General features: G+C 68.6%; 97 protein-coding genes and 1 pseudogene (1 of these 98 cut by a window edge). 56 read left to right on the top strand and 42 right to left on the bottom strand.

Annotated elements, in window-relative coordinates; translation table 11 throughout:
• From BST28_RS01445 to BST28_RS25005, 5 genes and pseudogenes are all read right to left on the bottom strand, one after another.
• A pseudogene (locus BST28_RS01445) lies at positions 1 to 93 on the bottom strand (WXG100 family type VII secretion target); the annotation flags it as partial.
• Between the two features lie 62 nt (positions 94 to 155).
• Positions 156 to 455, bottom strand: coding sequence for a PE family protein (locus tag BST28_RS01440; RefSeq protein ID WP_019739127.1), 300 nt, complete (start codon positions 453 to 455; stop codon positions 156 to 158).
• 155 nt (positions 456 to 610) lie between these two features.
• Positions 611 to 1,957: a PPE family protein gene (locus tag BST28_RS01435; RefSeq protein ID WP_083079582.1), complete on the bottom strand. Its 1,347-nt coding sequence runs from the start codon at positions 1,955 to 1,957 to the stop codon at positions 611 to 613.
• Between the two features lie 5 nt (positions 1,958 to 1,962).
• Positions 1,963 to 3,372 carry a PPE family protein gene (locus tag BST28_RS01430; RefSeq protein WP_065288512.1) on the bottom strand — a complete coding sequence of 470 codons (1,410 nt, stop codon included), beginning with the start codon at positions 3,370 to 3,372 and terminating at the stop codon, positions 1,963 to 1,965.
• Entirely contained in the window at positions 3,369 to 4,769 is a 1,401-nt protein-coding gene (locus tag BST28_RS25005) for a PPE family protein, SVP subgroup (RefSeq protein ID WP_083079539.1), read from the bottom strand. Before BST28_RS25005 ends, BST28_RS01430 begins: the two co-directional genes overlap by 4 nt.
• 180 nt (positions 4,770 to 4,949) lie before the next feature.
• On the opposite strand from BST28_RS25005, the gene BST28_RS01420 reads away from it, so the two are divergent.
• Positions 4,950 to 6,710, top strand: coding sequence for a sigma-54-dependent Fis family transcriptional regulator (locus BST28_RS01420; RefSeq protein WP_065288510.1), 1,761 nt, complete (start codon positions 4,950 to 4,952; stop codon positions 6,708 to 6,710).
• 170 nt (positions 6,711 to 6,880) lie between these two features.
• Positions 6,881 to 7,906, top strand: coding sequence for an NAD(P)-dependent alcohol dehydrogenase (locus tag BST28_RS01415; protein ID WP_029248756.1), 1,026 nt, complete (start codon positions 6,881 to 6,883; stop codon positions 7,904 to 7,906).
• Positions 7,907 to 8,024: 118 nt separating this feature from the next.
• On the opposite strand, the gene BST28_RS01410 is transcribed toward BST28_RS01415, so the two are convergent.
• From BST28_RS01410 to BST28_RS01385, 6 genes are all read right to left on the bottom strand, one after another.
• Positions 8,025 to 8,561, bottom strand: coding sequence for an iron-sulfur cluster assembly protein (locus BST28_RS01410; RefSeq protein WP_065288509.1), 537 nt, complete (start codon positions 8,559 to 8,561; stop codon positions 8,025 to 8,027).
• Positions 8,562 to 9,026: 465 nt separating this feature from the next.
• Positions 9,027 to 10,715 carry a chaperonin GroEL gene (groL, locus tag BST28_RS01405; RefSeq protein WP_019734965.1) on the bottom strand — a complete coding sequence of 563 codons (1,689 nt, stop codon included), beginning with the start codon at positions 10,713 to 10,715 and terminating at the stop codon, positions 9,027 to 9,029.
• 101 nt (positions 10,716 to 10,816) lie between these two features.
• On the bottom strand, positions 10,817 to 11,215 hold the full coding sequence (mimD, locus tag BST28_RS01400) for a propane 2-monooxygenase effector subunit MimD (protein ID WP_019734964.1): 399 nt from the start codon (positions 11,213 to 11,215) through the stop codon (positions 10,817 to 10,819).
• A 52-nt stretch (positions 11,216 to 11,267) separates the two neighbouring features.
• Positions 11,268 to 12,437 (bottom strand): ferritin family protein, encoded by a 1,170-nt coding sequence (locus BST28_RS01395; protein ID WP_065288508.1) that lies wholly within the window; start codon positions 12,435 to 12,437, stop codon positions 11,268 to 11,270.
• Positions 12,438 to 12,462: 25 nt separating this feature from the next.
• Positions 12,463 to 13,518 (bottom strand): NADH:ubiquinone reductase (Na(+)-transporting) subunit F, encoded by a 1,056-nt coding sequence (locus BST28_RS01390; RefSeq protein WP_065288507.1) that lies wholly within the window; start codon positions 13,516 to 13,518, stop codon positions 12,463 to 12,465.
• Positions 13,519 to 13,606: 88 nt separating this feature from the next.
• On the bottom strand, positions 13,607 to 15,280 hold the full coding sequence (locus BST28_RS01385; RefSeq protein ID WP_109510928.1) for a ferritin family protein: 1,674 nt from the start codon (positions 15,278 to 15,280) through the stop codon (positions 13,607 to 13,609).
• A 265-nt stretch (positions 15,281 to 15,545) separates the two neighbouring features.
• Between BST28_RS01385 and BST28_RS01380 the strand changes: the two genes are divergently transcribed.
• Complete coding sequence (locus BST28_RS01380; RefSeq protein WP_083079537.1) at positions 15,546 to 15,803, top strand: hypothetical protein; 258 nt, start codon at positions 15,546 to 15,548, stop codon at positions 15,801 to 15,803.
• Positions 15,804 to 15,810: 7 nt separating this feature from the next.
• Here BST28_RS01380 and BST28_RS01375 read toward each other — a convergent pair whose 3' ends face one another.
• The 6 genes from BST28_RS01375 to BST28_RS01350 all read right to left on the bottom strand — a co-directional run bounded on the left by BST28_RS01375 (position 15,811) and on the right by BST28_RS01350 (position 21,903).
• Positions 15,811 to 18,153 carry a thiamine pyrophosphate-binding protein gene (locus BST28_RS01375; RefSeq protein WP_065288505.1) on the bottom strand — a complete coding sequence of 781 codons (2,343 nt, stop codon included), beginning with the start codon at positions 18,151 to 18,153 and terminating at the stop codon, positions 15,811 to 15,813.
• A 31-nt stretch (positions 18,154 to 18,184) separates the two neighbouring features.
• Positions 18,185 to 18,475: a hypothetical protein gene (locus BST28_RS01370; RefSeq protein ID WP_131813836.1), complete on the bottom strand. Its 291-nt coding sequence runs from the start codon at positions 18,473 to 18,475 to the stop codon at positions 18,185 to 18,187.
• Positions 18,476 to 18,594: 119 nt separating this feature from the next.
• Positions 18,595 to 20,193, bottom strand: coding sequence for a GMC family oxidoreductase (locus BST28_RS01365; RefSeq protein WP_065288503.1), 1,599 nt, complete (start codon positions 20,191 to 20,193; stop codon positions 18,595 to 18,597).
• A gap of 47 nt (positions 20,194 to 20,240) precedes the next feature.
• Positions 20,241 to 20,705, bottom strand: coding sequence for a gluconate 2-dehydrogenase subunit 3 family protein (locus tag BST28_RS01360; RefSeq protein ID WP_065288502.1), 465 nt, complete (start codon positions 20,703 to 20,705; stop codon positions 20,241 to 20,243).
• Positions 20,706 to 20,735: 30 nt separating this feature from the next.
• Positions 20,736 to 21,272 (bottom strand): YbhB/YbcL family Raf kinase inhibitor-like protein, encoded by a 537-nt coding sequence (locus tag BST28_RS01355; RefSeq protein WP_019736237.1) that lies wholly within the window; start codon positions 21,270 to 21,272, stop codon positions 20,736 to 20,738.
• Positions 21,273 to 21,627: 355 nt separating this feature from the next.
• Complete coding sequence (locus BST28_RS01350; protein ID WP_065288501.1) at positions 21,628 to 21,903, bottom strand: hypothetical protein; 276 nt, start codon at positions 21,901 to 21,903, stop codon at positions 21,628 to 21,630.
• 132 nt (positions 21,904 to 22,035) lie between these two features.
• Between BST28_RS01350 and BST28_RS01345 the strand changes: the two genes are divergently transcribed.
• The 9 genes from BST28_RS01345 to BST28_RS01305 all read left to right on the top strand — a co-directional run bounded on the left by BST28_RS01345 (position 22,036) and on the right by BST28_RS01305 (position 33,486).
• Positions 22,036 to 24,765 (top strand): aminotransferase class I/II-fold pyridoxal phosphate-dependent enzyme, encoded by a 2,730-nt coding sequence (locus BST28_RS01345; protein ID WP_083079536.1) that lies wholly within the window; start codon positions 22,036 to 22,038, stop codon positions 24,763 to 24,765.
• A gap of 300 nt (positions 24,766 to 25,065) precedes the next feature.
• Positions 25,066 to 25,806: a GntR family transcriptional regulator gene (locus BST28_RS01340; RefSeq protein ID WP_065288500.1), complete on the top strand. Its 741-nt coding sequence runs from the start codon at positions 25,066 to 25,068 to the stop codon at positions 25,804 to 25,806.
• The gene (locus tag BST28_RS01335; RefSeq protein ID WP_019736241.1) at positions 25,803 to 26,030 is read left to right on the top strand and encodes a 4Fe-4S dicluster domain-containing protein; all 228 of its coding nucleotides are present in this window, start codon (positions 25,803 to 25,805) and stop codon (positions 26,028 to 26,030) included. Before BST28_RS01340 ends, BST28_RS01335 begins: the two co-directional genes overlap by 4 nt.
• Positions 26,031 to 26,054: 24 nt before the next feature.
• Positions 26,055 to 27,407: an ABC transporter substrate-binding protein gene (locus BST28_RS01330; RefSeq protein WP_065288499.1), complete on the top strand. Its 1,353-nt coding sequence runs from the start codon at positions 26,055 to 26,057 to the stop codon at positions 27,405 to 27,407.
• Positions 27,404 to 28,252: an ABC transporter permease gene (locus BST28_RS01325; protein WP_065288498.1), complete on the top strand. Its 849-nt coding sequence runs from the start codon at positions 27,404 to 27,406 to the stop codon at positions 28,250 to 28,252. Before BST28_RS01330 ends, BST28_RS01325 begins: the two co-directional genes overlap by 4 nt.
• Positions 28,249 to 28,980, top strand: coding sequence for an ABC transporter ATP-binding protein (locus BST28_RS01320; protein ID WP_065288497.1), 732 nt, complete (start codon positions 28,249 to 28,251; stop codon positions 28,978 to 28,980). The genes BST28_RS01325 and BST28_RS01320 overlap by 4 nt, the downstream gene beginning before the upstream one ends.
• On the top strand, positions 28,977 to 31,679 hold the full coding sequence (locus BST28_RS01315; RefSeq protein ID WP_065288496.1) for a fumarate reductase/succinate dehydrogenase flavoprotein subunit: 2,703 nt from the start codon (positions 28,977 to 28,979) through the stop codon (positions 31,677 to 31,679). Before BST28_RS01320 ends, BST28_RS01315 begins: the two co-directional genes overlap by 4 nt.
• 61 nt (positions 31,680 to 31,740) lie before the next feature.
• Entirely contained in the window at positions 31,741 to 32,301 is a 561-nt protein-coding gene (locus tag BST28_RS01310; protein ID WP_065288495.1) for a TetR/AcrR family transcriptional regulator, read from the top strand.
• Between the two features lie 27 nt (positions 32,302 to 32,328).
• Positions 32,329 to 33,486, top strand: coding sequence for an acyl-CoA dehydrogenase family protein (locus BST28_RS01305; RefSeq protein WP_065288494.1), 1,158 nt, complete (start codon positions 32,329 to 32,331; stop codon positions 33,484 to 33,486).
• A 22-nt stretch (positions 33,487 to 33,508) separates the two neighbouring features.
• Here BST28_RS01305 and BST28_RS01300 read toward each other — a convergent pair whose 3' ends face one another.
• Positions 33,509 to 34,711, bottom strand: coding sequence for a serine hydrolase domain-containing protein (locus tag BST28_RS01300; protein WP_065288493.1), 1,203 nt, complete (start codon positions 34,709 to 34,711; stop codon positions 33,509 to 33,511).
• Positions 34,712 to 34,923: 212 nt separating this feature from the next.
• Here BST28_RS01300 and pyrR point away from each other — a divergent pair, with 212 nt between their 5' ends.
• The 7 genes from pyrR to pyrF all read left to right on the top strand — a co-directional run bounded on the left by pyrR (position 34,924) and on the right by pyrF (position 43,697).
• Complete coding sequence (pyrR, locus tag BST28_RS01295) at positions 34,924 to 35,496, top strand: bifunctional pyr operon transcriptional regulator/uracil phosphoribosyltransferase PyrR (protein ID WP_065288492.1); 573 nt, start codon at positions 34,924 to 34,926, stop codon at positions 35,494 to 35,496.
• The gene (locus tag BST28_RS01290; protein ID WP_065288491.1) at positions 35,493 to 36,452 is read left to right on the top strand and encodes an aspartate carbamoyltransferase catalytic subunit; all 960 of its coding nucleotides are present in this window, start codon (positions 35,493 to 35,495) and stop codon (positions 36,450 to 36,452) included. Before pyrR ends, BST28_RS01290 begins: the two co-directional genes overlap by 4 nt.
• Positions 36,449 to 37,738 carry a dihydroorotase gene (locus BST28_RS01285; RefSeq protein ID WP_065288490.1) on the top strand — a complete coding sequence of 430 codons (1,290 nt, stop codon included), beginning with the start codon at positions 36,449 to 36,451 and terminating at the stop codon, positions 37,736 to 37,738. Before BST28_RS01290 ends, BST28_RS01285 begins: the two co-directional genes overlap by 4 nt.
• Positions 37,735 to 38,304, top strand: a complete 570-nt coding sequence (locus BST28_RS01280) for a PH-like domain-containing protein (protein WP_019735165.1) — start codon at positions 37,735 to 37,737, stop codon at positions 38,302 to 38,304. Before BST28_RS01285 ends, BST28_RS01280 begins: the two co-directional genes overlap by 4 nt.
• Entirely contained in the window at positions 38,301 to 39,428 is a 1,128-nt protein-coding gene (gene carA / locus BST28_RS01275; RefSeq protein WP_019735164.1) for a glutamine-hydrolyzing carbamoyl-phosphate synthase small subunit, read from the top strand. The genes BST28_RS01280 and carA overlap by 4 nt, the downstream gene beginning before the upstream one ends.
• A gap of 109 nt (positions 39,429 to 39,537) precedes the next feature.
• Complete coding sequence (gene carB, locus BST28_RS01270) at positions 39,538 to 42,879, top strand: carbamoyl-phosphate synthase large subunit (protein ID WP_019735163.1); 3,342 nt, start codon at positions 39,538 to 39,540, stop codon at positions 42,877 to 42,879.
• Entirely contained in the window at positions 42,879 to 43,697 is an 819-nt protein-coding gene (pyrF, locus tag BST28_RS01265) for an orotidine-5'-phosphate decarboxylase (RefSeq protein ID WP_065288489.1), read from the top strand. Before carB ends, pyrF begins: the two co-directional genes overlap by 1 nt.
• A gap of 63 nt (positions 43,698 to 43,760) precedes the next feature.
• On the opposite strand, the gene BST28_RS01260 is transcribed toward pyrF, so the two are convergent.
• Positions 43,761 to 43,997 carry a hypothetical protein gene (locus BST28_RS01260; RefSeq protein WP_019735161.1) on the bottom strand — a complete coding sequence of 79 codons (237 nt, stop codon included), beginning with the start codon at positions 43,995 to 43,997 and terminating at the stop codon, positions 43,761 to 43,763.
• A gap of 688 nt (positions 43,998 to 44,685) precedes the next feature.
• Between BST28_RS01260 and mihF the strand changes: the two genes are divergently transcribed.
• From mihF to metK, 7 genes are all read left to right on the top strand, one after another.
• Entirely contained in the window at positions 44,686 to 45,003 is a 318-nt protein-coding gene (gene mihF / locus BST28_RS01255) for an integration host factor, actinobacterial type (protein ID WP_003932123.1), read from the top strand.
• Between the two features lie 52 nt (positions 45,004 to 45,055).
• Entirely contained in the window at positions 45,056 to 45,640 is a 585-nt protein-coding gene (gmk, locus tag BST28_RS01250) for a guanylate kinase (RefSeq protein ID WP_211662801.1), read from the top strand.
• A 37-nt stretch (positions 45,641 to 45,677) separates the two neighbouring features.
• Positions 45,678 to 46,007, top strand: coding sequence for a DNA-directed RNA polymerase subunit omega (gene rpoZ / locus BST28_RS01245; RefSeq protein WP_019735159.1), 330 nt, complete (start codon positions 45,678 to 45,680; stop codon positions 46,005 to 46,007).
• 30 nt (positions 46,008 to 46,037) lie between these two features.
• The gene (coaBC, locus tag BST28_RS01240) at positions 46,038 to 47,285 is read left to right on the top strand and encodes a bifunctional phosphopantothenoylcysteine decarboxylase/phosphopantothenate--cysteine ligase CoaBC (protein ID WP_065288488.1); all 1,248 of its coding nucleotides are present in this window, start codon (positions 46,038 to 46,040) and stop codon (positions 47,283 to 47,285) included.
• 75 nt (positions 47,286 to 47,360) lie between these two features.
• On the top strand, positions 47,361 to 48,719 hold the full coding sequence (gene hpnE, locus BST28_RS01235; RefSeq protein ID WP_109510927.1) for a hydroxysqualene dehydroxylase HpnE: 1,359 nt from the start codon (positions 47,361 to 47,363) through the stop codon (positions 48,717 to 48,719).
• A 29-nt stretch (positions 48,720 to 48,748) separates the two neighbouring features.
• Positions 48,749 to 49,333: a TetR/AcrR family transcriptional regulator gene (locus tag BST28_RS01230; protein WP_019737682.1), complete on the top strand. Its 585-nt coding sequence runs from the start codon at positions 48,749 to 48,751 to the stop codon at positions 49,331 to 49,333.
• Positions 49,334 to 49,534: 201 nt separating this feature from the next.
• The gene (metK, locus tag BST28_RS01225) at positions 49,535 to 50,746 is read left to right on the top strand and encodes a methionine adenosyltransferase (RefSeq protein ID WP_065288486.1); all 1,212 of its coding nucleotides are present in this window, start codon (positions 49,535 to 49,537) and stop codon (positions 50,744 to 50,746) included.
• Positions 50,747 to 50,828: 82 nt separating this feature from the next.
• Here the strand turns inward: metK and BST28_RS01220 are convergent, their stop codons facing one another.
• Both BST28_RS01220 and BST28_RS01215 read right to left on the bottom strand, forming a co-directional pair.
• Complete coding sequence (locus BST28_RS01220; protein ID WP_083079534.1) at positions 50,829 to 52,370, bottom strand: flavin-containing monooxygenase; 1,542 nt, start codon at positions 52,368 to 52,370, stop codon at positions 50,829 to 50,831.
• Between the two features lie 169 nt (positions 52,371 to 52,539).
• A complete protein-coding gene (locus BST28_RS01215) occupies positions 52,540 to 53,490 on the bottom strand; it encodes an alpha/beta hydrolase (RefSeq protein ID WP_083079532.1) in 951 nt (316 codons plus the stop codon).
• On the opposite strand from BST28_RS01215, the gene BST28_RS01210 reads away from it, so the two are divergent.
• Positions 53,489 to 54,211: a lysoplasmalogenase gene (locus BST28_RS01210; RefSeq protein ID WP_065288483.1), complete on the top strand. Its 723-nt coding sequence runs from the start codon at positions 53,489 to 53,491 to the stop codon at positions 54,209 to 54,211. The genes BST28_RS01215 and BST28_RS01210 overlap by 2 nt on opposite strands.
• A 13-nt stretch (positions 54,212 to 54,224) precedes the next feature.
• Here the strand turns inward: BST28_RS01210 and BST28_RS01205 are convergent, their stop codons facing one another.
• Positions 54,225 to 55,640 (bottom strand): DUF4226 domain-containing protein, encoded by a 1,416-nt coding sequence (locus tag BST28_RS01205; RefSeq protein ID WP_083079530.1) that lies wholly within the window; start codon positions 55,638 to 55,640, stop codon positions 54,225 to 54,227.
• Positions 55,641 to 55,807: 167 nt separating this feature from the next.
• Between BST28_RS01205 and BST28_RS01200 the strand changes: the two genes are divergently transcribed.
• Entirely contained in the window at positions 55,808 to 57,751 is a 1,944-nt protein-coding gene (locus tag BST28_RS01200) for a primosomal protein N' (protein ID WP_083079579.1), read from the top strand.
• A gap of 15 nt (positions 57,752 to 57,766) precedes the next feature.
• Here BST28_RS01200 and BST28_RS01195 read toward each other — a convergent pair whose 3' ends face one another.
• Positions 57,767 to 58,609, bottom strand: a complete 843-nt coding sequence (locus BST28_RS01195; RefSeq protein ID WP_234808154.1) for a universal stress protein — start codon at positions 58,607 to 58,609, stop codon at positions 57,767 to 57,769.
• A gap of 10 nt (positions 58,610 to 58,619) precedes the next feature.
• Positions 58,620 to 59,603: an Acg family FMN-binding oxidoreductase gene (locus BST28_RS01190; RefSeq protein ID WP_065288481.1), complete on the bottom strand. Its 984-nt coding sequence runs from the start codon at positions 59,601 to 59,603 to the stop codon at positions 58,620 to 58,622.
• Positions 59,604 to 59,845: 242 nt separating this feature from the next.
• On the opposite strand from BST28_RS01190, the gene BST28_RS01185 reads away from it, so the two are divergent.
• From BST28_RS01185 to ribD, 5 genes are all read left to right on the top strand, one after another.
• A complete protein-coding gene (locus BST28_RS01185) occupies positions 59,846 to 60,736 on the top strand; it encodes a universal stress protein (RefSeq protein WP_019738286.1) in 891 nt (296 codons plus the stop codon).
• A 68-nt stretch (positions 60,737 to 60,804) separates the two neighbouring features.
• Positions 60,805 to 61,737, top strand: coding sequence for a methionyl-tRNA formyltransferase (gene fmt / locus BST28_RS01180; RefSeq protein WP_083079575.1), 933 nt, complete (start codon positions 60,805 to 60,807; stop codon positions 61,735 to 61,737).
• Positions 61,734 to 63,161 (top strand): RsmB/NOP family class I SAM-dependent RNA methyltransferase, encoded by a 1,428-nt coding sequence (locus BST28_RS01175; protein ID WP_083079577.1) that lies wholly within the window; start codon positions 61,734 to 61,736, stop codon positions 63,159 to 63,161. The genes fmt and BST28_RS01175 overlap by 4 nt, the downstream gene beginning before the upstream one ends.
• Positions 63,162 to 63,165: 4 nt before the next feature.
• Positions 63,166 to 63,843 carry a ribulose-phosphate 3-epimerase gene (gene rpe, locus BST28_RS01170; protein ID WP_019738289.1) on the top strand — a complete coding sequence of 226 codons (678 nt, stop codon included), beginning with the start codon at positions 63,166 to 63,168 and terminating at the stop codon, positions 63,841 to 63,843.
• Between the two features lie 314 nt (positions 63,844 to 64,157).
• Complete coding sequence (gene ribD, locus BST28_RS01165) at positions 64,158 to 65,189, top strand: bifunctional diaminohydroxyphosphoribosylaminopyrimidine deaminase/5-amino-6-(5-phosphoribosylamino)uracil reductase RibD (RefSeq protein WP_083079524.1); 1,032 nt, start codon at positions 64,158 to 64,160, stop codon at positions 65,187 to 65,189.
• A gap of 45 nt (positions 65,190 to 65,234) precedes the next feature.
• Here the strand turns inward: ribD and BST28_RS01160 are convergent, their stop codons facing one another.
• From BST28_RS01160 to BST28_RS01150, 3 genes are read right to left on the bottom strand one after another with little or no spacing between them, the layout of a single operon-like run.
• A complete protein-coding gene (locus BST28_RS01160) occupies positions 65,235 to 66,788 on the bottom strand; it encodes an MFS transporter (RefSeq protein WP_065288480.1) in 1,554 nt (517 codons plus the stop codon).
• Positions 66,788 to 67,486, bottom strand: a complete 699-nt coding sequence (locus tag BST28_RS01155; protein ID WP_029249529.1) for an LppX_LprAFG lipoprotein — start codon at positions 67,484 to 67,486, stop codon at positions 66,788 to 66,790. Before BST28_RS01155 ends, BST28_RS01160 begins: the two co-directional genes overlap by 1 nt.
• Positions 67,487 to 67,523: 37 nt before the next feature.
• Positions 67,524 to 68,753: an acetyl-CoA acetyltransferase gene (locus tag BST28_RS01150; protein WP_083079521.1), complete on the bottom strand. Its 1,230-nt coding sequence runs from the start codon at positions 68,751 to 68,753 to the stop codon at positions 67,524 to 67,526.
• A gap of 136 nt (positions 68,754 to 68,889) precedes the next feature.
• Between BST28_RS01150 and BST28_RS01145 the strand changes: the two genes are divergently transcribed.
• The 16 genes from BST28_RS01145 (at position 68,890) to secG (ending at position 86,295) form a co-directional block, all read left to right on the top strand.
• Complete coding sequence (locus tag BST28_RS01145; RefSeq protein ID WP_083079519.1) at positions 68,890 to 70,380, top strand: carotenoid oxygenase family protein; 1,491 nt, start codon at positions 68,890 to 68,892, stop codon at positions 70,378 to 70,380.
• Positions 70,377 to 71,390 carry a winged helix-turn-helix transcriptional regulator gene (locus tag BST28_RS01140; RefSeq protein WP_083079517.1) on the top strand — a complete coding sequence of 338 codons (1,014 nt, stop codon included), beginning with the start codon at positions 70,377 to 70,379 and terminating at the stop codon, positions 71,388 to 71,390. The genes BST28_RS01145 and BST28_RS01140 overlap by 4 nt, the downstream gene beginning before the upstream one ends.
• A 100-nt stretch (positions 71,391 to 71,490) precedes the next feature.
• Positions 71,491 to 72,099: a riboflavin synthase gene (locus tag BST28_RS01135; RefSeq protein WP_065288476.1), complete on the top strand. Its 609-nt coding sequence runs from the start codon at positions 71,491 to 71,493 to the stop codon at positions 72,097 to 72,099.
• 95 nt (positions 72,100 to 72,194) lie between these two features.
• Entirely contained in the window at positions 72,195 to 73,472 is a 1,278-nt protein-coding gene (locus BST28_RS01130; RefSeq protein WP_065288475.1) for a bifunctional 3,4-dihydroxy-2-butanone-4-phosphate synthase/GTP cyclohydrolase II, read from the top strand.
• A 73-nt stretch (positions 73,473 to 73,545) separates the two neighbouring features.
• Positions 73,546 to 74,001 carry a 6,7-dimethyl-8-ribityllumazine synthase gene (gene ribH / locus BST28_RS01125; protein ID WP_043336893.1) on the top strand — a complete coding sequence of 152 codons (456 nt, stop codon included), beginning with the start codon at positions 73,546 to 73,548 and terminating at the stop codon, positions 73,999 to 74,001.
• Positions 73,998 to 74,477, top strand: a complete 480-nt coding sequence (locus BST28_RS01120; protein WP_205634612.1) for a PH domain-containing protein — start codon at positions 73,998 to 74,000, stop codon at positions 74,475 to 74,477. Before ribH ends, BST28_RS01120 begins: the two co-directional genes overlap by 4 nt.
• A gap of 112 nt (positions 74,478 to 74,589) precedes the next feature.
• A complete protein-coding gene (uvrC, locus tag BST28_RS01115) occupies positions 74,590 to 76,548 on the top strand; it encodes an excinuclease ABC subunit UvrC (protein WP_083079515.1) in 1,959 nt (652 codons plus the stop codon).
• Positions 76,545 to 77,480, top strand: coding sequence for an RNase adapter RapZ (gene rapZ, locus BST28_RS01110; RefSeq protein WP_083079513.1), 936 nt, complete (start codon positions 76,545 to 76,547; stop codon positions 77,478 to 77,480). The genes uvrC and rapZ overlap by 4 nt, the downstream gene beginning before the upstream one ends.
• A 115-nt stretch (positions 77,481 to 77,595) precedes the next feature.
• Positions 77,596 to 78,675: a gluconeogenesis factor YvcK family protein gene (locus BST28_RS01105; RefSeq protein WP_019737478.1), complete on the top strand. Its 1,080-nt coding sequence runs from the start codon at positions 77,596 to 77,598 to the stop codon at positions 78,673 to 78,675.
• On the top strand, positions 78,666 to 79,649 hold the full coding sequence (whiA, locus tag BST28_RS01100) for a DNA-binding protein WhiA (protein ID WP_526022677.1): 984 nt from the start codon (positions 78,666 to 78,668) through the stop codon (positions 79,647 to 79,649). Before BST28_RS01105 ends, whiA begins: the two co-directional genes overlap by 10 nt.
• A 96-nt stretch (positions 79,650 to 79,745) precedes the next feature.
• Complete coding sequence (locus BST28_RS01095) at positions 79,746 to 81,215, top strand: HNH endonuclease signature motif containing protein (protein WP_083079511.1); 1,470 nt, start codon at positions 79,746 to 79,748, stop codon at positions 81,213 to 81,215.
• Positions 81,149 to 82,885 carry a DUF3556 domain-containing protein gene (locus BST28_RS01090; protein WP_083079509.1) on the top strand — a complete coding sequence of 579 codons (1,737 nt, stop codon included), beginning with the start codon at positions 81,149 to 81,151 and terminating at the stop codon, positions 82,883 to 82,885. Before BST28_RS01095 ends, BST28_RS01090 begins: the two co-directional genes overlap by 67 nt.
• Before the next feature lie 98 nt (positions 82,886 to 82,983).
• Entirely contained in the window at positions 82,984 to 84,006 is a 1,023-nt protein-coding gene (gene gap, locus BST28_RS01085; protein ID WP_019737627.1) for a type I glyceraldehyde-3-phosphate dehydrogenase, read from the top strand.
• A 5-nt stretch (positions 84,007 to 84,011) separates the two neighbouring features.
• A complete protein-coding gene (locus BST28_RS01080; RefSeq protein ID WP_019737628.1) occupies positions 84,012 to 85,250 on the top strand; it encodes a phosphoglycerate kinase in 1,239 nt (412 codons plus the stop codon).
• Positions 85,247 to 86,032 carry a triose-phosphate isomerase gene (gene tpiA / locus BST28_RS01075; protein WP_019737629.1) on the top strand — a complete coding sequence of 262 codons (786 nt, stop codon included), beginning with the start codon at positions 85,247 to 85,249 and terminating at the stop codon, positions 86,030 to 86,032. The genes BST28_RS01080 and tpiA overlap by 4 nt, the downstream gene beginning before the upstream one ends.
• Before the next feature lie 29 nt (positions 86,033 to 86,061).
• On the top strand, positions 86,062 to 86,295 hold the full coding sequence (gene secG / locus BST28_RS01070) for a preprotein translocase subunit SecG (protein ID WP_013829205.1): 234 nt from the start codon (positions 86,062 to 86,064) through the stop codon (positions 86,293 to 86,295).
• A 21-nt stretch (positions 86,296 to 86,316) separates the two neighbouring features.
• Here secG and BST28_RS01065 read toward each other — a convergent pair whose 3' ends face one another.
• From BST28_RS01065 to BST28_RS01055, 3 genes are all read right to left on the bottom strand, one after another.
• Positions 86,317 to 87,219 carry a universal stress protein gene (locus tag BST28_RS01065; RefSeq protein ID WP_065288803.1) on the bottom strand — a complete coding sequence of 301 codons (903 nt, stop codon included), beginning with the start codon at positions 87,217 to 87,219 and terminating at the stop codon, positions 86,317 to 86,319.
• 24 nt (positions 87,220 to 87,243) lie between these two features.
• Positions 87,244 to 87,675 (bottom strand): Hsp20/alpha crystallin family protein, encoded by a 432-nt coding sequence (locus tag BST28_RS01060; RefSeq protein WP_083079506.1) that lies wholly within the window; start codon positions 87,673 to 87,675, stop codon positions 87,244 to 87,246.
• A 116-nt stretch (positions 87,676 to 87,791) separates the two neighbouring features.
• Entirely contained in the window at positions 87,792 to 89,894 is a 2,103-nt protein-coding gene (locus tag BST28_RS01055) for an adenosylcobalamin-dependent ribonucleoside-diphosphate reductase (protein ID WP_083079504.1), read from the bottom strand.
• 141 nt (positions 89,895 to 90,035) lie between these two features.
• Here BST28_RS01055 and BST28_RS01050 point away from each other — a divergent pair, with 141 nt between their 5' ends.
• Together BST28_RS01050 and BST28_RS01045 are read left to right on the top strand one after the other, a co-directional pair.
• Positions 90,036 to 92,078, top strand: a complete 2,043-nt coding sequence (locus tag BST28_RS01050; RefSeq protein WP_109560605.1) for an erythromycin esterase family protein — start codon at positions 90,036 to 90,038, stop codon at positions 92,076 to 92,078.
• An 87-nt stretch (positions 92,079 to 92,165) separates the two neighbouring features.
• Complete coding sequence (locus tag BST28_RS01045) at positions 92,166 to 93,632, top strand: bifunctional aminoglycoside phosphotransferase/ATP-binding protein (RefSeq protein WP_019739177.1); 1,467 nt, start codon at positions 92,166 to 92,168, stop codon at positions 93,630 to 93,632.
• A gap of 100 nt (positions 93,633 to 93,732) precedes the next feature.
• Here BST28_RS01045 and BST28_RS01040 read toward each other — a convergent pair whose 3' ends face one another.
• The 6 genes from BST28_RS01040 to tkt are packed head-to-tail and all read right to left on the bottom strand — an operon-like array spanning position 93,733 to position 100,682.
• Positions 93,733 to 94,131, bottom strand: a complete 399-nt coding sequence (locus BST28_RS01040; protein WP_019739176.1) for a hypothetical protein — start codon at positions 94,129 to 94,131, stop codon at positions 93,733 to 93,735.
• A gap of 37 nt (positions 94,132 to 94,168) precedes the next feature.
• A complete protein-coding gene (gene pgl / locus BST28_RS01035) occupies positions 94,169 to 94,909 on the bottom strand; it encodes a 6-phosphogluconolactonase (protein WP_019739175.1) in 741 nt (246 codons plus the stop codon).
• Positions 94,906 to 95,817 carry a glucose-6-phosphate dehydrogenase assembly protein OpcA gene (gene opcA, locus BST28_RS01030; RefSeq protein ID WP_065288806.1) on the bottom strand — a complete coding sequence of 304 codons (912 nt, stop codon included), beginning with the start codon at positions 95,815 to 95,817 and terminating at the stop codon, positions 94,906 to 94,908. Before opcA ends, pgl begins: the two co-directional genes overlap by 4 nt.
• 55 nt (positions 95,818 to 95,872) lie before the next feature.
• Positions 95,873 to 97,429: a glucose-6-phosphate dehydrogenase gene (gene zwf, locus BST28_RS01025; RefSeq protein ID WP_065288807.1), complete on the bottom strand. Its 1,557-nt coding sequence runs from the start codon at positions 97,427 to 97,429 to the stop codon at positions 95,873 to 95,875.
• A gap of 4 nt (positions 97,430 to 97,433) precedes the next feature.
• Entirely contained in the window at positions 97,434 to 98,546 is a 1,113-nt protein-coding gene (tal, locus tag BST28_RS01020) for a transaldolase (RefSeq protein ID WP_019737979.1), read from the bottom strand.
• A gap of 39 nt (positions 98,547 to 98,585) precedes the next feature.
• Positions 98,586 to 100,682, bottom strand: a complete 2,097-nt coding sequence (gene tkt, locus BST28_RS01015; protein WP_019737980.1) for a transketolase — start codon at positions 100,680 to 100,682, stop codon at positions 98,586 to 98,588.
• Between the two features lie 259 nt (positions 100,683 to 100,941).
• Here tkt and BST28_RS01010 point away from each other — a divergent pair, with 259 nt between their 5' ends.
• On the top strand, positions 100,942 to 101,865 hold the full coding sequence (locus BST28_RS01010) for a heme o synthase (RefSeq protein WP_029249376.1): 924 nt from the start codon (positions 100,942 to 100,944) through the stop codon (positions 101,863 to 101,865).
• A 7-nt stretch (positions 101,866 to 101,872) separates the two neighbouring features.
• Here the strand turns inward: BST28_RS01010 and BST28_RS01005 are convergent, their stop codons facing one another.
• Complete coding sequence (locus BST28_RS01005; RefSeq protein WP_083079502.1) at positions 101,873 to 102,361, bottom strand: NUDIX hydrolase; 489 nt, start codon at positions 102,359 to 102,361, stop codon at positions 101,873 to 101,875.
• A gap of 174 nt (positions 102,362 to 102,535) precedes the next feature.
• On the opposite strand from BST28_RS01005, the gene BST28_RS01000 reads away from it, so the two are divergent.
• Positions 102,536 to 104,083, top strand: a complete 1,548-nt coding sequence (locus tag BST28_RS01000) for a PPE family protein (protein WP_065288831.1) — start codon at positions 102,536 to 102,538, stop codon at positions 104,081 to 104,083.
• Between the two features lie 63 nt (positions 104,084 to 104,146).
• The gene (locus BST28_RS00995) at positions 104,147 to 105,739 is read left to right on the top strand and encodes a PPE family protein (protein ID WP_065288809.1); all 1,593 of its coding nucleotides are present in this window, start codon (positions 104,147 to 104,149) and stop codon (positions 105,737 to 105,739) included.
• Here the strand turns inward: BST28_RS00995 and BST28_RS00990 are convergent.
• Positions 105,736 to 106,722, bottom strand: coding sequence for a quinone oxidoreductase family protein (locus BST28_RS00990; RefSeq protein ID WP_065288810.1), 987 nt, complete (start codon positions 106,720 to 106,722; stop codon positions 105,736 to 105,738). The genes BST28_RS00995 and BST28_RS00990 overlap by 4 nt on opposite strands.
• Before the next feature lie 31 nt (positions 106,723 to 106,753).
• Between BST28_RS00990 and BST28_RS00985 the strand changes: the two genes are divergently transcribed.
• Positions 106,754 to 107,452 carry a DcsG N-terminal domain-containing protein gene (locus BST28_RS00985; RefSeq protein ID WP_029248861.1) on the top strand — a complete coding sequence of 233 codons (699 nt, stop codon included), beginning with the start codon at positions 106,754 to 106,756 and terminating at the stop codon, positions 107,450 to 107,452.
• On the opposite strand, the gene BST28_RS00980 is transcribed toward BST28_RS00985, so the two are convergent.
• The 4 genes from BST28_RS00980 to mptB form a co-directional block, all read right to left on the bottom strand.
• A complete protein-coding gene (locus BST28_RS00980) occupies positions 107,408 to 108,343 on the bottom strand; it encodes a COX15/CtaA family protein (RefSeq protein WP_043335251.1) in 936 nt (311 codons plus the stop codon). The two genes, BST28_RS00985 and BST28_RS00980, sit on opposite strands and share 45 nt — an antisense overlap.
• 62 nt (positions 108,344 to 108,405) lie before the next feature.
• The gene (locus BST28_RS00975) at positions 108,406 to 109,194 is read right to left on the bottom strand and encodes an ABC transporter permease (RefSeq protein ID WP_019735441.1); all 789 of its coding nucleotides are present in this window, start codon (positions 109,192 to 109,194) and stop codon (positions 108,406 to 108,408) included.
• Positions 109,191 to 110,129 (bottom strand): ABC transporter ATP-binding protein, encoded by a 939-nt coding sequence (locus BST28_RS00970; protein WP_109510959.1) that lies wholly within the window; start codon positions 110,127 to 110,129, stop codon positions 109,191 to 109,193. Before BST28_RS00970 ends, BST28_RS00975 begins: the two co-directional genes overlap by 4 nt.
• A complete protein-coding gene (mptB, locus tag BST28_RS00965) occupies positions 110,126 to 111,823 on the bottom strand; it encodes a polyprenol phosphomannose-dependent alpha 1,6 mannosyltransferase MptB (RefSeq protein WP_019735439.1) in 1,698 nt (565 codons plus the stop codon). The genes BST28_RS00970 and mptB overlap by 4 nt, the downstream gene beginning before the upstream one ends.
• Before the next feature lie 138 nt (positions 111,824 to 111,961).
• On the opposite strand from mptB, the gene BST28_RS00960 reads away from it, so the two are divergent.
• On the top strand, positions 111,962 to 112,056 hold the beginning of the coding sequence (locus BST28_RS00960) for a helix-turn-helix transcriptional regulator (protein ID WP_019735438.1). It continues 748 nt past the right edge of the window; the window shows 95 of its 843 coding nt (coding positions 1–95); the start codon lies at positions 111,962 to 111,964; its stop codon lies off the right edge, out of view.

Below are 112,056 nucleotides of genomic sequence, written 5' to 3'. Positions count from 1 at the left end.
CCGGGCCTCATCCTCAACCGTCTGGGCGTGCACATCAAAACGCCCCGCCATCGCACGCATCGCGTCCGGATCAGTCAAAAATCGAGTAGTCATGTTCTAGCTCCTGTTCATCAAGTGGTGATAACGCTGGACGGAAAGAATCGAAATGGCGCCCCCTAACCGGCTGCGGCCGCGTTGGCCGCCTCGGTGAGTTCGTACGAGCCGGCACTTGTCGCCAACATGTGCACGAACTGGTCGTGAATCGCCTTGGCTTGAGCGCTGACCGCCTGGTAGACCTTGGCGTGGGCGGCGAACTGCGCGGCGGTCAGTGCCGAAACCTGGTCAGCGGCAGCGGGAATCACCCCGGTGGTCGGGCCGGCGGCGCCGGCATTCTCGGCGTTGACCGCGGTGCCGATACTCATCAGGCGGTTGGCGGCGTAGTTCAGATCCTCCGGCTGCGTCGTCACGAATGACATGCGGTTTTCCTTTCTTCGTTCGTTGATTGGCTTGGTGCGCAACGCTCAAGCGGCCGGAGGTGGACGGGCCGGGACACCGGCGCGCGGGGACCGGTTCACTGCGGTCTCTGCGCATTTCCAGGAATGCGTTGCTCGGGCGGGTATCACGACGACGCCTAGTTCGAGACGTCTTTGAGTAGTGCCACGGCCGAGCGATGCAGAATGTCGCGTTCTTTGACCAATTCGGCAGCGACTTTGCGGAGTTCCTTGAGTTCGTCGCGCTCGCTGAACCTGGCTCCGCTGGTGGCGGCGGGCTGGGCCGGTGCTGCCCACCGGGTGGACGGTTCCTCGGCGGGCTGCCCACCCAGTTCCGGGAGCACCTTGAGCCGGGAGCCGAAACGGGAGCCGGATTCGCCGCTGCGCGGCGCGTTGACCGCGCCCGCGAGCATCGGCATCCCGCCCATGAAGCCTCCGGGGGCCGCGGGCATGCCGCCCAGACCCGACATGGGTGCCGCTGCTGCGGCGAGCCGAACATTCGATGATGCCGCGGCCAGCGGCGAAGCCGCCGACCCCCATGACGGCGGCACCGTGAGGCCGCCGACCGACCCGGCACGGCCCAGAGTCGCTGATGTCTGGCCGCCGGCTCCGGACGAACCCACCAGGCGGCCCACCGAACCGGCCTCCGGAAGGGTGGTCACCGAACTGACCGGTAGGACTCCGGCCGCCGACATGGCCGATGTCATCGCCGAGGACGCGGTGATGGCCGCATTCACGCCGGGAACGATGGTGAACATGGATCCGGAAGCGGTATAGCCCAGGCCGCCGATAACGGCCTGCAACCCGGAAAACGACCCGTTGAGCGCCAAGAAGTCCTTGCCGATCTGCGTATCCGCCAGGTTGAAATTCAAGATCTGATCGATGATGTTCTGCAGTGAGTTGCCGGCTGCTGTTCCGGTGCTTTGGGCGACGGCGGCGGCTTGGGTGGTTGCGCCGGTGGGGTTGGTGTTTTGTGGTGGTGGGCTAAAGGGTGTGAGGGTGGTGGCGGCTGCTGAGGCGGCGGCGTAGCTGTACATGGCGCCGGCGTCTTGGGCCCACATTGCGGCGTATTCGGCTTGGTTGGCGGCGATGGCCGGGGTGTTTTGGCCGAGGATGTTGGTTGCGATCAGGGTGGCCAAGGTGGTGCGGTTGGTGGCGATCACCGGGGGTGGGACGGTGGCGGTGAAGGCTGCTTCGTAGGCGGCTGCGGCTGCTCTGGCTTGGGTGGCGGCTTGTTCGGCTTGGGTGGCGGTGGTGCTCATCCATGCCACGTAGGGTGCTGCCGCGGCGGCCATTGTTGTTGCGGTCGGGCCTTGCCAGGCTTGGCTGGTCAGCTCGGTGATCACGTCTTGGTAGTGGGTGGCTGCCGCACTCAGTTCGGTTGCCAACCTGTCCCAGGCCGTTGCTGCCGCCATCATCGGCGACGAACCGGGCCCGGCATACATCCGCCCGGAGTTCACCTCCGGAGGCAACACACCAAAATCCATCAGGCTCATGCCCTAAATTCCTTTCTGATCAGACGTGCGGCCGCATCGCGCTCCTTGGTCAATTCGCCGACGGCACTGCGTAACCTCTCCAGTTCGCGGCGTTCACGGTCGCTGAGCGAACTGGCGACGACCGCGGTATGGGGGCTCGGCTGGGCCCAGCGGTCGGCCGTCCCGCGGTATGCGCCGGACCGTCCCGCCGACGGAGAGGCGATGGCCGCCCTGCTCCTGAAGCGGGAGGGGGAACCGGCCTTCTTCGGCGTATTGACGACGCCGGCTATCAACGGCCTGTCACCGCTCACGCCCCCGGCCCGCACCGCGGTGGCTGGCAAGCCGCCGGGATCCGCACTCGGCAGGGCCGCAGCGGAATACAGCGCCGCAGGGGAATTGGACGCCAGGGCCGCGGGGGCCGTCGCCCAGGACTGCGGCACCGAGAGCCCGCGAATCGATGGGGCCTGCCCCAGGCTGGCCGAGACCGGACTGGAGGAACCAGCCAACGTGGCTCCCGCCCCGGACACCTCGGATGTCAGTGCAGCGGCTGGCAACGCGGCCGCAGCGGCCGCCTCGCCCCACGCGGTGCCGTTGACCCCACCGGCACCGAGCATCCCGGACAGGGTGAGCATCTGGAAGGCGGAACTGTTGAACGGGCCGGCACCGAAATTGACCATCGACAGCCCGAAGCTGCCCGCAAGCTGGTTGGCGGAGCTGATCAGCGGTGTGCCGGTAAATCCCAGCCAGCCGTCGATCAGCGACTGTATCGGCCCGGGTACCGCGCCCTGCGTTGCTGGTGTCGCGGCCAGGCTCTGCAGTGCAGAGGCGGCTGAGGACCCGACTGTGCTGCCGGCTTGGCTTACGGCGGCAGCCTGGTTTGTTTCCCCGGCCGGGTTGCTGGTTTGCGGTGGCGGGGTGAAGGGCGCCAACGTGGCCGCGGCCGCGGATGCGCTCGCATAGCCGTACATCGCCCCTGCGTCCTGAGCCCACATCTCGCTGTACTCAGCCTGATTCGCCGCGATCGCCGCCGTGTTCTGCCCGAACGCATTGGTCGCTGTCAAGGTGGCCAGCATCATCCGGTTGGACGCGATCACCGATGGTGGGACCATTGCTGCGAATGCCGTCTCATAGGCTGCCGCTGCCGCTCTGGCCTGGGTGGCCACCTGCTCGACCTGGGCGGCCGTCGTTCCCATCCAGTGCACGAACGGGGCCGCCGCGGCAGTCATCGACGTCGAGGCCGGGCCCCGCCACACGTCGCCGGCCAGTTCTGAGACGACGTCCTGATAGTGGGCTGTCGCCGCGCTCAATTCCGCGGCCAGCCTGCTCCAGGCCGCCGCCGCGGCCATCAGCGATCCCGAACCCGGTCCGGAATACATCCAGCCGGAATTCACCTCCGGGGGCAACATCGCGTAGTCGACTGCGATCACGATCGGCTGACCTCGCGGAGCAGGAAGGCCACCGCGTCACGCTCCAGCGCCAATTCGGCGATCTCCTGACGCAGCTCATCGCGTTCCGCGCGTTCTTCGTCGGTCAGTCCGGCGGCGGTGTCGGCGATCACCTCGTGCGCCGAGACCCATTGGCTCGCGTCGCCGTGCCGGGCGGGGGGCTTGTCACCGGTCTGCGGCAACACCGTCATCCGCGGTAGGTAATTGGAGCGGGTCGTGGTGCCCTGGGATGCGTTGACCGCCCCGGCCACCGGAGGTAGCCCGCCCATCAACGGCGCCCCGAGTGCTGCGGGCATGCCGCCGGCGTTGGGCAGCGCCGCGGCCGACGCAAGTCGGATCGCCGGGGATGCGCCTCCGGCGAGGGCGGGTGCGGCGGCCCACGACTGCGGTACCGAGAGCCCACGAATCGACGCCGCTTGTCCCAGGCTGGCCGAAACCGGCCCGGTGGATCCGACCAGTGTGCCGCCCAGGCCGGCACCTGACACCTCTGAAGACAATGCGGCGGCTGGCAGCGCCGCTGCGGCCGCCGCCTCGCCCCAGACCCCTCCGTTGACACCGGCGGCGTTGAGCATCCCGATGAACTGGAGGAACTGCATGGCCGAGCTGTCCCAAATCGGCGCGGCGAGCAGGGTGCTGGTCAGTCCGCCACTTCCCACCAGCTGATTGAGCGAGCTGATCAGCGGGGTGCCGGTGAAGTCGAGCCAACCGTCGATCAGGGCCTGTATCGGCGCCGGAACCGCACCTGTCGCCGCCGCCGGCGCCGCCAATGCCTGCAATGCGGAACCCGCGGAGTTGCCGGCTGCTGTTCCGGTGCTTTGGGCGACGGCGGCGGCTTGGGTGGTTGCGCCGGTGGGGTTGGTGTTTTGTGGTGGTGGGCTAAAGGGTGTGAGGGTGGTGGCGGCTGCTGAGGCGGCGGCGTAGCTGTACATGGCGCCGGCGTCTTGGGCCCACATTGCGGCGTATTCGGCTTGGTTGGCGGCGATGGCCGGGGTGTTTTGGCCGAGGATGTTGGTTGCGATCAGGGTGGCCAAGGTGGTGCGGTTGGTGGCGATCACCGGGGGTGGGACGGTGGCGGTGAAGGCTGCTTCGTAGGCGGCTGCGGCTGCTCTGGCTTGGGTGGCGGCTTGTTCGGCTTGGGTGGCGGTGGTGCTCATCCATGCCACGTAGGGTGCTGCCGCGGCGGCCATTGTTGTTGCGGTCGGGCCTTGCCAGGCTTGGCTGGTCAGCTCGGTGATCACGTCTTGGTAGTGGGTGGCTGCCGCACTCAGTTCGGTTGCCAACCTGTCCCAGGCCGTTGCTGCCGCCATCATCGGCGACGAACCGGGCCCGGCATACATCCGCCCGGAGTTCACCTCCGGAGGCAACACACCAAAATCCACTGCAACCACCTATCTACTTGGGGTCTGAGCGGGCAGACCGGACATGGAGATAGATGCAACGCTGTGGTTCAACTTGAGGGTGTCTCAATCTGAGATAATCGCCACACCTCGTGTCACGTGCGAAATACTTTCCTTACGCCCGCGAAAGGTGGGCGTTCGCTGATGTCAAGGGGTAGGTCGATGTCTGAGGCGGCAGTGGCGGTGGCCGAAGATCGAGAGACAAAACAGCAGGCCAGGGACGAGTTCCTCGCCACGGGTGCTGTCAAGTCCGGACTGGTCGAGCCCTATGTGATCAACTCGTGGCAGCGGGCCAAGCAGCGCAAGGTCGCTCCCGATCGACTCGATGAGCAACGTCCGCGTGACGTCGATGCGGAGGCCCCGCTGCTGCGTGCTGCGAATCCGGTGCTGCTGCGGCTCGCCGATGACGTGGCACTTCACGCGGTCGGCATCGTCTTGACGTCGGCCGACGGGCTGGTGCTCGACCGGTTGGTCACCGACCCGACGATTCTGGGGGTGCTCGACGAGGTTCAGTTGGCCCCGGGCTATTCCTACGCCGAAGAATTCACCGGGACGAACGGTATCGGCACCAGTCTGGAGTGCGGCAGGCCGACGTTCATCCGGGGTAGCGAACACTATGTCGGTGCGCTGACCGGGTTGGCGTGCGCCGGCAGGCCGGTCCGGGATCCGATCACCGGCCGGGTGCTCGGTGTTGTCAACCTGACCTGCTGGGCCGACGAATCCGATCCGATGCAGTTCACCTTGGCCAAGAATGTCGGCAGTCAAATAGAAGGCCGACTCAGCACCCTGAAAACCGAGGGTGAGATCGCCCTGCTGGAGGCCTACCGTCAACAGTCACGGCGCTACCCCGGCCATGTGCTGGCCGTCGGTGGCGACATCGTGCTGATGAATCAGAATCTGCGCCAGGCCTTGGACCCGGCGGATCAGATGGCGTTGCTGAGCAACGCCCTGGAAATGATCCAGGCTGCTGACGCCCCGACAACTCTGGTCGCGTTGCCGAGCGGCAACGTCGCGCGGATATCCATGGTCGAACGAATCCTGACGTTCAGTGCCGTGCTTCAGGTCCAGATTCAGTCGATGGCCGCACGCGTCGTGGCGCGTGCGGTTCCCCGCCACATTCCCGGGCTGGCCGGACGCAGTAGTTCGTGGCGGCGTTGTTGCCAACTGGTTGAACAGTGTTGCCGCGAACGGAACTGGGTGGTCATCGAGGGAGAGCGCGGATCGGGACGCGCCAAGCTGGGTCAAGCGGTTGCCCAATACGTGATGCCGCAACGGGCTGTTCGCGTGGTCCGTCTGGATAAGTGCGGCAGCGCAGAGGATTTCGTCGCTGAAGTCGAAAACCAAACCGCCGACGACGATTTTGCCCTGGTACTCGGCGACATCGACGATCTGCCGGACAATTCGGTTGAGCATCTGGCGGCGATCCTGCAGGCCCGTGCGGGGCATGGCTGGGTCGCCGTGACCAGAGACGTCGGGAAGCCCTCGTCGCTGGTGCACATGCAGGTGGTGCCGCTGTTCACCCACACCGCCGTCGTTCCACCGCTACGGCACCGTATCGACGATATCGAGGATTTGGTGCCAATGTTGCTGCGCGAGTTGACCCGCGGCGCGGAGGTGCGTCTGGCCCCTGAAGCCATGCATCAGTTGGCGAAACTGGCATGGCCGGGCAATGTGGCGCAACTGCGCAGAGTGCTGGCCGAGACCGTCGCCTTGCAGCGGTCGGGGGTCATCGGTGTGGACCGGTTGCCGGCAGAGTGCCGCTCCTTGGCTCGGCACAGGTTGACCGCTCTCGAGGCGCTGGAGCGAGATGCGATTGTTCGCAGTCTGCTCGAAGCCAATGGCGATAAGGCCGCTGCCGCTCGGGCGCTGGGCATGTCGCGTGCCACCATCTACCGCAAGATCAACCAGTTCGGCATCGTCTGACTCTGGCCGCGCGATGCGCTGAAACCGGTGCCGCCGCCCGGGTTGCAGGTCTCAGACTGAGACGCCTATGCGCGCCGACACGCGATTCAATACGTCATGGCGGTGCCACTCGCGTGGCGATCATGGGCACCGGTACACCAGTCCATCAGACCCATGGCGAGGAGTTCGCAATGAAGGCAGTCCAGGTCGTCGGCTACCACACCAAGCCGCAGCTTGTTGAGGTACCGGATCCCGCGATTGAAGGACCGCTGGATGTGATAGTCCGTGTCGGTGCTGCCGGGGTATGCCGCACCGACCTTCATATCCTGGAAGGCCAGTGGGCGGAAATCACCGGCGTCGGGCTTCCGTACACGATCGGCCATGAGAACGCAGGGTGGGTCCACGCTGTCGGCGATGCGGTCACCAATGTCGCGGTGGGGGACAAGGTGATCCTGCACCCACTGCTGACCTGCGGGCTTTGCCGTGCGTGCCGCTTCGGCGATGACGTGCACTGCGCGAACAGTCAATTTCCGGGCGTGGATACCAATGGAGGCTACGCCGAGTACCTGCGAACCAGCGCGCGTAGCGTCGTGAAGCTCGACGACAGCCTTGAACCGTCCGATGTCGCCGCACTTGCGGACGCGGGGCTGACCGCCTACCACGCCGCCGCCAAGGTCGCCCGGGTGACTCGCCCAGGAGATGTCTGCGTCGTCATCGGCGCGGGCGGGCTGGGGCATATCGGAATCCAAGTGCTGAAGGCGATCTCGGGCGTCACGGTCGTGGTGGTGGATCGCAACCCGTCGGCGGTCGAGCTGGCCGTGTCGGTAGGAGCCGATGAGGGGATCGTGGCCGACGGCGGCCACGTGCAGCGAGTGCTCGACCTGACCGGAGGGCGTGGGGCCGAAGCCGTGCTCGACTTCGTCGGCGAGGGCGGCGCGACCCGGGAGGGCATAGCCATGCTCGGCCGCGCCGGCAACTACTTCGTGGTCGGGTACGGGGAGAATATCGATGTACCCACCATCGAGATCATCTCCAAAGAGATCAACTTCATCGGAAATCTCGTCGGTTCCTACAACGACCTGCAGGAGCTGATGGTGCTGGCGGCGCAGCGCAAGGTCGTGCTGCACACAACCGAGTACCGACTCGATGAATTCCAGCGTGCCCTAGACGATCTCGATGCAGGGCTGGTGCAGGGAAGGGCGATCCTCATCCCGTGATACCGCCCAATGCCGTTGTCGGCCCCGCCGGACAGACGTCCCCCCGGGCCGACGCGGCGACGTAGGCTCATCTGACAGCCCGGATGGGGGCGCGCGCTGCGCTACGCCGGGACCGGGGTCACGCGGGCATGCGGAACTCGTCGGCCGACAACGGCTTACCGTCGTGGTCGACGAAGAGCCTGCTGTTCAGGCACATGCTCAGTCCAAGGGCGTAACGGCAGTGGAGCAATCGCGTCTTGTCGCGGCCTTCAGGCAGATCGCGAAGGATGAGACGCCGGACCGCTGAGGGGGCCAGTGAGTCCCGCTGCACGAGCGCCGAGATGCACCGTTCCAGCGCCGCCCGGTACACCTGGCGAAGCAAAGCGGGGTCGGCGTTGAGCGTGTCGCCGTCGGGATGGTCGTCCACGACGACCTCGACCGCACCGATACCCTCGACTCCCCGGAGCGCGTTCTGAATCTCGAAGGCACTCAGATAGGCGCGACTCTCCGAGCTCGATACCGGCGGCACCTTCAGATTGATGGTGACCCCGTTGTCGTCGACGGTGACCGTTCGCACGTACCCCAGCTCGGCAATCGTCTGATCCGATTCGGGGGTGGGGACGGTCGACAGTACCGCCAGTATCTGTGCCTCCAATGACATCGTGGATTCGCTCATATCACCGGACCTCCATTCCGCTGTCGGATCGCGCAGCCTTGAGTGGGTGATCCGAGGAGGCCGCGCCACCCCTCGGACCACCCAGGTCTATGTGCCGGCTACCCGCATCGGCGGGGATATCCATTGATGCGCAACAGCATCGAGTGGGACCGCCGGCAACTTCGCGCACACGCCCGACTCAAACGGGCCGTCCGGTCAAATACCCCGGAGGTGTGCTCCAGTACAGGTAGAGTCTCGCCTCCACCCGAAGGGTGGGTCCGTGTGACGACTCACAGGAAGTGTCATATACCGCTTTACCTGTCTTGATGACAATAATCCGATCACCTGGCCGGGACGTCTCAGTGTGAGATTGTTCGGCTCGATCCGACACGCACACCAGGGATTTGGTGACGTTCCGGCCCGGCGGCGCCAGGGGGGAGGAGCGCCGGCCGAACCGGAACGTCTTCACCGGGGTGGTCGATATGATCAGCTGGTCGACGGGCCCAGACCCAGGGACTGTGGGGTACTGGCGTCTGGGGAGGGCTGTCGCAAACCCTCATCGAGGGGCCCGAATTCGGTCATCAGGGCTGCGCTGCCACCCCAGGAGGTCTGTTCCTCGGCAACCAGGGTGTTGGTGGTGAGCAGTAGCCCGGCCACCGATGCACCGTTCTGAAGCGCAGAACGGACTACCCGCAGAGGGTCGATGATGCCGAATTCGATCATGTTCCCGAAGCGGCCGTCAAGCGCGTCGAATCCCTCGTCGGCGCCGAGCTCGAGGGTGCGGGCAACCACCTCGTCGGGATCGTAACCGGCATTGGCGGCAATGAGATACGCGGGCGCTGTCAGGGTACGGCGCACGATGTCGACACCGGTGGCGTAATCGTTTTTGACGTCGAGCTCATCCAAAACATGGGCCGCGTGCAACAACGTGGCACCGCCGCCGGCGACGATGCCCTCGGCCATCGCTGCCCGGGTGGCAGACAGCGCGTCCTCGACGCGATGCTGCAATTCCTTGAGCTCTGCCGGGGTCGGTGCGCCGACGGTGATCATCGCGACTTTGCCTGACAGCGCGGCGATTCGTTCGGTCAACACGTCGCTGTCACGGAAATAGGTGGCCCGCTCGCGTTCGGCCCGCAGCTGGGTGAGCCGGAAATCCACCTGGTCGGCCGACGCCCCACCGATGATGGTGGTGTTGTCGGCGGTGACCCGCACCTGCTTCGCGCGACCGAGCTGCTCGACCGTCATCGATTCCAGCGAGAACCCCGAGTGCCGGCTGAACACCGCGCCCCCGGTGAGTGCTGCGATGTCTTCGAGTTTCTCGAGGCGACGATCCCCGAAGCCCGGGGCGCGCACGGCGACACATTGGAACAGGCCGTTGACATGGTTCTGCACCAGCATGCTCAGCGCGGAACCCTCGAGGCTTTCGGCGAGGATCACCAGCGGCCGGGGCGCGCGCATGATCTTGTCCAGCAGCGGCATGATCTCTTGGACTTTGGAGATCTTCTCGCTGCACAGCAGGATGTAAGGGTCGTCGACGACAGCCTCCATGCCGGCCGGATTGGTGACCATGTAGGGCGACAGATATCCGTTGTCGAATTGGAAACCCTCGACGAAGCTCGCGCTCATGCCGGGCTCGCCGGCTTCCTCCACTGTGACCACGCCCAACTCGCCGACGGTGTGCAACGCCTTGGCGATCACAGCGCCGACGACATCGTCGTCGTTGGCCGAGATCGCGGCGATGCGAGCCAGGTCATGTTCGGTGCGTACCGGCTGCGCCACGGATTTCAGATGCTCGACCAGCCGGCCCACGGCCATATCGATGCCGCGTTTGACCAGTACCGGATTGCCCCCTCGGGCGATCGCGGTCATGCCTTCGCGCACGATGCCCTGCGCGATCACCGTGGCGGTTGTCGTGCCGTCGCCGACCACGTCGTTGGTCTTGATCGCCGCCTCTTTGACCAGTTGGGCGCCCATGTTCTCGAACTGGTCTTTGAGGTGGATCTCACGCGCGATCGTGACACCGTCGTTGGTGACCACCGGCGAGCCGGTGATCTTCTCCAGAATGACGTTGCGGCCCTTGGGGCCGAGTGTGGTCTTCACCGCATCCGCCAGCTGATCTACGCCGGATTGCAGCAACGCGCGTGCAGTGGGACCGAAGCGTAATTCCTTGGCCATGGTGACTCCTAAGATCTGGCAGTTGGCGGGGGATGGTTGTGACTTGCCGGGGCCGGTTGTGGGTGGGCCGGCGGGGCCGTCGCGGCCCACCCACAAACGCCCTAGTCGCGGGCGACCAGGTCGAAGTCGAGGTACTCGGCTGCGTCCTCGGGGTTGGCGAATACGATCGCGCGGTCGTCCAGGAAGACCATCCGCCCATAATGGGTCGACATGTTGGCCTCGAACTCCGCTTGGTCGAACCAGCCGGCCTCCTCACCGGCTGCCTCGTCTATCTCCGCGTAGAGGACCTCGATTCGGTCCTTGCCATCGACCCGGATCAGCGAGGGCAGCGGAGAAGTGACGCTGACGTTGTCCTTGCCGCGCATGACCTCCGCCATGACCTCACCGACCTGGTTGTTCATCAGCGTGAACCCGCACATGTTCGACGGGGTGCTGTCGACCTTGTAGGTCGTGGGCACCTTCTTCTTCAAGGGGTTCTCGCGTTGCGTTGTCGGGCTCATATCGGGAATCTCCTCACGGGTTGGGCGGCTTGTTCGGCCGGGCGTTCGGTGTTTACTGGGCGAGTTCTTTGGGGACGGAAAGGTGAAGTCCGGAAACGAGTTCGCTGAACCTGTTCTTGACGCGGTCCAGGCTCTCTTCGAACCGTGTCGGCTTCACATCCGGCTGGGACCACAGCGGCTGCAGGGTCCGGGCCGCGGCGATGCACCGGGGCACCCAGGCGGACAGCCAGGATTGCATGGTGTCCTTGTTGTGGGCCGCGAATTCCTTGTCGTCGACCAGCAGCTGGAACAGGTGCGTCGTGTAGGACAAGTCGCGCTCGGCGAAGTCGTACTCCTCGGCGCCCATCAGGGTCGGGGTGATGAAGTCCCCGTTGCCGGGAGCGGCCTGCTGCACCAGGTGGCTGCGGAACAGCTCGCCGATCAGCGGCTCGAACACGATGTTGGTCGCAAAGATCGCCTCTGCCCAGTCATTGGTCGCGGTCAGCAGCTCGGTGGTCTCCCGCACGCCCTGCCAGGCGCTGTCGGTGTTCCACGCGGACAGGTGCGCCGCCCCGTCGAAGCCGTCGAGTTCGTCCGCGAGGGTCATGTTGTACAGCGCCAGTTCCTGGGCCATGCGCAGTCGGTGCATCCCGTTGATGGCGAATGCGGTGTTGTGCATGTTCGTCGGCCCGCGCCGATTGTTCTGGACAAAGACATGCATGCCCAGTCCGTGGTTCACGTGCATCCACGCGCCGACGTGGCGGGCGACGAAGTCGATCCAGTTGGTGCGCCACTGCTCGAATGCCTTGGTCTGGCGGGCGGCGTCGATGTTCTGGGTCAGCTGCCGCACCACGCTAGCGTTGTAGCGGTACATGGTGAGCTCCCAGCCCTCGTTCGGGTCCCGGAACTCATGCCAGCCGTGCGCCGGCCAGCCGTGGCCCTGCCCGCCCGATCCCGGGCTGCGGACCGGCTCGCTGCGGTCGGATCCCCACGCCTTGAGTGCTGTCCAGTCGAGCGGATATCCGCCTTTGCCGTCCGCGAACGAGTACAGCCAGCCCTGCGCCAGCCAGCGACGGGGGTCGGGCTGCACGTCGACGGTGACGTCTTCGTAATGCGACTGCTTGCGTTTACTGGGCTCGAAGTAGTTGTATCTGCGCGCATCGGAGTCGGGGAACTCCTTCGCGCCGGCCTCGGCGTCGGTGAATTCGAGTCGAGGCACGCTGCGTTCGGACGTGACAGTCATCAATTTCTCCTTGGTTGATGGTGGGTTAGGAGTTTTCGAGCTCACCGGTGGTGGTGAATTTGTCAAAGAAGATGCGTTTCTCGTTGGCTCCGAGCGAGGGCAGGATCTCCAGAGCCGCCTCCACCATGGGCGGAGGGCCGCAGATGTAGACGTCGGTGCCGTCCAGGTTCGTCTCGTCACGGCGGACGACATCGGTGACGAAACCGGTAGCCCCCTCCCAAGCGCTGTCATCTCCTGCCTCCGAAAGCGCGGGGATGTAACGGAAATCGGCAAAGGTCGATTCAAATCCACGCAATTCGTCTTCGAAGCACAGGTCGCTTTCGGTACGGGCGCCGTAGTAGAAGCGCGCCGGCCGATCGATGCCCCGTTCTGTCATCGATCGGAGCAGTGAGAGGATCGGAGCCATTCCGGCACCTCCGCCGATGAAGAGCAGATCGGCGCCGGGATTGTCCCGGAGGGTGAACATGCCGTAGGGGCCGCTGATCTCCAGACGGTCGCCCACCGCGATCTGATTTTCGAGGATCTGCGAGAAGAAGCCGTCCGGGTAGATCTTGATGACGAATTCGAGCTGGTCGCTCTCACCGTTGCAGGTGTTGGCCATCGAAAACGACCGAAATGTGTCGGTGTCGGGGATCTTGAAATCGACATACTGTCCCGGAAAGAACTTCAGCGCTGGCGGATCAACCAGTCGCAGAACAAGATTGCAGAGATCGCGGGTGACCTTCTCCTTCGACACCACTTCGACCGTCGCGTCCTGGATCGGTATCCCCGATTTGATGACTTCCTCGTCGTAATTGAGCAGTTCGATCGTCAGGTCGCCGTAGGCGTGCGCACGGCACAGTAGGACGTGTCCTTCGTCGCGTTCGAAGTCGGGCAAGGCGAATGTCGAATACTTGTCGTGCTCGACATCGTCCGGGTCGCCCTCGAGGAGGAACGACTTGCACGCGGCGCACTGTCCCTCCTTGCAGCCGTGCATCAGCATGATGCCTTGGTCGAATGCGGCCTGCAGGATGGTCTTGTTTTCGGGCACCTTGATCTCGAGGTCCACCGGCTCGAAGCGCACGAGATGCTCGTCTGCCATCGTTTTCTCCTTCAATTCCTTACTGGCCCAGGGGGAGGGATGTTCGACACCGCGCTGGCGCCGAAACATCCCTCCCGCCGTCGAGCCGCTACGCCGTGCGCTTTGCGCCCGGAACTGCCGGGTCTGCGTAGCGGCCGCCGGGGCCACCGAGTCGGTAATCCTGAGCCCACAGATCACGCTCGGAGTCGGTCATTTCGTTGATCAGGACATTGGGGCTCTGGGCCGGCGGGGCCTTTCGGATGTCGTCCAGCGTCCACATGTCCTTCGGGTCCAGACTCAAATGAGGCTGTGCCGTGCAGGTCTTTCCGTCGGCGCGTACGTATCCGCCGTCCGCCATGAGGTCGGCGTTGTTCCACCCGTGGTAGAGCGTCTCCCATTCACGGGCGCCCGTCAGCTGGCCCATGTTGGGCGTCGGACGTCCGTTGTAGGTGGGTCGGAACGCCACCGCATCAGTCCAGTAGCAGTTCTCCGAGCAGTACGTCCGCCACTGGTCGTCGACCTTCTCGCACACCATGTCTTCGCGGATCATGCAGGGAACCATGCACGTCCAGCAACGGTGCGGGTAGTAGTAGTTGACGTCCTCGTAGGCGATGGGCAGATTGCCGCGCGGCTTCGACAGTCGTGCGTAGTTCTCCCACCAGGCGCCGTACTTGTCGTACCAGCCCGGATACTTGTACTCGAACCACTCGAAGTCCTTGTCGGTCATCGGGTCGATACGCCAGTAGTTCCACATCCAGCCGGTGGCGAAGAACTGGGCGGTCTCGTGGACATAGCCCTTGTTCCAGATCCGATTCCACGACTCTTCGACCACATCGTGCGGAATCTTCAGGCCGTACTTCTCCAGCGGAACGAGGTAGCTGCGGTAGTAGTCGTCGTAGATCCAGCGGCGCCACATCTCGGCGTAGCTCTCGCGGTCCTTACGCCGGTCCTTCGTGCCGTACTCGATGAAGGTGCCGATCGCCGCGTCGACGACACAGTGGTTGTTCCACCACGCGTAGCGCAGGTCCCGCTCGAGAAGCTCACGGTTGTCCTCGTCGGACAGTGCCATGAGCAACGTCGCGTAGCCGTTGCTGATGTGACGCGATTCGTCCGACTGCACCGAGTGGAACACGGTGGGAAGCAGGTAGTCGCCGTTTGCGGCCGCCTCGCCGGGCATCGCGACGAACAGAACATTGGTGAACGCGGTTTCGGCGACGAGCTGCAGATAGATGTTGGCCGCCGTAATCGCGTCGCCCGTGATGAACCCTTCCGCGAACTGCCGACCGATTGTGCCGGCATAGTTGTTCTGGAAGCACCGGAGGCTGGAGTTGAAGCCGGCTGGGTCGATGTAGTTGTTCATGTAGATGCGCTTGAGATTCTGCTGAATCGTCGAGTGCCGTACCTCGTCGATCATCTGGATCGCCAGGGTGTTGTGCAGTTCGGGATTCGGAACCGTATCCACCAGCAGCGGCATGGCCCGGGCGGCCGAGATCTCCGGAAGCGGGATGATCGACAAGAACAGCTTTTGCCACTCCATCCAGCGTTCCTGAACCTGCCGGAACATGTTGCCGCGGATGGCGCCGTCGGCGGCACCATAGACGCGGTGGTCCTTTTCTTCCTGCATCGGGAAGTAGGACCGGAGCACCTGCTTGAGAGGATCTTTTTTATTTGCCTTGTGGAACTTGTAGTCGGTCCCGTACTGCGACACCGGCTCGTGATACACGGGGTCCCAGGACAACTCCTGTATCTTCTGGTGAGCCCTCGCCACGCTTTGACGTGTCATCGCCTCTCCTTTTATTGATTGGGCTGTAGTCGCCTGAGCGCGAAGTCCGCTCGCGTCTACCGGGATCAGAATGGAACAGCGACCGTTGTTCGAGTGTCTTAATATGAGACGTCGCGCCCGGTATTACATCGCCTACCGTTGAAAGCGTCGCGGTGAAGAAAGTGGTGGCGAGGCAGCAGATGACCGGGACCGTGTTCGGGCCGGTCTGCCCGGGTGCCGTTGTGGGCCGTGCCGCCGGCGAGAAGCAGTCGATGGAGGTCGGATCGTGAACGTGCCAGCGGAACCAATACCCGTCTCGTACAACCCCTGGACGATCGTCAACCTGGTGTTCAAGCATCTCGCCGAACAGGGGCTGGGGCCCGTGATCGGTCAGCGGGATCCCTCGCAACCTGCGGGTGAATTGCTGGCCGCGCTGGGCGTCGTTTCGTCTCCCATCCCCGACGCCCGCAGTACGCGGCGTCGTGATGAGGAGTTGGCCGCGCTACGCGCCGAGTTTCTCCCGGAACCGTCGCCGCCTGCCTGAGCACGTATCACGCGATGACGTCGAGGGCGGCACGAACGATGGAATCGGTGTCTATGCCCTGATACCGGTAGACGTCGTCCAGATCGCCGGATTGGCCGAACCTGGTGGCGCCCAAGGCCACGCTGGGTACCTGATTGACGGTGCCCAGGAAGGCAAGGGTATGCGGGTGGCCGTCGAGCACCGTCACCATCGGCGCTGACCGCGCGGCGGGGAAGACCTGATCGAGCACCCAAGTCGGTGCGTTGCACAGGCCGCGTCGCGCCTGAATCGCCTCGAATAACCGGCTCGCACTGGTGACGCAGACTACCTCGGCATGGACTCCCGACTCGGTCAGCCGGTCCGCGGCCTCGAGCGCTTCGGTGATCATGGCCCCCATACCGACCAGTTGCACGTCGGGGTGTTTGACGGACCGCAGCGTATAGGCTCCGGCCAATACCTGGCGCCGGCGTCGCTCTCGGGCTGCGGGATCCGACGGCACAGCAGCCAGACTCTGGTCCACCGGGCGAGTGGACAACCGGACATACGAAGAGCTGCCGTCGGGACGCCCCAGCCGCGAAATGGACTCCAGCACCGTCCACTCCACCTCGATCGCGAACGCCGGTTCATAGCTGACGCAACCGGGCTGCTCGATCCCGATCGACGGTGTCTTGATCGATTGATGGGCACCGCCCTCCGGGGCCAGGCTGACGCCGGAGGGTGTGCCCACCAGGATCGATTGACCGCCTGCGTAGATGCCGAACGACCATGGTTCCAAGGCCCGTTCGACGAACGGGTCGTAGAGGACGCCGATCGGGAACAGGGCGTGACCCCACCGGCTCCAGGTGGCGCCGAGCTCGCTCATCAGCCCGACCAGGTTGACCTCGGCGATACCGAGTTCGACGTGTTGGCCGGTGGGTTTCTCACGCCAATGCATGATCGTTTCGGGATCGTCGGCGAACCAGTCCGGCCGCTCAGTCGGCGACCAGACGCCCACCTTGTTCAGCCACCCGGCCAGGTTCGTCGAGGAACTGACGTCCGGGCTGATGGTGACGATCCGCCGGGCCACCTGCGGCGCATCCCTGGTCAGGTCCAGGAGGACCCGGCCCAGCGCGGCCTGCGTCGTCGAGATTCCCTTCGGTGTCCGGCCGATGTCGGTGGGCGCTTTCGGTGGTGCGACAGGATCAGGAAGGCTGCGGTGCAACCGTGCCGCGGTGGCGGCGCAGAGACGTCCCGCGGGGGAGTCCGGTTCGAAACGGTCCCAGGGCTTCTCCGGGTTCGCGTCGAGATCGGCGGCCAGTCGCTGAAACTGCTCGACCGTCAGCAGGGAGGAGTGGTTCTGCGGGTGCCCCTGCGACGGCAGCCCGTAACCCTTCACGGTGTAGGCGATGATCACCGTCGGTCGCGTGTCGTCGATCTGCGCGTAGGCGGCTCGGAGCGCCTCAAGGTCGTGGCCACCGAGGTTGCTGATGGCGCTGGCGAGGGTGGCGTCGTCGAGGTCGGCGATCAGTCCCGCGATGGCGCCGGCGTCGGCCCCGGTCCCGGGCAGCCGGATGCGCAACGTCTCGGGGCTGCAGCGCAGCAGTCGTTGGTATTCGGGATTGGACATCTCCAAGAGCCGGGTGCGCAACGCCGTGCCGCCGGGTCGGGCGAAGAGCTGCCGCAACAGCCTGCCGAACGTCACCACGATGACCTGCCAGCCTGCGGCGGCGAACATCGCCTCCAGTCGCCCCGCCGCGATACTGGGAACCACGCGATCCAGCGACTGTCGATTCAGGTCGACGATCCACACGATTTCGCCGAGTTCGGCGATCGAGGGATCCATGATCGCCTCCCACACCGCGCCTTCATCCAGCTCGGCATCTCCGACCAGGGAATACTGCCGGCCAGAGGCGATCTGACCGGTCACGGTGTTGACATAGCGCCGGGCGACGGCACCCCAAATCGGTGCGGTGGCACCGATGCCCACCGATCCGGTGGAATAGTCCACGGGGTCCGGATCCTTCTCCCTGCTCGGGTAGGACTGCAGGCCGCCGAACTCCCGCAGGGTGGTCAGGTACTTCTGGTCGAGCCTTCCCAGCAGGTAGTTGATCGCGTGAAGCACCGGCGCCGCATGCGGTTTCACCGACACCCGGTCGTCCGGCCGCAGCTGGTCGAACCAGAGCGACGTCATGATCGTGACCAGCGATGCACACGACGCCTGGTGGCCGCCGACCTTGATCCCCGACCTGTTCGGGCGAACCCGATTGGCATGGTGAATCATCGCCGTCGAGAGCCAGAGCACCCGGCGCTCGACATCGGCGAGTGGTTCAACGGATCGAGTGGGTGTGGCGGGTGCTCGATCGTTGGTCGCTGCGGCCACCGTGGTGCTCATCGGAGCTTCGTGAGGCATTACGGTGTTGTTCTCACACCCGAGAGAGCAGCGGATCGCCGCTTCGGGTGCGCCCTACCTCCACCCAGATCTGGTCGTCGAGCACCGTCACCCGGCGCCAACCCGTCGGGTCGTAGGCCCAGGCTTGATCACCGATGGTCACCACATCTCCGACGGACAGGTTGTGATCGCGCCGAAACCTGCGGTCGTTTCCCCAAAGCGCAGTCGCCGCATCACGATTGAGCTGGTCGGTGACGATCGACAACAACGTCTGGATTGTGCCGGGTGTCGGCTCGGCATCCATGCTGATGCCGAACTGCGCCACCTGACGGAGCTGGTCGTCGAAACGAAAGGGAGTGGGCGACTCATTGAAATTATGAAACACCCTGACCCGAAGCTCCGTGCGTGTTGTCGATCGCCGGCAACGGTCTGCACACGCCATGGCTACCCGGCCATTTCCTCGGCCATCACCGACGTGATGTATTCCGCCTGTCGTATCGCCAGAGCGCTGATCGTCAGCGTCGGATTCTCCGACCCACTCGTGGGAAAAACGCTGCCGTCGGCGATGAACAGGTTGGGCACCTCGTGGGCTTGCCCGAACTCGTTGACCACCGAGGTGCTGGGATCTGAGCCCATCCGGCAGGTGCCCATGTTGTGGGTGGCCGGATAAGGCGGCGTGTCCCACACCTTGGTCGCGCCGCCGGCGGTGTAGATCTCGCGGGACCTGCCCCAGGCGAATTCCCGCATGGCGGTGTCGTTGGGGTGGTCGGCGTAGTTGACCACCGGAATCGGCATGCCGAACTGGTCCTTGCGGTTCGGGTCGACGGTGACCCGGTTGTCGGCTTGTGGCATGTCTTCTCCGACGATCCACAGGCCGGCGAGGTGGGTGTATGACTCCATCAGGTCGGCCAGCTGCTCACCCCAGAGGGCGCGGCTACCGCTGGTCGACGTCAACGGCCCAGGGGCGACGAACACGGCGGTGAAAGCGGGGCCGAGGAAGATCGTCTCCAGATGGAATCCGCCGACGAAGCCGCGCTCATCGGGCCGGTTGTCGTGCCATGCATCGACCATTCCCATCATGGTGATGCCCTTGTAGGCGTGCACCGGCTGCTGGAATTTGGCGAAGCTGGAGGCGGTCAAGTGCCGCATGTAGTAGCGGCCGACGGCGCCGCTACCGTTCGCCAGACCGTCCGGAAAGCGCGGTGTGGCCGAATTGAGCAGCAGTCGAGGTGTCTGGATGCTGTTGCCGGCGACGACGACATACTGGGCCTTCTGTTCGACGATTCGCCCGGTCGGATCGGCGTACACCACTCCGCTTGCACGCCCATTGTCATCGGTCGTTATCGAGAGCGCCTGACAATTCGGTCGCAGATCGAGCCAACCGGTGTCCTCGGCTGTCGGAATCGCTTCGAACAGGCTGCTCCACTTGGCCTGGTTGCGGCAGCCCTGGAAACAATAGCCGCGTTGCGTACAAATACCGCGACCCAAGTAGTCCTCGGTGGTGATCGCGATATTTCCGGCGTTGGCGTCGATTCCCAGGGCGTCGGCCCCGTGCTTGAGGGCCAGGAAATTCGTGTTGCCCTTGGGCAGCTTGGTGACAGCCCCCGCCACACCGAGCAGCTTTTCGGCCTTGTCGTAGTAGGGGGCGAGGGTGTCGTAGTCGATCGGCCAGTCAACGAGGTCGGCGCCTTCGACGTCGCCGTAGGTGGTCTTGGCCTTGAATTCATGCGGTTGCCAGCGAAGTGCGGCGCCCGCCCAGTGAGTTGTGCTGCCCCCGACCGTCTTACAGATCCAGGCCGCGCTTCCGCTGATATCGGGTCCGCTCACACCGACTGGATCGAGCCAACTCAGTTTGTGGTACATCCCGACTTCGTCTTCTTCGAAGTCGTTGTCGGCGTCCAAGCGCGGACCGGCCTCCAGTGCCACCACCCGTACGCCGGCGAGGCAGAGTTCACGGATGACGTTGCCGCCTCCGGCTCCCGTTCCGATGACGACGACCTCGACGGCCTCGTCCAGAGGTACTTTCAGTGCAGTTCTAGCCATGTGATGTCTTCTTTCGATATCAAGCAAATGCGTTCGCGTTTTCGCGGTCAGACCGTAGCCTCGGCCCAATCGAGAACATCAAATCCCTGGTTGATGTAGCCTTTGCCATCCCGCTGGGCTAATCCCGGGTAACCGATGGCTTCCCAGACGATGTGCCGATTGTAAAAATCGCTGACCGTCGCGTAGACGATCTGTTGGAAAATCGGCCGCTCTTCTATTGCGGTCAGCAATGATTTCTGGACTTCTGGAGTTGCCGCGGCGAAGGACGCTGCCCCATTCGTGACGGCCTGCCGGTCGAGTTCCTTGAGCAGATCCCGCACTTCCGTCCGTAACGCCGTGGCGGTGGCCAAGCCCGCATCGAAGCACAGGGCCGTGTAGAAGACGATTTCGCGGAGTTCGGGATCCTGATGAGGGACGATATTCTGCATCAACGCCACGAGATTCGCCGCTTCAGCCGGAACCAGCGCCTGGAACAACAATTCTCTTTGATCCGCCAATTTCTGGTTGGTCATCGTTATTGCCTCGGTTTCGTCGTCAGGTCGCTACTGCTCGAATGTGGGGATGATCGTCGCGCGCGCGAGGGTGTGGCTGAACAGGTTGAAGCCCAGAAAGGCCGGCGTCGCCCCGTCGGGAAGTCCCAGGCTCGCGACGTCGACGGCATGCACGGTGAAGATGTAGCGGTGTGGACCGTGTCCGGCCGGGGGAGCCGCACCCAGATACCCGGGGAGGCCGGCATCGTTGGCCAGCGAAATCGCGCCGTTGGTGAAGTCGCGTTTTCCTAACAGGCCTATGCCGCTGGGTAGCTCGGTCACGTCGGCGGGAATGTCGGCCAGCGCCCAGTGCCAGAATCCGCTTTGCGTCGGAGCGTCCGGGTCGTAGCAGGTGACGGCGAAACTCTGGGTTTCCGCGGGGAATCCGGACCAGGACAGGTGCGGCGAGCAGTCCTCGCCGCCGGCGCCGAACTTCCCCGATGCCTGCGGCTGGGGCATCGGCTGGCCGTCAGTGATCTCGGTGCTGGTCACCGTGAACGTCGGTACCTTGGGCAGAAAATCAAAGGGCAGGGGCGGGCGTGCAGCCATTTGTGGATTCCTTTGGTGGCGGTTGGAAGAGGTAACCCGGCAATCAGGAGGTTTGGCGGGGTCGTGAGTGCGCTGACGATGCCCTACTTGGTGGCGATCCGTGGGGAGCCATTTTCGATGGGGATGAGCAGCGCGGCAATAGCCGTCATCGGGCTTTACCCGTTCAAAATTGCGCCTCCTGCGTGCGTACCGGCGCGGTGCCGGATGGGTTAATGCACAACAGATCTAATCGATGGTTTCGGCGCTTCTGTGTCTCACTCTGAGACAAATTGAATGGCGTGCGGCAGGCCACCGAGCACGGGCCGGGCAGTGGCCCCGGTCGGGCTACGCGCCGCGGCTAAAGGAGTGTCCGGGGTCAGTGCCGGGGCGGGCAACTGCCGTTCGGGCCGCGCGGGACGCACCGCACAAGTTCACCGTCCCGGTCATGCAGGCACCACAGGAAAAAAGCGTCGCCGATCTGATTGACGCCCTCGAACGGGCTGGCCTTCGCCTCGCCGTCCCCGATGATGACGGCTCCGTCCTGCACGGCGGCCGTGCATCCGGCGGCGCCCAGGCGCTCACACGCCTCCTCGGCCGTCTGCGTGCCGGCCAGCGCGGCGGTATAGAGGTCGACCTCGGCGATGTCACCCACGAAACCGAGGCTACCCACCGTGCTGACGTGGCGACATGGCATTTGGATCCCCAATCGGGGGGCCATAGACCCTTGCGGGCCGACGTCGGGCGAAACCCCGCGCCCGGAGGCGACTGAGGCCACACTGGGCCTATGAGCTCGGGCACCGACGGGCAGCGCCGGCGGTTGCGGGTCTCGGCGCTGGCGGCGGTGGCGAACCCGTCGTACTCGCGCGTCGACACCTGGAATCTGCTCGATGACGCCTGCCGGCAGCTGGCCGAGGCCAATCGGACCGGGCTGGACACCGCCCACCATGCCGCGCGGGTGAAGCGGCTGCTGGACCGGCTCGGCGCCTATGAGCGGTACTGGCTGTTCCCCGGCGCCGCGAACCTGGCCGCTTTCCGCGGCTACCTGGAGACGATGGCGACGGTGTCGCTTCGCGATCAGGTGTCGCTGGTGGTGCGGCTGCTGTCGGATTACGGCGACCGGGCGGCGCTGTTCGACCTCGGTGCGCCGCTGTCCGAGCAGGAGCTGGTGGCCCAGGCCCGCCAGCAGCAGTTCTACACCGTGCTGCTGGCCGACGACTCGCCGGCGGACGCCCCGGAAAGCCTCGCGGAAAACCTGCGCGCACTGCGCCAGCCCGATGACGAGGTGCAGATCGAGCTGCTGGTGGTGTCCAGCGTCGAAGACGCCGTCACCGCCGTCGCGCTCAACGGTGAGATCCAGGCGGCGATCGTCCGGCACGACTTGCCGCTGCGGTCGCGCGACCGGGTGCCGCTGATGAACACCCTGCTGGGCGCCAACGACGACGCCGGGATCGTCGACTGCGGCCGCGATGCCATCGAATGCGGGGAGTGGATGCGCCTGCTGCGGCCGCACATCGATCTCTACCTGCTCACCGACGAGTCGATCGCCGCCGACACCGAGGACGAGCCCGACGTCTACGACCGCACCTTCTATCGGCTCAACGACGTCACCGACTTGAACAGCACCGTGCTGGCAGGAATCCGCAAGCGGTATGCCACACCGTTTTTCGACGCACTGCGGGCCTACGCCAACGAGCCTGTCGGCCAGTTCCATGCGCTTCCGGTGGCGCGCGGCGCGAGCATCTTCAACTCACGCTCCCTGCAGGACATGGGGGAGTTCTACGGCCGCAACATCTTCATGGCCGAAACCTCGTCGACATCCGGCGGGCTGGACTCGCTGCTGGACCCGCACGGCACCATCCGGGTCGCGATGGACAAGGCCGCGCTGACCTGGAACGCCGACCACACCTACTTCGTCACCAACGGGACCTCGACGGCCAACAAGATCGTGGTGCAGGCGTTGACCCGGCCGGGTGACATCGTGTTGATCGACCGGAACTGTCACAAGTCGCACCACTACGGCCTGGTGCTGGCCGGGGCGTATCCGATGTATCTGGACGCATACCCGCTGGCGCCGTTCGCGATCTACGGCGCGGTGTCGCTGCGCACCATCAAACGCGCGCTGCTCGACCTGGAGGCTGCCGGGCAGCTGCACCGGGTCCGAATGTTGTTGCTGACCAACTGCACGTTCGACGGCGTGGTCTACAACCCGCAGCGGGTGATGGAGGAGATCCTGGCGATCAAGCCGGACATCTGTTTCCTGTGGGACGAGGCCTGGTATGCGTTTGCGACCGCGGTGCCGTGGGCCCGGCAGCGCACCGCGATGGTTGCGGCCGAACGACTCGAGACCATGCTGTCCTCACCCCACTATGCCGAGGAGTACCGGGCGTGGCGCGCCACCATGGCGGGCATCGACCGGGATCAGTGGAGCGAGCACCGGCTGCTGCCCGACCCCTCGGCGCGGGTGCGCGTCTATGCCACCCACTCCACTCACAAGTCGCTGTCGGCGCTGCGGCAGGCGTCGATGATCCATATTCGGGACCAGGATTTCAATGCGCTGGCCCGCGAAGCGTTCACCGAGGCGTTTTTGACTCACACCTCCACCTCACCGAACCAGCAGCTGCTGGCCTCGCTGGACCTGGCCCGCCGGCAGGTCGACATCGAAGGCTTCCAGATGGTCCGGCGGGTCTACGATATGGCGCTGGTGTTTCGTCACCGGGTCCGCAAGGACCAGCTGATCCGCAAGTGGTTCCGCATCCTCGACGAGGACGACCTGGTGCCCGACCGGTTCCGGGCATCGACGGTCAGCTCCTACCGGCAGGTCCGGCAGGGTGCCCTGGCGGAGTGGAACGAGGCGTGGCGGTCCGACGAGTTCGTGCTCGACCCCACCCGAGTCACCTTGTTCGTTGGCAAGACCGGGATGAACGGCTACGACTTCCGCGAGAAGATCCTCATGAACAGATTCGGAATTCAGATCAACAAGACATCGATCAACTCGGTGCTGCTGATCTTCACGATCGGTGTGACCTGGTCCAGCGTGCACTACCTTCTCGATGCGCTGCGCCGGGTCGCGACCGAACTGGACCGCGCATGGGCTGCGGCCAGCAACGACGATCGTGCGCTGCAGCAGCGCCGTGTCGTGGAGATCACCGAGGATCTGCCGCCGCTGCCCGACTTCAGCGAGTTCGATGACGCCTTTCGGCCCGACGGCACAAGCCGATTCGGGGATATGCGGTCGGCGTTCTACGGCGGCTACGAGGAGTCCGACCGCGAGCATGTGCTGCTCGGTGACGCCGGCCGCCGCGTCGCCGACGGCAAGACCCTGGTGTCGACCACCTTCGTGGTGCCGTATCCGCCGGGCTTTCCGGTGCTGGTTCCCGGGCAGGTGATATCGAAGGACATCCTGTACTTTCTGGCCGAACTCGACGTCAAGGAGATCCACGGCTACAACCCCGAGCTGGGGTTGGCGGTGTTCACCCCGGAGGCGCTGGCCCGTTTCGCTCAAGCCCCCCGCTGACCGCGAGGATGCCCTCTCTTTCCCGCGAGGGTGCATGTTTGCACACCGACACGCCGTTCGCGGCGGCATTCCGTGCACGGTCGCGCCGGGCAGGATCGTGGTTGCGCCCGTGCGCCGTGAACGGTTTGCCTCACCGCGATTGTTAACCGGCCCACCGGAGCCGCTGCGGCGCAATGCGTGCGGGGGCGACAGATATCCGCTGGCAGTCGCGCCCATCGGGGTGGCGCAATGAATTGACCCGCTGATCAGCAGAATTCGCTGCACCGCGGTCGCCGGTCGCCGCGCCTTTAGCGTGTCTGCATGGCCGAAGCCCGTCTCGCAGCACGCCCGATCCGCCGCGCGGATCGGGCACGGCAGGTCGCCGACGTGCTTCGGCACCAGATCCATTGCGGTGCCTACGACGACGGACTGCCCGGCGAACCGGAGTTGGCCGCCGAGTTCGCCGTCTCCCGCAACATCATTCGCGAGGCGCTCGCCGCGCTGAAAGCCGAAGGCCTGATCCAACGCGGACCGAGAATCGGCACTCATGTGGCGCAGCACAAATTCGACCACGACCTCGACGCGCTGCTCGGCCTGCAGGAGACCTTCAACGGTCAACAGGTGCGCAACGAAGTACGGGTGGCCACCACGGTCTCCGCGCCGCCGTCGGTGGCCCGCAGGTTACTGCTCGTCGCCGGCGCGCAGGTGGTGTTCATCGAACGGTTGCGCTACCTCGGCGACGTGCCGCTGAGCCTGGACCAGACCTACCTGGCGCCCGACATCGGCGCCGCCGTCCTGGCGCACCCGCTGGAGGCCCACGATGTCTTCCCGCTGCTCGAGCGGATCAGCGGGCAGCCGCTGGGCGCCGCCAGCCTGGCGCTGGAGGCGATTCCGGCCGACCCGCACTCGGCGGCGATCCTGCAAGTTCCCGGCGGCGCGGCGTTGTTGATGTTGGAACGCCTCACCAGCCTCGCCGACGGCACGCCCGTCGATCTCGAATACATCCGGATGCGCGGTGACCGGGTCACCATGCGCGGCAAACTGACAAGGAGCACCCCATGACGCTGGTCAACAGCCGTTCGGACGTCCCGGTGACAATCGACGAATCGCTGTGCATCCAGGGCTGCACCCTATGCGTGGACATCTGCCCGCTGGACTCACTGGCGATAAACCCGGACAACGGCAAGGCCTTCATGCACGTCGACGAGTGCTGGTACTGCGGACCGTGTGCTGCCCGGTGCCCCACCGGTGCGGTCACCGTCAACATGCCCTTTCTCATCCGCTGAATGCAATGACCACCAAGGTGTTTCATGAAAAGATCCGTGATCGTACTGGCCTGCACCGCCGTCGTCGCGGCGGGCTGCTCGTTGGCCCCGACGCCGTCGGGTGATTCCGTCGACGTGGTGATCGGCTACCAGTCCAAGACCATCAACACCGCGACCGCCGGTACCCTGCTGCGTGCCCGCGGCTATCTGGAGCGCCGGCTCGCCGACGTCACCGCCCGCACCGGCACCAGATACCGTGTCGACTGGCAGGATTACGACACCGGTGCGCCGATCACCGCGCAGATGCTCGCCGCGAAGATCGACATCGGCTCCATGGGCGACTACCCGATGCTGGTCAATGGGGTCCGGACCCGGGCCAATGGGCAGGCCGCCACCCAGATCGTCTCGGTGACTGGCTACCACCCGGCCGGCGCGCTGAACATGGTGGTGGTGGCACCGGATTCGCCGGCCGACACGCTGACCGATCTGGCCGGGGCCAAAGTCTCGGCCAGTGTGGGATCGGCCGGCCACGGCACCCTGCTGCGGGCACTGGCCGACACCGGTGCGCAGGTCGAGGTGCTCAACCAACAACCACAGGTCGGTGCCTCCTCGCTGGAATCCGGTCAGGTCCAAGGCTTGTCGCAGTTCGTCGCCTGGCCCGGCCTGCTGGTCTACCAGGGCCGGGCGAGACTTCTCTACGACGGCGCCGAGCTCAACTACCCGACCCTGCACGGTGTGGTGGTGCGTCGCGCCTACGCACAGAACCACCCGGAAGTGCTCGGTGCGTTCCTGCAGGCTCAGCTCGACGCCACCGACTTCCTCAAGCGCAAACCGTTGGAGGCGGCCCGGATCGTCGCAGCCGACAGTGGACTGCCACACGAGGTCGTCTACCTCTACAACGGACCGGGCGGAACGTCGTTCGACCTGACCCTCAAACCGGCGCTGGTCGAGGCGTTGAAGAACGACGTGCCCTACCTGAAGTCGATCGGCGACTTCGCCGACCTCGACGTGGATGACTTCGTCGTCGACGGACCGCTGCGCGCGGCGTTCGCCGAGCGAAAACTCGACTACGACAAGGCGCTCGCCGCCATCAACGAGCCCGCGAAGACCGGTGGCGAGCTGTGGCTGGACGGAGCGGACACCACCGCGACCTTTGCCGATCCGACGGCGCTGCTGCAAGCCGTGCGGGCCGCGAACGCCCGCGGCGACCGCGTCCGGGCGGTCTATGCGAACGACGCCGAACTGGGCACCCGCTGGTTCGCCGACAAGTCCGCGTGGGTGCGCGACGGTGGGCGTTACCTGCCGTTCGACACCGCCGCGGGCGCGCAACGCTACATTGCCGCGCATCCCGGCGCCGTCGCGCTGGACTACCAGCAGGCCCTGGCCGGTGCGGCATGACCGCGGTCATCGCCGGTGCGCCACCGGCTGCGGTCCCCGTCGGCGCGGGGCCACGCCGGCCGCGGTCGGCGCGACGGGCCTGGCTGCTACGGCTGATGTCGGTGGCCACCGCGATCGGGCTGTGGCAGGTGTTGACCGCCGCCCACGTGCGGTGGTGGCTGCGGTTCGACACCCTGCCCACCGTCGACGAGATCTTCACGACCCTGGTGCGCCGGCTGGGCACCGACCAATACTGGCTGGACCTGGCGCAGTCGCTGATCCGCATCCTCACCGGATTCGGGCTGGCCGCGGCGGCCGGGGTGGCCACCGGCATCCTGCTGGGGCGATCCCGGGTCGCGGCCGACGTGGTGGGCCCACTCACCGAACTGGTCCGCCCCATCCCCGCGATCGCCGTCGTCCCGGTGGCGATCCTGCTGTTCCCGGCCGGCGAGCAGGGCATCGTGTTCATCACCTTCCTGGCGGCCTACTTCCCGATCCTGGTCAGCACCCGGCACGCGGTGCGCGCACTGCCGACACTGTGGGAGGACTCGGTCCGCACCCTGGGCGGCGGACGGTGGGAGGTGTTGAGCCAGGTCGTTTTTCCGGGAATCCTGCCCGGCGTGTTCGGCGGCCTCTCGGTCGGGATGGGAGTGTCGTGGATCTGCGTGATCTCCGCGGAGATGATCTCCGGCCGCCTCGGCACCGGCTACCGCACCTGGCAGGCCTACACGCTGCTGGCCTATCCGGATGTGTTCGTAGGCATCATCACCATCGGTGTGCTCGGATTCGCGACGTCGGCGGCAGTGGAGCTGCTCGGGCGCCGGCTGACCCGGTGGCTGCCGCGCAGCGACGAGGACGCACGATGACCGCGGGCATGAGCCTGACCCTGGACCGGGTCCGGTTGTCCTACACCGGCACCCCGGTCATCGACGAGTTGAGCCTGGCCGCGCGGCCCGGCGAGATCCTGGTACTGACCGGACCGTCCGGGTGCGGCAAGTCCACGGTGCTGCGCGCACTGGCGGGCCTGTTGGCACCCGAGCGCGGCAGGGTCCTGGCCGACGAGGCCGTGGTGACCACCACCTCCGGTGATCGCGGGGTGGTGTTTCAGGACAACGCGCTACTGCCGTGGCGTTCGGTGCGCTCCAACATCGAGCTGGCGTTGCGGCTGCGCGGGGTGCCGCGCCACGGGCGCCGGGCCCAGGCCGAGCGGTGGATCGCCGAGCTGGGTCTGGACGGGTTCGGCGGCTACCTTCCCGGCAACCTCTCGGGCGGGATGCGCCAACGCGTCCAGTTGGCCCGCGGGCTGGCCGGCGCCCCACGCGCGGTGATGATGGACGAGCCGTTCGGAGCCCTGGACAGCGCCACCCGCGCCGCCATGCAGGCGCTGCTGATCGACACCTGGAAAACGCATCCGACCACGATCGTGTTCGTCACCCACGATGTCGACGAGGCGCTGGCGCTGGGCGACCGGGTGGCGGTGCTGGGCCGCGCCGGGCGGCCGCTGCGGGCACTGGTTGACGTGCCCGCTCCGCGCAGCGGCCGAGCCGAACCCGAGCTGCGCACCGAACTCCTTGCCGCATTGGACTATTCATGATTGCGATACCTGATGTTTCCCGCCCGCTGCGGCTGGACTGCGATGTGCTGGTGATCGGCGGCGGCACCGCCGGCACCATGGCCGCACTGACCGCCGCCGAGCACGGCGCCCGGGTGCTGCTGCTGGAAAAGGCCCATGTGCGCCACTCCGGCGCGTTGGCCATGGGCATGGACGGCGTCAACAACGCGGTCATCCCCGGCAAGGCCGAACCCGAAGACTACGTCGCCGAGATCACCCGCGCCAACGACGGAATCGTCAACCAGCGCACCGTGTATCAGACCGCCACCCGCGGCTTCGCCATGATGCAGCGGCTGGAACGCTACGGGGTGAAGTTCGAGAAGGACTCCCGCGGCGAGTACGCGGTCCGGCGGGTGCACCGCTCCGGCTCCTATGTGCTGCCGATGCCCGAGGGCAAGGACGTCAAGAAGGCGCTCTACCGTGTACTGCGGCAACGTTCGATGCGCGAGAAGATCCGCATCGAGAACCGGCTGATGCCGGTACGGGTACTCACCCTGGGCGGCCGAGCGGTGGGGGCGGCCGCGTTGCACACCCGGACCGGCGAATTCGTCGCCGTGGGCGCCAAGGCGGTGGTGCTGGCCACCGGGCCGTGCGGGCGTCTGGGCCTACCGGCGTCGGGCTATCTGTACGGTACCTACGAGAACCCGACCAATGCCGGCGACGGCTACTCGATGGCCTACCACGCCGGCGCCGAGCTGTCCGGCATCGAATGCTTTCAAGTCAACCCGCTGATCAAGGACTACAACGGACCGGCGTGCGCGTATGTGGCCAACCCGTTCGGCGGTTACCAGGTCAATGCGCTGGGGGAGCGGTTCGTCGACTCCGACTACTGGTCAGGGCAGATGATGGCCGAGGTCAAATCGGAGATCGACTCCGCGCGGGGCCCGATCTACCTCAAGGTGTCGCACCTGCCCGACGAGACGCTCTCAGCGCTGGAGAACATCCTGCACACCACCGAGCGGCCCACCCGCGGAACCTTTCACGCGAACCGGGGGCACGACTACCGCACCCACGACGTGGAGATGCACATCTCCGAGATCGGGCTGTGCTCTGGGCATTCCGCCTCCGGGGTGTGGGTCGACGAGCACGCCCGCACCACCGTGCCCGGCCTGTATGCGGCGGGTGATCTGGCCTGCGTGCCGCACAATTACATGATCGGCGCCTTCGTGTTCGGTGACCTGGCCGGTGCGCACGCTGCGTCCACCCTGGCCGATATCGCTGCCCCGCGGGATCTTCCGGCCGACCAGCTCGCCGACGCCCATGATCTGATCTATCGTCCGCTGCGCCACCCCGACGGCCCGCCGCAGCAGCAGGTGGAATACAAGCTGCGCCGGTTCGTCAACGACTATGTGGCGCCGCCCAAGACGGCCGCCAAGCTGTCGCTGGCGGTGCACACATTCGAGCGGATGCGCGGTGAGATCGCCGAGATGGGAGCGCGCAGCCCGCACGAGTTGATGCGGGCGGTCGAGGTGTCGTTCATCCGGGACTGCGCGGAGCTGGCGGCCCGGACGTCACTGACGCGCACCGAGTCGCGTTGGGGTCTCTACCACGAGCGCGCCGATCTGCCCGGCCGCGACGACGAACAGTGGGGTTATCACCTCAATGTGCGAAAAGGGGCCGACGGACAGATGGAGTTCCTCAAACGCCCGGTTGCACCGTATTTCGTCGCGGTGCCCGAATTCGACGGGCTGCCGCCGGCCGACCAGTCGGTGCACCCGGTGTCGCAGCCGCCGCTGCTGGGCGGCCAGGCGCCCGCGACCGCACAAACGCGGGTCTTACCGCAGGGGGCCTCGCACCCGCCGTCGCCGCGGATCGCTACCGTCGTCGCCCTGGAGGAACCGACGCTGGCCGAACTCGCCGAGTACCTCGACGACCCCGACCCCGGGGTGCGGCGCACCGCGGTCGCCGCCCTGACCGAACACACCCCGGACGGCTACGAATCCGCGTTGTTCGGCGCGCTCGCCGACGAGGACGCCGGGGTGCGGCGCAGCGCCGCCGACGGTGTGCGGGAACTGGTCGAAGTGGTGGCCGACCCGGCGGCGGCCGGTGCGCAGCTGGAGTCCGCGGACCCGGTGGTGCGCGCCTGCGTGGTGTATCTGCTGTCCAGTCGGCGCGTTGGCGATCCGGCGCGATATCACGCCGCGCTGGCCGATCCCGACCATCGGGTGCGCATCGAGGCGGTGCGTGCGCTGGTCTCGGTCGACGACGCGTCCACGGTGGCCACCGCCGCCGGGGACGGCAATCGTGAGGTGCGTATCGCGGTCGCCGACGCGTGCGCAACCCTGCGCGCCGGAGCCGACACGGTCCGTCTGCTGATCGGCGACCCGGACCCGCTGGTGCGTGCCGCGGCACTGGCCGCACTCGGCGAACTCGGTTGCAGCGACGACGATATCGCTGCGGTCGACCCGGCGCTGAACGAGTCGGCGTGGCAGGTACGGGTCGGGGCGGCACGCGCACTGGGCGGCTCGCACGCCGCGGTGGCAGTGCCCCGCCTGGCCGTGGCGCTCGACGACCCCCACCTCGACGTCCGCAAAGCGGCGGTGCTGGGATTGACACGATGGGCCGGGGCGGATCCGGCCGCGCGGGATGCGTTGAGTATCGCGGTGAAGGACAGCGACGCCGATGTTCGCGCCTACGCGCGCCGAGCCTTGCAGGACGCCGGCCTGCACACCGGCGCCTAGGCCACCGGCGACCGGGGACACGGCTATGCAGCGCGGTCTCGGGTCAGTACCCTGACTCGGCATGGCCCAAGCCTCCACCAATCCCCGACTGTCGGTGCAGGACTGGGTGCAGGCCGGTTTTCGCATCCTGGCCGAGGACGGGCTGAAGGCCCTGACCATCGACCGACTTTGCCGGCGCCTGCGAGTCACCAAGGGAAGCTTCTACTGGCATTTCGCCGACATGAAGACCTACCGGCAGGCCCTGGTCGACACGTGGGCGGCCGTCCGCGACGAGGACCGCGGCGACTTCGAGGCACTGTCGGAGTTGCCGCCCCGCGAACGGCTCTCGCGGATGATGACATCGCTGGTCGGGCCGCGGCACTGGATGCTGGAACGCGCGATGCGCGAATGGGCGCGCTCGGAGGAGACCGTCGCCGAGGCGGTGCGCACGTCGGATCGGCGGGTGCTCAACGCCGTCCGTCAGGTTTTTCTCGACGACGGCTTCGACCCCGACGAGGCGGACATGCGCGCCAACGCCACGTTCGCCGCGGGCATCGGATTTCTGCACCTGGCCGGCTCGCGGCCCAGCTCTCGCGCCGTCGGCCGCCGCGAACAGTTCCTGGACGTGATGCTGCGGCATTGAGTCCATACCAAATGGTATGGTCCTGAAATGACGACGACGGCGGCAACACTGACCGGGGAATTCATCGATCGATTGGCCGAACGCGCCGCGCATGCCGAGGAATTGCGCCGGTTGCCGGCAGCCACCATCGACGACTACCGGCGCTCCGGACTGGCCGGCCTGCTGCTGCCGGCACGCTACGGCGGGGCGCAGGCGGAGTTCCCCGAGATCCTCGACCCGATCCGGCGGATGGCGCACGGTTGTGCCTCCAGTGCCTGGACGCTGGGGTTCTACACCCTGCACAACTGGATGCTCGCGCTCTTCGGCGAGCAGGTGCAGGACGAAGTCTTCGCGTCCGGGCCGGTGCTGTGCCCCGCGCCGTTGGCGCCGACCGGCCGGGGTGTGCCCGACGGCGACGGGATCCGGCTCAGTGGCCGATGGTCCTGGGCCACCGGGGTGATGGATGCCGACTGGATCCTGGTCGGGGCGATCTGCGGTCCCGATGACGCGCCGTACCCGGCGCTGGTCCTGCTGCCGGCGACCGATATCACCGTCGAGGACGTCTGGCACACCGCCGGGATGCGGGCCACCGGTTCCAATGACGTGGTGATCGAGGGTGTTTGGGTGCCGCAGCACCGGCTGGTCAAAGTCGCCGATATCTATTCGGGAACCGCCCCGGGCGCCGCGCTGCACGACGCCTCGGCCTACCGGTGGCCGATGGTTCCCGCACTGGCGCTGGTCGCCGCGATGCCGGCCCTCGGCTCAGCCGAGCGGGCCGCCGACCTGTTCGCCGAGCGACTGAGCCGGCGGGTGCTGGCGTATTCCGGTGCGGCACAGAAGGACCAACCGGCCGCGCAGATCCGCCTCGGTGACGCGCGGGTGCGGTTGCGTGCGCTGCACGGGCTGCGTGACGCCACGGTGGCCCGGCTTCAGGACGCGGTCGAAAGCGGCGAGCGGATCGGGCGGGCGGTCCGGGCGGAAGCGCGCGCCGCGGCCGCCCACGTCGTGCACGAATCTCGCGCGGTGATCGCCGATTTGCTGGAAGCCTCCGGTGCCAGCGTGCATTTCGTCGACAACCCGCTGCAGCGGATCAAACGTGACGTCGACATCATCTGTGGGCACGTCGTTTTCGACTACGACGTGGCGCGCGAACTGGCCGGCGCGCTGGAGGTCGGCGTGAAGATCTCGCCGATTTCGATGATCTGATCAGCGTGTTCGTCCGTGCGCGCTATAACCCCAGTGCCGCGTAGGTCCGGCGCACGAACTTCGGTTGCGCGACCATCAGTTTGGCGACCGAGGTGTTACCCGCGATGGCCGCGGCCGACTCGGTGGACAGGGTCGGCGCGTTCTGGATCAGGTAGAGCAGGATCAGGTCTGCGGCCGGATCGGCCTGCCACCAGGTGCCGTAGGCGCCCGGCCAGCTGAACGTTCCCGTCCCGCCGGGCCCGAACAGAGGCTGGGATTTCGCCGGGTCGGTCACCACCGACAGGTTGAGCCCGAATCCGCGGCCGACCCAGAACGGGGCCCCCAGGAATCGGTGCCGTTTCTGGGGTTCGGTGAGCCGGTCGTCGCGCATCGCTCGCACCGATTCCGGCGAGATCACCCGGGTGCCGTCGAACTCGCCGTCCGCCAACAACATCCGGGCGAACGCCAGGTAGTCGTCGGCGGTGGACATCAGCCCGCCCCCTGCGTTGGGAAACGCCGGCATGGTGATCGGCATCGGCCCCATCGCATCGTCGCGCAGCTCATTGCCGTCGAGGCGGTACATGGTGGCGCTGCGCCCGCGGAGTTCAGGGGAGATGAAGAACCCGGTGTCGGTCATCCCCAGCGGTCCCAGGATCCGCTCGTCGAGCACCTGCGGCAGCGGCTTACCCTCGATCCGGGACAGCACCACGCCCAGCACGTCGATGCCGTGCCCGTAGGTCACCCGCTCGCCGGGCTGATCCACCAGCGGCAGCGCCGCCAACGCTTCCAGCCAGGCGTCCGGGCCGCGCCCGAACGGCAGCCGCTGATACTCCCGCGCGATCGGGCCGGGCACCGAGAATCCGTAGCCGATCCCGCAGCGGTGTGTCATCAGGTCTTCGATGGTGAGTGCGCGCCGGGCCGCAGTGGTCCGATCCAGCGGCCCGGCCGGGTCGACCAGCACGCTGGGCGCGGCGAACTCCGGCAGCCAGCGGGCGATCGGGTCGCTCAGTGCCAGCCGGCCCTCATCGACCAGGGCCATGGCGGCGGCGACGGTGATCGGCTTGGTCATCGAGGCGATCCGGAACACCGTGTCGCGGGTCATCGGAAGGCCGGCCCCCACATCGCGGTAACCGATCTCGTTGACCTGCAGGATCTTCCCGCGCTGCCAGACGACGGTCACCGCGCCGGCGAGCAGGCCGGCGTCGCAGGCCTCCCGGATGGATGCCTGGTTCCGGTCGAGATTCACCCGCTCAGGCTAACGAATCGCGCCCCTGGGCCCTGGACCAGCCGATAGACCATGGCGGCGGTCGTCTCGGCGCGTGGCAGCGGGTGCGCCCGGCGTGGCCGGGCCGACCGGCCATTTCCGCCATCCCGCCGGCCGATGCTAGGCTGCCGAGCAGTTCGACATCCTTTAACGATCCGTCCCGCGAGGCGGAGAAGGAGGTCCTGCGGTTTCGCATGGGCGCTGCCGGTAATTCCAGCACCGACCGGGAATTGATGTCCTCGGCGGACGTGGGTCGCACGATCTCTCGAATCGCGCACCAGATCATCGAGAAGACCGCTCTCGACGGCACCGACGATCCCGACGCTCCGCGTGTGGTGCTATTGGGCATTCCGACCCGCGGGGTGACCCTGGCCGACCGCTTGGCCGCCAAGATCCGCGAATTCTGCGGGGTCGAGGTCGGCCACGGCGCCCTGGACATCACCCTGTACCGCGACGACCTGATGCGCCAGCCGCCGCGGCCCCTGGAATCCACTTCCATTCCGGCCGGCGGCATCGACGACGCGCTGGTGATCCTGGTCGATGACGTGCTCTATGCCGGCCGCTCGGTCCGGGCCGCCCTGGATGCGCTGCGTGATCAGGGCCGGCCCCGGATCGTGCAACTGGCAGTGCTGGTCGACCGTGGCCACCGCGAACTGCCGGTGCGCGCCGACTACGTCGGCAAGAACGTGCCGACCGCACGCGGGGAGAGCGTGCACGTGCTGCTGGCCGAACACGACGGCCGCGACGCGGTGGTGATCACCCGATGACCGCCAGGCACCTGCTCGCGGCCGGCGACCTGACCCGCGATGAGGCCACCGCGATCCTCGACGACGCCGACCGGTTCGCCCAGGCGTTGCTCGGACGCGAGGTCAAGAAGCTGCCCACCCTGCGCGGACGCACCGTGATCACCATGTTCTACGAGAACTCCACCCGCACCCGCGTCTCGTTCGAGGTGGCCGGCAAGTGGATGAGCGCCGACGTGGTCAACGTATCGGCGTCGGGATCCTCGGTGAACAAAGGGGAGTCGCTGCGCGACACGGCGCTGACTCTGCGCGCCGCCGGCGCCGACGCGCTGATCATCCGCCACCCGTCCTCGGGCGCGGCGCACCTGCTCGCCGAATGGACCGCGGCCGAGGAGGCCGGCCCGTCGGTGATCAACGCCGGCGACGGCACCCACGAGCACCCGACCCAGGCCCTGCTGGACGCGTTGACCCTGCGCCAGCGGCTCGGCGGTATCGAGGGCCGCCGCGTGGTGATCGTCGGCGACATCGTGCACAGCCGGGTGGCCCGCTCGAACGTGCAACTGCTGGCCACGCTGGGCGCCGAGGTGGTGCTGGTGGCGCCGCCGACCCTGTTGCCGGTCGGGGTGGCCGACTGGCCGGTGACCGTCAGCTATGACTTCGACGCCGAGTTGCCCGCCGCCGACGCGGTGCTGATGCTGCGGGTGCAGGCCGAGCGGATGACCGGTGGCTTCTTCCCGTCGGCGCGGGAGTACTCGGTGCGTTACGGACTCTCGGAGAAACGCCGGGCGATGCTGGCCGACGACGCGGTGGTGCTGCACCCCGGACCGATGCTGCGCGGCATGGAGATCGCCTCGTCGGTTGCCGATTCCTCGCAATCCGCTGTGCTGCAACAGGTTTCCAACGGCGTGCACGTGCGGATGGCGGTGCTGTTCCATCTGCTGGTGGGCAACGAGTCCGCCGGGTCGGAGGAGCTGTCATGAGTGTGCTGATCCGCGGGGTGCGGTGCTACGGCGAGGGCGATCGCGTCGACGTGCTGGTCGCGGACGGCCAGATCGCCGAGATCGGCGACGTGGGTGCGCGCGACGCCGATGTCGTGATCGATGCGCCCGGTCAGGTGCTGCTGCCCGGCTTCGTGGACCTGCACACCCATCTGCGCGAACCGGGCCGCGAATACACCGAGGACATCGAAACCGGCTCTGCTGCAGCGGCTCTCGGTGGCTACACGGCGGTGTTCGCGATGGCCAACACCACGCCGGTCGCCGACTCCCCGGTGGTCACCGACCATGTCTGGCATCGCGGTCAGCAGGTCGGCCTGGTCGACGTGCACCCGGTCGGCGCCGTCACCGTCGGGCTCGGCGGGACGCAGCTGACCGAGATGGGCATGATGGCCTCCGGCGCCGCGGCGGTACGGATGTTCTCCGATGACGGTGTGTGCGTCGCCGATCCATTGGTGATGCGCCGCGCGCTGGAGTACGCCACCGGCCTGGGGGTGCTGATCGCCCAGCATGCCGAGGAACCCCGGCTGACCGTGGGCTCGGTCGCCCACGAGGGGCCCACCGCCGCCCGGCTGGGACTGGCGGGCTGGCCGCGCGTCGCCGAGGAGTCGATCGTGGCCCGTGACGCCTTGCTGGCCCGCGACGCCGGCGCCCGCCTGCACATCTGCCACGCGTCCACTGCCGGAACCGTGGAGATCCTCAAATGGGCTAAGGCGCAAGGGATCTCGGTGACCGCCGAGGTCACGCCGCATCACCTGATGCTCGATGACAGCCGGCTGGCCGACTACGACGGGCGCAACCGGGTCAACCCGCCGCTGCGCGAGGCCGCAGACGCCGCCGCGCTGCGCCGGGCGCTGGCCGACGGTGTCATCGACTGTGTGGCCACCGACCACGCGCCGCACGCCGAGCACGAGAAGGCCTGCGAGTTCGCTGCCGCCCGGCCCGGGATGCTCGGGCTGCAGACCGCCCTGTCGGTGGTGGTGGCCACCATGGTCGAGCCCGGCCTGCTGACGTGGCGCGACGTGGCCCGGGTGATGAGCGAGCGGCCCGCGGAGATCGTCGGCCTGCCCGATCAGGGCCGGCCGCTGGAGGTGGGCGAACCGGCCAACCTGACGGTGGTGGACCCGCAAGGGAGCTGGATGGTGACCGGGGAGCAGCTGGCCAGCCGGTCGGCCAACACCCCCTTCGAGGCGATGACCCTGCCGGCAACCGTCACCGCGACGCTGCTGCGCGGCCGGGTGACCGCCCGTGACGGGAAGAGTCCGGCATGAACACGCCCACGATGGTGGCGTCACTGATCTTCGCGTTCGTGCTGGTGGTGCTGATCGCCTGGCTGATCCGGTTGATGATGCGCGGCTGGCGGCATCGCGGTCAGCTGCAGGAAACGCTGATCGGCACGCTGCCGTCGGTGCCCGACACCGTGGGCCCGCCCACCGTCGCACCCACCCGCGGCCTGTATCTGGGCTGCACACTGGCGCCGAAGTGGAACGACCGGGTGGTGGTGGGTGACCTCGGTTATCGCACGAAGGCGGTGCTGACCCGTTACCCGGAGGGAATCATGGTGCAGCGCAGCGGCGCCCAGCCGATCTGGATCCCTCACGACTCGGTTCGGGCGGTCCGCACCGAACGCGGCATCGCGGGCCGGACCATCCCTTCGTTACCCACCCGACCCAACGACGGCGTGCTGGCTATTCGCTGGCGACTGCCGTCGGGCACCGAGATCGACACCGGCTTCCGCGCCGACGATCGTTCCGACCACACCCGCTGGCTGGGCGCCGGCGACGATGCCGCACCGGGCGATGCCCAGCAGCGGAGCAACTTGGAGGATGACCAATGAGCAACCCGGGGGCGGCGGCCCTGGTCCTCGAGGACGGCCGGATCTTCACCGGAAGGCCGTTCGGGGCCGTGGGACAGAGCCTGGGTGAGGCGGTGTTCTCCACCGGCATGTCCGGATATCAGGAGACGTTAACCGACCCCAGCTACCACCGGCAGATCGTGGTCGCCACCGCGCCGCAGATCGGCAACACCGGCTGGAACCGCGAGGACGGCGAGAGCCGCGACGAACGGATCTGGGTGGCCGGCTACGTGGTGCGCGATCCGTCGCCGCGGGCCTCGAATTGGCGTGCCAGCGGGAGTCTGGACGACGAACTGGTGCGCCAGGGCATCGTCGGGGTGGCCGGTGTGGACACCCGCACCGTGGTGCGCCACCTGCGCAACCACGGCTCGATGAAGGCCGGCGTGTTCTCCGGTGAGGCGCTGGCAGCGCCTGAGGAGTTGGTGAACCGGGTCCGTGAGCAGCCCTCGATGCTCGGTGCCGACCTCGCCGGGCAGGTCAGCACCGACAGCGAGTACGTGGTGGAACCTGGCGGCGCGCACCGATTCACCGTCGCCGCACTGGATCTGGGCATCAAGACCAACACGCCGCGCAATTTCGCCCGGCGCGGGATCCGCAGCCATGTGCTTCCGTCGTCGGTGGACTTCGACCGGATCGCGGAACTCAAGCCCGACGGGGTGTTCTTGTCCAACGGTCCCGGCGACCCGGCCACCGCCGACCACATCGTCGCGGTGACACGCGAGGTGCTCGGTGCCGGGATCCCGCTGTTCGGCATCTGTTTCGGCAACCAGATTCTGGGCCGGGCGCTGGGTTTGAACACCTACAAGATGGTGTTCGGCCACCGCGGAATCAACATCCCGGTGATCGACCACGCGACCGGCAAGGTGGCGGTGACCGCGCAGAACCACGGCTTCGCCTTGGAGGGCGAGGCCGGGCAGCGTTTCGACACCGACTTCGGCCCGGCGGTGGTCAGCCACACCTGCGCCAACGACGGGGTGGTCGAGGGGGTCAAGCTCGCCGACGGCCGGGCGTTCTCGGTGCAATACCACCCCGAAGCCGCGGCCGGACCGCACGATGCGGAATACCTTTTCGACCAGTTCGTCGACCTGATGGCAGGGGAGAAGTAGTGAACTCATCTCCGGCGAGCGTGCGCAGTTGTACGCCACACACGGCGTGTCCGCGTGCAAACACGCACGCTCGCGGCAAGAACGCTCGCGGCAAGAACGGCGGCGCGTAATGCCGCGCCGCGCCGACCTGAACCACGTGCTGGTGATCGGCTCCGGGCCGATCGTGATCGGTCAGGCCTGCGAGTTCGACTACTCCGGCACCCAGGCCTGCCGAGTGCTCAAGGCCGAGGGTCTGCAGGTGAGCCTGGTCAACTCCAATCCGGCGACCATCATGACCGACCCCGAGTACGCCGACCACACCTACGTCGAGCCCATCACCTGGGAGTTCGTCGAGAAGGTGCTCGCCCAGCAGGCCGAGCGGGGCAACAAGGTCGACGCCCTGCTGGCCACCCTGGGCGGGCAGACGGCGCTGAACACCGCGGTCGCGCTGCACGAGCACGGGGTGCTGGAGCGCTACGGCGTCGAGCTGATCGGCGCCGACTTCGAGGCTATCCAGCGCGGTGAGGACCGCCAGCAGTTCAAAGACATCGTGGCCCGCGTCGGCGGCGAATCGGCCCGTTCCCGGGTCTGCTACACCATGGCCGAGGTCGAGGAGACCGTCGCCGAACTCGGGCTGCCGGTGGTGGTGCGCCCGTCTTTCACGATGGGCGGCCTGGGTTCCGGGCTGGCGGCCAGCCTCGACGAGGTGGAACGGATGGCCGGCGACGGGCTGGCGGCCTCCCCGACGGCCAACGTACTGATCGAGGAATCCATCTACGGCTGGAAGGAATACGAGCTCGAGCTGATGCGCGACGGCAATGACAACGTCGTGGTGGTCTGCTCGATCGAGAACGTCGACCCGATGGGCGTGCACACCGGCGACTCGGTGACCGTCGCCCCGGCGATGACGCTGACCGACCGCGAATACCAGCGGATGCGTGACCTGGGCATCGCGATCCTGCGCGAGGTCGGGGTGGACACCGGCGGCTGCAACATCCAGTTCGCGGTGAACCCCAAAGACGGCCGGCTCATCGTGATCGAGATGAACCCGCGGGTCTCGCGATCCAGTGCGCTGGCGTCGAAGGCCACCGGCTTCCCGATCGCCAAGATCGCCGCCAAACTCGCGATCGGCTACACCCTCGACGAGATCCTCAACGACATCACCAAACAGACCCCGGCCTGCTTCGAACCGGCACTGGACTACGTCGTGGTCAAGGCGCCGCGCTTCGCGTTCGAGAAGTTTCCCGGCGCCGACCCGCGACTGACCACCACGATGAAGTCGGTCGGCGAAGCGATGTCGTTGGGCCGCAACTTCATCGAATCCTTGGGCAAGGTGATGCGGTCGCTGGAGACCGATCGTGCCGGGTTCTGGACCCAACCCGACCCGGACGGCACCGCCGACGACGTCTTGGCGCGGCTGCGGGTGCCCACCGAGGGCCGCCTCTACGACATCGAACTGGCGCTGCGACTGGGCGCGAGCGTCGAGCAGGTCGCCGAGGCGTCCGGGGTGGACCCGTGGTTCGTCGAGCAGATCAACGGCCTGGTGGCGCTGCGCGCCGAGGTCATCGACACCCCGGTGCTCGACGCGGATCTGCTGCGCCGCTGCAAATACAGCGGCCTGTCAGATCATCAGATCGCCGCACTGCGGCCGGAACTGGCCGGTGAGGACGGTGTACGGCTGTTGCGAACGCGATTGGGGATCCACCCGGTCTTCAAGACCGTCGATACCTGCGCGGCGGAGTTCGAATCCAAAACGCCGTACCACTACAGCACTTTCGAGCTCGACCCGGCCGCCGAAACAGAGGTGGCCCCCCAGAACACGAAACCCAAAGTGCTCATCCTGGGCTCCGGACCGAACCGGATCGGCCAGGGCATCGAGTTCGACTACAGCTGTGTGCACGCCGCGATCACCTTGAGCCAGGCCGGGTTCGAGACCGTGATGGTCAACTGCAACCCCGAGACGGTGTCCACCGACTACGACACCGCCGACCGGCTCTACTTCGAACCGTTGACGTTCGAGGACGTGCTGGAGGTGTACTACGCCGAGCAGCAGTCCGGTCAGGGTGGCCCCGGGGTGGTCGGGGTCATCGTGCAACTGGGCGGGCAGACACCGCTGCGGCTGGCCCAGCGGCTGGCCGACGCCGGGGTTCCCATCGTCGGAACCAGCCCGGAGGCCATCGATCTGGCCGAGGACCGCGGCGCGTTCGGCGATGTGCTGACCAGCGCCGGGCTGCCGGCGCCGCGATACGGTACGGCGACCACCTTCGAGCAGGCTCGGCGGATCGCCGCCGACATCGGCTACCCGGTCCTGGTCCGGCCGTCGTATGTGCTCGGCGGGCGCGGCATGGAGATCGTCTATGACGAGGAAACGTTGCGCGACTACATCACCCGGGCGGCGCTGTTGTCGCCGGAGCATCCGGTGCTGGTCGACCGGTTCCTGGAGGACGCCATCGAGATCGACGTCGACGCCCTGTGCGACGGCACCGAGGTCTACATCGGCGGGATCATGGAACACATCGAGGAGGCCGGTATCCACTCCGGCGACTCGGCGTGCGCCCTGCCGCCGGTGACACTGGGCCGCAGCGATATCGAGAAGGTGCGTCGCGCTACCGAGGCCATCGCCCACGGTGTCGGGGTGGTGGGGCTGCTCAACGTGCAGTTCGCCCTCAAGGACGACGTGCTCTATGTGCTGGAGGCCAATCCGCGAGCCAGCCGGACGGTACCGTTCGTGTCCAAGGCCACCGCCGTTCCGCTGGCCAAGGCCTGCGCGCGGGTCATGCTCGGCGCCACCATCGCCGGGCTGCGGGCCGAGGGCCTGCTGGCGGCCTCCGGCGACGGCGCCACCGTCGGCCCGCACGCTCCGATCGCGGTCAAGGAGGCGGTGCTGCCCTTCCACCGCTTCCGCCGTTCGGACGGGTCCGGCATCGACTCGCTGCTCGGCCCGGAGATGAAATCCACCGGTGAGGTGATGGGCATCGACCGTGACTTCGGCACCGCGTTCGCCAAGAGCCAGACATCCGCGTACGGCTCACTGCCCGCCGATGGCACGGTTTTCGTGTCGGTGGCCAACCACGACAAGCGTTCGCTGGTGTTCCCGGTCAAACGACTGGCGGACTTGGGCTTTCGGGTCCTGGCTACCGAGGGCACCGCCGAAATGCTGCGCCGCAACGGCATTCCCTGCGAAGTGGTGCGCAAACACTTCGAGGAAGCCGGTGAAGACAAGCCGCTGCCGTCTGCGGTGGATGTGATCCGGGCCGGTGAGGTGGACCTGGTGATCAACACCCCGTACGGCAACTCCGGCCCGCGGGTGGACGGCTACGAGATCCGCGCGGCCGCGGTGAGCGTGAACATCCCGTGTGTGACCACCGTCCAGGGTGCGGCCGCGGCGGTGCAGGGCATCGAGGCCGGCATCCGAGGCGATATCGGGGTGCGCTCCCTGCAGGAGTTGCACAGCACGCTCGGCGGGCACTAGTGAGTTTCGGGACCCGGCTGGCCGAGGCGATAGCGACCCGCGGGCCGCTGTGCCTGGGCATCGACCCACACCCCGAACTGCTGAGCGCCTGGGGACTGCCGTCGACACCGGACGGCCTGGCGGCCTTCAGCGAGAGGTGCGTCGAGGCGTTCACCGGGTTCGCCGTCGTCAAGCCGCAGGTGGCGTTCTTCGAGTCGTACGGCTCAGCCGGCTACGCGGTGCTGGAGCGCACCATCGCGGCGCTGCGTGAGGCCGGCGTGCTGGTGCTGGCCGACGCCAAGCGCGGGGATATCGGCTCAACGATGGCCGCCTACGCGGCGGCCTGGGCCGGCGAGTCACCGCTGGCCGCCGACGCGGTGACGGCCTCGCCGTATCTGGGCTTCGGATCGCTGCAGCCGCTGCTCGACACCGCCGCCGCCCATCAGCGCGGCGTCTTCGTTCTGGCAGCCACCTCCAACCCGGAGGGGGCAAGCGTGCAGTGCGCCCGGGCGGGCGGCGGCACTGTTGCGCAGTCGATCGTCGACGCGGCCGCTGCGGCCAACCGGGCGGCAGGCGGCCAACCCGGCTCGATCGGGGTGGTGGTCGGTGCCACGCTGCGCGAGGTGCCCGATCTGAGCGCCCTGGGGGGCCCCGTGCTGGTGCCGGGCATCGGGGCGCAGGGCGGACGCCCGGAGGACCTTGCCGGACTCGGTGGGGCCGCCCAGGGGACGCTGCTGCCCGCGGTCTCCCGCGAGGTGCTGCGGGCCGGCCCGGGCGTCGGGGGGCTGCGTGACGCGGCCGAGCGGTTACGCGACGCCGTGGCCAATCTGGGCGGGTAAGCGGACCGCGGAGAATCCAGCGACGGGCCACCGATACGGTGACCCGCCGCTGCGCATCAGGTGCTAGGGCGCGCCCGGGCTGGGCACGGCGATCTCGGGGTGCTTCTTGAGGTACTTCTCGAGCTTCTTCCGGTCGTGGTGATCGAGCGTCACGCCCGGAATCGGCTGCGGAGTCGGGGTCTCTTTGGTGGTGGCGAAGCCGGTCGCCGCGTTCGCCACGCCGGCTGCCGTACCGACAAGGCCGCCCATCGCGACGCTTGCCGACAGCACCGCGGCCACCAGGATGCGCCCGATGTTCATGAGACCGACCCCCTTGAGATTTTCGCTGCCTCGACCTAACCGGAGCAACCCTCGAAGAGGCTGACAACGCAATCCGCGACGGCTGTGAAATACCAACGGGCAGCAAGAGATACGATCTTCCTCACCGGATTCACAGCGCGGGCTGCGCCGCGGATGTGGGCCTCGTGGTAGCCGAGTGACCGTGCGGTGGGCGCACCCCGATCGGCGCCCGGCGGCACCGCGCATCCCGTGCTGACCCCGGCCCCCGACGCCGGATGGCCGTCGTGCGGCCGGCTGCGGTTTGGGGGTAGCTGAGGCGCCGGGACCGCGCCCGCACGATGGACATTGGCTACTACGGCGCGTAGTTGTGCCCGGTCCGACACGCCCGACACGCCGTGAGGTGCGAATTCAATGCTGAGCGGCGCCCACCGGCCCGCCGGGGCGCCCGAGGGCTGCGCCGAGTACGCCGTCACGCCCACCCCGTCGCAGCAAACACGCAGGTAGAACATGGTTTTGGCCTCCGGCCCGAGGCGCGACCCCGGCCTGGCTCCCCTGTGCAGCCACCGCACGCTGGGCATTTGTAGCCGGAAAGCGGGGGTGGGGTTAGATTTCGTCAGACGGCGTGGGTACGGTCGTCGTCTCTGGCGGGAGTACCCGGCCGAGACAAGGAGAACATCGACGTTGTCGATGATGACGAGACGGAGGAATCGTGGCCCTTCCCCAGTTGACCGACGAGCAGCGCGCCGCCGCGTTGGAGAAGGCGGCGGCCGCGCGTCGGGCCCGAGCGGAGCTCAAGGACCGGCTCAAGCGTGGCGGCACCAACCTCAAGCAGGTGCTCAAGGACGCCGAGACCGACGAGGTCCTGGGCAAGATGAAGGTCTCTGCGCTGTTGGAGGCGTTGCCGAAGGTCGGCAAGGTCAAGGCGCAGGAGATCATGACCGAGCTGGAGATCGCCCCCACCCGCCGGCTGCGCGGCCTGGGCGACCGGCAGCGCAAGGCGCTGCTGGAGAAGTTCGACTTCTCCTGACCTGTCGGTGAATGCCGGTGGAGGACCGGACAGCCGGCGCGCGGGGCGCGTGATGGTGCTGTCCGGTCCATCCGCGGTCGGTAAGTCGAGCGTGGTCCGGTGCCTGCGCGAGCGGGTACCGGACCTGTACTTCAGCGTGTCCGCCACCACCCGGGCCCCGCGGCCCGGCGAGGTGGACGGCGTCGACTACCGGTTCGTGACACCAGAGGAGTTCGACCGGCTGATCGAGGCCGACGCGCTGCTGGAGTGGGCCGACATCCATGGTGGCCTGCAGCGATCCGGTACCCCGGCCGCCCCGGTCGCTGAGGCGGCAAGGGCGGGTCGGCCCGTCTTGATCGAGGTCGACCTGGCCGGGGCCCGGGCCATCAAGAAGGCCATGCCGGAGGCCGTCACGGTGTTTTTGGCCCCGCCGGACTGGGAGACGCTGCAGGCCAGGCTGGTCGGGCGCGGCACCGAATCCGCGGAGGTCATGGAACGCCGACTGGCCACCGCCCGCACCGAGCTGGCGGCGCAAGGAGACTTCGACGCGGTGGTGGTCAACAGTCGATTGGAAACCGCCTGCTCAGAATTGGTATCCTTGCTGGTGGAATCCGCACCGGACGCAGTCTGTCGGCCCGGACGACCGCCACAGGCGTGACCCACCCCCAGCCATCAATAGCCAGGAGATTGTCTTAGTGAGTACCTCGAAGGCCGACTCGGCCACCCTTTCGCCGTCCGGCGAGACCGACGAGTTCGACCCGGCGTTGATCGGCGGCTACGACACGCCGTTGGGCATCACCAACCCGCCCATCGATGAGCTGCTGCAGCGTGCGTCGAGCAAGTACGCGCTGGTGATCTACGCGGCCAAGCGGGCGCGGCAGATCAACGACTACTACAACCAGCTCGGTGAGGGCATCCTCGAGTACGTCGGGCCGCTGGTCGAGCCCGGCCTCCAGGAGAAGCCGCTGTCCATCGCGCTGCGCGAGATCCACGGCGACCTGCTCGAATACACCGAAGGCGAGTAGCTGAGGCCGGGGCGGGACGGGTCGGTACCGGTGGAGCGCAAGCGGATCGTCGTCGGCGTCTCCGGCGGTATCGCCGCATACAAGGCATGCACGGTCGTCCGGCAGCTTGCCGAGGCGGGTCACTCGGTGCAGGTGCTGCCTACTGAGTCCGCACTGCGGTTCGTCGGGGCGGCCACCTTCGAGGCGCTCTCCGGGCAACCGGTGCACACCGGTGTCTTCGACGACGTCCCGCAGGTTCCCCACGTCGCCATCGGCCAGCAGGCCGACCTGGTGGTGGTGGCGCCGGCCACCGCCGATCTGCTGGCCCGGGCGGTCGCCGGCCGCGCCGACGACCTGCTGACGGCCACGCTGCTCACCGCTCGCTGCCCGGTGCTGTTCGCGCCGGCCATGCACACCGAGATGTGGCAGCATCCGGCCACCCGAGAGAACGTGTCAACGTTGCGCACGCGCGGCGCGGTGGTTCTCGAACCCGCCTCGGGCCGGCTGACCGGCACCGACACCGGACCCGGCCGGCTGCCCGAGGCCGAGGAGATCAACACCTTCGCGTCCCTGCTGCTGGAGCGGCCCGACGCGCTGCCCTACGACCTGGCCGGGCAGAAGGTGCTGGTGACCGCCGGCGGCACCCGGGAGCCCATCGACCCGGTCCGGTTCATCGGCAACCGCAGCTCGGGCAAACAGGGCTACGCGGTGGCGCGGGTGGCCGCTCAGCGCGGCGCGGAGGTCACGTTGATCGCCGCGCATACCGCGGGCCTGATCGATCCGGCCGGGGTCGACGTGGTCCATGTCAGCTCGGCGCAGCAACTGCAGGACGCGGTGAGCAAGCACGCCCCCGAGGCGCAGGTGCTGGTGATGGCCGCGGCCGTCGCCGATTTCCGCCCGGCCCGGATGGCGCAGGCCAAGATCAAGAAGGGTCCGGGGGAGGATGACCGGCCCCCCACCATCGACCTGGTCCGCAACGACGATGTGCTGGCCGGCGCGGTCCGGGCGCGTGCCGACGGCCAGTTGCCCCACATGCGGGCCATCGTCGGTTTCGCCGCCGAGACCGGGGACGAGAACGGCGACGTGCTGTTCCACGCCCGGGCGAAACTCCAGCGTAAGGGCTGCGACCTGCTGGTGGTCAACGCGGTCGGGGAAGGCCGGGCGTTCGAGGTCGACCACAACGACGGGTGGCTGCTGGCCGCTGACGGGACCGAGTCCGCCCTGGAGCCCGGATCCAAAACACTGATGGCCAGCCGCATCGTGGACGCGGTCGTGGCGTTCCTGGGCGGCGGCGGATAGTTCCGCCGCACGCATTGATCGCCTGCGAGCCCGCGGGTAACTTACAACTCGTAAGTTATTCGGGAGGAGTCAGCCGTGGACGATCGACGGTACGTGGTGATCGGGGGCGGCTTGGCGGGGCTGGCCTCGGCGGTCTGGTTGGCCGAGGCGGGAAAGAAGGTGACCCTGCTGGAACGGCGCGGGCGGCTCGGCGGACGCACCCACGCGATGAAGGTGGAGGGCATCGCCGACGTCCCGGACAACGGCCAGCACGTCATCGCCAGCGGCTATGAGCACCTGTTCCGGTACCTGACCAGCGTCGGCACCCGGTCGATGGTCGAGTTTCCGACCGGCGGCACACTGCGCTGGCCCGGGGGCGCCACCACCACCATGGCGACCCGCGGACTCGGCGCGCTGCGGACGCTGTTCGGCGTGCACCCCCGCGCCGGCCTGCTCGACCGGCTGCGCACGGGCGTGGCGACCGCACGGCTGACGCACCAGGCCCTGTTTCAACCCGCCGATCTACCCGACCTCACCACCGACCAATGGTTCCGCCGGGTCGGGATGCCCGCCTCGGCCCGGGAGGCGGTCTGGGATTGGCTCGCGCTCGGCATCGCCGCCGAGCCGGTGGAACGTGGCTCGGCCAAGGTCTTCGCCGACGTGCTCGCCACCGGTATCCGGCTCGGCCTGCGTCAGCGCAGTGCGGTGACGATCGGCTATCCCACCACCGACCTCGACACCCTCTACATCTCGGGTGCACTCGCCGTGTTCGACCGGTTCGGCGTCGACGTGCGATACCGCGCGGTAGCCCGGCGAATCGTGGTGGAGGACAACGCCGTCCGCGCCGTCGAGCTGGCCGACGGCACTACGCTACCGGCCGACGCTGTGGTGTGCGCGGTGCCCAACTCCAACATCGGCGGCTTGCTCGACGACCTGCCCGAGCACGCCGAGATCTACGCCGCGGCGGACAAGCTGCACCACACGCCGATCGTGAGCACCAACCTCTACCTGGACCGGCCGCTGGGCACCGAGGCGGCGATGGAGGCGGTGATCGGCGGCAAAGGCATCATCGACGAGGTGTTCGACCGCCAGCGGATGCAGCGCCGGGAACCGGACGGGGCATGGCTGTACTGCCTGACCACCAGCGGTGCCTACGAACAGATCCACCGCACCAACGACCAGATCGTGGCCGAGCAGATGGAGCTGCTGCGCCGCTACTATCCGTCCGCCGCCGAGGCGAATGTGGTGGCCGCGCAGGTGGTCAAGATGCCCAAGGCGACCTTCTCGCAGGTCGTGGGCACCGATGGGCTGCGCCCAGACCAGCGCACCTCGGTGCCGAGCCTGGTGCTGGCCGGAGACTGGACCCGTACCGACTGGTCGGCGACGATGGAGAGCGCCGCGCAGAGCGCGGCCCGTGCCGTGGCGTTGCTGCTCGAACTGCCGGCGTCGAGGTGAGCGCCCAGCCGGCGTCGCCGAGGCGGCGGATGCCGGCCGCGGCCCGTCGCAACCAGCTGCTGGACTGCGCCCGCGACATCGTCGCCGCCGAGGGTTTCGCCGCGGTGACCATCGACCGGGTTGCCCGCGCCGGGCAGGTCACCCGGACGGTCGTGTACCAGAACTTCGGCGATCTCGCCGGCCTGATGTCGGCGCTGCTCGACCGGGAATCGCAGATCGCCTTCGCCGGAATGCGGAGCCTGGAAAGCGCCCTCGCCGAGGACCCGGACGCGATCGGCCGCGGCATCCTGGCCTACCTGCACGCGGCGCCGACAAGCTGGCGCATCATCTTGAGCCCGCCCGCGGGAGCCCCGCCGCAGTTGCAGGCCCGCACCGAGATGGGGCGGCGCTATGCCCGCAGCATCGCCGCGGGCCGGCTCTCCGGGTCGGCGGGTCACCCGATCGACGCCGACGGTGTGACGATGCGGCTGCTGTTGTCGGCATTGGAAGAACTGGCTCTGCTGCATCTCACCGATCCGCGAGCTCACCCGGACGAATTGGTACTGAGTTATCTGCGGTCACTGGTCGCCTGGGCGGTCCGGGTCGAGACGGCGACACCGGCGGCGGGACGGTAGAGTGGGCGCTCGCAGGGCCGAGTCGTCCAGGTTTCTCGTCGTGGGGGATGTTGTCGAGGATTTTCTGGACGCGGGGCAGCACAGCCATTACCCGGCTCGTCGTACCGGGGGATGCACATCGGGCTGCCAGGCTCTCCCGAGGACCGCAAAGCTATATTTGCCCGAGCTAACTTTTGGATCGATTACCCGGAAGGCGACATTGTGAGCGAAAAGGGACGGCTGTTCACCAGTGAGTCGGTGACGGAGGGCCACCCCGACAAGATCTGCGACGCCATCAGCGACTCGGTGCTCGACGCTCTGCTCGCCGATGACCCTCGTTCACGTGTTGCGGTGGAAACCCTGGTCACCACCGGCCAGGTGCACGTGGTCGGTGAGGTGACGACCAACGCCCGCGAAGCGTTCGCCAACATCACCAACACGGTGCGCGAGCGCATCCTCGAGATCGGCTACGACTCGTCGGAGAAGGGCTTCGACGGTGCCAGCTGCGGGGTAAACATCGGGATCGGTGCGCAGTCGCCCGACATCGCTCAGGGCGTGGACACCGCCCACGAGGCCCGCGTCGAAGGTGCGGCCGACCCGCTGGACTCCCAAGGCGCCGGCGACCAGGGCCTGATGTTCGGCTACGCGATCGCCGACACCCCGGAGTTGATGCCGCTGCCCATCGCGCTGGCCCACCGGCTGTCGCGTCGGCTGACCGAGGTCCGCAAGAATGGCACGCTGGCCTACCTGCGCCCCGACGGCAAGACTCAGGTCACCATCGAGTACGAAGACGACGTCCCGACCCGGCTGGACACCGTGGTCATCTCCACCCAGCACGCCGAGGGAATCGACCTGGTCAACACCCTCGACCCCGATCTGCGGGAACACGTCATCTCCACGGTGCTCGCCGAGCTCGCCCACGAGACGCTGGATTCCTCGTCGACGCGCGTGCTGATCAACCCGACCGGTAACTTCGTCGTCGGCGGGCCGATGGGTGACGCCGGTCTGACCGGACGCAAGATCATCGTCGACACCTACGGCGGCTGGGCCCGCCACGGCGGCGGCGCCTTCTCCGGCAAGGACCCGTCGAAGGTGGACCGCTCGGCCGCCTACGCGATGCGTTGGGTGGCCAAGAACATCGTCGCCGCCGGCCTGGCGCAGCGCGTCGAGGTCCAGGTGGCCTACGCCATCGGCAAGGCCGCCCCGGTCGGTCTGTTCATCGAGACCTTCGGCACCGCCACCGTCGACCCGGTCAAGATCGAGAAGATCGTGCCCGAGGTCTTCGACCTGCGCCCGGGCGCGATCGTGCGTGACCTGGACCTGCTGCGTCCGATCTACGCGCCGACCGCCGCCTACGGGCACTTCGGTCGCACCGACATCGACCTGCCGTGGGAACGGCTCGACAAGGTCGACGAGCTCAGGCGCGCCATCTAGCGCGTCTCTTCTTCGCGAGCAGACACAAAATCGCACCCGCGGCCACCGCGGCGTGCGATTTTGTGTCTGCTGGCCGTAAGGATCAGGCGCTGAACCGGTAGTCGTCGAGATCGAAGCGCCGGCTGCGCCAGTAGGCCTCCACCGTGGTGGTGGGCCGCAGCGGGACGTCGCCGTTCTTGTCGAAGTAGTAGCTGTTGGCCAGCCGGCAGCTGTCCTGCCAGAACACCTGGCGGTGCCGTTTGCTCATCATCTCGTCGAAGTAGCGGGCGTTGGCCGCCTCGGAGATCTCCACCCTGGTGGCGCCGCGCCGCCGAGCGCGTTTCAGGCAGCGCACGATGTGATGGGTCTGCGCCTCGACCAGCGCGAAATACGACGACCCGACGTAGCCGTACGGGCCGAAAACGCTGAACAGGTTGGGGAATCCGGGGATGCTGACCCCTTCGTAGGCCTGCAGGCGGTGCTCGTCCCAGAATTGGCTCAGCGACTGGCCGCCGGCCCCGGTGACGGCGAATGTCGGGATGTTGTCGCTGTCCATCACCTTGAACCCGGTGGCCAGGATGAGGACGTCGACGTCGTGGGCGGTTCCGTCGGCGGTGACGACGCCGGTGGGGGTGATCCGAGCGATGGGGTCGACGACCAACCGCACGTTGTCGCGGTTGAACGTCGACAGGTAGGTGTTGTGGAAGCCGGGGCGCTTGCACCCCACCGCGTAGCGCGGGGTGAGCTGCTCACGCACCACTGGGTCGCGCACCTGTCGGCGCAGGTACGCCCGCCCTGCCGACTCCATCCGCTTGGCCAGCGGGAACACCGTGAAATATTGCGCGGCGATGGGGAAGGTCGCTTCGACGAAGGCCTGACTGACCAGACGCTGCACCGACTTGCCGCCGGGCAGCTTCATCGCCCAGCGCAGCGGTGACGCCAGCGGTACGTCGAATTTCGGGAAGCACCAGATCGGGGTGCGCTGAAAAACGGTGAGCTCAGAGACGATCGGCGCGATCTCGGGGATCACCTGCACCGCCGATGCCCCGGTGCCGATCACCGCGACGCGCTTGCCGGTCAGGTCTTGCGAATGGTCCCAGCGCGCGGTGTGGATGCTCACCCCGGCGAACGTGTCGACACCGTCGATATCGGGCAGATTGGGTGTGGTGAGCACCCCGCTGGCATTGATCAGGAACCGGGCCGTGACCATTTCGCTGTGCCGATGCGGCGGTTCCAGCTTCGCCTCTCCTTCGTCGAGCCTCGCTGAACCGCCGGGCTGCGTTTCCACCCGCCACCAGCCGTGTTCCTCGTCGAATACCGCGGCAAGCACCGTGGTGCCGAACCGGATTCGCGACCGCAGCCCGTACTTGTCGACGCAGTGCTCGGCATAGTTCTTCAGCTCCCGACCCGGTGCGTAGGTGCGCGACCACTCGGTGCTCTGCTCGAAGGAGAACTGATACGAGAACGACGGAATATCCACTGCGATACCGGGATAGGTGTTCCAGTGCCAGGTGCCGCCGACCCCGTCACCGGCCTCCAGGATCAGATAGTCGGGCATGCCGGCGCGGTCGAGGCCGATCGCGGCACCGATGCCGGAGAACCCGGCGCCGACGATCAGCACCTCGTGGTCGGGCTTTGCTGTCACGGCTGTCACGGTGGCTCCTCGTCGCTCTAACGCTCGACGGTAGCGCGCCGCGCCGAGGGGCGGTGCGCGTTAACCCGAATCCGGCGCGCCTGACCGGCGCGAAACGACCGGTCGAGGTCGGGGGAGCCCAGGGGTGACCTGGCCTCACGCCACCGCCACGGCCTCAGGACTATTCGGACCTCAGGGCCGTCTTCAACGCCGTCAGCCCGCGGTCGGCGGCCTCGGTAGCCGCCGGGATCACCCCGGCGTAGCCCAGGTAGCCGTGCACCAGTGTTTTGGCGTTGTGCACCTGCACCGGCACCCCGGCGGCGGCCAGCAGTTCGCCGTAGCGGATGCCGTCGTCGCGCAGCGGGTCGTGGCCGGCCACCGCGATGTAGGCCGGCGGCAGGCCGGCCAGATTCACAGCGCGCGCCGGCGCCAGCGTCGGCGGCGGATCGCTGAGATCGACCCCGCCGGCATAGGCCAGGGTCAACGCGGCGATCGCATCACGGTCGATGATCGGTGCGTGGGCGTTCTCGGTGAAGGACGGCAAGGTGATGTCGTAAGTGGTGGCCGGGTACCACAACAGCTGAAACGCGATCGCCGGGCCGCCCGCGTCGCGGGCCAGCTGAGCCACCACCGCGGCCAGGTTGCCGCCGGCCGAGTCACCGGCCACCGCGAGCCGGGCCGGGTCCCCGCCCAGTTCGCCGGCGTGTGCCGCCACCCACTCGGTGGCGGCCAGAGCGTCCTCGACGGCAGCCGGGAACGGGTGTTCGGGGGCCAGCCGGTAGTCCACCGACACCACCACCGCGTCGGCGTCGACCGCGTGCTGGCGGGCGGTTCCGTCGTGGGTGTCGAGGTCGCCGGCGACGAAACCGCCGCCGTGGAAGAACACCACCACACCGACCGGTCCGTTTTCCGCACTCGGTGGCCGGTAGATGCGCACCGGCAGGTCCCCGCCGGGCCCCGCGATGACGCGGTCGTCGCTGGGCAGGTCCGGATACACCGGGCGGCGCGGCAGGTCACGCATCTGGCGGCGCGCGGCCTCGATGCCGTCGGCAAGTGTCAGTCGGAACGGGACGGCGTCCAGTACCTTCAGCACTATGGGGTCGATAGCGGAGTCGTCGTCGGCGAGCGGCATGAGAACACCGTACGCAACGCGCCTGGTTCCCACCGCCTGGGCTGCGGCCGGTTGGGTCGGTGTGGGTTACGGCATCTTTCTGACCGTGCTGGCGTTGCGGTCGCCGCCGGGGGAGGCGTTGACCGGGCACTGGGTCGGCCAGCCGGCGTTCAAGTCGTCGATGGCGCTGTTGCTGGTCGTCGCCGCCGCCGCGCACCCGATCCTGCGTGAGGCGCGCTGGCTGATCCCCGCATTGACCCTGTCGGCCGCCGGCGACTGGCTGCTGGCGATCCCGTGGTGGGAGCCGTCGTTCGTCGCCGGTCTGACCGCATTCCTCCTGGCGCACTTGTGTTTTCTGGGGGCGTTGGTTCCCCTGGCAACGGTTTCCCGGGGCAGGCTCATCGGGGTGGGGCTGATCAGCGTGAGCTGCCTGGCGCTGCTGGCGTCGTTCTGGCCCGGCCTGGTCCGCGAACAGATGACGGTCCCGGTGACGGTCTACGTCGTGGTGCTCGGCGCCATGGTGTGCGCGGCGCTGCTGGCGAAGCTGCCCACCCGTTGGACCGCGGTGGGCGCGGTGTTCTTCGCGGTTTCGGACGCCATGATCGGAGCCGGCCGGTTCGTCTTGGACAGTGAGGTGTTGGCGGCGCCGGTCTGGTGGACGTATGCGGCGGCGCAAATGCTCATCACGGCCGGGTTCTTCTTCGGTCGCTCCGGCCCGGCCGAACCGGCAGCAGAGCACTGAAATCCGCTGGGGGTCAATGCCGGTGGTCTCCGGTCCCCGGGCGCAGCCGCTCCGGGTCGAATGCCGGGAACCGACGGCGGTGCGGAGCGGTCATGTGGTCGTGCTCCAGCGCGTCGCCGTGGCCGGAGGCGATGTCGGCGATGCTGAACAGCGACTCGGTGCCCGGCGTGAAGTAGTGACTGTGGCCGGCCGTCGGGAAGGACAGCCCCGGTGTCTCGGCTTTGAACCGGGTCGAGCCGTAGCCGTCGTCGGCCGGATCGCGGCCCAGGCCCAGGGTTGCCGCGGTGCCGGGCACGGGCAGCTGCGGTTCACCGGCGAAACCGGTGACCGGGTCCCAGGATGCCGCGCCCACATAGACGTGCCCTCCGTCGGGTAGGTGAAAGTCCTTGGCGCTGCGCGCCAGGTCGGTGCCCGGCGAGCCGACCAGCACCACGTCGTCGGCGCGCATCCCGAAGCCCGCCGCGGCGTCGGCTACCGTCGTCGAGCCGTAGGAATGCCCGATCACCGTGATGTGCGAGGCGCCACGGTGCGCCGCCCGCAGGGCGTCGATGTCCGCGGCCAGCAGGGCCCCGCCTGCGCGTGCCGAATTCGGTTGTGCCACCGACGGATCAAGCAGACTGTCCGGGGCGCGGTAGCCCATCCAGGTGATGACTGAATTCGACCGGGTGGGATCGGCGCGGACCACTTCGCGGTAGACGTTCACCCCGTCGGGATGCGACAGGTACCCGTCGCGGACGCTGCTGTGTGCCCCCGGCACCAGCACCGTGGTGTTGTCGGCGACGTCGGGATCGCCGATCGCGATGGCAGCGCGGCCCCGACCGCCGAACGCCGCCGGGTCATAACCGAGCAGCAGCACCGGGTCTGCATCGTCACGCGCGTTGACCCGAAGCCCGTCGCGGACCCGTAACGCGTTGTCGTAGCGGATCATATCCGCGGCGCTGATCGCCTCGGTGGCGTTCTCCACCCGGCTGATGTCGTCGGCGAGCAGTTGCCGGTTGATCCGATCACGCGCCCGTGCCGAAACGCCCCGAAGCGTGCTCGGCTCCCGATCCGCGGGCGCGCTCAATGGTTCGCAGCCGACGGCATAGCCGGCACTCAACGCGCCTAGCAGCGCCGCACCGGCGCGGTCGTCGGCGACCGCGTCGGCGACCACCCGGCGGATGTCTCGGGTCTTGGCGGCCAGAAAGAGCTGGAATTGGCGGGCGCCGGCCGGGGTGTCGCAGGCCAGGCCGCGCTGATCGTCCAGCGCATCGCGGATCTCGGCGCCGATGGCCTCAAGCCGGCGACGGCCGTCGGCGTTGCCGTGAACCACCTCGCGCAGCGTCGCCGACAGCAGCCGATCGGTACGCGCCGAGGCGTGCTCTCGAGCTATCAGTGCGCCTTCGCGGTCGCGTGCCGCCTCCGCGTGGGCCCCGCGCTCCTCGGGCATACCGCAGCAAGGTAATTGGGGGTGACCGACGGCGCGGTCGCCGATCCACAGACCACCGCGGGTGTGATCCGGCGGCTGCCGCGGTCGGCGCAGTCTGCTAGACCTGCGGGGTGAGCGTCGACAGCAAACCCAGCGAGACCGCTGGACCCGTGGCCCGGGTGCTGCCGATGCTCTCGGTGCCGCACCTGGACCGTGAGTTCGACTACCTCGTCACGCCGGAGCAGGCCGAGGATGCTCAGCCCGGCGTGCGGGTGCGGGTGCGCTTCCACGGCCGGCTGGTCGACGCCTACATCTGGGAGCGCCGTGCTGACACCGACCATGTCGGCAAGCTGGGCCGGCTGGAGCGGGTGATCTCCAGCGAACCGGTGCTCACCGCCGAAGTCCGCCGGCTGGTGGAGGCGGTGGCGGCCCGCTACGCCGGCAGCCGGGCTGACGTGCTGAGGCTGGCGGTACCGCCGCGGCACGCCCGGGTGGAGCGCGAGGCGGTGACCCCGGCGCAGACCCCCGTGCCCGCACCGGTCGATCCCGCGGGCTGGCAGCGCTACCGGGCGGGCGAGCCCTTCCTGGCGGCGCTCGGGCAGGGGCGGGCGGCGCGGGCGGTGTGGCAGGTGCTGCCCGGTGATTCGTGGACCGACCGCTTCGCCGAGGCTGCGGTGTCCGCCATCCGGGCCGGGCGCACCGCCCTGGCGATCGTGCCCGACCAACGCGACATCGACGCGCTGTGCAGCGCCGCGACGGCCCGGATCGACGAGTCGGCGGTGGTGGCGCTGTCGGCGGGCCTGGGACCCGCCACCCGCTACCGGCGCTGGTTGTCGGTGCTGCGCGGTGGGGCCCGCCTGGTGATCGGCACCCGCAGTGCGGTGTTCGCCCCGCTTGCCGAGCTGGGACTGGTCATGGTCTGGGACGACGGCGATGACAGCCTTGCCGAGCCGCGGGCACCCTATCCGCACGCCCGTGAGGTGGCGATGCTGCGGGCCCACCTGGCGGGGTGCGCGGCGCTGATCGGCGGGTACGGGCGCACCGCCGAGGCGCACGCGCTGGTCCGTACGGGGTGGGCGCATGACGTGGTGGCCACCCGGACGGTGCTGCGGGCGGCCGCGCCGCGGGTGGTGGCCCTCGACGACACCGGATACGCCGAAGAGCGCGATGCCGCAGCGCGCACCGCCCGGCTGCCCTCGGTGGCATTGCAGAGCGCGCGCAGCGCACTGGCCGCGGGTGCACCGGTGCTGGTGCAGGTGCCGCGGCGCGGCTATGTGCCGTCCCTGGCCTGCGGACGCTGCCGCACCATCGCCCGCTGCCGGCACTGCACCGGTCCGCTGTCACTGCCGGAACGCGGCGGTGCCGCCGTCTGTCGCTGGTGCGGCCGGGTCGACCCGGCGCTGCGGTGCGCACGCTGCGGGTCCGATGCCGTGCGGGCGGTGGTCGTCGGCGCTCGGCGCACCGCCGAAGAACTCGGCCGCGCCTTCCCCGGGACCCCGGTCGTCACCTCCGCCGGTGAGACCATCGTCGATCACACCGGCGACGGCCCCGCACTGGTGATCGCCACGCCCGGCGCCGAACCGCGCACCCCGCAGGGCTACGGGGCGGCGCTGCTGCTGGACAGTTGGGCGCTGCTGGGCCGACAGGACCTGCGTGCCGCCGAGGACACGTTGCGGCGCTGGATGGCCGCAGCAGCGCTGGTACGCGACCGCGACGCCGGCGGGGCGGTGACGGTGGTCGCCGACTCGTCGATCCCGACGGTGCAGGCCCTCATCCGGTGGGATCCGGTCGGCCACGCCGACGCCGAGCTGACCACCCGCGCCGAAGTCGGCCTACCGCCGGCGGTGCACATCGCGGCCCTGGACGGTGACCCGGATTCGGTGACGGCGCTGCTGGAGCAGGCGCGGCTGCCCGACGGCGCCGAGGTGCTCGGCCCGGTGCCGCTGCCGCCGGGGGTGCGGCGCCCCGCCGGTGTCCCGGATGAGCTGCCGGTGATCCGGATGCTGGCCCGGGTGGGACGCGACCACGGCCTGTCACTGGCGGCGGCTTTGCGCCACGGAATCGGGGTGCTCAGTGCCCGCGGGTCGCACCATCCGGTGCGGGTACAGATCGACCCGCTGCACATCGGCTGACAGCGGGAAGCCGGCTCACAACCAGCATCTCCGATCGCAGAACATCAGGGTGCAGCCGGTGGCTTCCAGCACGGCCCGTCCGGGCGGTCCCAGCAATACATCGGCGGGACCGGGACGCTGCGGATCCACCACGATCAGTTGGATCGGCGTCGTGCTCCGGTGCAGGTGCTCCAGGAAATTGAGCAGGCCCCTGTGTTCACAGACCGCGTCGATGTCGAGATCTGGCTGGCCTGCCCGCAAGCTGGCCACCCGGTTCGCGAGGTCGGCGGCGACGCGCTGGTCCAGCGCCGGGCCGGGGTCTTCGGGGCCGGTGTGCGGGGGCTGCTGCAGAGTGAAAACGCGCAGCGGCGCAGATCGCAGTCGCGCTTCGGCCACCCCTTGTTCGAGGACGGCGTCGCTCGCCGGTGAACCGTCCACCACGGCGAGCACCAGCCCCGCGCCGTCCGGGCCCGGACGGGCGCATCGCGGCACGACCGCCACCGGGCAATGCGCTGCGACCGCCAAGGCCGCCGCGGTGGATCCGATCCGGCCGTGGGTGGCGTGTTTGAAGCCGATGGAACCGACGCACACCAAGGCCGCCGATCGGGATGCGTCCAACAGTGCGGTGGCCGGGGGACAGCGCATGATCTCGGCCTCTACCTTGGCCGGTTTACCGGTCGATTCGATCGCGTTGATCGCAGTGCGGACCGAGCTCTCGGCGGCCGCGACGTCGTCGTTGTCCCCGAGTGCGTACACCAGCACCAGCGGAATGTCGCGGTCGACGGCCTCGTCGAGGGCCCACATGACGGCTTGCATCGCTGCGCGTGAACCGTCGATACCGACGACCACATGCGGGGAAGACAGGTACTGGGCACGCACGGCAACCGCCCTATCCGACCGCGACTTCCAGGACGTCATCGAGCGAGCGCCGTGGTGTGCGTGACGGGGGCTCCTCGCCCGCGGGCGCGTGCCCGATGCGGATCAGCACCTGCGGTACGACGTCGCTTCCCACCAGCGTCTCGACGATCTCCCGTGCGGCCTGTACCTCGGTCAGGTGTGTCAGCGGGCAGGTGGCCAGGCCGGCCATCGTGCATTCCAGCAGAACCGTCGAGAGCGCTTCGCCGGTCGTCAATGCGGCGGCGCGGGTGTCGCTGTCGGTCGACAGCACCACGATCGTCGCCTCGTCTTCGCGGACCCGAACGCGTCGTTCGGTGTGGTGGACGGCCGGGAACATCCGGCCGACATCGACCCGGTCACCTTCGGCTGCTGAGGCCAACGCGCTGTAGGGAATTCCCGAGGATTCCTCGAACGGGACTGTCCAGCGGCGTAATTCGGCGTGATACGTGGAGTCGTAGAGTCGCAAAGACTCCGCCAGTTGTGATGCCTGCACCAAGCGTGGTCGGGTGTCCTCGGGCAAGACATCCAGGTGCACGTCGTGAGGGGCGAGGCGGTTGCGCAATACCGGTTCGAACAGTTCCCAGTCCATCGGAGACTGCAGTGGCAGTCGATCGCTGCGGCGCTCCCAGATCGCTGCTGCCCGGCGGCGGTGTCCGTCGGTGACATAGCCCATCCGAGCGAAACGGATCGAGGCGAGATGGTTGAGATCGTTGGGATTGGGAAACCGGTCGGTGTCGGCGCGCACGGCTGCCGAGCACATCGCCACCCGAAGGTGGTCCAGCGCCGCGCCGCAACCGATGATCGCCTCACGCCCGGCCCGGTCGGTCGGCAGCACACGGCTCGAGTCGAGGAACAACTGCAGGGCAGTGCCGTCGAACACCCACCGCCACGGCTGAATGTTGTGCAGCGACGGGGCACGACATGCCGCCCGTACCGCATCCTTGACGGTCTCGGTCGCCACCATCGCGGCAGACATCTTGGCCCTCCGATCTCCACCTGCCCTCCATGATCGCGCGGCGGAGATGTCCGCGGAAGGGCCGTTTGGCAGTTCGCGCGATGCCCTTGGACCCACCCCCGGGCCGTAGCGACCGGTCGGGACCAGCTGCCCACCGGTTGAGGTCCAACGACCCCTGCCGAAAAGTTCGGTCCCGCAGTAACTTCACAGAGGAGTCGCCTGGCCGATCGGCCGGTCGATCACAACGGTTGGAGGGCCGCACGATGTCACAGACCGGGGCGAGAGCCGGAATCGTGGTGGGTGTCGACGGATCGGCTGAATCCGACGCCGCGGTGGCCTGGGCGACCCGTGAGGCGATCATGCGCACGCTGCCGATCACGTTGCTGCACGTGGTGACGCCGTTGGAGACCGGATGGCCGCCCGGGCCGCTGGACGACGGCATGCCGAGTTGGCAGGCCGACGCGGCGCGGAAGGTTCTCGCTCAGGCCGGCAGCGTCGTCGAGGCCAGCCGGGGCGCAGCCGCATCACCCCGGGTGCACAGCGAGGTGGCCTATTCCCAGGTCGTCGCCACGTTGATCGGCGCCAGCCAGGACAGCTGGATGACCGTGGTCGGCTCCACGGGACTCGGGGCGATCGGTCGCCTGCTGCTGGGCTCGGTGAGCACCAGCCTGCTTCACCACGCGCACGGACCGATCGCGGTCATCCGCACCGATCGGGAATTTGCGAAAGATGCGCCCGTGGTGGTCGGAATCGACGGTTCGCCCGCGTCGGAGACCGCCACGGTGCTGGCCTTCGACGAGGCCTCCCGCCGCGGCGCGCCGCTGGTGGCACTGCACGCCTGGAGTGACGTCGGCGTCATGCCGATCCTCAACATGGACCGCGGCGATTACGAACGCCAGGGACACGAAGTCCTGGCCGAACGTCTCGCCGGTTACCAAGAGCAGTATCCCGATGTCTCCGTTGAGCGGCGGGTGGTCTGCGATCAGCCCGCCCGCTGGCTGGTCGAGGCCGCCGAGCACGCGCAACTGGTGGTGGTCGGCAGTCGTGGCCGCGGTGGATTCGCCAGTCAGTTGTTGGGGTCGGTCAGTTCGGCGGTGGCCCACGCCGCGGGGATCCCGGTGATCGTCGTTCGCCCGCGGCCCCCGGAGAACTAGAGCTCGACGACACCGCGCATCGCATCGGCAGCGGACGCGGTGCCCGTCGGCTTCCCTAAACTGTGCCGGTGCGCATCGTCTTCGCCGGCACCCCGGACACCGCGTTGCCGTCGTTGCAACGACTGATCGACTCTCCCCGCCACGAGATGGTCGCGGTCCTCACCCGACCCGACGCTGCGTCCGGGCGACGAGGGCGCCCACAACCGTCCCCGGTGGCGCAACACGCCCTCGACCACGGCATCCCGGTGCTGCGCACGAACAAACCGAACTCGGCGGAGTTCGTTGCCGAACTGGCCGAACTCGCACCACAGTGCTGCCCGGTGGTCGCCTACGGGGCGCTGCTGCGCGACGGGTTGTTGGCGGTGCCGCAACACGGCTGGGTCAACCTGCATTTCTCGCTGCTGCCGGCCTGGCGGGGCGCCGGTCCGGTGCAGGCAGCAATCGCAGCCGGTGACGAGGTGACCGGCGCGACCACGTTCGCGATCGAGCCGGACCTGGACTCCGGGCCGGTATACGGGGTCGTCACCGAGACGATCCGACCCGATGACACCGCCGGCGAACTGCTGGGCCGATTGGCGGTCTCGGGCGCAGAACTGCTGGCGGCCACCCTCGACGGAATCGCCGACGGCGCGCTGACCCCGGTGCCGCAGTCGCCTGACGGGGTCAGCTACGCCCCGAAGATCAGCGTCGACGATGCGCGGGTGCGCTGGGATTTGCCGGCCGCGGTGATCGAACGGCGCATTCGTGCGTTCACCCCGCACCCGGGCGCCTGGACGCTGATCGGTGATCTGCGCGTCAAACTCGGCCCGGTGGCGGTTGTCGCCGACGGTCCAGAAAGCCTGGCGCCCGGGCACATTCATGTCGATCGGCGCAATGTCTGGATCGGCACCGGATCGGCCCCGGTGCGGTTGGGTCAGGTCCAGCCGCCGGGAAAGAAACCCATGAACGCCGCCGACTGGGCGCGCGGCGCCCGGCTCGACTCGTGCGTGCGGGCATCATGACCCGCCCGCCCCGTCGTCCGCAGCGACCCGCCGGCCGGCCGCGCAAAGAACGCAGACCACTGGACCCGGCGCGCCGCGCCGCGTTCGACGTGCTGCAGGCGGTCTCGCAGCGTGACGCCTACGCGAACCTGGCGCTGCCGGCGGTGCTGTCCGAACGCGGGATCACCGGCCGCGACGCCGCTTTCGCCACCGAACTGACCTACGGAACCTGTCGGGTCCGCGGGCTGCTCGACGCGATCATCGGAGCGGCGGCGCAGCGTTCGCCCGACGCGATCAACCCGGTGCTGTTGGATTTGCTGCGCCTGGGCGCCTATCAGCTGCTGCGCACCCGGGTCGACGCGCACGCCGCGGTGTCCACCACGGTTGAGCAGGCGGCGATCGAATTCGATTCGGCGCGAGCAGGTTTCGTCAACGGTGTACTTCGCACCATCAGCACGCGTGACGAAGCGTCCTGGACCGCGGAACTCGCGCCCGACGCGGCCGCCGACCCGATCGGCCACACGGCGTTCGTCCATGCGCACCCGCGCTGGATCGCGCAGGCCTTCGCCGACGCCCTGGGGCCCGCCGCCGGTGAACTCGACGCGGTGCTGGCCGCCGACGACGCGCGTCCCCAGGTGCATCTGGCCGCACGGCCCGGGGTACTGACCGCCGCCGAGCTGGCCGCCGCCGTGGACGGCACCGTGGGACGGTATTCGCCCCATGCGGTCTATCTGCCCGGCGGCGACCCCGGACGGCTGCAGCCGGTGCGCGACGGTCAGGCCCTGGTCCAGGACGAGGGCAGTCAGTTGGTGGCCCGCGCGTGCGCGCTGGCCCCCGTCGAGGGGGACACCGGGCGGTGGCTGGACCTGTGTGCCGGCCCGGGCGGCAAGACCGCGCTGCTGGCCGCACTGGGATCCGCGACCGGGGCCCGGGTGACCGCGGTGGAGCCGTCGCCCCAGCGCGCCGCCATGGTTGCCGAGAACACTCGCGGGTTGGACGTGGAGGTCCTGACCGCCGACGGCCGCGACCGCGACCTGTTCGGTGACCATCACCCCGGCTTCGACCGGGTGCTCGTCGACGCGCCGTGCACCGGCCTGGGTGCACTGCGGCGCCGGCCGGAGGCGCGCTGGCGACGTCAACCCGCCGACGTACCGGTGCTGGCGAAACTGCAGCGCGAACTGCTGGCAGCGGCGATCGCGCAGACCCGGCCCGGCGGCGTGGTGCTCTACGCGACGTGCTCGCCGCACCTAGCCGAAACGGTCGGTGTGGTGGCCGACGCGCTGCGGCGGCATCGGGTGACCGCGCTGGACACCCGGCCGCTGTTCGCGCCCCCAGGAGGCCCGGGCGCGCCCGGACCGGATCTCGGGGACGGCCCGCACGTGCAGCTGTGGCCGCACCGGCACGGCACCGACGCCATGTTCGCCGCCGCGCTACAAGTAATCTGAGCCCATGTCACGACCCATGATCGCGCCGTCGATCCTGTCGGCGGACTTCGCCCGGCTCGCCGAGGAGGCGGCCGCCGTGAAGGGGGCCGACTGGCTGCACGTCGATGTGATGGACGCCCACTTCGTCCCGAATCTGACGCTGGGCCTACCGGTGGTGCAGAGTCTGCTGGCGGCCACCGACATCCCGATGGACTGCCATCTGATGATCGAGAACCCGGGCCGTTGGGCGCCGCCGTACGCCGAAGCGGGCGCCTACAACGTCACCTTCCACGCCGAGGCCACCGACAACCCCGTTGCGGTGGCCCGCGATATCCGCGCGGCCGGCGCCAAGGCCGGGCTCAGCGTCAAGCCGGGGACACCGCTGGAGCCCTATCTGGAGATCCTGCGAGACTTCGACACCCTGCTGGTGATGTCGGTGGAGCCGGGATTCGGCGGACAGGCCTTCATCCCCGAGGTACTGGGCAAGGTGCGGGCGGTGCGCAAGCTGGTCGACGCCGGGGAGTTGAGCATCCTGGTGGAGATCGACGGAGGCATCAACGCCGACACCGTGGAACAGGCCGCCGAGGCCGGCGTCGACTGTTTCGTCGCCGGCTCGGCCGTCTACAGCGCCGAGGACCCGGCCGCCGCGGTGGAATCGCTGCGTCGCCAGGCGCTCGCCGCGTCGCCACATCTGCGCGCATGAGCCCCGAAGGCGACGGCGAGAGAGGGACGAACGAGCAAGGAGCCGAGGCATGAGCCCCGAAGGCGACGGCGAGAGAGGGACGAACGAGCAAGGAGCCGAGGCATGAGCCCCGAAGGCGACGGCGAGAGAGGGACGAACGAGCAAGGAGCCGAGGCATGAGCCCCGAAGGCGACGGCGAGAGAGGGACGAACGAGCAAGGAGCCGAGGCATGAGCCCCGAAGGCGACGGCGAGAGAGGGACGAACGAGCAAGGAGCCGAGGCATGAGCGCCGAAGGCGACGGCGAGAGAGGGACGAACGAGCAAGGAGCCGAGGCATGAACAACGCCCCGGCCGCGACAGACGCCGCCGGCCTCGACGCCGCGATGCTGCTGGCTATCGAGCAGGGCCAGCGGGTCAAGGGCAGCACCTACCCCAACCCACCGGTCGGCGCCGTGATCCTGGACAGTGCCGGGAAGGTGGTCGGCGTAGGCGGAACCGGGCCGGTCGGTGAGGCCCACGCCGAGGTGGTCGCGCTGCGGCGGGCCGGTGAACTGGCCGCCGGCGGTACGGCCGTGGTCACACTGGAGCCGTGCAATCACCACGGCCGAACCCCGCCCTGCGTGGATGCGCTGCTGGCCGCCGGTGTAGCGCGGGTGGCCTATGCGGTGTCGGACCCCAATCCCGAGGCCGCGGGCGGGGCGGCGCGGCTGGCGGCGGCCGGAGTGCATGTGCTCTCCGGGGTTCAGGCCGACGCGGTGATCGCCGGGCCGCTGCGGGAATGGCTGCATAAGCAGCGCACCGGGTTACCGCACGTCACGTGGAAGTACGCCACCAGTATCGACGGGCGCAGCGCGGCCGCCGACGGATCCAGTCAGTGGATCACCAGTGAGGCCGCCCGGGCCGATCTGCACCGCCGCCGGGCGGCCGCCGACGCCATCGTGGTGGGTACCGGCACCGTGCTCGTCGACGATCCGACGCTGACCGCCCGGCGGCCCGACGGCACGCTGGCCGACCGGCAACCGCTGCGGGTGGTGGTGGGGGAGCGGGAGATCTCCGCGGACGCCCATGTGCTCAACGACGACTCGCGCACCATGGTGATCCGCACCCACGATCCGGCCGAGGTGTTGCGGGCGCTGTCGGACCGCACCGACGTGCTGCTGGAGGGTGGCCCCACACTGGCGGGGGCGTTCCTGCGGGCCGGGGCGATCGATCGGATCCTGGCCTATGTGGCGCCGATCCTGCTCGGCGGGCCGATTACCGCCGTCGACGATGTCGGCGTGCCCAGCATCGCTCGGGCGCTGCGCTGGCGGTTCGACACCGTAGAGCCGATCGGTCCGGATCTGCTGCTCAGCCTCGTGCCGCACTAGCGCCCTGCATCAGCACCGAAGTGCCCCCGCGCGGCGGGGTACTGCTCAGCGGGACAGGGTGGCCTCCGGCTCGGGCAATTCGGTGTCCTCGACGGAGTCCTTATTGCTGCCGATGAACAGCCCGAGGACGGCCCCCACCACACAGACCAGCGCGGTGATCCCGAAGATCTCGCCGTACATCATGGCGAATGCCAGCTTCGAGTTGTGCGCGGTCGCGGCCATCTTCTCGGCCAGGCTGCCGCCGGGGACCTTGGGGATGCCAGCCAGAATCTGGTTGAACCGATACAGCCCCCACGCCGACAGCGCGGCCAAACCGACCAGCATCCCGGTCATCCGGGCCACCACCACGCCGGAGGCGGCGATGCCGTGCTCGCGCGCCGGCACGGCCCGCATCACCGCCGATGTCAGGGGACCGATCACCAGGCCCAGCCCGAAGCCGGCCAGCATCTGGTCGGTGTCCAGGGCGGGCAGTGAGAACAGTCCGAAGAAATCATGCCGGTAGGCCAGCAGGTCGACCGGCCACTTCGAGATCAGCCAGTAGCCGCCGGCCGCGATCAACAACCCGACGAACGTCACCGACCGGTCGCCGGCCCGGGTCGCGATCCAGCCGCCCACCAGGGCGCCCACCGGCAGCGCGATCAGAAACCGCAGCAGCAGCCCGGCGGCCTCGTTCTGGGTCATTCCCAGCACGCCCTGACCGAACAGTTCGACGTCGACCAGCGTCACCATGAGTGCCGCGCCGGCGCACACCGAGGCCCCCAGCGCGGCCAGGAACGGCCCGAACCGGGCGCCGGTCGGGTCGATCAGCTTGGTGCGGGCGAACCGCTCCCACACCGCGAAGGCCACCGTGGCGACCAGAGCGGCGCCCAACACCGGCGGCCCCCAGTCCGGCAACGCCTGCTTGGCGTTGGGTTCGGGGTTGTAGAGGCCGACGACGGCTAGGCCCAGCGCGACCGCCAACAGCAGTCCGCCGACGACGTCGACGCGTTCCGGCGGCGCCCCGTCCGCTGCGGCGTCGGCCCGCGACGGCAGGCTGAAGTGGATCATCAGCATGGCGATCGCGGTCAGCGGCACGTTGATCCAGAACACGTCGCGCCAGTCCCGCAGCAGCCAGACGATGAAGATGCCGTACAGCGGACCGAGCACGCTGCCCAGCTCTTGGGCCGCGCCGATCCCGCCGAGCACCCCGGCCCGATTGCGTTGCGACCACAGGTCGGCGCCCAGGGCCAGGGTCACCGGCAGCAGGGCGCCGCTGGCGACACCCTGGATGGTGCGGCCCACCACCAGCATCGACAGGTCTGTCGCCAGCGCGGTCACCACCGAGCCGACGGCGAAGGTGCTCAGGCTGACCTGCAACAGCAGCTTGCGTCCGAAGCGGTCGGAGGCCCGGCCCAGCAGCGGCATCGCGGCGATGTAGCCGAGCAGATAGCAGGTGATGATCGGGGTGAGCTGCTGGATCTTGTTGATGGGGATGCCGACACCTGCGGGCTGCGGCGCCATGATGTCGCGCATGATCGTGACCACGACATAGGTGTCGAGGGCACCGAGCAGGACAGCCAGGCTGCCTGCGCTGATCGCGAGTCGGCGATTGACCCGCATCACGCTCCGGCCGGCTTCTCAACGGTGACCGGGGCGTTCCAGTTCGACAGCGTCATCTGGATCGAATTGCCCGCGCTGGGGTCGAGCTTGGCCTGAACCAGCTGGTGGTCGCCGTCCTCGGTGATCCAGACGGTGCACGGCGTCGGGGCGGTGGCCTTCAGCTGCGGTGCGAGCTTGTTCACCTCGTCGGCGGGTGCCTCACCGGTGACCCGGATCGTCTTGTGGCCGTCGATGGTGTCGCGGCCCTGCGATTTCGGGTCGTTCAGGTGCGCCAGCATGTTGGCCAGCCCCTTGTCGGGGCTCAGGATCGCGGCCACGTCGTAGATCTTCTCGGCGGCGCCGTAGTTGTCGTAGTCGTCGCCGGTGATCGCCGCATACAGGTCGCCGTCGATCACGATGAACTTGGCGTCGACGTCGCTGCCGAGCATGGTGATCGTCGTGCTGCCCTTGGCCGCGGTGGTCGGCTCGTTGGTCAGGTCACCTTCGAGGGTCTTGACCGGCAGGTTCTTGATCTGGCCGGTCACCGACAATGCCAGGTGCGCGCTCTTGAGGTCGGCAGTGGTGGAGGCGGACTCCTTGACCAGGGTCGTCGCGTCCGGCAGCGGGCCGCCGGCGTCCTTGCTGGAGCAGCCGGCGAACAGCGCGGCGGCGGTGGTGGCGGTGGCCAGAGCAATCAGAAGTCTGCGCATGGGGGACATCGTATAGAGGCCGCGGGGTGCGGGCAGGGCAGCGTGGTCAAGCTCGCTCCGCCGGCGCACCGACGATGAAGCTCACCGTGGTGGCGGTGCTGCCGCCGATGTTGAGCGTTCCGAATCTGCGCGCACCGGGCACCTGATAGTCACCGGCGTTGTCGCTGACCTGTTTCGCCGCGTCGACGAGCATCCGTATGCCGGTGGCCCCGACCGGATGTCCGCCGCCGATCAGCCCGCCGCTGGGGTTGATCGGCAGGCTTCCCCCGATGGCGATGTCGCCGTTTTCGATGGCCTTCCACGATTGCCCGGGCTCGGTGAGGCCGATGTGGTCGATCGCCAGGTACTCGCTGGGGGTGAAGCAGTCGTGGACCTCGAAGCCGTCCACGTCGTCGAGCGTCACCCGGGCGCGGTTGAACGCCTCCTGAACGGCCTGGTGCACATGCGGCATGACGTACGGCGATTCGTGGTCGCGTTGAAGTTTCTGCTGCAGGCCCAAACCGACCGTGCGCTGCCCCCACCCTTCGATGCGGGCCAGCGGTCGAATCCGCGGGTGGTCCCGCAGGTATCGGTCGCTGACGAGGACGAGGCCCGCGCCGCCGTCGGTGAGTTGGCTGCAGTCGTAACGCCGTAGCCGCCCCTCGACGATCGGATTGACCGCGTCGTCGTCTCCCTCGGCGGTGAGGTCGGGCAACGTCCAGGCGCGGGTCTGGGCGTTCGGGTTTCGCCGCGCATTACCCAGGTTGGTGGTGGCGATGCTGCGCAGGTGGGCCTCGTCGAGGCCGTAGCGACGGTCGTATTCGTCGGCGACCTGCGAGAACACGCTGGCCCACACGTTGTTGGCATCGGCTCCTTCGTGCCCGGCCCAGGCCGCCGCGCCCAGATGGGCTGCCCCGACGTCGCTGGGAACCGTGCGTTCCAGCTCCAGTCCGACGACCAGCGCCACGTCGTGGAAACCCGCGGCGAGGTCGGCGATCGCCGCGCGGGTGGCCACGCTTCCCGAGGCGCAGGCGGCCTCGTGCCGGGACGCCGGGGTGCCCCACAGTGCCGGGTCGACGGTGGCCGGCATCGCCCCGAGATGTCCCTGGCCGGCGAAGAGTTCGCCGAACGCGTTGCCGACGTGAACGACATCGACATCGGCGGCGGCCAGTCCGGCAGTGCCGAGGGTGGCCGCGACGACCTCATCGGCCAGGTCGGCGTAGTCGCGGCCCTCGCGGGAGAGATTGCGGCCGAAATCGCTTTGATACGCGCCGATGATCCAGACGGCTGGGTCCATCCGTGCTTCCCCTTCGCAGGCTGAGGGTCGGAGATCACCGGCATCCTACAATTGACAGAGTAACTCTGACAACTGTACTTTCACCTGGCGGGACGCGGAACTCGTTCCCCCGGGACGCCCGATTCTTGGAGGCAGCATGAAATCCGAGCTGATCACGACCTTCGCCTCGACGTTGCCGGCCGACGACGACCATCCCTATCGCACCGGGCCGTGGCGTCCCCAGCGCAATGAGTGGCGGGCCGACGATCTGGAGGTCGTGCAGGGCCGGGTGCCCGACGACCTCGACGGGGTGTATCTGCGCAACACCGAGAATCCGCTGCACCCGCCCGCGCAGCACTATCACCCCTTCGACGGCGACGGAATGATCCACAGCGTCGAGTTCTGCAACGGGAAAGCCAACTACCGCAACCGGTTCGTGCGCACCGACGGGTTTCGCGCCGACAACGAGGCCGGCGCTTCACTGTGGGCGGGGTTCATCGAATCACCGGCGGATGCCACCAGAACCGACGGCTGGGGTGCGCGGCGGCGGATGAAGGATGCGTCGAGCACCGACGTGGTCGTACACCGGGGAATGGCGCTGACCAGTTTCTACATGTGCGGCGACCTGTATCGGGTGGATCCCTACACCGCGGAGACGCTGGGCAAGGAGACCTGGCACGGACAGATCCCGGACTGGGGGGTTTCGGCGCATCCCAAGGTCGACCCGGTCACCGGCGAGCTGCTGTTCTTCAGCTACAGCAAGGACGCGCCCCACCTGCGCTATGGGGCGGTCGACAAAGACGGCAACCTGATGCACCTGACCGACGTCGAGCTGCCCGGGCCCCGGTTGCCTCACGACATGGCCTTCACCGAAAACTACGTGATCCTCAACGACTTCCCGTTGTTCTGGGATGCCGAGCTGCTCAAGAACGATTTTCACGTTCCGCGGTTCCACCGCGACATCCCGTCACGTTTCGCGGTGGTGCCGCGCCGCGGAGACCTGTCCAAGGTCGTGTGGTTCGAGACCGAACCGACGTATGCCCTGCATTTCACCAACGCCTACGAGGACGGTGACGAGATCGTGCTCGACGGGTTCTTCCAGGGCAACCCGTCGCCCTCACCGAAGGGGGCTCGCTCGTTGGAGGAGGCGGCGTTTCGGTGGCTGGCGCTGGACGGGTTCGAATCGCAGCTGCATCGCTGGCGGTTCAACCTCGCAACCGGCAAGGCCACCGAGCAGCGACTCAGCGACCACTTCACCGAATTCGGCATGATCAACGCCGACCGGCAGACCCGCGACTACCGCTACGTCTACGCCGCGACCGGCGTGCCGGGCTGGTTCCTGTTCAACGGTCTAGTCAAGCACGATCTGCAGACCGGCTCCGAGGAGCGGATCTCCTTCGGCGACGGGGTTTTCGGCAGCGAGACACCGATGGCGCCCCGGGTCGGGTCGACCGGTGAGGACGACAACTACCTGGTTACCCTGACAACCGACATGAACGAAGACGCCTCCTACTGCGTAGTGTTCGACGCGGCCCGGATCAGCGACGGGCCGGTCTGCAAGCTGCGGTTGCCCGAACGCATCTGCAGTGGCACCCATTCCACCTGGGTGCCCGGTTCCGAACTCCGGCAGTCGCGTAGCCCGCGATGAGCCGGCGCCCGCGTGCCGGCGACTCGCCCAGTCGCAGCATCGACGACCCGGGCCCGCCGTTTGAGCTGGAACCGGGTCAGACCAACGCCATCGGGCGCATGCTCGCGCTGCTCGGCGACGAATGGACCTTGTTGCTTGTCCGTGAATCGCTGCTCGGGGCAACCCGTTTCAGTGATTTTGCGCACCTGCCGATCTCCAATGCGGTGTTGACCGCCCGGCTGCAGGCCATGGTGCGCGACGGCCTGCTGCAGCGGCAGATCTACCAGCAGCAGCCGCTGCGGGCCGGTTATCTCGCCACCGCGCAATGTCGACAGCTGTGGGCGGTTCTGGTGTCTATCTGGCACTGGGAACGGACCTGGGTCGACGATCAGGTCGACGCCCTACCCGCCATGCATCACCGCGCCTGTGACCAGGATTTCGCGCCCGCACTGAGCTGCCGACACTGTCGGGGTGTGGCCGAGGTCACCGACATCGAGGCCCGGTGGGGCCCGAGCGGCACCTGGCAGCGCTCGGTGCCCCGGGCCACCACCCGCCGGCGACTGCGGTCCGGGGCCGCCGACGAAGCGGGCTTGTTCCCGCAGACCATGGCAATCTTCGGTAGCCGGTGGTCCGCGGCGATCATCGGGGCCGCGTTCATGGGCACCCGCCGATTCGGTGATTTCCAGACCCGACTCGATGCCCCCGCCGCGCTGATCGCCGACCGGCTCAAGGTGTTCTGCCAGATCGGTGTCCTGCAGGCGGCGGCGCACCCGAAACGGTCGGACTGGTCTGAATACCATCTGACCCCGAAAGGGCTGGCGTTCTACCCGGTGATCGCCACCGCCATTCATTGGGCCCAGGCCAACTACACCGGCGCGGAGGGCCCCGCCCTGCGGCAGACCCACCTCCGATGCGGGCACGAGTTCGTCCCGCTGCTGGCCTGCGATCAATGCTCAACAACTCTGGCCGCCAACAGTATTGAGGTGGTGCCGCGTCGGGGTGAGCCGATCGAACTCGGCGCAGCGCGGTGAAACCGGCCGTGGATCGAATGGCTTCCGGTGAACCGAACCCCACCGGACAGGCCGCCTCGGCGCCTTTGGGCGCGCCTGCGATCACCGCTAGCCTGAGGTGATGTTCACCGGAATCGTCGAGGAACTCGGGGAGCTGGTCAGCCGAGACGAGCTGACCGATGCTGCGCGACTGGTCATCCAGGGGCCCACGGTGGCCTCCGACGCCCGACACGGCGATTCGATCGCCGTCAACGGGGTGTGCCTGACCGTGGTCGAGGTGCTGTCCGGCGGCAGGTTCTCCGCCGACGTGATGCGCGAGACGCTGGAGCGCTCCAGCCTGGGGTCATTGCAGGTCGGGGGTGCGGTGAACCTGGAGCGTGCGGCTGCACTGGGCAGCCGCCTGGGCGGGCACATCGTGCAGGGCCATGTCGACGGCACAGGGCGGGTAGTGGCCCGGACACCCGCACAGCACTGGGAGGTGGTGCGCGTCGCGCTGCCCGCGGCGCTGGCCCGCTACGTGGTGGAGAAGGGGTCGATCACCGTCGACGGCGTCTCGCTGACCGTCGCCGGTCTAGGATGTGATCCAGATCACTATTTCGAGGTTTCGTTGATCCCCACCACGCTGGAGCTGACCACGCTGGGCCGGGCCCCGGTCGGTACGCTGGTCAATCTCGAAGTGGACGTCATCGCCAAATACGTCGAGCGGCTGGTGACGAATCCCGCTGGATGAGTCACGCGGCAAACCCCGGGCCCGGGGTGGTTCATACTGAATGGGCGGGTTACGCCGACCGGCTGGCCCCTGATGGCGAACGCAAGGTGGCATAGATGACGAAGTTGGACACCGTCGAGCGGGCGGTTGCCGACATCGCGGCCGGTAAAGCCGTCGTCGTCATCGACGACGAGGACCGGGAGAACGAAGGCGACCTGATCTTCGCCGCCGAGAAGGCCACCCCGGAACTGGTGGCGTTCATGGTGCGCTACACCTCCGGATATCTGTGCGTTCCGCTGGATGGCGCCATCTGCGACCGGCTGGGCCTGCTGCCGATGTACGCGGTGAACCAGGACAAGCACGGTACCGCCTACACCGTCACCGTGGACGCCAAGAACAATGTGGGGACCGGGATTTCGGCTTCGGACCGGGCGACGACGATGCGGCTGCTGGCCGATCCCGGCAGTGCCGCCGACGATTTCACCCGGCCCGGTCACGTGGTGCCGTTGCGCGCCAAGGACGGCGGGGTGCTGCGTCGGCCGGGTCACACCGAGGCCGCCGTCGACCTGGCCCGGATGGCGGGTCTGCAGCCGGCCGGTGCCATCTGCGAGATCGTCAGCCAAAAGGACGAGGGCGCGATGGCCCAGACCGACGAGCTGCGGATCTTCGCCGACGAGCACGGCCTGGCACTGATCTCCATCGCCGACATGATCGAGTGGCGCCGCAAGCACGAGAAGCACATCGAGCGCGTCGCCGAAGCTCGCATCCCGACCCGCCACGGCGAGTTCCGGGCGGTCGGTTACACCAGCATCTATGAGGACGTCGAGCACGTGGCGCTGGTCCGCGGGGAGATCGCCGGTCCGCACCACGACGGTGACGATGTGCTGGTCCGGGTGCACTCGGAGTGCCTGACCGGCGACGTCTTCGGGTCGCGGCGCTGCGACTGCGGGCCGCAGCTCGACGCCGCGCTGGCGATGGTGGCCCATGAGGGCCGCGGGGTGGTGCTCTACATGCGCGGGCACGAGGGCCGCGGCATCGGGCTGCTGCACAAGCTGCAGGCCTACCAGCTGCAGGACGCCGGCGACGACACCGTCGACGCCAACCTCAAGCTGGGACTGCCGGCCGACGCGCGCGACTACGGGATCGGAGCGCAGATCCTGGTGGATCTCGGGGTCCGTTCGATGCGCCTGCTCACCAACAACCCTGCCAAGCGGGTCGGGCTCGACGGCTACGGGCTGCACATCATCGAGCGGGTGCCGCTGCCGGTACGGGCCAATGCCGAGAACATCCGCTACCTGATGACCAAGCGTGACCGGATGGGTCACGATCTGACCGGGCTGGAGGACTTCGACGAGTCCGCGAACCTGCCGGGCGAATTCGGTGGAGCACTGTGAGCCGCGCTGTCGACGATGCCGAGCGCAGCGAGGCTGAGGAGCAGCGCCAGTGAGCGGTACCGGCGTGCCGGACATGCCGGCGCTCGATGCCTCCGGTGTGCGCCTGGCGATCGTGGCCAGCACCTGGCATGCCCGGATCTGTGACGCCCTGCTGGCCGGCGCCCGCAAGGTGGCCGCCGACGCCGGTGTCGCCGAACCCACGGTGGTGCGGGTGCTCGGGGCGATCGAGATCCCGGTGGTGGCCCAGGAGGTGGCCCGCAACCACGACGCGGTTGTCGCGTTGGGAGTGGTGATCCGAGGTGGCACACCGCATTTCGACTATGTTTGCGACGCGGTGACACAGGGCCTGACCCGGGTGTCGCTGGACGCGGCGACACCGGTGGCCAACGGAGTGCTCACCGTCAACGACGAGCAGCAGGCGCTGGATCGCGCCGGGCTGCCCGGTTCATCAGAGGACAAGGGCGCCCAAGCGGCGGCCGCCGCGCTGAGTACGGCGCTGACCCTGCGCGACCTTCGCGCCGCACTGTGACGCCCCCGTCGGGGTCCCCGCAGTGGGATCTGCAGGTGCGTCCGCGGCTGATGCGGATCGGCTTGTGGAGCGCCGCGGTCCTGATCGTCGCAATCCACGTCGTGGTGAGCTTTCTGCTGACGATCCGCTCCAGCGGGGTGATCTTTCGTACCTACGACCGGGTGGCCGTCGTGGTGCTGGGCATCATCGTGGCCGGCTCGCTGCTGCTGTTCGCGCGCGCCCGGGTGCGGGCGGGCGCATCCGGAGTGTCGGTGCGTAATGCGCTCGGGGACCGGCTGATCCCCTGGGAGCAGGTCCTCGGGGTGTCCTTCCCACTGGGCAAGCGCTGGGCCCGGCTGGAGCTGCCCGACGACGAATACATTCCGCTGGTCGCCATCCAGTCCGCCGACAAGGAGCGTGCGGTGCAGGCCATGCGGGAGTTGCGGGCCCTGGTCGCGCGCTACCGGCCATCTGACACACCGCCCGACGGGGTGTAATGGCAACTCCGCTTCGCCCGGCTCCGTCGCGCTTGCGATCGTCGCGGCCTGATGGCGACGATCCGCTTCGCCCGACTCCGTCGCGCTTGCGATCGTCGCTAGCCTGGTAGCCGTGCCAGACCCCGCGACCTATCGCCCGGCGCCCGGCTCCATTCCCGTCGAGCCCGGTGTCTACCGGTTCGTCGACCCGCACGGGCGGGTCATTTACGTGGGCAAGGCGAAAAGCCTGCGGTCACGGCTGACGTCGTACTTCGCCGACATCGCCGGCCTGCATCCGCGCACCCGCCAGATGGTGACCACCGCAGCCAAGGTCGAGTGGACGGTGGTCAACACCGAAGTCGAGGCCCTGCAGCTGGAATACAACTGGATCAAGGAGTTCGACCCGCGGTTCAACGTCCGCTACCGCGACGACAAGACCTATCCGGTGCTGGCGGTCACCCTCAACGAGGAGTACCCGCGGCTGATGGTCTACCGCGGACCGCGACGCAAGGGGGTGCGCTACTTCGGCCCGTACTCGCACGCCTGGGCGATCCGCGAAACCCTGGACCTGCTGCTGCGGGTGTTTCCGGCCCGCACCTGCTCGGCCGGGGTGTTCAAGCGCCACCAGCAGATCGGCCGGCCCTGCCTGCTGGGCTACATCGGCAAATGCGCGGCACCGTGTATCGGGCGGGTCAGCGCCGAGGAGCATCGGCGGATCGTGGACGACTTCTGCGACTTTCTGGCCGGCAAGACCGACCGGCTGGTCCGCAGCCTCGAACAGGAGATGCTGACCGCCTCCGATCAGCTCGATTTCGAGCGGGCCGCGCGGTTGCGCGACGACGTGTCGGCGCTGAAACGGGCCCTGGAGAAGCAGGCCGTGGTGCTCGGCGACGGCACCGACGCCGACGTGGTGGCGTTCGCCGACGACGAGCTGGAGGCGGCGGTCCAGGTGTTCCACGTGCGCGGCGGGCGGGTGCGCGGCCAGCGCGGCTGGATTGTCGAAAAGCCCGGCGACCCTGGCGATGCGGAGAATTCCCTGGGGCGCCTTGTCGAGCAGTTCGTCACCCAGTTCTACGGCGACCAGGCCGAACTGGAGGGCTCCGCCGACGAGCCGGCCAATCCGGTGCCCCGCGAGGTGCTGGTGCCGTGTCTTCCGGCCAACGCCGACGAGTTGATCAGCTGGCTGTCGGACCTGCGGGGTTCACGCGTGTCGCTGCGGGTGCCGTTGCGCGGCGACAAACGTGCACTGGCCGAGACCGTCGAGAGAAACGCCAAAGAGGCGCTGCAACAACACAAGTTGAAGCGGGCCGGAGATTTCACTGCCAGATCCGCTGCGCTGCAGAACATTCAGGAATCCCTGGGCCTCGCCGACGCGCCGCTGCGGATCGAATGCGTGGACATCAGTCACGTGCAGGGCACCGACGTGGTCGGATCCCTGGTGGTATTCGAGGACGGATTGCCCCGCAAGTCGGACTATCGGCACTTCGCGATCCGGGAGGCTGCCGGCGAAGGCCGTTCCGACGACGTAGCCTCGATCGCCGAGGTGACCCGCCGCCGGTTCCGTCGGCACCTGGACCCCGAAGTGTTTGCCCCGGAAGGAAAATCGCGGAAATTCGCCTACCCGCCGAACCTCTACGTGGTGGACGGCGGCGCTCCGCAGGTCAATGCCGCGGCGGCGGTGCTCGCCGAGCTCGGCATCACCGACGTCGCTACCATCGGCCTGGCCAAGCGACTGGAGGAGGTGTGGGTGCCCTCGGAACCCGACCCGATCATCCTCCCCAGGCAGAGCGAGGGCCTGTATCTGTTGCAGCGGATCCGCGACGAAGCGCACCGGTTCGCCATCACCTACCATCGCAGCAAACGGTCCAAGCGGATGACCGCGTCGGTGCTGGACGCGGTGCCGGGCCTGGGCGAGCACCGGCGGAAGGTGCTGATCTCGCATTTCGGCTCGGTGGCACGACTGAAAAGGGCTACCGTCGAGGAACTCACCTCGATCCCGGGAATAGGCGCGGCGACCGCGGCGGCTGTTCTCGAGGCGTTGGGAGCCGACGGCGCGGCGGGTGCCGCTGAACAGCAACGGATGTCGGGATGACCAGGGAAGCACCGAAGGGCGTGCGGGAACGCGATGTCGCCGGGCCCGGAGACGGCGCCGGCATCGACGTGGTGCTGGTCACCGGGCTGTCCGGCGCGGGGCGCGGCACCGCGGCCAAGGTGCTCGAGGATCTGGGCTGGTACGTCGCCGACAACCTGCCGCCGGACCTGATCACCCGGATGGTGGACCTGGGTCTGGCTGCGGGCTCCCGGATCACACAGTTGGCGGTGGTGATGGATGTGCGCTCGGCCGGTTTCACCGGAGACCTCGACTCGGTGCGCAACGACCTGGCCACGCGGGGGATCAACCCCCGGGTGCTGTTCATGGAGGCCGGCGACGACGTGCTGATCCGCCGCTACGAACACAACCGCCGCAGTCATCCGTTGCAGGGTCAACAGACCCTGGCCGAGGGGATCGCCGCCGAGCGGGTCATGCTGGCACCGGTCCGCGCGGTGGCCGACCTGGTCATCGACACCTCGGTGCTCAGCGTGCGCGAGCTGCGGGAGAGCATCGAGGAGATGTTCGGCGGGGACGCCGTCACGGCTCCCACGTCCATAACGGTCGAGTCATTCGGCTTCAAGTACGGCCTGCCGATGGACGCCGACATGGTGATGGACGTGCGGTTTTTGCCCAACCCGCACTGGGTCGACGAACTGCGCCCGCACACCGGTCAGCATCCGGCGGTGCGCGACTACGTGCTGAGCCAGCCGGGTGCGGACGAATTCCTCGAGGCCTACCATCGGCTGCTGTCTCTGGTGGTGGGCGGCTATCGACGAGAGGGAAAGCGATACATGACCGTGGCCATCGGGTGTACCGGCGGCAAACACCGCAGTGTCGCCATCGCCGAGGCGCTGGCGACGCTGCTGGACACCGAGGATGACAAGCACGAGCTGTCGGTGCGGGTGCTGCACCGGGATCTGGGCCGCGAATGAGTTGCGCCGGCGACGATGCAGTGGGGGCACGCCCCCTCGCCGCTGTGCGGCTGGGGGTTTCCCCACCCGCTTGCGGGGGACGGGGCTTGCGGAGCGATGAGGAGGAGCGGCGCCAATGAGTGTGGAGCCCGCCCACGGCAACCCGAGCATCGTGGCGCTCGGCGGCGGGCACGGCCTGTACGCGACACTGTCGGCCGCCCGCAGGCTGACCCCGCACGTCACCGCGGTGGTCACCGTCGCCGATGACGGCGGCTCCTCGGGCCGGTTGCGCAGTGAGCTGGACGTGGTACCGCCGGGGGACTTGCGGATGGCGCTGGCGGCGCTGGCCTCCGACACCCCCACCGGGCAGCTGTGGGCGACCATCCTGCAGCACCGGTTCGGTGGCACCGGCGCACTGGCCGGCCACCCGATCGGCAACCTGTTGCTGGCCGGCCTCAACGAGGTGCTAGCCGACCCGGTGGCGGCCCTCGACGAACTCGGCCGGATGCTCGGTGTCAAGGGGCGGGTGCTGCCGATGTGCCCGATCGCGCTGCAGATCGAAGCCGACGTGTCCGGCCTGGACGCCGACCCACGCCTGTTCGGGGTGATCCGGGGCCAGGTGGCGATCGCGACCACACCGGGCAAGGTGCGCCGGGTGCGGCTGCTGCCGGGCAATCCGCCGGCCACGCGGCAAGCCGTCGACGCCATCATGTCCGCGGACCTGGTGGTACTCGGTCCGGGCTCGTGGTTCACCAGCGTGATCCCGCACCTGCTGGTGCCGGGGCTGGCATCTGCGCTGCAGACCACCTCCGCCCGGCGCGCCCTGGTGCTCAACCTGGTCGCCGAACCGGGGGAGACCGCCGGGTTCTCGGTGGAGCGGCACCTGCACGTATTGGCCCAGCATGCCCCCGATTTCACCGTCGACCACATCATCATCGACGCCGAACGGGTGCCCAGTGAGCGGGAACGCGAGCAGTTGCGCCGGGCTGCGACGTTGTTCGCTGCCGAGGTTCGGTTCGTCGACGTGGCCCGACCTGGTACACCTTTACATGACCCAGGAAAGTTGGCGGCGGCGCTGGACGGGGTTCGGCACGGCGGTTCGTCGCCGCTGACGATCCCGACACCGGTCGCGACACCGACCGAGGGCGGGGGCCGGCAATCCGGCGTGAGTGGACCGAGCGGGCTCGGGCCGGGAGGTGACAAGTCGTGGCGATGACGGCTGAAGTCAAGGACGAGCTGAGCCGTCTCGTGGTGAGCTCGGTCTCGGCGCGGCGCGCCGAGGTCGCGGCGTTGCTGCGCTTCGCCGGCGGGCTGCACATCGTGGCGGGCCGGGTGGTGGTCGAAGCCGAGGTGGATCTGGGTGTCATCGCGCGCAGATTGCGCAAGGACATCTTCGACCTGTACGGCTACAACGCGATCGTGCATGTGCTGTCGGCGAGCGGTATGCGCAAGAACACCCGCTACGTGCTGCGGGTCACCAAGGACGGCGAAGCGCTGGCCCGCCAGACCGGCTTGCTGGACTTGCGTGGCCGGCCGGTGCGCGGGCTGCCCGCCCAGGTCGTCGGCGGCAGCGTCGCCGACGCCGAAGCCGCTTGGCGGGGCGCGTTTTTGGCCCACGGATCGCTGACCGAGCCCGGCCGGTCCTCGGCGCTGGAGGTCGGGTGCCCCGGCCCGGAGGCGGCTCTGGCGCTGGTCGGCGCGGCACGGCGGCTCGGGGTCAGCGCGAAGGCCCGCGAGGTGCGCGGGGCGGACCGTGTGGTGGTGCGCGACGGCGAGGCGATCGGCGCGTTGCTGACCAGGATGGGCGCCCAGGACACCCGGCTGGTCTGGGAGGAGCGCCGGATCCGCCGCGAGGTACGCGCGACCGCCAACCGGCTGGCCAACTTCGACGACGCCAACCTGCGGCGCTCGGCTCGGGCCGCGGTGGCGGCGGCCGCCCGGGTGGAACGTGCGTTGGACATTCTCGGCGACACCGTGCCCGACCATCTGGCCTCGGCCGGCAAGCTGCGGGTGGAGCACCGGCAGGCTTCGCTGGAGGAGCTGGGCCGGCTGGCCGATCCGCCGATGACCAAAGACGCGGTGGCGGGACGTATTCGGCGGCTGCTGTCGATGGCCGACCGCAAGGCCAAGCAGGACGGTGTCCCCGACACCGAGTCCGCCGTGACCCCGGAGCTGCTGGAAGACGCCTGAGGGGCGTTGTCCACAGTTGGGGTTTCGTCCACAGCTACGGTGTCGTGCGGTGTGGTGTTGGGCTGTGTTGTCGGGGTTGGTTTTTAGCGTCGGGGTATGGCATTAGCTCTGAGTGCGGTAGCGGCGCGGGAGCAGATCTGCGCGGCGTTAGATGCCATTGATGCCGCCCAGGAGGTGTTGCGAGAGCCGTCTTCGGATCTGGTGGGCAATGACTTTCGGGTTGAGGTCGCCGACCGATTGGAGACTCAGGAGCGCGTCAATCGCGGGCTGATGTACCGGATCTTCGGTGATTTGGCTGACCCGCCCGACGGTCAGGGCTCGATCGCTGCGGTACGCGATGCGCTGTGGAAGCGGTTGCGCATCACCCCGGGTGAGATCACCCGCCGCTGCCGGCTGGCCGCCCGCATACAGCACCGCCGCTCCTTGACCGGCGCCGAGATCCCCCCGGAGTTACCCGCCTTGGCGCAGGCGGTGCAGGCCGGTGCGATCGGAGACGACCACATCCGGGCGATCTGCCACGCCGTCGACGTCCTGCCGGCCTCGGTGCCCCCGGCCGAGGTCGCCACGGCCGAAGCCGCCCTGGTCACCCACGCCACCCGCCTCGATGCAGCCGTCGTGGTCAAACTCGGGCAGCGCATCGCCGATCACCTCAACCCCGACGGGCTGTTCAGCGACGAGGACCGGGCACGGCGGCGTGCCCTGGTGCTGGGCCGCCAACGCCCCGACGGCATGTCGAAACTGTCCGGGCTCCTAGACCCCCAGGCGCGGGCCTACTTCGAAGCGATCGCGGCCGCGGTGCGGCCCGGCCGCCACCGGCCCCACCCTGCCCAGGGCCGCGATGAGCGCACCGATGCCCAGCGCCGCCATGATGGCTTCAGCCTGGCGATGGTGACCGCGATCTCCTCGCAGGGCTTGGACACTCATCGGGGGCATCCGGTCACCGTCGTGGTCACCACCACGTTGGCCGAACTCGACCAAGTCGCCCACGCGGCATGCGATCCCTCGATCCCCATGCCCGCGCCGGCAACCACCGGCGGCGGGTCGCGGCTGCCGATGCGCGATCTGATCCGCATGGCCGGCCAGGCGATTCACTACCTGGCCGTCTTCGACGATCACCTGAAACGACCGCTGTACCTCGGCCAGCAAAAACGGGTGGCCACCGCCGAGCAACGCCTGATCTGCTACGCCCGCGACCGCGGCTGCACCAGACCGAATTGTTTGGAGCCGGGCTATCACTGTGAGGTCCATCACTGCGATCCCTGGGCCAAGGGTGGCCGCACCGATGCCGACAAGCTCTACTTCGCCTGCGGGCCCGACCACACCGACGCCACCGAAGGCCGCCAACAGACCATCGTCACCGAAACCTGCCGCCTGGGCTGGACCAACGGTGCCAGACCACCAGAAATCAACGGGCCGGCGGTGTGCGGGCCCGAAACCGCCTCGCCCGACTGGACTTACCGCTATAACAGAACGTGCAAACGGCAGGGAGTGGGGGCAATATGGGGTTCATCAAACCGTCGGTTCCTGACGTCGATCCCGAAACTTGGCGCACCACCGACTGGGTGACCCGGATCCAGGTCTGCAGCAGGCACTGGGCCGAACAGGGCTTCGGTACCCCCTCCGGGGTCTATCTGATCTACCTGCTCAAGATCGCGGCCTATGCCGCGGGCGCGGCGGCGGTCATCGCGCTGACCCCGGGCCTGGGCGGGCTGGGCCGTATCGCCGAGTGGTGGACGCAGCCCATCGTGTACCAGAAACTCGTCGTCTTCAGCCTGCTGTTCGAGATCCTGGGCCTGGGCTGTGGCTCGGGCCCGCTGACCGCCCGGTTCTGGCCGCCCATCGGTGGCGTCCTATACTGGTTGCGGCCCAACACAATCCGGTTGCCGCCCTGGCCGGGCAAGGTCCCCTTCACCGGCGGCGACACCCGCACCGTGATCGACGTCGCGCTGTATGCGGCCGTGCTGGCCTCCGGCATCCGGGCATTGCTGTCACCGGGGCAGGGCGATCCGGGCCCGGTGGGCCTGCTCTCCCCGATGCTGGTGGTGCCGCTGATCGTCGCGCTGGCTCTGCTGGGCTTGCGGGACAAGACGATCTTTCTGGCCGCCCGCGCCGAGCACTACGGGCTGACCCTGCTGGTCTTCTTCTTTCCCTACGTCGACCAGATGGCCGCGTTCAAACTCATCATCCTCGGGCTGTGGTGGGGCGCGGCCACGTCCAAGCTCAACCACCATTTCCCGTATGTGGTCGCGGTGATGACGAGCAACAACGCCCTGCTGCGTTCGAAGATATTCACCCCGGTCAAGCACCTGATGTACCGGGATCACGTCAACGACTTGCGCCCCACCCGGATACCGCAGTTGATGGCTCACGTCGGCGGCACCACAGCCGAATTCGTGGTGCCGGCGCTGCTGGTACTCGTCGCGGGAGATCACCCGTGGCGGTGGATCCTGATCGCGTTCATGGTGATCTTCCACCTCAACATCCTTTCCAACCTCCCGATGGGAGTCCCGTTGGAATGGAACGTGTTCTTTCTCTTCTCGCTGTTCTTCCTGTTCGGCCATCATTCCGAGATCAGCGTCTACGACCTGCGGTCGCCGCTGTTGATGGCCATCCTGCTCGCCGGGCTGGTTGTCCTGCCGATCGCGGGAAACATGTTCCCGCAGCAGATTTCGTTCCTTCCGGCGATGCGGTACTACGCCGGGAACTGGGCGGCCAGCTTCTGGTGCTTTCGCGCCGGTGCCGAGGACACCGTGGAGGGCAACATCGTCAAGAGCTCGACACTGGTCATCAACCAGTTGGCGAGGATCTACGGCCAGTCGACCGCCGATGTGGTCGCCGACAAGGTTCCGTGGGCATTTCGGGCCATGCACTTGCACGGCCGGGCCCTGACCGGGCTGCTGCCCCGGGCGTTGGGCAAGGCCAACGTGGCCGACTACAACATCCGCGACGGCGAGATCATCGCCGGTCCGCTGATCGGGTGGAACTTCGGGGAAGGCCACCTGCACAACGAGCAGCTGCTCGCGGCGGTGCAGCGGCGCTGTCACTTCGAAGACGGAGACCTGCGGGTGATCGTGCTCGAAGGCCAGCCCATTCACCGCAAGGAACAGGCCTATCGGATCGTCGACGCCAAGTCCGGGCTGATCGAAGCCGGTTACGTGGCGGTGGCCGACATGCTCAGCCGCCAGCCGTGGCCCGAACCCGGCAACGAGTTTCCGGTTCGGATCACCGCGCAGTAGGCTCGCCGTCGTCGCCTTACCCGATGACCAGTGGTTTCGATCACGCACTAGGCTGGCGGCGGACACACCAGCAAACAGAGCGACACGAGGAGAGACCAGTGACGGTCCGGGTAGGCGTGAACGGCTTCGGCCGCATCGGGCGGAACTTCTTCAGGGCATTGGACGCCCAGAAAGCCCAGGGCAGCAACACCGACATCGAGATCGTCGCGGTCAACGACCTGACCGACAACGCCAGCCTGGCCCACCTGCTGAAATTCGACTCCATCCTGGGCCGGCTGCCCCACGACGTCAGCCTCGAGGGTGACGACACCATCGTCGTCGGCAACACCAAGATCAAGGCGCTGGAGGTCAAAGAGGGCCCGGCCGCGCTGCCGTGGGGGGACCTGGGCGTCGACGTCGTCGTCGAGTCCACCGGCATCTTCACCAACGCCGCCAAGGCCAAGGGCCACTTGGACGCCGGCGCCAAGAAGGTCATCATCTCCGCGCCGGCCACCGATGAGGACATCACCATCGTGCTCGGTGTCAACGACGACAAGTACGACGGCAGCCAGAACATCATCTCCAACGCCTCGTGCACCACCAACTGCCTCGGCCCGCTGGCCAAGGTGCTCAACGACGAGTTCGGCATCGTCAAGGGCCTGATGACCACCATCCACGCCTACACCCAGGACCAGAACCTGCAGGACGGCCCACACAGCGACCTGCGCCGCGCCCGTGCCGCCGCGATCAACATCGTGCCCACCTCCACCGGCGCCGCCAAGGCGATCGGCCTGGTGCTGCCCGAGCTGAAGGGCAAGCTGGACGGCTACGCGCTGCGGGTGCCGATCCCCACCGGCTCGGTCACCGACCTGACCGCCGAGTTGAGCAAGTCGGCATCGGTTGACGACATCAACGCCGCGATGAAGGCCGCCGCCGAGGGTCCGATGAAGGGTATCCTGAAGTACTACGACGCCCCGATCGTGTCCAGCGACATCGTCACCGACCCGCACTCGTCGCTCTACGACGCCGGGCTGACCAAGGTCATCGACAACCAGGCCAAGGTGGTCTCCTGGTACGACAACGAGTGGGGCTACTCCAACCGACTGGTGGACCTGGTCTCACTCGTCGGCAAGTCGCTGTAAGCGCCGTGGCCCACAAGACGCTGGACGACCTTCTCGCAGAAGGGGTTTCGGGTCGGGGCGTGCTGGTGCGCTCCGACCTGAACGTCCCGCTCGACGACGAGGGAAACATCACCGACGCCGGGCGGATCGCCGCCTCGGTGCCGACGCTGCGCGCCCTGGTCGACGCCGGCGCCAAGGTGGTGGTGACCGCGCATCTGGGCCGGCCCAAGGGGCAACCGGACCCGGCGCTGTCGCTGGCGCCGGTCGCCGCCGCGCTCGGCCAACAGCTGGGCCGGCATGTCCAGCTGGCCGGTGATGTGGTCGGCACCGATGCGCTGGCCCGCGCCGAAGGCCTCACCGACGGCGACGTGCTGCTGCTGGAGAACATCCGCTTCGACCCGCGGGAGACCAGCAAGGACGACAGTGAGCGTCTGGCCCTGGCCCGGGCGCTGGCCGAGCTGGTCGCCGCGCCGGACGGCTCACCGGGGGCGTTCGTCTCCGATGGGTTCGGGGTGGTGCACCGGAAGCAGGCCTCGGTCTACGACGTCGCGACCCTGCTGCCCTCGTATGCCGGGACGCTGGTCGCCGCCGAGATCCAGGTGCTGCAGCAGCTGACCGAGTCGACCGAGCGGCCCTACGCGGTGGTGCTGGGCGGGTCGAAGGTGTCCGACAAGCTGGGCGTGATCAAGTCGCTGGCGACCAAGGCCGACTCCATCGTGATCGGCGGCGGCATGTGCTTCACCTTCCTGGCCGCCCAGGGGCTGCCGGTGGGAACCTCGCTGCTGGAGGCCGACATGGTCGACACGTGCCGGCAACTGCTCGACGACTACGCCGACGTGCTCCGGCTGCCGGTGGACATCGTGGTCGCCGATGAGTTCGACGCTGCCGCGACCGGCGAGGTGGTCGCCGCCGACGCCATCGGAGAGAACAAAATGGGCCTGGACATCGGTCCCGGTTCGGTGGAGCGGTTCGCCGCCCTGCTGTCGAACGCCAAGACCATCTTCTGGAACGGGCCGATGGGCGTGTTCGAGTTCCCGGCGTTCGCCGCCGGCACCAGGGGAGTGGCCGAGGCGATCGCGGCGGCCACGGCCAAGGGCGCGTTCAGCGTCGTCGGCGGCGGGGACTCCGCGGCCGCGGTGCGCGCACTCGGGCTCAACGAGAGCGGGTTCTCGCACATCTCCACCGGGGGCGGGGCGTCGCTGGAATACCTTGAGGGAAAACCACTGCCAGGCCTGCAGGCCCTGGAGACCGGAGGGGTGCAATGAGTCGCAAACCGCTGATCGCCGGCAACTGGAAGATGAACCTCAACCATTTCGAGGCGATCGCGCTGGTGCAGAAGGTGGCGTTCTCGCTGCCGGACAAGTACTACGACAAGGTCGACGTGACGGTGCTGCCGCCGTTCACCGACCTGCGCAGCGTGCAGACCCTGGTCGACGGGGATAAGTTGCGGCTGACCTTCGGCGCCCAAGACCTCTCGCAGCACGACTCGGGCGCCTACACCGGCGAGATCAGCGGGGCGTTCTTGGCCAAGCTGGGGTGCAGCTTCGTCATCGTCGGGCACTCCGAGCGACGCAGCTACCACGGTGAGGACGACGCCCTGGTGGCGGCCAAGGCCGCGGCCGCGCTGAAACACGGCCTGACGCCGATCATCTGTGTCGGCGAGCACCTGGAGATCCGGGAGTCGGGCGGTCACGTCGAATACTGCCTCGATCAGGTGCGCGGATCCCTGGCCGGGCTCAGCGCCGAGCAGATCGGTGCCAGCGTCATCGCCTACGAGCCGGTGTGGGCGATCGGCACAGGTCGGGTCGCCGGTGCTGCCGACGCCCAGGAGGTGTGTGCGGCGGTGCGCGCGGAGTTGGGCAGGCTGGCCTCGCCCAAGATCGCCGACACCGTCCGGGTGCTCTACGGCGGCTCGGTCAACGCCAAGAACATCGGCGAACTCATCGGCCAGCCCGATGTGGACGGCGGTCTGGTCGGCGGGGCGTCGCTGGACGGTGAGCAGTTCGCCACCCTGGCGGCGCTGGCCGCCGGCGGGCCCTTGCCGTGACGCGGCGTGACGAACGGTAGGGTGGCGGCATGATCTTGACGCTGCAGATCCTCTTGGTGATCACCAGCCTGCTGGTGATGTTGCTGGTGCTGTTGCACCGTGCCAAGGGTGGCGGCCTGTCGACCCTGTTCGGCGGTGGCGTGCAGTCCAGCCTGTCCGGCTCCACGGTGGTGGAGAAGAACCTCGACCGGCTGACCTACTTCGTCATCGCCATCTGGCTGGTATCGATCATCGCGGTGGGCCTGCTGATCAAGTACGCCTGACGGCCCACCGCGCCCGAGATTTCAGCCCTCCCGCGCCACGATCACCGGGGTGCGGGCCGCGTGGACCACGGCGTTGCTCACCGAGCCCAGCAACATACCGGCGAAACCGCCCCGGCCGTGACTGCCGACGACCACCAGCTGCGCCGACTTGGAGTGCTCGATGAGGTGCTTGGCCGGGCGGTCGAGCACCAACAGGCGGTGCACCGCCACGTCGGGATAGCGCTCCTGGAAGCCGGCGAGCGCTTCCGCCAGCACCGCCTCGGACCCCGCCTTCAACGCCGCCCACTCCGCATCCGGAAGCTGCAGCGCGGACCCGTCCGCGCCGGCGTGCAGGGCGATCAAGTCCACGCCCCGCCAGGACGCCTCATCGAACGCGATCGCGGTGGCGAGCGCGGACGTCTCGGAACCGTCGATCCCCACGACCACCGGCAGCCGGTTCGGCTGCGCTGCGGTCGGCGCGCGGCCGTGGATGATCGCGACCGGGCAGTGGGCTTGGCGCACCAGCTCCGCGCTGACCGAGCCGAGCAGCATCTCGCCGATCATGCCGAGCCCTCGCGGGCCGAGCACCACCAGCCGCGCCGCTTTGGACAGGTCCACCAGGGCCGCAACCGGAATGCCTTCGATCACCTCGCCGCTGACATCCAGCGGGTGGCCCGCGGTGGCGGGCTCGGCGGCGCGGGCGACGGCGATCGCGTCGGCGATGACCCGCCGTCCCTCGGAGACCCGGTCCTTTTGCAGCGCGGCCCGGCCGGCGGCGGAGACGAACTCCGCCGCGCCGTGGGGCAGTGGCGGTACCGCGTGCACCATGGTCAGGCCGATATTGCGCATCTTGGCCGCGTGGACGGCCCACCGGATGGCGTCATGCGATGCCGGTGACCCGTCGACTCCGACAATGATTCCGGAACCTACGGTGGTAGAAGGCATTTCGATTCCATTCCGGCAACCAGCTCAGCTGGCGGCCTGCACCTTGATGTGTTTTTCCGCCGGAACAGCGGGCTCGGTGACCGCTACGGAAACGGTCAGGATGCCCTTGTCGTAGCTGGCTGTGATGTCGTCCTCGTCGGCGCCCGCCGGCAGCGTGACCGACCGGACGAATGAGCCGTAGGAGAATTCCGAGCGGCCCTTGGCCTCTTTGCTCTCGGTACGCTCGGCCTTGATGGTCAGCTGACCGTCGTGCACGGTGACATCGACGTCCTTGGCCGGGTCGACACCCGGCAGCTCGGCGCGAACCACGTAGTGGCCGTCCTCCATCCGGTCTTCCAGACGGATCAGGTTCCCCTCGACCGCAGGCCACTGCCGGACCCAGGCCGGGAATCCGGTGAACAGCTCCGACGACTCCGGAAACAGCGAGCGCGGTTGCCGCGTTTGCAGATCCTTCATGATTCCTCCCAGTCATCAGTCATTCGGATGCTTCCGATTCCACTCGCCTCGCTACCCGTCGGGCAGGGTAAGAAGTCCCCGACGAATAGGGAGGTTCGTCGTAAATGGGGCCGCGGTCAGAACTCGCAGACCCGATTCAGGCAGCCCCCGGCGAAGGACGTGTCGACGTGCGGCACGCCCGGCTCGGGGGAGGCGAAACTGAGCACCTGCCCTTCCCGGCTGCCGTAGCGGTACACCGTGATTCCCTTGACCTTGGCCCGCCAGGCGCCGCGGTAGATGACGCGCACATCGTCGACGGTTGCGGCAGCGGGCAGGTTCACCGTCTTGGAGACGGCGGCGTCGACATGGCGCTGCACGGCCGCCTGCATCCGTAGATGCCACTCCGGGGCGATCTCGCCGGCCGTCGGAAACGCGGACTGGGTCTCCGCGGGTATCCGGTGGTAGCCGCGGACCCCGCCCCGCTGCGCGATCTCGGTGAACAGCTCATCGTGGTAGAGGCCCCGGTCACGGGTGAGCCGGTCGAAGTAGGGGTTTACCTCCAGCAGGTGGCGGCCCAGGATCGCGCGGGTGTAGGCGATCGCGAACATCGGCTCGATACCGGCGGTGGTGCCGGCAATCAGGGAGATGGTTCCGGTCGGGGCGATCGAGGTGAGCTGCGCGTGGCGCATCGGCACGGTGCCGGCGAACCGGCTGCGGCCGAATGCCGGGAACGCGCCGCGGGTTTCGGCCAGTCGCGCCGATACCGTGTGCGCCGTCCGCTGGATGTGGCCTGCGATCCGCCCGGCCAGCCGGACGCCCTGCGCGCTGTCGTAGGGGATCCCCAGGGTTGCCAGCAGCTCCGCCAAACCCATTACGCCCAGGCCGATCTTGCGGGTCGCCCTGCTGGCCTCGTCGAGTTCGGGAAACGGGTAGGCGTTAACGTCGATCACGTCGTCGAGGAACCGCACCCCCAGCTCGACCACCTCGGTCAGCCGGTCCCAGTCGACCCGCCCCCCGCGGTTCATCTGCGCCAGATTGACCGACCCGAGATTGCAGGATTCGTACGGCAGCAACGGGACCTCGCCGCACGGGTTGGTCGCCTCGATCCGGCCGGCGTCCGGCATGGGGTTGGCACGGTTGATCGCATCGAGGAACAGCAGTCCAGGATCGCCACAGCGGTGAGCGGCCTCGCAGATCGCGCTGAACACCTCGACGGCCGGCACCTCCGAGACGATCCGGCCGGTGCGCGGGTTCACCAGCCGGTGGCGTCCGCCGCGGGCCACCGCACGCATGAATGCGTCGGTGACACCGACCGACAGGTTGAAATGGGACAAGCCGGCCGGTGTTCCGGACTTTGCGGCGATGAAGTCGAAGATGTCGGGGTGCGACACATCCAGCACCGCCATGCAGGCACCGCGGCGCCGTCCACCGAGCTGAACCACCTCGGCGGCGGTGTCGAACAACCGCAGAAACGGCACCGGGCCACTGGCTCTGCCGCCGCTGCCCACCGCCTCGCCGGCCGGCCGCAGCTGACTGAACGCATACCCGGTGCCGCCCCCGGCCTGGTGGATCTCGGCGGTGTGGCCCAGGGTGGTGAAGATCGACCGCAGCGAATCCTCCAGCGGCAGCACGACGCAACCCGACAGCAGGCCCAGCGGGGTGCCGGCGTTCATCAGGGTCGGTGAATTCGGCAGGAACTGCAGACCCCGCAGCAGCGCCGAGAACCGCTCCGTCCACTGCGCCGACGATCCGGCGCGGTAGGCGTCCTCGGCGCCGGCGACGAATGCTGCTACCCGGTCCATCATCTCGCCGGTCGACTCGACGGGCCGGCCTCGGTCGTCGCGCAGCAGATAGCGCTCGCCGAGCACGGTGACCGCGGCCAGACTCAGCTTCAACTCGTCGCGCACCCCGAGCAGTCGTTTGGCCGCCCGCAGCTCGGCGCGCTGCTGACGGAAAATGATGTAGGCGCGGGCGACGTCGTCGAACCCAGCGGCGGAAAGCTGCGTCTCCACCACATCCTGGATCTGTTCGACGGTGACGGGCCGGCCGGGTGCCCGGCGCCCCAGCTCGTCGGCGACGGCTCGGGTCACCTTGGCGGCTACCGCGGTATCGGGGTGGCCGGTCTCGCGGGCCGCTCGTCCGATCGCGGTCTCGATGCGTCCCGGGTCGAACGGCGCCGAACGGCCGTCGCGGCGCTGAACCATGCTGGGCCACCCGGGATCGTGTTGTCGTGCGCCCATGACCTCGAGTATGCGTCGGCACCCCGCGACGACGCTGACGAACGGCCCGGCCGGGCGAGGACTTCGGGCCCTGGCAACGCGCGATGCCCTCGGAGCACAGTGGTGCCGTGCGACGGCGTCCGACCGAGCACGACGGCGGTGATGGCGATGACCGATACGGCAGATGTGCAAAGCTCACGGGCACGGCGACTGTTTCGCGACCGTCGGGAGGCCGGCCGCGTCCTGGCCGACCTTCTGACCGCCTACCGGGGCCGCGACGACGTGATCGTGCTCGGTCTGGCGCGCGGCGGTATCCCGGTCGCCTGGGAGGTCGCCGCCGCCCTCGACGCGCCGCTGGATGCGTTCATCGTGCGCAAGCTCGGGGCGCCCGGCCACGAAGAGTTCGCGGCGGGCGCGCTGGCCAGCGGCGGGCGGATCGTGCTCAACGACGACGTGGTGCGCGGGCTGCGGATCACCCCACAGCAACTGCGCGACATCGCGCAGCGGGAAGGCCGTGAGCTGGCCCGCCGCGAGGCAAACTACCGCGGCGGACGTCCCCCGGTGGAAGTCTCCGGCAAGACGGTCATCCTGGTCGACGACGGGCTGGCCACCGGCGCCAGTATGCTCGCGGCGGTACAGGCGTTGCGGGACTCCGAGCCCGCACACATCGTGATCGCCGCTCCAGCGGCTCCGGAATCGACCTGCCGCGAATTCGCCGGCCTCGTCGACGACGTGGTGTGCGCCACCATGCCCACCCCGTTTCGTGCGGTCGGCGAGTCGTTCTGGGACTTCAGCCAGGTCTCCGATGACGAGGTCCGCACTCTGCTGGCCACCCCGGCCGCCCGCCGGGAGCCGGCGGGCACCCCGGTCGAAGCGATCCGTGCCGCCGCGATCGACGCCCCCGGCGGCGTGCCGCCGCGGGCGGTGTTAGAAGAGCTGATCGGTGACGCCCGCATCGTGCTGATCGGTGAGAGCTCGCACGGCACCCACGAGTTCTACGCGGCCCGCGCGGACATCACCCGATGGCTGATCGAGGAGAAGGGCTTCTGCGCCGTCGCCGCCGAGGCGGACTGGCCGGACGCCTACCGGGTCAGCCGCTACGTCCGAGGCGGGGGCGAGGACACCGACGCCGATGCGGCGCTGAGCGGATTCGAGCGATTTCCGGCGTGGATGTGGCGCAATACCGTGGTCCGCGAATTCGTCGACTGGCTGCACGCCCACAACCAGCGCTGCGGATCGCCCGGTGCGCAAGCCGGCTTCTACGGGCTGGACCTCTACAGCCTGCACAGTTCGATGCAGGCGGTGATCGACTACCTGGAGACGATGGACCCGGCCGCGGCAGCGCGTGCGCGACGCCGCTACGCGTGCTTCGACCACACCGCCGCCGACGACGGTCAGGCCTACGGTTTCGGCGCGGCGTTCGGCGCCGGCCCGTCCTGCGAGCGCGAGGCGATCGAGCAGCTGGTCGAGTTGCAGCGCAACGCACTCAGCTATGCCCGGCGTGACGGGCTGAGCGCGCAGGATGCGCTCTTCGACGCGCTGCAGAACGCGCACACCGTGCACAACGCCGAGGTGTACTACCGCGCGATGTTCAGCGGGCGGGTCACCTCGTGGAACCTGCGGGACCAGCACATGGTGCAGACCCTGAATGCGCTGCTGACCCACCTCGACAACCGCATCGACGCCCCCGCCGCGTCACCGGCCCGAATCGTGGTGTGGGCCCACAACTCCCACGTCGGCGACGCTCGGGCGACCGAGATGTCCGGTGACGGTCAACTCACGCTCGGTCAGCTGGTGCGCCAGCGCTACGGCGACGCGGCGCGCCTGATCGGCTTCAGTACCTACAGCGGCACGGTCACCGCTGCCAGTGAGTGGGGCGGGCCTGCCGAACACAAAGTCGTCCGGCCGGCGCTGAACGGCAGCATCGAAGAACTCTTCCACGCCACCGGCAAAGCGGAGTTCGCAGTGTCGACGCTCGTGCCGACCGCGGCGACCGCCGCGCTCGGAGCCGTCCGGCTGAACCGCGCCATCGGGGTGATCTACCAGCCGGCCACCGAACGGCAGAGCCACTACTTCCACACCAGGCCCGCCGACCAGTTCGACATGATTGTCCATATCGACACCACCCGCGCCCTGGAACCGCTTGAGGTCACGAGCCTTTGGATCTCCGGACAGAATCCGGAAACCTACCCGAGCGGTTTGTAGCCGCTTGCGGCCCGCGGGACCTTCGGCCACCCAGGTGCGGCCCTTTGGCCGTTTGCCACCGGTCCAAGCTGGTAAACACTCAAGGGTATGGAGCCAGCCGCAGCGCCCTTCCTCGACGCCCACGAGACGCACACCGGCGTGGTGATCGTCGCCGGTGATCGGGCCTTCAAGGCCAAGAAGCCCGTCCACACCGATTTTCTGGACTTCCGCACCGTCGAGCAGCGCGAGCAGGCCTGCGCCCGGGAAATCGAACTGAACAGCCGCCTGTCCCCGGACAGCTACTTCGGGATAGCGCACCTGCACCTGCCCGGCGGCGAGCCGCCGGAACCGGTCATCGTGATGCGGCGCTACCACGACGACGACCGGCTGGCATCGATGGTCACGCGCGGCCAACCCGTCGAGCATGTGCTGGACCGCATCGCCGAGGTGGTGGCGCGGTTCCACGCGAAGACCCACCGCGGTCGCCAGATCAGCGAGCAGGGCATGCCCAACGCCATCGCTGCGCGCTGGGACGACAACTTCGCCGCCCTGCAGGCCCATGCCGGCACCGCGGTGGCCACCGATTCGCTGCAGCACGTGCAGGAACTGTCGGGCGAATACCTGGCGGGACGGGCCTGCCTGTTCGCCCGGCGGATCGAGGAGCAGTGCATCGTCGACGGCCATGCCGACCTGCTCGCCGACGACATCTTCTGGGTCGAAAACCGGCCGGTGCTGCTGGACTGTCTGGAGTTCAGCGACGACCTGCGCTACCTGGACCGGATCGACGACATCGCGTTTCTCGCCATGGATCTGGAATTCCTGGGCCGCCCCGACCTGGGCGAGTGCCTGCTGGACCGCTACGCGGCGTACTCCGGCGACGACGCACCGCCGTCACTGCGCGACTTCTACATCGCCTACCGGGCGGTGGTGCGGGCCAAGACCGACTGTGTGCAGCTGACGCAGGGCAAGGCGGGGGCGGCGGAGGCCGCGGCCAACCATCTGGCGCTGGCGGCCCGCCATCTGGAGCGCGGTGCGATCCGGTTCGCCCTGGTCGGCGGCGGACCCGGCACCGGAAAATCCACGCTGGCCCGCGAACTGGCGAAATACCCTGGGACGCGAATGTTCTCGACCGACGACGTGCGTCGGGAACTGCTCGAATCGCAGCGGATCAGTGGTGAGCCCGGCACGCTGGACGCCGGGCTCTACGACCCCGACAACGTCACCGCGGTCTACCAGGAGATGCTGCACCGGGCCAGCCTGGCCCTGGCGGACGGCTATTCGGTCGTCCTGGACGGCACCTGGCGAGACCCACAGCTGCGGGGGCAGGCTCAGAGGCTGGCCGCCGACAAGCATGCGGCGCTGATCGAGATCCGGTGCGCCATCCCGCTCGACGTTGCCGCCGAGCGAATCGCCAACCGCCCCAAAGGCAACTCCGATGCGACTCCGCAGATCGCCGTCGCTTTGGCGGCCCACGACTTCGAGTGGGACAGCGCGCACCGGATCGACACCTCGCAACCTCTCGGCCAGTCGGCGCAGGTAGCCCAGCGACTATGGCGTGCCGCGCCCGGGGGGTAACACACGACGGGCGATGTCGACCCGACTCGAAACCCGCAGTTACGTCCGGGAATTCTCGAACCCTGCTGCTGGAGTCGGCGCTGGCGGATCACTGAGCGCCTCAGCGCACCACCCGGTTGCGCATGGCGTTGAACATGCCGCGCACCGCGTTCTCGGTCGCGGCCAGCGGTGACATCGCGGTCTCGCCGACCTCGACGATGTAGTCGATCCGGCTGACGATGGCCTCCACCGGCTCGATGAGGGCCGCCAGGCGGCGCGCCAGATCGTCGAGGCCGGACATGGTCTGCTCCAGGTGGTCCAGGCCGCTGCCGAGACGTTCGACGGTAGCGTTGAGGCCCTCCAGTGAGTTGTTGAGCTCGTTCATGGTGTTGCCCAGGCCGCCCAGCACATCCTCAAGCTGCCCGACGGTCACGTCGGCGTTCAGCGCCGCCTGCGCCAAGGTCTTGAGCCGCTTGCGTTCCGTGCCGCTACCCGAACTTCTGTCTGCCATGGCGCTCATTATGACGTGGCGGCGCCATCGGTGGGTGCTGGGCGGATCAGGTTCGCGGAAGTTGGGCGGCCGCTGCCGCGTCGAGCAGCCACAGCGTCTCTTCGCGCCCGACCGCCCCGGCCGCGGGAACCGACACCGGGTCCGCACCGCCGATCGCGGCGGCCACCGCCTCGGCCTTGGCCGCCCCGGACACCACCAGCCACACCTGACGGGAGCGGCGAATCGCGGGCAGCGTCAGGGTGATGCGCCGCGGCGGCGGTTTGGGTGAGTCGGGCACCCCGACCACCAGGCGGGTCTCCTCGCGTACCGCGGGGGTATCGGGGAACAGCGAGTTGACGTGGCCCTCGGGGCCCATGCCCAGCAGGTGTACGTCGAAGTCCGGTGCGGGCTGGCCGGGTTCGGCGTTGGCGGCCAGCACCTCCTGGTACGCCTGCGCGGCGGCGTCGAGGTCGTCGCCGCAGTCTCCGTCGCTGGCCGGCATGGCGTGCACGTTGGCGGCCGGGATGTCGATGCGGCCCAGCAGCGCGTCGCGGGCCTGCTTGTCGTTGCGCTCATCATCGTCTGCCGCGACGAACCGGTCGTCGCCGAAGAACAAGTGAACCTTCGTCCAGTCGATCCGGCCGGCGTGCTCGCCGAGGCGCTTCAACAGCGCGATGCCGTTGCCGCCTCCGGTCAGCACGACCAGCGCGCGGCCCCGGGCGGCCAGGGCCGCCTCGATGGCATCGGCCAGGCGGTCGCCGGCAGCGGCGATGAGTTCCTCGGCGTCACGGTAGGTCGCTACGGTCACGAATACTCCACTTCCTCGAGGCCGGTCAGCGCGGAGGCATAGATGGCGTCCGAATCCAGCCGGCGCAGATCCTCAGCCAGACACTCGGCCGTCACCCGGCGCGGCAGCGGCACCAGCGCGTCGGGCCGGCCGGTGCGGGTCAAGGTGGCGGTCACCCCGTCCTGGGGCCGGCTCAGCACCACCGTCTCGCTGTCGCGCACCAGCTCGATCTTGAGCTCACCGACCGCGCGGCGCACCGGCCCGTCGATCCGGCTTGCCAGCCAGCCGGCCAGGATGTCCAGCGCCGGTTCGGTCGCCAGGCCCGACACCAGCGCCGAGCGGACCGGCTCATACGGTGGCTGATCCAACGCCGAGGCCAGCAGCGCCCGCCAGTAGGTGATGCGACTCCACGACAGGTCGGTGTCACCGGCGGTGTAGCCGGTCCGCCGGCTCTTGATCGCCGCCAGGGGATCGGGGGCGTTGGTGGCATCGGTGATGCGGCGCACCGCCAGTGCCCCCAACGGGTCGGCGGCGGGTGCGGCCGGCGCGACGTCGGGCCACCACGCCACCACCGGGATGTCGGGCAGCAGGAATGGCACCACGACCGCGTCGGCGCGCCCGGCGAGCGGGCCGGACAGCCGCAGTACCACCACCTCGCCGGCGCCGGCGTCGCCGAACATCCGCAGCTGGGCGTCCAGGCGGGCGTCGCGGGCATCGATGTCGTCGGTCATCACGACGATCACCCGGCTGGGATGCTCCTGGCTGGCCATGTTGGCCGCCGCGATGGACTCATCGAGCAGCAGGTCGTTGTCGAGGACCACGATCAGGGTCAGGACCCGGCCGGTGGTCGCCGCACCGATCCGCTCCCGCAGCTGGTTGAGTTTCTTGTTGATCGCGGTGGTGGAGGTGTCCGGCAGCTCGACGATCATCGGCGTCGCCCCCCAGCATCGCTCGTCGCTCGCACTGCATCCTCGGCGGCGCGGATCACGGCCGCCGCCATTCCCGGCCGGAGCGCGCCAGCATCTCGAACGAGGACCGCGGGCCCCAGGTGCCGGCCTCATAGGGCTCGGGCCTGCCGTGCTCCGCCCAATTCTCGAGCACCGGATCGAGGATCTCCCAAGACAATTCGACTTCGGCGTTAACCGGGAACAACGACGGCTCACCCAACAGCACGTCCAGGATCAGCCGCTCGTAGGCCTCCGGCGAATCCTCGGAGAACGCCGAACCGTAGGAGAAGTCCATGTTGACGTCGCGGACTTCCATCAGATGCCCGGGCACCTTGGAGCCGAACCGCAGGGTGATCCCCTCGTCGGGTTGCACCCGGATCACCAGGGCGTTCTTGCCCAGCTCATCGGTCATGGTGGCGTCGAACGGCAGGTGCGGGGCACGCTTGAACACCAGCGCGATCTCGGTGACTCGCCGGCCCAGGCGTTTGCCGCTGCGCAGGTAGAACGGCACGCCGGCCCAGCGGCGGGTGTCGACCTCCAAGGTGATGGCCGCATACGTCTCGGTCCGGGAGTCCGCGGCGAACCCCTCCTCCTCGAGCAGGCCGACGACGCGTTCACCGCCCTGCCACCCGGCGGCGTACTGGCCGCGGGAGGTGGTCTCATCCAGGGGCTGCGCCAGCCGGGTGGCGGAGAGCACCTTGATCTTCTCGGCCTGCAACTCGGCGGGGGAGAAGCTGACCGGCTCCTCCATCGCCGTCAGGGCCAGCAACTGCAGCAGGTGGTTCTGGATCACGTCGCGGGCGGCGCCGATGCCGTCGTAGTAGCCGGCCCGTCCGCCCAGGCCGATGTCCTCGGCCATGGTGATCTGCACATGGTCGACGTAGTGCGCGTTCCAGATCGGGTCGAACAGTTGATTGGCGAACCGCAGCGCCAGGATGTTCTGGACGGTCTCCTTTCCCAGGTAGTGGTCGATGCGAAACACCGACTCCTCCGGGAAGACGCTGTTGAGCACGTTGTTGAGCTCGACCGCGCTGGACAGGTCATGACCGAACGGCTTCTCGATCACCACCCGGCTCCAACGGCCCTCCCGCGGGCGGGCCAGTCCGCTGGCGTGCAGCTTCTCGCACACCACCGGGAACGCATTGGGCGGGATCGAGAGGTAGAAGGCGTGATTGCCGCCCGTGCCGCGCTCGGAGTCGAGTTGCTCGAGCGTCTCGGCCAGCCGGGCGAAGGCGGCGTCGTCGTCGAACGTGCCTGTCACAAACCGGAATCCGGCGGCCAACCGGTCCCACACCACCTGACGGAACGGGGTCCGGGCGTGCTGCTTGACGGCCTGGTAGACCACGTCGGCGAAGTCCTCGTCGGCCCAGTCCCGGCGGGCGAAGCCGACCAGCGCGAACGTCGGCGGCAGCAGCCCTCGGTTGGCCAGGTCGTAGATGGCCGGCATCAGTTTGCGCCGGGCCAGGTCGCCGGTGACCCCGAAGATCACCACGCCGCACGGGCCGGCGATCCGGGGCAGGCGCTTATCCCGCTTGTCCCGCAAGGGGTTCTGCCACCCCCCGGCGGTGTTGCGCGCTGCTCCTGCGCCCGCCATCAGATCACTTGGCGGCGTCGAGTTGCGACGCGGTGGCGTCCAGCAGTTCACCCCAGGACGCCTCGAACTTGTCCACCCCTTCTTTCTCCAGGACTTCGAACACATCGGGCAGGTCGATGCCCACGGCCGAGAGCTGATCGAAGACCTGCTGCGAGGCCGCCTCGGTGCCGGCGATGGTGTTACCGCTGATATCGCCGTGGTCGGCCACCGCCTCCAATGTGGGCTCCGGCATGGTGTTGACGGTGTGCGGGGCCACCAATTCGGTGACGTAGAGGGTGTCCGGGTAATCCGGGTTCTTGACGCCGGTCGAGGCCCACAGCGGCCGCTGCACCCGGGCGCCGTCCGCCGCCAACGCCGTGAAACGCTCGCCGGCGAAGACCTCTTCGTAGGCGGCGTAGGCCAACCGGGCATTGGCCACGCCGGCCTTGCCGCGCAGCGCCAGAGCGTCCGCCGAACCGATCTTCTCCAGCCGGCCGTCCACCTCGGTGTCGACCCGGGAGACGAAGAACGAAGCCACCGAATGGATCTTGGACAAGTCGTGCCCGGCGGCCCTGGCCGCTTCCAGGCCGGCCAGGTAGGCGTCCATCACCTCGCGGTGGCGCTCGACGGAGAAGATCAGCGTGACGTTGACCGAGACGCCTTCGGCCAGCACCGCGGTGATGGCCGGCAGGCCGGCCTTGGTGGCCGGAATCTTGATGAACAGGTTCGGCCGGTCGACGATCTTCCACAACTCGACGGCCTGGGCGATGGTCTTGTCGGTGTCATGGGCCAGGCGGGGGTCGACCTCGATCGACACCCGGCCGTCGACGCCGTCGGAGGCCTCCCACGCCTTGGTCAACACGTCGCACCCGTTGCGCACGTCGTCGGTCGTGACGGTGCGGATCACGGAGTCCACGTCGGCGCCGCGAGCGGCCAGCTCGGACAGCTGTGCGTCGTAGGCGTGGCCCTTCTCCAGGGCCTTCTGGAAGATGGTCGGATTGGTGGTCACCCCGACCACACTGCGGGTGGCGACGAGTTCGGCCAGGTTGCCCGACGTCAGGCGGTCCCGGGACAGGTCGTCGAGCCACACCGATACGCCGGCGGCGCTCAGAGCGGCAAGCCTTTCGTTCTGAGTCATGTTGCGCTCCTTCTCAATCGATGTGCGAGTCGGTCGGCCTCAGTTGTTCAGGGTCCGTTCGGCGGCGGCGACGACGGCCTCCGGGGTGAAACCGAACTCACGGAACAGGGTCTGGTAGTCGGCGGATTCGCCGTAGTGCTCGATCGAGACGATTTCCCCGGTGTCTCCCACCAGCTTATGCCAGCACTGGGCGACACCGGCTTCGACCGCGACCCGCGCCGACACCGCGGGCGGCAGCACCGCGTCGCGGTACTCGACCGGCTGCGATTCGAACCACTCCAGACAGGTCATCGACACCACCCGGGCATTGATGTCCTTGTCCGCCAAGAGTTTCTGCGCCTCCACCGCGAGCTGCACCTCCGACCCGGTGGCGATCAGCACCACGTCGGGCAGTGCTGCGTCCTCGTCGGCGCCGCCGAGGACGTAGCCGCCGTGTGCCACGCCCTCGGGGTCGGTGCCCTCCAGGATCGGCAGATTCTGACGGCTCAGGACCATCCCGACCGGACCGCTGTCGGCGCCACGGGCCAGCACGGTGCGCCAGGCGTAGGCGGTCTCATTGGCGTCGGCCGGGCGAACGACCGACAGTCGGGGGATGGCGCGCAGCGCCGCCAGGTGCTCGATCGGCTGATGGGTGGGGCCGTCTTCACCCAGGCCGATCGAGTCGTGGGTCCACACGTAGATCGGGTCGATGTCCATCAGCGCCGCCAACCGCACCGCGGGCCGCATGTAGTCGGAGAACTGCAGGAAGGTGCCGCCGTAGGCGCGGGTCGGTCCGTGCAGGACGATGCCCGACAGGATCGAGCCCATCGCGTGCTCACGGATCCCGAAGTGCAGGGTGCGGCCGTAGGGGTCGGCGGTGTAGTCCTTGGTGGAGATCGACGCCGGGCCGAACGACTTGACGCCGTCCATCGTGGTGTTGTTACTGCCGGCCAGATCGGCTGAGCCGCCCCACAATTCGGGAAGCTTCGGCCCTACCGCCGAGAGCACCTTGCCGGATGCGGCGCGGGTGGCCACCGCCTTGGAGCCGGGCTCCCAGTACGGCAGGTCGGCGTCCCAGCCCTCCGGCAGTTCACCGGCGATCAGCCGGTCCAGCAGTGCCTTGCGTTCCGGCTCCCGGGCCGCCCACGCCTCGAACTGCGACTGCCAGTCGGCGCGAGCCTCCTTGCCGCGGGCCACCAGCCCCCGGGTGTGGGTGATCACGTCCTCGCGGACCTCGAAGGACTTGTCCGGGTCGAACCCGAGAGCCTTCTTGGTGGCGGCCACCTCGTCGTCACCCAGCGCAGCGCCGTGGGCGGCGCCGGTGTTCATCTTCTCGGGGGCCGGGTAGCCGATGATCGTGCGCAGCGAGATGAACGACGGCTTGTCGGTGACGGCCTTCGCCTCGGCGATGGCCTCCTCGATGCCGGTGACGTTCTCGCCGCCCTCGACTTCCTGGACATGCCAGCCGTAGGCCCGGTAGCGGGCGGCGGTGTCCTCGCACAGCGCGATCGCGGTGTCGTCCTCGATGGAGATCTTGTTGTGGTCGTAGAACACGATCAAGTTGCCGAGCTGCTGGACTCCGGCCAGCGAGCACGCCTCACTGGTGACGCCTTCCTGGATGTCACCGTCGGAGGCGATCACGTAGATGTAGTGGTCGAACGGGCTCTCGCCGGGGGCGGCGTCCGGGTCGAACAGTCCGCGTTCGTAGCGGGCGGCCATCGCCATGCCGACGGCGGACGCCAGGCCCTGCCCCAGGGGGCCGGTGGTGATCTCCACCCCCTTGGTGTGGCGGAACTCCGGGTGCCCCGGAGTCTTGGAGCCCCAGGTGCGCAGCGCCTCGATGTCGGAGAGCTCCAGACCGAAACCGCCCAGGTAGAGCTGGATGTAGAGGGTGAGGCTGGAGTGCCCGCAGGACAGCACGAACCGGTCGCGGCCCATCCAGTGCGTGTCGGAGGGATCGTGGCGCATCACCCGCTGGAACAGCGTGTATGCCAGTGGCGCCAGGCTCATCGCGGTACCGGGGTGGCCGTTGCCGACCTTCTGCACCGCATCGGCGGCCAGCACCCGGGCGGTGTCGACGGCAACCGAATCGATCTCGGCCCAGTCGTCGGGGTGGTGCGGTCGGGTAAGGGCGGAGATCTCTGCAGCAGTGGTCACGAACGTGAAGTCCTCATCTTCGGGATTTGTCTCGGCAAGCCTGGTTGGTTCTCACCCTAGCGGCGTTCGCAAGGGCGGCGGAGCCGCGGACAGCGCGGTGCCGCCATTAACCTAGTGCGGGCGGGGGCGGTGCCGCAGGTCGGTGTCGCGGTGCGGATTACCCCTCAATCGACCCTGCGATTCGGTCGACCCGGCTGCGCGGTCTACCATCGTCCGTAGTAGACGCTGGCGTCGCTGCTGCCATCTGAGGAGTCATCACGTGAGTATTCGCGAGCGCGCCGCGCCGCGCCGAATACGCGCAATACGTTCCACGTTGCTGGCGTACCTGTCGCTGACCAAGCCGCGGATCATCGAGTTGCTGCTGGTGACGACCATTCCGGCGATGCTGCTGGCCGATCGCGGCACGGTGAATCCGCTGCTGATCTTCAACACGCTTATCGGCGGGATGCTGGCCGCTGCGGGCGCGCACGCCCTCAACTGCGTCGTCGACGCCGACATCGACAAGGTGATGAAGCGCACGGCGCGCCGGCCGTTGGCCCGCGATGCGGTGCCCACCCGCAACGCGCTGGTGTTCGGTCTGGTGCTCGGCGGGGTCTCCTTCGTCTGGCTGTGGCGCACCACCTACCTGATGTCGGGCCTGCTGGCGGTGGCCACCATCGCCTTCTACGTCCTGGTCTACTCGATGCTGCTCAAACGGCACACCTCGCAGAACGTGGTCTGGGGCGGCGCGGCCGGTTGTATGCCGGTGGTGATCGGGTGGTCGGCGGTGACCGGCACCATCGGCTGGCAGGCGCTGGTGATGTTCGCGGTCATCTTCTTCTGGACGCCGCCGCACACCTGGGCGCTGGCGATGCGCTACAAGGAGGACTACGCGGCGGCGGGGGTGCCGATGCTGCCGGTGGTCGCCAGTGAGCGCGTCGTGACCCATCGCATCGTGCTCTACACCTGGGCGACGGTGGCCGCCACGCTGGCGCTGGTGCCCGCCGCCGGGTGGCTGTACGCCTCGGTCGCGTTCCTGGCCGGGGTCTGGTTCCTGACCATGGCCCACCAGCTCTACGCCGGCGTGCGCCGCGGTGAGCCGGTCAAGCCGCTGCGGCTGTTCTTGCAGTCGAACAACTACCTCGCGGTGGTGTTCTGCGCCCTTGCGGTGGACTCGGCCATCGGCCTGCCCACGCTGTTCTGAGCCCCCGCTAGCGCCGCCGGTCGTCGTTTTTCCACTCGAACCGGGTGTCGCCATCCGCGCCGAGCGCGACGGTGATCCGCTCGCGCATCCGGTGGGGCATCTGCGGCAGCGCGCTGAGCGCACACCAGCGGGCGTCGGTGCTCTCGTCGTCGGCCGGGTAGGGCTCGCCGCTCACCCAGCGCATGGCGAAGACATGGTCGAGGTACTGGGCGTGATCGCCGTTGGCGTGGATCACCGGCGCCGTGGCGTGTACCCAGGCGAGCCGCTGCGGTAAGGCGGTCACCCCGGTCTCCTCGGTGACCTCACGCACCGCGGCGTCGGCCGGCTCCTCACCGGGGTCGGCGATCCCGGTCACCGGCGCCCAGATGCCGTTGTCGGCCCGCTTGACGAGCAATACCTCCTCGCCCCGGCGCACCACCGCCGTCACGCCGATCAGCCACAGTGGGGCGGGGCCGATGCTGGCCCGGAGGTCGACGATGAACTGCGGAATCGGCATGTCGGCGATGGTGCCAGCAGCGCCGCTTCGTCTCGCGACGGGGCCAGACGCCACGCGGGCGGGTATGGCTTGCGTCTGCGGGCGAGGTGGTATTGAATCCTCGATAATGAAAATCATGTTCAACACCTCGCATGTGTTACCCGGCGGTCAGCCGTGACGCTCGCCGGGGTGTGGATGGGCTCGCCGCCCGAGGTGCATTCGGCGCTGTTGAGCGCCGGGCCCGGGCCGGGCCCGCTGCTGGCGTCGGCGGCGGCGTGGTCGGTGCTGAGCGCGGAGTACACGGCGGTCTCCGACGAGCTGGTGGCCGTGCTGGGCGCGGTGCAGGCCGAGGCGTGGCAGGGACCGAGCGCGGAGGCGTATCTGGCCGCCCACGGGCCGTACCTGGGGTGGCTGACCAAGGCCGGCGCCGACAGTGCTGCCGCGGCGGTGCAGTGCGAGACGGCGGCCGCGGCGTATGTGACCGCGTTGGCCTCGATGCCGACGTTGCCGGAGTTGGCGGCCAACCACGCCGTGCACGGCGTGTTGGTGGCGACGAATTTCTTCGGCATCAACACGATTCCGATCGCCGTGAACGAGGCCGACTATGCGCGGATGTGGGTGCAGGCGGCGACGACCATGGCGACCTATGAGGCGGTGGCGGGTTCGGCGTTGGCCTCGACACCGCAGACCTCGTCCGCGCCGCACATCGTCGAAGCATCCGGCCACGACCACGAGCACGAGCACGGCGGCGAGGCCAGCGAATGGGACGAGCAGGTTGCGCAGTGGCTGCGCTCGCTGACCGGTGGGCGAGTGGACTGGGATCCCGTGGAGGGCACCGTCAACGGCGTGGGTTACGACGCCTACACCGACCCGAGCCAGTTGATGTACTGGGTGGTGCGGGCGTTGGAGTTCAGCCAGGATTTCCAGCACTTCGGCAACCAGCTGCTGACCAATCCGGCCGGCGCCTTCCAGTACCTGGTTCAGCTGGCCTTGTTCGACTGGCCCACCCACATCGCCGAGATCGCCAGCTGGCTGGCCCAGTCGCCGCAGCTGGTGGCGCTGGCGCTGGGCGCGGCGGTGGCCCCCGCCGGATCGGTAGGCCTGGCGGGGCTGGCCGGACTGGCCGGGCTGCCGCAGCCGTCGGCTCCGATTTCCGTGCCGGTCGATGCGGGCGCGCAGGTGTTGCCCGCGGTGGGCGCCGTCCCGCCCGCGCCCGCGCTCTCCGCAGCGGTGGGTGGGGCGGCTCCGGCGCCGCCGGCACCGGCGAGCGCGGCGGCGGGTCCCGCGCCGGCATCGGCCGCTCCGGCGGCGCCGGCCGGGGCGTCGTTCGTGCCGCCCTACCTGATCGGCGGGCCCGGTGTCGGGTCGGGCACGGGGATGGGTGTCTCCGCACGGGCGGCGCGCAAGGCGCCCGAACCCGACAGCGCCGCCGCGGCGGCCGCCGCGCGTGAGGCCAATCGGGAGCGGGCCCAAGCCAGGCGCCGCCGGCGCGCCGGCAAGCACGACCACGCCGACCAGTTCATGACGATGGACGTGGGGGTCGATCCGGAGTGGCAGCTGCCGGACGACGAGCCGGTGCTGGCCGCCGACCGTGGCGCCGGGCCGTTGGGTTTCACCGGTAGCGCGGCCAAGGGAGGGCTCGCCGCGGTGGGCATGACCCGGCTGGCCGGTGCGTTCGGTAGCGGGCCGCGGGAGCCCATGGTGCCGGGCAGCTGGGGCGGGGGCGACGACCCCTCGCAATAAAGTTCGGGTAGCCGAAAATCAAAGTTCCCTGGCGTAAACTCAGTCGCCGTGCCAGGGGAGTGGATGGCGTCGCCGCCGGAGGTGCATTCGGCGCTGTTGAGCGCTGGGCCGGGGGCGGGCCCGCTGTTGGCGACGGCCTCGGCATGGTCAACGTTGAGCGCCGAGTACACGGCGGTGGCCGAAGAGTTGACCGTTGTGGTGGGCGCGGTGCAAGCCGAGGCGTGGCAGGGGCCGAGCGCGGAGTCGTACCTGGCCGCCCACGCTCCGTACCTGGCCTGGCTGGTCCAGGCCGCGGCGCACAGTGCGGCGGCAGCAGCCCGGTGCGAGACGGCGGCGGCGGCCTACAGCGCCGCGCTGGCGGCCATGCCGACACTGCCGGAGCTGGCCGCCAATCACGCCACCCACGCGGCCCTGGTGGCGACCAACTTCTTCGGCATCAACACCATTCCGATCGCGCTCAACGAAGCCGACTATGTCCGGATGTGGGTGCAGGCCGCCGCCACGATGGCGACCTATGAGGCGGTGGCGGGATCGGTGCTGGCCGCCGCGCCAAGCACCGCTGCGGCGCCGCAGATCCAACGGCCCGCCGCATCGACCGAGCCGCCGCCGTCGCAGAATCCCTTGCAGGGGCTGCTCGACATGCTCGAACCGATCCTGAAAAGCCTCGGCATCCAAGACGGCGTCACCGCCCACGACCCGATGATCTCCAATGCCCTGACCACCGCGGTCTCCCATTTCCTGCAGAACTTCGGGATCAACTGGAACCCCGCCGCCGGAACCCTCAACGGCCACGTCTACGACTACTATTCGAATGCCGCGCAACCGATCTGGTATCTGGCCCGATCCCTGGAGCTGTTCGAGGACTTCCTCAACGTGACCCAGAACCCGGCCCAGATCATCCCTGCGCTGCAATACATCGCGGCCCTGGTGCTCTTCGACTGGCCCACCCACATCGCCCAGCTGGCCACCACGATCAGCCAGTCCCCGGCGCTGGTGGCGGCCGCCGCCGGGGCCGTGGTGGCACCCGTGGGCTCCCTGGGCGGCCTGGCCGGTCTGGCCGGGTTGGGGGCGTCGGCGCCGCCGGCGCTCGCCGCCCCCGCGCCGGTGCCCCCGATGATCACCGCCGAGGTGACCGCGATCGGCCCGGCCACGGCCGCGGCACCGCCTGCTCCGCCTGCGCCACCACCGGCTCCCGCCGCCGCCGGCACCGCACCGGCCGCGGCCGCTCCTCCGCCGCCGGCACCGGCACCGGCGGCCACATTCGCGTTTCCCTACCTGGTCGGCGGCGGCCCGGGCATCGACTTCGGGTCGGGGCTGGGCGCGCGGGCAAGCGCCTCCGAGGGCGCCAAGAAGAAGACACCCACCCCGGAGGCCGCCGCGGCGGCGGAAGCCGCGGCGTCCCGGCGCTCGGCCCGCCGGCGCCGGCGCACGACCCGGCCGGGCCACGACGACGCGACCCTGCGGCTCACCGTCGGCGTGGAGCCGGACTGGGGGCCGACCGCGGCCTCGGAGCACGGTGCCGGGGATCTGGGGCACAACGGTGCGGTGCGCGACGACGATGTGATCCGCGCGGCCGGACTGACCCGGCTGGCCGGGGCGGAATTCGCCGAGAGCCCACGGCTGCCCCTGCTGCCCGGAGGCTGGCGGACCGGCTAGGGCAGCAGCACGATGGAACCGGTGGTCTTGCGGCCCTGCAGATCCCGGTGCGCCTCGGCCGCCTCGGCCAGCGGGTAACGCCGGCTCACCGTCACCTCGATGGTGCCCTGCGCGATCGCGTCGAACAATTCCCCTGCGCGCCAGGAGAATTCCTGCGCGGAGCGGGTGAAGTGAGCCAGGTTCGGCCGGGTCAGGTACACCGACCCCGCGGCGTTGAGCCGCTGCGGATCCACCGGTGGAACGGGCCCACTGGCCGCGCCGAACAGCGCCAGGGTGCCCCGGACGGCGAGGCTGGCCAGGCTCGCCACGAACGTCGTCGCACCCACGCCGTCGTATACCGCCGCGGCCCCGGCGCCGTCGGTCAGCTCCCGGATGCGAGCGCCGAAGGCGGCGGCCGCCGTGTCGTCCGAGCCGGGGTAGTCGAGTACCTCGACGGCACCGGCCGCTCGGGACAGTTCGGCCTTCGCCGCGGTCGACACCGTGGTGATCACCCGGGCGCCGAGCGCGGTCGCCCACTGGGTCAGGATCAACCCGACACCGCCCGCACCGGCGTGCAGCAAGACCGTGTCGCCGCTTTGCACCGGGTACACCGACATGATCAGGTAGTGCGCTGTCAGACCCTTGAGCAGGGCGGCGGCCGCCGTGTCGAAGCCCACGCCGGTAGGGATCTCTGCCACCAAAGATGCTGGCGCTGTGCAGTATTGCGCATAGGCGCCGGTTGCAGCCGCAGTCACCACGCGGTCACCCACGCTCAGCGCCGTCACCCCCGCGCCGACCTCGGCCACAGTGCCCGCGGCTTCGCCGCCGAGCACGAACGGCAGCTCGGCCGGGTAAATCCCGGAGCGGAAATAGGTGTCGATGTAGTTGACCCCGACCGCCTCGGCCCGGATCAGCACCTCCCCGGCGGCGGGGGACGGCTGCGGCCTGTCGACCAGGGTCAAGACCTCCGGGCCGCCGGTCGTGGCGATCTGCACGGCGTACATGGTGACTATCATCTCCGAATGTGAGGTCTGCATGAAGCTGGCCCGGCCCAATATCCTTCACCCGCGCATCGTGCTGGCGGGAGATCCGCGGGGCGGGGACGATGACGGTCCGGCCGCCGACGACGACGCGGGCCTGATCGCCGCGCTGCGGCACCGAGGGCTGCAGGCTCGCCGATTGCCCTGGGACGACCCGGAGACGCTCGAGGCGGACCTGGTGATCCTGCGTTCGGCCGCCGGCGGCGCGGCACGGCGCGTCGAGTTCCAGGCGTGGACCAAGCGGGTGCGCAACCTGCTGAACCCGCCGGAAGTGGTGGCCTGGAACTCCGACCCGCGCTACCTGGCCGACCTGCAGTGTGACGGGGTGCCGACTTCGCCCGGTGCGGCGAGCGCAACCACGGCGCTGGTGTTCTTCGGCGGCGGCCGTTCGCACGCGTTCGGAGCCGCCGGCACCGACCCCGACTTCGAGTTGTGGGACGTCGGCCGGGCCGCTCTGCGCGCAGCGGCGGAACGCATGAGCATCCGGATCGAGGAGTTGCTGTACGCGCGCGCCGAGGTAGCCGGAACTGCCGACGACGCGCGCCTGGTCAGCCTGGATCTTGTTGCACCGCAACTGGGTTGGGCCGATCTCACCGCCGACGAACGTGACCGGGCCCAGCGCCGGTTCGCCCTCGAGGTCGCCGCGGCGTTAGAGCGGCTCGGGTTGGGCCCGCTCGCGCAGCGACGCCCATAGCGCCGCGGTCGCGCCGGTGACCAGCACCGCACCCGCGACGTGCAAGGTGACCAATACGGCGGGCACCCCGGTGAAATATTGGACGACCCCGATCAGCCCCTGCCCGAAACTCAGGGCGATGACCGCCGCCAACCGGCGGGTCACCGTTTTCGCCGCCCCCACCGCGGCCAGCCCGAACGCCAGGCCCGCCAGCAGGCCGAGGAACGCGATCAGCAGGGACTCGTGCAGGTGGGCCAGCGTGGTCACCTCGACCTCGAGCCGGGCCACCGTGCGGGTCGCGCTCTTGTCGCCGGCGTGCGGTCCCGCGCCGGTCACCAGCGTGCCGGTGACCAGGACCGCGGCCAGCGTGAGGGCGCACAGTGCGGTCAACCGGCGCAACGGCGCCGCAACCCGATGGCGCACGACGGTGTCCGCATCGTCGGGCTCGCCGACCTTGACGTACAGCAGCACCGCCAGCCAGACCATCAGCATCGAGACCAGCAGGTGCACGGCCACCGTCCACCAGGCCAGCCCGGTGCGCACCGTGATACCGCCGATCACCGCCTGCAGCACCGTAGAGGCCGGCATCAACCAGGCGTAGACGAGCACCTCGGTGCGTCGTCGCGCCCGGATCACCGCGAGCACCGCCAGTGCCGAGGCGATGACCACCGCGAAGGTCACCATCCGGTTGCCGAACTCGATGGCCTGATGGATGCGCGGCACCTCGGAGACCGCCACCGGCACGTAACTGCCCGGGAAACACTGCGGCCAGGTCGGGCAGCCCAGTCCGGACGCGGTGACGCGGACGATCGCACCGGTCACCGAGATGAAACCCTGGGTGAAGACGACCGCGGCGGCCAGCAGCCGCTGGGTGCGCAGGTTGGGATCGGGCAGCAGATCCACCAGGCGCATCAGAAATCGTCCCACGGGGGGATCGTAGAGGATTGCTAACTACAGCATGTAGTAGGTAGGGCTCAGCTGAAGCGGAACCAGCGCACCGCGCCGACGCCGGCCAGCAGCCCCCACACCGCCACCACCGCGACGCCGAACCAGTCGAACGACACGGCCAGGGCCTGCGCCAGCGCCTCGGTGAGCGCCCCCGACGGGGTGAGCCGGGCAAGCCAGCGGATCGCATCGGGCACCAGGTCGGTTTCCACGGTCAGCGCCGAGAACCCGCCGAACACGAACCACATCAGGTTGGCTACGGCCAGCACGATCTCGGCCCGCAGGCTACCGCCGAGCAGCAGGCCCAACGCCGCGAAGCACGCCGTACCCAGCGCGATGACCACCGCGCCCAGACCCAGCCCGATCAGCGTCGGCCGCCAGCCCAGCGCGACGCCGATCAACCCGAGCAGCACCGACTGCAGCAGCACCACCGTGGCCACCGACAGGGACTTACCGGTGATGACGCCCCACACCGGCAAGGCGGTGGCGCCCAGTCGTTTCAGCGCCCCGTAGCGGCGGTCGAAGGCCACCGCGATCGCCTGGCCGGTGAAGGCGGTGGCGATCACGGCCAGCGACATGATCACCGGTAGCAGGGTGGTGGCGCGCTCGGCGTGGCCCTCGCCGAACGGACCCAGCGGCAGCACCGACATCCCGACCAGCAGTGTGATCGGGATGAACATCGTCAGCAACAGCTGCTCGCCGTTGCGCAGCAGCAGGGTCAGTTCCAGCCGGTACTGCGCGGCCAGCATGGCGGGGATGCTGCTGGGCCGGGGGTCGGGGGTGAAGGTACCCGGCGGGAACGAGCGATCGGTGGTCATGCGCGCAGCTCCCGTCCCGTCAGCTCCAAGAACACGTCCTCCAGGCTGCGCTGCTCGACCCGAAGCTGGGTGGCCAACACGTCCAGGCGGGCGCACCAGGCGGTCACGGTCGCTAGTACCTGCGGGTCCACCGGTCCTTCGACGAGGTATTCGCCGGGCTGCACCTCGCTGGCCCGATAGCCCTCCGGCAGCGCGGTGATCAGCAATGACAGGTCCAGGCGCGGGGGCGCGCTGAACCGCACCTGCCCCTGGGCGCCGCTTCGGGTCAGTTCCGCGGGCGTTCCGGCGGCCACCGCCGCGCCGTGGTCGATGATCAGCAGCCGGTCGGCAAGCTCCTCGGCCTCCCGAAGATGGTGGGTCGTCAGCACCACGGTCACGCCGTCGCGGCGCAGCGCGTCGATCAGCTCCCACACCAGCAGGCGCGCGTGCGCGTCCATTCCGGCCGTGGGCTCGTCGAGAAACACCAGCTCCGGGCGGCCGACCAGGGCGCAGGCCAGGGCGAGCCGCTGTTGCTGCCCGCCCGAAAGCCTGCGGTAGGTGGTGCGGGCCGCGTCGGTGAGGCCGAGGGTGTCGAGCAGCCACTGCGGGTCCAGCGGGTTCGCCGAATACGACGCCACCAGCTTGAGCATCTCGCCGGCGCGGGCCGCCGGGTAGCCGCCGCCGCCCTGCAGCATCACGCCGATGCGCTCCCGCAGCCGGTCGTTGTCGGCGATCGGGTCCAGCCCGAGCACTTCGATGGTGCCGGCGTCCGGGCGCACGAAGCCCTCGCACATCTCGACCGTCGTCGTCTTGCCGGCGCCGTTGGGGCCGAGCAGCGCGAACACCTCGGCGGTATGCACCTCGAGATCAAGGCCGGCGACCGCCTCGGTGGCTGTTGGGCCGGCCCCGTAACGTTTGCGCACCCCGCGCAACCGCACCGCGACAGCTGAGTTCACGGGGAATCAGCGTAAGCGTCGGCCACGGCGGGGGACCGCGGGGTGGGTCCCGGCGCCGGTGGATCGCCCGGGCGGCCTGGCTCGGCGGGCAGCTCCCGCCACGGCAGGTGCCGATAGGTCAGCAGGAACAGCGCCATCACCACGACGGCGCTGGCCACGGTGGCGTCCACGATCTGGAACAAGGCGAATCGGTCGCCGTTGGCGGTCGGGCCGAAGATCCCGACCACCAGCGTCACCGCGATCACCGCGATCCGGAAGCTCGGGCGGGTCGCCCAGGCGGCGAGGGGAATGATCGCCCACAGCAGATACCAGGGCTGCACCACCGGGAACAGCAGCACCGTGATGCCCAGCGCGACGCCGAGCCCGCCGACTGGGTGCAGCCGGCCCTGGAACACCACCAGCAGCAGCCAGATCACCATCACCGCGATGATCAGCACGCCGATGCCACGCGTCAGCGAGAGCACCGCGGTGGTGTGATCGCCCAGGCCCAGCAGGGTTCCCACCTGGCCGGTGCCGAGCGCGATCAGGGTCGGGGGCGACATCCAGCTGCGGACCACGTTGGCGGTGCCGAGGGTGAAGACCCAGCCGAAGCCCAGCCCGCTGGCCCAGCCGATCAGGCCCATCACCGCCACCGCCAAGGCGCTGCTGCCGGCCCCGGCGAGCACAAACGCCCGCAGGTCGCCGCCCCAGCGCCAGCCCAGGGCCATCGCCACGAAGCCGAGCGCCAGTAGTGATGGCAGCTTGACCTGCGACGACATCGTGATCAGCACCGCGCCGAGGATCAACTCGGTCAGTGGAACCCAGTCCCGCACCGGCCGGCGCAGGCCCGGCAGCAGGGGTTTGGCCGCGGTGACCCCGCGCAGGGCGAACTCGGTGCCGGTCAGCATCAGGCCGAGCATCAGGGCCTCGTTGTGGATGCCGGCGACCAGGTGCATCAGCAGCAGGGGGTTGGCCGCGCCCAGCCACAGCGCGCTGACCTCGGCCACCCCGCAGCGCGCCGCCAGGCGCGGCACCGCCCACACGATCAGCCCGACGCCGAGCAATACCACCACGCGGTGGAACAGCACCGCGGTGACGATGTTCTCCCCGGTCAGCGCCGAGATTCCGCGGCCGATCCACAAGAACAGCGGTCCGTAGGGCGCCGGCGTCTCGCGCCACAGGCTGGGCACCGACAGAGTGAACACGTGGTCGAGGCCCAGGGCCGGGGCCGGACCCACCCGGTAGGGGTCCAGGCCCAGCCGCGAGATCTGACTCTGGGCTAGGTAGGAGTACACGTCCTTGCTGTACATCGGCGGGGCGACCAGCAGCGGCAGCATCCACAGCAGCAGGGTGCGGTCGAGTTGGCTGCGCGACATCCGCCGGTTGCCCGCCGGCATCGAAGACAACGCGAAGCGGCCCAGCATCAGCCAGGCCAGCGCCATCATCACCGCGCCGGTGGTGGTCATGGTCAGCGCCACCGTCTGCAGGCGTGACGGAAGGTTCAGCAGCCGTACCCCGAAGGTGGGGTCCTGGATCACCGGCCGCGCACCGGCCCCGAGCGCACCGATCGCCATCAGCACGGTGCCGCTCGCGCCGAACAGCCGGGTGCGCCGCAGCGCGACCAGTTCCGCGTCGTTGAGGGGCGTGCCGACGGTGCGCTCATCGCCGTGCAGATGTGCGATCGACGTGCTCAGCGAGTGCCGGCGGACTGCCATCCCTGCAGCGTAACGGCCCGCCGGACTCCTCCGGCCCCGCCCGCGGGTTGCGGGCTGTGACCAGCGCAACTGTCGATTCGGGCCGAACTGAGGTAACCCTGCCTAGACCCGGCCCCGGAATTGCGTCACACTGGTGTTGTGAAAATCAAGGCTGAGGCGAAGGACGCCACCAAACCCGCCGGGCAGCGCCCCGGCGGTGCGGTTTCGGCTGCGTCTCAGCCGGCGGCGGACCT

The sequence above is a fragment of the Mycolicibacter kumamotonensis genome (assembly GCF_002086285.1).
Classification (GTDB): Bacteria; Actinomycetota; Actinomycetes; order Mycobacteriales; family Mycobacteriaceae; genus Mycobacterium; species Mycobacterium kumamotonense.
Note: the sequence above shows the minus strand (reverse complement) of the source record. Positions and strands in the feature narration are given on the sequence as shown.

Excerpts from the sequence above, each read along its gene's own strand:
- BST28_RS01440 (WP_019739127.1), bottom strand. The coding sequence starts at position 455 with ATGTCATTCGTGACGACGCAGCCGGAGGATCTGAACTACGCCGCCAAC.
- BST28_RS01435 (WP_083079582.1), bottom strand. The coding sequence starts at position 1,957 with ATGGATTTTGGTGTGTTGCCTCCGGAGGTGAACTCCGGGCGGATGTAT.
- BST28_RS01420 (WP_065288510.1), top strand. The coding sequence starts at position 4,950 with ATGTCTGAGGCGGCAGTGGCGGTGGCCGAAGATCGAGAGACAAAACAG.
- BST28_RS01415 (WP_029248756.1), top strand. The coding sequence starts at position 6,881 with ATGAAGGCAGTCCAGGTCGTCGGCTACCACACCAAGCCGCAGCTTGTT.
- BST28_RS01410 (WP_065288509.1), bottom strand. The coding sequence starts at position 8,561 with ATGAGCGAATCCACGATGTCATTGGAGGCACAGATACTGGCGGTACTG.
- groL (WP_019734965.1), bottom strand. The coding sequence starts at position 10,715 with ATGGCCAAGGAATTACGCTTCGGTCCCACTGCACGCGCGTTGCTGCAA.
- mimD (WP_019734964.1), bottom strand. The coding sequence starts at position 11,215 with ATGAGCCCGACAACGCAACGCGAGAACCCCTTGAAGAAGAAGGTGCCC.
- BST28_RS01395 (WP_065288508.1), bottom strand. The coding sequence starts at position 12,437 with ATGACTGTCACGTCCGAACGCAGCGTGCCTCGACTCGAATTCACCGAC.
- BST28_RS01390 (WP_065288507.1), bottom strand. The coding sequence starts at position 13,518 with ATGGCAGACGAGCATCTCGTGCGCTTCGAGCCGGTGGACCTCGAGATC.
- BST28_RS01385 (WP_109510928.1), bottom strand. The coding sequence starts at position 15,280 with ATGACACGTCAAAGCGTGGCGAGGGCTCACCAGAAGATACAGGAGTTG.
- BST28_RS01375 (WP_065288505.1), bottom strand. The coding sequence starts at position 18,153 with ATGAGCACCACGGTGGCCGCAGCGACCAACGATCGAGCACCCGCCACA.
- BST28_RS01365 (WP_065288503.1), bottom strand. The coding sequence starts at position 20,193 with ATGGCTAGAACTGCACTGAAAGTACCTCTGGACGAGGCCGTCGAGGTC.
- BST28_RS01360 (WP_065288502.1), bottom strand. The coding sequence starts at position 20,705 with ATGACCAACCAGAAATTGGCGGATCAAAGAGAATTGTTGTTCCAGGCG.
- BST28_RS01355 (WP_019736237.1), bottom strand. The coding sequence starts at position 21,272 with ATGGCTGCACGCCCGCCCCTGCCCTTTGATTTTCTGCCCAAGGTACCG.
- BST28_RS01345 (WP_083079536.1), top strand. The coding sequence starts at position 22,036 with ATGAGCTCGGGCACCGACGGGCAGCGCCGGCGGTTGCGGGTCTCGGCG.
- BST28_RS01340 (WP_065288500.1), top strand. The coding sequence starts at position 25,066 with ATGGCCGAAGCCCGTCTCGCAGCACGCCCGATCCGCCGCGCGGATCGG.
- BST28_RS01335 (WP_019736241.1), top strand. The coding sequence starts at position 25,803 with ATGACGCTGGTCAACAGCCGTTCGGACGTCCCGGTGACAATCGACGAA.
- BST28_RS01330 (WP_065288499.1), top strand. The coding sequence starts at position 26,055 with ATGAAAAGATCCGTGATCGTACTGGCCTGCACCGCCGTCGTCGCGGCG.
- BST28_RS01325 (WP_065288498.1), top strand. The coding sequence starts at position 27,404 with ATGACCGCGGTCATCGCCGGTGCGCCACCGGCTGCGGTCCCCGTCGGC.
- BST28_RS01320 (WP_065288497.1), top strand. The coding sequence starts at position 28,249 with ATGACCGCGGGCATGAGCCTGACCCTGGACCGGGTCCGGTTGTCCTAC.
- BST28_RS01315 (WP_065288496.1), top strand. The coding sequence starts at position 28,977 with ATGATTGCGATACCTGATGTTTCCCGCCCGCTGCGGCTGGACTGCGAT.
- BST28_RS01310 (WP_065288495.1), top strand. The coding sequence starts at position 31,741 with ATGGCCCAAGCCTCCACCAATCCCCGACTGTCGGTGCAGGACTGGGTG.
- BST28_RS01305 (WP_065288494.1), top strand. The coding sequence starts at position 32,329 with ATGACGACGACGGCGGCAACACTGACCGGGGAATTCATCGATCGATTG.
- pyrR (WP_065288492.1), top strand. The coding sequence starts at position 34,924 with ATGGGCGCTGCCGGTAATTCCAGCACCGACCGGGAATTGATGTCCTCG.
- BST28_RS01290 (WP_065288491.1), top strand. The coding sequence starts at position 35,493 with ATGACCGCCAGGCACCTGCTCGCGGCCGGCGACCTGACCCGCGATGAG.
- BST28_RS01285 (WP_065288490.1), top strand. The coding sequence starts at position 36,449 with ATGAGTGTGCTGATCCGCGGGGTGCGGTGCTACGGCGAGGGCGATCGC.
- BST28_RS01280 (WP_019735165.1), top strand. The coding sequence starts at position 37,735 with ATGAACACGCCCACGATGGTGGCGTCACTGATCTTCGCGTTCGTGCTG.
- carA (WP_019735164.1), top strand. The coding sequence starts at position 38,301 with ATGAGCAACCCGGGGGCGGCGGCCCTGGTCCTCGAGGACGGCCGGATC.
- carB (WP_019735163.1), top strand. The coding sequence starts at position 39,538 with ATGCCGCGCCGCGCCGACCTGAACCACGTGCTGGTGATCGGCTCCGGG.
- BST28_RS01260 (WP_019735161.1), bottom strand. The coding sequence starts at position 43,997 with ATGAACATCGGGCGCATCCTGGTGGCCGCGGTGCTGTCGGCAAGCGTC.
- gmk (WP_211662801.1), top strand. The coding sequence starts at position 45,056 with ATGGTGCTGTCCGGTCCATCCGCGGTCGGTAAGTCGAGCGTGGTCCGG.
- BST28_RS01230 (WP_019737682.1), top strand. The coding sequence starts at position 48,749 with ATGCCGGCCGCGGCCCGTCGCAACCAGCTGCTGGACTGCGCCCGCGAC.
- BST28_RS01210 (WP_065288483.1), top strand. The coding sequence starts at position 53,489 with ATGAGAACACCGTACGCAACGCGCCTGGTTCCCACCGCCTGGGCTGCG.
- BST28_RS01215 (WP_083079532.1), bottom strand. The coding sequence starts at position 53,490 with ATGCCGCTCGCCGACGACGACTCCGCTATCGACCCCATAGTGCTGAAG.
- BST28_RS01205 (WP_083079530.1), bottom strand. The coding sequence starts at position 55,640 with ATGCCCGAGGAGCGCGGGGCCCACGCGGAGGCGGCACGCGACCGCGAA.
- BST28_RS01200 (WP_083079579.1), top strand. The coding sequence starts at position 55,808 with ATGCTCTCGGTGCCGCACCTGGACCGTGAGTTCGACTACCTCGTCACG.
- BST28_RS01190 (WP_065288481.1), bottom strand. The coding sequence starts at position 59,603 with ATGTCTGCCGCGATGGTGGCGACCGAGACCGTCAAGGATGCGGTACGG.
- BST28_RS01185 (WP_019738286.1), top strand. The coding sequence starts at position 59,846 with ATGTCACAGACCGGGGCGAGAGCCGGAATCGTGGTGGGTGTCGACGGA.
- BST28_RS01175 (WP_083079577.1), top strand. The coding sequence starts at position 61,734 with ATGACCCGCCCGCCCCGTCGTCCGCAGCGACCCGCCGGCCGGCCGCGC.
- rpe (WP_019738289.1), top strand. The coding sequence starts at position 63,166 with ATGTCACGACCCATGATCGCGCCGTCGATCCTGTCGGCGGACTTCGCC.
- ribD (WP_083079524.1), top strand. The coding sequence starts at position 64,158 with ATGAACAACGCCCCGGCCGCGACAGACGCCGCCGGCCTCGACGCCGCG.
- BST28_RS01160 (WP_065288480.1), bottom strand. The coding sequence starts at position 66,788 with ATGCGGGTCAATCGCCGACTCGCGATCAGCGCAGGCAGCCTGGCTGTC.
- BST28_RS01155 (WP_029249529.1), bottom strand. The coding sequence starts at position 67,486 with ATGTCCCCCATGCGCAGACTTCTGATTGCTCTGGCCACCGCCACCACC.
- BST28_RS01150 (WP_083079521.1), bottom strand. The coding sequence starts at position 68,753 with ATGGACCCAGCCGTCTGGATCATCGGCGCGTATCAAAGCGATTTCGGC.
- BST28_RS01145 (WP_083079519.1), top strand. The coding sequence starts at position 68,890 with ATGAAATCCGAGCTGATCACGACCTTCGCCTCGACGTTGCCGGCCGAC.
- BST28_RS01140 (WP_083079517.1), top strand. The coding sequence starts at position 70,377 with ATGAGCCGGCGCCCGCGTGCCGGCGACTCGCCCAGTCGCAGCATCGAC.
- BST28_RS01135 (WP_065288476.1), top strand. The coding sequence starts at position 71,491 with ATGTTCACCGGAATCGTCGAGGAACTCGGGGAGCTGGTCAGCCGAGAC.
- BST28_RS01130 (WP_065288475.1), top strand. The coding sequence starts at position 72,195 with ATGACGAAGTTGGACACCGTCGAGCGGGCGGTTGCCGACATCGCGGCC.
- ribH (WP_043336893.1), top strand. The coding sequence starts at position 73,546 with ATGCCGGCGCTCGATGCCTCCGGTGTGCGCCTGGCGATCGTGGCCAGC.
- rapZ (WP_083079513.1), top strand. The coding sequence starts at position 76,545 with ATGACCAGGGAAGCACCGAAGGGCGTGCGGGAACGCGATGTCGCCGGG.
- BST28_RS01105 (WP_019737478.1), top strand. The coding sequence starts at position 77,596 with ATGAGTGTGGAGCCCGCCCACGGCAACCCGAGCATCGTGGCGCTCGGC.
- BST28_RS01095 (WP_083079511.1), top strand. The coding sequence starts at position 79,746 with ATGGCATTAGCTCTGAGTGCGGTAGCGGCGCGGGAGCAGATCTGCGCG.
- BST28_RS01090 (WP_083079509.1), top strand. The coding sequence starts at position 81,149 with ATGGGGTTCATCAAACCGTCGGTTCCTGACGTCGATCCCGAAACTTGG.
- tpiA (WP_019737629.1), top strand. The coding sequence starts at position 85,247 with ATGAGTCGCAAACCGCTGATCGCCGGCAACTGGAAGATGAACCTCAAC.
- secG (WP_013829205.1), top strand. The coding sequence starts at position 86,062 with ATGATCTTGACGCTGCAGATCCTCTTGGTGATCACCAGCCTGCTGGTG.
- BST28_RS01065 (WP_065288803.1), bottom strand. The coding sequence starts at position 87,219 with ATGCCTTCTACCACCGTAGGTTCCGGAATCATTGTCGGAGTCGACGGG.
- BST28_RS01060 (WP_083079506.1), bottom strand. The coding sequence starts at position 87,675 with ATGAAGGATCTGCAAACGCGGCAACCGCGCTCGCTGTTTCCGGAGTCG.
- BST28_RS01055 (WP_083079504.1), bottom strand. The coding sequence starts at position 89,894 with ATGGGCGCACGACAACACGATCCCGGGTGGCCCAGCATGGTTCAGCGC.
- BST28_RS01050 (WP_109560605.1), top strand. The coding sequence starts at position 90,036 with ATGGCGATGACCGATACGGCAGATGTGCAAAGCTCACGGGCACGGCGA.
- BST28_RS01045 (WP_019739177.1), top strand. The coding sequence starts at position 92,166 with ATGGAGCCAGCCGCAGCGCCCTTCCTCGACGCCCACGAGACGCACACC.
- BST28_RS01040 (WP_019739176.1), bottom strand. The coding sequence starts at position 94,131 with ATGAGCGCCATGGCAGACAGAAGTTCGGGTAGCGGCACGGAACGCAAG.
- opcA (WP_065288806.1), bottom strand. The coding sequence starts at position 95,817 with ATGATCGTCGAGCTGCCGGACACCTCCACCACCGCGATCAACAAGAAA.
- zwf (WP_065288807.1), bottom strand. The coding sequence starts at position 97,429 with ATGGCGGGCGCAGGAGCAGCGCGCAACACCGCCGGGGGGTGGCAGAAC.
- tal (WP_019737979.1), bottom strand. The coding sequence starts at position 98,546 with ATGACTCAGAACGAAAGGCTTGCCGCTCTGAGCGCCGCCGGCGTATCG.
- BST28_RS01005 (WP_083079502.1), bottom strand. The coding sequence starts at position 102,361 with ATGCCGATTCCGCAGTTCATCGTCGACCTCCGGGCCAGCATCGGCCCC.
- BST28_RS01000 (WP_065288831.1), top strand. The coding sequence starts at position 102,536 with ATGGGCTCGCCGCCCGAGGTGCATTCGGCGCTGTTGAGCGCCGGGCCC.
- BST28_RS00995 (WP_065288809.1), top strand. The coding sequence starts at position 104,147 with ATGGCGTCGCCGCCGGAGGTGCATTCGGCGCTGTTGAGCGCTGGGCCG.
- BST28_RS00990 (WP_065288810.1), bottom strand. The coding sequence starts at position 106,722 with ATGTACGCCGTGCAGATCGCCACGACCGGCGGCCCGGAGGTCTTGACC.
- BST28_RS00985 (WP_029248861.1), top strand. The coding sequence starts at position 106,754 with ATGAAGCTGGCCCGGCCCAATATCCTTCACCCGCGCATCGTGCTGGCG.
- BST28_RS00980 (WP_043335251.1), bottom strand. The coding sequence starts at position 108,343 with ATGCGCCTGGTGGATCTGCTGCCCGATCCCAACCTGCGCACCCAGCGG.
- BST28_RS00975 (WP_019735441.1), bottom strand. The coding sequence starts at position 109,194 with ATGACCACCGATCGCTCGTTCCCGCCGGGTACCTTCACCCCCGACCCC.
- mptB (WP_019735439.1), bottom strand. The coding sequence starts at position 111,823 with ATGGCAGTCCGCCGGCACTCGCTGAGCACGTCGATCGCACATCTGCAC.